This window comes from Streptomyces sp. NPDC051133 (assembly GCF_040682635.1).
In the GTDB taxonomy this organism is placed as follows: domain Bacteria; phylum Actinomycetota; class Actinomycetes; order Streptomycetales; family Streptomycetaceae; genus Streptomyces.
In genome coordinates this window covers 270571-379603 of the sequence record NZ_JBFBBK010000002.1, presented here as the reverse complement: position 1 = coordinate 379603, position 109033 = coordinate 270571, and the positions used below count along the sequence as shown (strand labels likewise).

94 protein-coding genes and 15 pseudogenes (1 of these 109 cut by a window edge) are annotated in these 109033 nt (G+C 72.7%); 60 read left to right on the top strand and 49 right to left on the bottom strand.

The annotated features are described in order from the left end of the window. Both AB0N17_RS04345 and modA read right to left on the bottom strand, forming a co-directional pair. A pseudogene (locus AB0N17_RS04345) lies at positions 1-93 on the bottom strand (plasmid mobilization relaxosome protein MobC); the annotation flags it as partial. A gap of 43 nt (positions 94-136) precedes the next feature. After that, positions 137-958, bottom strand: a complete 822-nt coding sequence (modA, locus tag AB0N17_RS04340) for a molybdate ABC transporter substrate-binding protein (protein WP_366009569.1) — start codon at positions 956-958, stop codon at positions 137-139. A gap of 206 nt (positions 959-1164) precedes the next feature. Here modA and AB0N17_RS04335 point away from each other — a divergent pair, with 206 nt between their 5' ends. Further along, complete coding sequence (locus tag AB0N17_RS04335) at positions 1165-1683, top strand: molybdopterin-dependent oxidoreductase (RefSeq protein WP_366009568.1); 519 nt, start codon at positions 1165-1167, stop codon at positions 1681-1683. A gap of 114 nt (positions 1684-1797) precedes the next feature. Here AB0N17_RS04335 and AB0N17_RS04330 read toward each other — a convergent pair whose 3' ends face one another. From AB0N17_RS04330 to AB0N17_RS04315, 4 genes are all read right to left on the bottom strand, one after another. Beyond that, a complete protein-coding gene (locus AB0N17_RS04330; protein ID WP_366009567.1) occupies positions 1798-2193 on the bottom strand; it encodes a helix-turn-helix transcriptional regulator in 396 nt (131 codons plus the stop codon). Positions 2194-2298: 105 nt separating this feature from the next. Further along, positions 2299-4257: an amino acid transporter gene (locus tag AB0N17_RS04325; protein ID WP_366009565.1), complete on the bottom strand. Its 1959-nt coding sequence runs from the start codon at positions 4255-4257 to the stop codon at positions 2299-2301. Positions 4258-4572: 315 nt separating this feature from the next. Beyond that, the gene (locus AB0N17_RS04320) at positions 4573-5130 is read right to left on the bottom strand and encodes a hypothetical protein (protein WP_366009564.1); all 558 of its coding nucleotides are present in this window, start codon (positions 5128-5130) and stop codon (positions 4573-4575) included. A gap of 164 nt (positions 5131-5294) precedes the next feature. After that, positions 5295-5825 (bottom strand): universal stress protein, encoded by a 531-nt coding sequence (locus AB0N17_RS04315; protein ID WP_366009563.1) that lies wholly within the window; start codon positions 5823-5825, stop codon positions 5295-5297. A gap of 376 nt (positions 5826-6201) precedes the next feature. Between AB0N17_RS04315 and AB0N17_RS04310 the strand changes: the two genes are divergently transcribed. From AB0N17_RS04310 to AB0N17_RS04300, 3 genes are read left to right on the top strand one after another with little or no spacing between them, the layout of a single operon-like run. Further along, positions 6202-7497: an extracellular solute-binding protein gene (locus AB0N17_RS04310; RefSeq protein ID WP_366009561.1), complete on the top strand. Its 1296-nt coding sequence runs from the start codon at positions 6202-6204 to the stop codon at positions 7495-7497. Between the two features lie 7 nt (positions 7498-7504). After that, complete coding sequence (locus AB0N17_RS04305; protein ID WP_366009560.1) at positions 7505-8521, top strand: sugar ABC transporter permease; 1017 nt, start codon at positions 7505-7507, stop codon at positions 8519-8521. After that, positions 8518-9348 carry a carbohydrate ABC transporter permease gene (locus tag AB0N17_RS04300; protein WP_366009559.1) on the top strand — a complete coding sequence of 277 codons (831 nt, stop codon included), beginning with the start codon at positions 8518-8520 and terminating at the stop codon, positions 9346-9348. Before AB0N17_RS04305 ends, AB0N17_RS04300 begins: the two co-directional genes overlap by 4 nt. Positions 9349-9482: 134 nt before the next feature. Here AB0N17_RS04300 and AB0N17_RS04295 read toward each other — a convergent pair whose 3' ends face one another. Then, entirely contained in the window at positions 9483-9689 is a 207-nt protein-coding gene (locus AB0N17_RS04295) for a DUF5999 family protein (protein ID WP_073895228.1), read from the bottom strand. A gap of 247 nt (positions 9690-9936) precedes the next feature. Further along, positions 9937-10536, bottom strand: a complete 600-nt coding sequence (locus tag AB0N17_RS04290) for a hypothetical protein (RefSeq protein WP_366009558.1) — start codon at positions 10534-10536, stop codon at positions 9937-9939. A 566-nt stretch (positions 10537-11102) separates the two neighbouring features. On the opposite strand from AB0N17_RS04290, the gene AB0N17_RS04285 reads away from it, so the two are divergent. Both AB0N17_RS04285 and AB0N17_RS04280 read left to right on the top strand, forming a co-directional pair. Continuing rightward, positions 11103-12620: a glutamate--cysteine ligase gene (locus tag AB0N17_RS04285; RefSeq protein ID WP_366009557.1), complete on the top strand. Its 1518-nt coding sequence runs from the start codon at positions 11103-11105 to the stop codon at positions 12618-12620. 342 nt (positions 12621-12962) lie between these two features. After that, positions 12963-13763 (top strand): type II CAAX endopeptidase family protein, encoded by an 801-nt coding sequence (locus AB0N17_RS04280; RefSeq protein ID WP_366009580.1) that lies wholly within the window; start codon positions 12963-12965, stop codon positions 13761-13763. Between the two features lie 15 nt (positions 13764-13778). Here AB0N17_RS04280 and AB0N17_RS04275 read toward each other — a convergent pair whose 3' ends face one another. After that, positions 13779-14591, bottom strand: coding sequence for a PhzF family phenazine biosynthesis protein (locus AB0N17_RS04275; protein WP_366009556.1), 813 nt, complete (start codon positions 14589-14591; stop codon positions 13779-13781). A gap of 75 nt (positions 14592-14666) precedes the next feature. Beyond that, a complete protein-coding gene (locus AB0N17_RS04270; protein ID WP_366009555.1) occupies positions 14667-15083 on the bottom strand; it encodes a hypothetical protein in 417 nt (138 codons plus the stop codon). A gap of 92 nt (positions 15084-15175) precedes the next feature. On the opposite strand from AB0N17_RS04270, the gene AB0N17_RS04265 reads away from it, so the two are divergent. Further along, positions 15176-15541, top strand: a complete 366-nt coding sequence (locus tag AB0N17_RS04265; RefSeq protein ID WP_366009554.1) for a MerR family DNA-binding transcriptional regulator — start codon at positions 15176-15178, stop codon at positions 15539-15541. A 124-nt stretch (positions 15542-15665) separates the two neighbouring features. Continuing rightward, a complete protein-coding gene (locus tag AB0N17_RS04260; RefSeq protein WP_366009553.1) occupies positions 15666-16292 on the top strand; it encodes a PadR family transcriptional regulator in 627 nt (208 codons plus the stop codon). Between the two features lie 64 nt (positions 16293-16356). On the opposite strand, the gene AB0N17_RS04255 is transcribed toward AB0N17_RS04260, so the two are convergent. Continuing rightward, the gene (locus AB0N17_RS04255) at positions 16357-16785 is read right to left on the bottom strand and encodes an SRPBCC family protein (protein WP_366009552.1); all 429 of its coding nucleotides are present in this window, start codon (positions 16783-16785) and stop codon (positions 16357-16359) included. A gap of 236 nt (positions 16786-17021) precedes the next feature. On the opposite strand from AB0N17_RS04255, the gene AB0N17_RS04250 reads away from it, so the two are divergent. The 3 genes from AB0N17_RS04250 to AB0N17_RS04240 all read left to right on the top strand — a co-directional run bounded on the left by AB0N17_RS04250 (position 17022) and on the right by AB0N17_RS04240 (position 19825). Next, complete coding sequence (locus tag AB0N17_RS04250; protein WP_366009551.1) at positions 17022-17636, top strand: Clp protease N-terminal domain-containing protein; 615 nt, start codon at positions 17022-17024, stop codon at positions 17634-17636. 46 nt (positions 17637-17682) lie between these two features. Then, a complete protein-coding gene (locus AB0N17_RS04245; RefSeq protein ID WP_366009550.1) occupies positions 17683-18687 on the top strand; it encodes an EamA family transporter in 1005 nt (334 codons plus the stop codon). Positions 18688-18880: 193 nt separating this feature from the next. Continuing rightward, complete coding sequence (locus tag AB0N17_RS04240; RefSeq protein ID WP_366009549.1) at positions 18881-19825, top strand: EamA family transporter; 945 nt, start codon at positions 18881-18883, stop codon at positions 19823-19825. Between the two features lie 70 nt (positions 19826-19895). Here AB0N17_RS04240 and AB0N17_RS04235 read toward each other — a convergent pair whose 3' ends face one another. Continuing rightward, positions 19896-20579 carry a pyridoxamine 5'-phosphate oxidase family protein gene (locus AB0N17_RS04235; protein ID WP_366009548.1) on the bottom strand — a complete coding sequence of 228 codons (684 nt, stop codon included), beginning with the start codon at positions 20577-20579 and terminating at the stop codon, positions 19896-19898. A 69-nt stretch (positions 20580-20648) separates the two neighbouring features. Here AB0N17_RS04235 and AB0N17_RS04230 point away from each other — a divergent pair, with 69 nt between their 5' ends. Then, a complete protein-coding gene (locus tag AB0N17_RS04230; RefSeq protein ID WP_366009547.1) occupies positions 20649-21980 on the top strand; it encodes an aminotransferase class I/II-fold pyridoxal phosphate-dependent enzyme in 1332 nt (443 codons plus the stop codon). Positions 21981-22284: 304 nt separating this feature from the next. Beyond that, positions 22285-22923 carry a hypothetical protein gene (locus AB0N17_RS04225; RefSeq protein ID WP_366009579.1) on the top strand — a complete coding sequence of 213 codons (639 nt, stop codon included), beginning with the start codon at positions 22285-22287 and terminating at the stop codon, positions 22921-22923. A gap of 27 nt (positions 22924-22950) precedes the next feature. Here AB0N17_RS04225 and AB0N17_RS04220 read toward each other — a convergent pair whose 3' ends face one another. Next, positions 22951-23895: a DMT family transporter gene (locus tag AB0N17_RS04220; RefSeq protein ID WP_366009546.1), complete on the bottom strand. Its 945-nt coding sequence runs from the start codon at positions 23893-23895 to the stop codon at positions 22951-22953. Between the two features lie 75 nt (positions 23896-23970). Here AB0N17_RS04220 and AB0N17_RS04215 point away from each other — a divergent pair, with 75 nt between their 5' ends. Next, the gene (locus tag AB0N17_RS04215) at positions 23971-24873 is read left to right on the top strand and encodes a LysR family transcriptional regulator (RefSeq protein WP_366009545.1); all 903 of its coding nucleotides are present in this window, start codon (positions 23971-23973) and stop codon (positions 24871-24873) included. Between the two features lie 3 nt (positions 24874-24876). Here AB0N17_RS04215 and AB0N17_RS04210 read toward each other — a convergent pair whose 3' ends face one another. Continuing rightward, positions 24877-25347 (bottom strand): pyridoxamine 5'-phosphate oxidase family protein, encoded by a 471-nt coding sequence (locus AB0N17_RS04210; RefSeq protein ID WP_366009544.1) that lies wholly within the window; start codon positions 25345-25347, stop codon positions 24877-24879. Between the two features lie 193 nt (positions 25348-25540). On the opposite strand from AB0N17_RS04210, the gene AB0N17_RS04205 reads away from it, so the two are divergent. Beyond that, positions 25541-26185 (top strand): cysteine hydrolase, encoded by a 645-nt coding sequence (locus AB0N17_RS04205; RefSeq protein WP_366009543.1) that lies wholly within the window; start codon positions 25541-25543, stop codon positions 26183-26185. A gap of 6 nt (positions 26186-26191) precedes the next feature. On the opposite strand, the gene AB0N17_RS04200 is transcribed toward AB0N17_RS04205, so the two are convergent. Further along, a complete protein-coding gene (locus AB0N17_RS04200) occupies positions 26192-26704 on the bottom strand; it encodes a Rieske (2Fe-2S) protein (protein WP_366009542.1) in 513 nt (170 codons plus the stop codon). Between the two features lie 170 nt (positions 26705-26874). Here AB0N17_RS04200 and AB0N17_RS04195 point away from each other — a divergent pair, with 170 nt between their 5' ends. The 7 genes from AB0N17_RS04195 (at position 26875) to AB0N17_RS04165 (ending at position 33546) form a co-directional block, all read left to right on the top strand. Continuing rightward, positions 26875-27651, top strand: coding sequence for a HipA family kinase (locus tag AB0N17_RS04195; RefSeq protein ID WP_366009541.1), 777 nt, complete (start codon positions 26875-26877; stop codon positions 27649-27651). Next, on the top strand, positions 27648-28097 hold the full coding sequence (locus tag AB0N17_RS04190; RefSeq protein ID WP_366009540.1) for a DUF3037 domain-containing protein: 450 nt from the start codon (positions 27648-27650) through the stop codon (positions 28095-28097). The genes AB0N17_RS04195 and AB0N17_RS04190 overlap by 4 nt, the downstream gene beginning before the upstream one ends. Before the next feature lie 148 nt (positions 28098-28245). Next, positions 28246-29007 (top strand): 3-oxoacyl-ACP reductase FabG, encoded by a 762-nt coding sequence (fabG, locus tag AB0N17_RS04185; RefSeq protein ID WP_366009539.1) that lies wholly within the window; start codon positions 28246-28248, stop codon positions 29005-29007. A gap of 12 nt (positions 29008-29019) precedes the next feature. Then, positions 29020-29784 carry an SDR family oxidoreductase gene (locus AB0N17_RS04180; RefSeq protein ID WP_366009538.1) on the top strand — a complete coding sequence of 255 codons (765 nt, stop codon included), beginning with the start codon at positions 29020-29022 and terminating at the stop codon, positions 29782-29784. A gap of 188 nt (positions 29785-29972) precedes the next feature. Then, entirely contained in the window at positions 29973-31550 is a 1578-nt protein-coding gene (locus tag AB0N17_RS04175) for an ABC transporter substrate-binding protein (protein ID WP_366009537.1), read from the top strand. Positions 31551-31657: 107 nt separating this feature from the next. Further along, positions 31658-32350 (top strand): uracil-DNA glycosylase, encoded by a 693-nt coding sequence (gene ung / locus AB0N17_RS04170; protein ID WP_366009536.1) that lies wholly within the window; start codon positions 31658-31660, stop codon positions 32348-32350. Positions 32351-33024: 674 nt separating this feature from the next. Then, on the top strand, positions 33025-33546 hold the full coding sequence (locus tag AB0N17_RS04165; protein WP_366009535.1) for a hypothetical protein: 522 nt from the start codon (positions 33025-33027) through the stop codon (positions 33544-33546). Between the two features lie 555 nt (positions 33547-34101). On the opposite strand, the pseudogene AB0N17_RS04160 reads toward AB0N17_RS04165, so the two are convergent. Continuing rightward, positions 34102-34347 (bottom strand): annotated as a pseudogene (locus tag AB0N17_RS04160) (DUF664 domain-containing protein); the annotation flags it as partial. Between AB0N17_RS04160 and AB0N17_RS04155 the strand changes: the two are divergent. Continuing rightward, a pseudogene (locus tag AB0N17_RS04155) lies at positions 34297-34500 on the top strand (DUF664 domain-containing protein); the annotation flags it as partial. The pseudogenes AB0N17_RS04160 and AB0N17_RS04155 overlap by 51 nt on opposite strands. 18 nt (positions 34501-34518) lie before the next feature. Here the strand turns inward: AB0N17_RS04155 and AB0N17_RS04150 are convergent. Continuing rightward, positions 34519-35109, bottom strand: coding sequence for a TetR/AcrR family transcriptional regulator (locus AB0N17_RS04150; protein ID WP_366009534.1), 591 nt, complete (start codon positions 35107-35109; stop codon positions 34519-34521). A 75-nt stretch (positions 35110-35184) separates the two neighbouring features. Between AB0N17_RS04150 and AB0N17_RS04145 the strand changes: the two genes are divergently transcribed. Both AB0N17_RS04145 and AB0N17_RS04140 read left to right on the top strand, forming a co-directional pair. Further along, positions 35185-36375: an FAD-dependent oxidoreductase gene (locus AB0N17_RS04145; protein ID WP_366009533.1), complete on the top strand. Its 1191-nt coding sequence runs from the start codon at positions 35185-35187 to the stop codon at positions 36373-36375. Continuing rightward, the gene (locus AB0N17_RS04140) at positions 36372-37283 is read left to right on the top strand and encodes a Gfo/Idh/MocA family oxidoreductase (protein ID WP_366009532.1); all 912 of its coding nucleotides are present in this window, start codon (positions 36372-36374) and stop codon (positions 37281-37283) included. The genes AB0N17_RS04145 and AB0N17_RS04140 overlap by 4 nt, the downstream gene beginning before the upstream one ends. Here the strand turns inward: AB0N17_RS04140 and lnt are convergent. Both lnt and AB0N17_RS04130 read right to left on the bottom strand, forming a co-directional pair. Then, positions 37201-38775: an apolipoprotein N-acyltransferase gene (gene lnt, locus AB0N17_RS04135; RefSeq protein ID WP_366009530.1), complete on the bottom strand. Its 1575-nt coding sequence runs from the start codon at positions 38773-38775 to the stop codon at positions 37201-37203. The two genes, AB0N17_RS04140 and lnt, sit on opposite strands and share 83 nt — an antisense overlap. A gap of 73 nt (positions 38776-38848) precedes the next feature. Then, positions 38849-39325, bottom strand: a complete 477-nt coding sequence (locus AB0N17_RS04130) for a nuclear transport factor 2 family protein (protein ID WP_366009529.1) — start codon at positions 39323-39325, stop codon at positions 38849-38851. 135 nt (positions 39326-39460) lie between these two features. On the opposite strand from AB0N17_RS04130, the pseudogene AB0N17_RS04125 reads away from it, so the two are divergent. Continuing rightward, positions 39461-39634 (top strand): annotated as a pseudogene (locus AB0N17_RS04125) (DUF4291 family protein); the annotation flags it as partial. Positions 39635-39865: 231 nt separating this feature from the next. On the opposite strand, the gene AB0N17_RS04120 reads toward AB0N17_RS04125, so the two are convergent. Beyond that, on the bottom strand, positions 39866-40948 hold the full coding sequence (locus tag AB0N17_RS04120; RefSeq protein ID WP_366009528.1) for a hypothetical protein: 1083 nt from the start codon (positions 40946-40948) through the stop codon (positions 39866-39868). A gap of 360 nt (positions 40949-41308) precedes the next feature. On the opposite strand from AB0N17_RS04120, the gene AB0N17_RS04115 reads away from it, so the two are divergent. Next, positions 41309-41614, top strand: coding sequence for a hypothetical protein (locus AB0N17_RS04115; RefSeq protein ID WP_366009527.1), 306 nt, complete (start codon positions 41309-41311; stop codon positions 41612-41614). Between the two features lie 171 nt (positions 41615-41785). Here the strand turns inward: AB0N17_RS04115 and AB0N17_RS04110 are convergent, their stop codons facing one another. Continuing rightward, entirely contained in the window at positions 41786-41902 is a 117-nt protein-coding gene (locus AB0N17_RS04110; RefSeq protein WP_366009578.1) for a hypothetical protein, read from the bottom strand. 141 nt (positions 41903-42043) lie between these two features. Then, positions 42044-42190, bottom strand: a pseudogene (locus AB0N17_RS04105) (aldo/keto reductase); the annotation flags it as partial. Between the two features lie 340 nt (positions 42191-42530). Here AB0N17_RS04105 and AB0N17_RS04100 point away from each other — a divergent pair. Continuing rightward, entirely contained in the window at positions 42531-43184 is a 654-nt protein-coding gene (locus AB0N17_RS04100) for a hypothetical protein (RefSeq protein ID WP_366009525.1), read from the top strand. Here the strand turns inward: AB0N17_RS04100 and AB0N17_RS04095 are convergent. Next, entirely contained in the window at positions 43181-45241 is a 2061-nt protein-coding gene (locus AB0N17_RS04095) for a restriction endonuclease (protein ID WP_366009524.1), read from the bottom strand. The genes AB0N17_RS04100 and AB0N17_RS04095 overlap by 4 nt on opposite strands. A gap of 245 nt (positions 45242-45486) precedes the next feature. On the opposite strand from AB0N17_RS04095, the pseudogene AB0N17_RS04090 reads away from it, so the two are divergent. Then, a pseudogene (locus tag AB0N17_RS04090) lies at positions 45487-46003 on the top strand (DUF4291 domain-containing protein); the annotation flags it as partial. Here AB0N17_RS04090 and AB0N17_RS04085 read toward each other — a convergent pair. The 3 genes from AB0N17_RS04085 to AB0N17_RS04075 form a co-directional block, all read right to left on the bottom strand. Continuing rightward, complete coding sequence (locus AB0N17_RS04085; RefSeq protein WP_366009522.1) at positions 45987-46166, bottom strand: hypothetical protein; 180 nt, start codon at positions 46164-46166, stop codon at positions 45987-45989. The pseudogene AB0N17_RS04090 and the gene AB0N17_RS04085 overlap by 17 nt on opposite strands. A gap of 334 nt (positions 46167-46500) precedes the next feature. After that, positions 46501-47376 (bottom strand): undecaprenyl-diphosphate phosphatase, encoded by an 876-nt coding sequence (locus AB0N17_RS04080; RefSeq protein WP_366009520.1) that lies wholly within the window; start codon positions 47374-47376, stop codon positions 46501-46503. Between the two features lie 350 nt (positions 47377-47726). Beyond that, on the bottom strand, positions 47727-48194 hold the full coding sequence (locus AB0N17_RS04075; RefSeq protein ID WP_366009519.1) for a helix-turn-helix domain-containing protein: 468 nt from the start codon (positions 48192-48194) through the stop codon (positions 47727-47729). A gap of 110 nt (positions 48195-48304) precedes the next feature. Between AB0N17_RS04075 and AB0N17_RS04070 the strand changes: the two genes are divergently transcribed. Next, the gene (locus tag AB0N17_RS04070; RefSeq protein WP_366009518.1) at positions 48305-49474 is read left to right on the top strand and encodes a thiolase family protein; all 1170 of its coding nucleotides are present in this window, start codon (positions 48305-48307) and stop codon (positions 49472-49474) included. 4 nt (positions 49475-49478) lie between these two features. Here the strand turns inward: AB0N17_RS04070 and AB0N17_RS04065 are convergent, their stop codons facing one another. Continuing rightward, positions 49479-50252 carry a VTT domain-containing protein gene (locus tag AB0N17_RS04065; protein WP_366009517.1) on the bottom strand — a complete coding sequence of 258 codons (774 nt, stop codon included), beginning with the start codon at positions 50250-50252 and terminating at the stop codon, positions 49479-49481. A gap of 49 nt (positions 50253-50301) precedes the next feature. Between AB0N17_RS04065 and AB0N17_RS04060 the strand changes: the two genes are divergently transcribed. From AB0N17_RS04060 to AB0N17_RS04050, 3 genes are all read left to right on the top strand, one after another. Continuing rightward, positions 50302-51024, top strand: coding sequence for a DNA alkylation repair protein (locus AB0N17_RS04060; protein WP_366009516.1), 723 nt, complete (start codon positions 50302-50304; stop codon positions 51022-51024). Between the two features lie 270 nt (positions 51025-51294). Next, positions 51295-52467 (top strand): elongation factor Tu, encoded by a 1173-nt coding sequence (gene tuf, locus AB0N17_RS04055; RefSeq protein WP_366009515.1) that lies wholly within the window; start codon positions 51295-51297, stop codon positions 52465-52467. A gap of 160 nt (positions 52468-52627) precedes the next feature. Continuing rightward, positions 52628-53473, top strand: coding sequence for a fused MFS/spermidine synthase (locus AB0N17_RS04050; RefSeq protein WP_366009514.1), 846 nt, complete (start codon positions 52628-52630; stop codon positions 53471-53473). Here the strand turns inward: AB0N17_RS04050 and AB0N17_RS04045 are convergent. After that, positions 53435-53719 (bottom strand): annotated as a pseudogene (locus tag AB0N17_RS04045) (MFS transporter); the annotation flags it as partial. The gene AB0N17_RS04050 and the pseudogene AB0N17_RS04045 sit on opposite strands and share 39 nt — an antisense overlap. Before the next feature lie 488 nt (positions 53720-54207). On the opposite strand from AB0N17_RS04045, the gene AB0N17_RS04040 reads away from it, so the two are divergent. Together AB0N17_RS04040 and AB0N17_RS04035 are read left to right on the top strand one after the other, a co-directional pair. Further along, complete coding sequence (locus AB0N17_RS04040; RefSeq protein ID WP_366009513.1) at positions 54208-54696, top strand: hypothetical protein; 489 nt, start codon at positions 54208-54210, stop codon at positions 54694-54696. A gap of 143 nt (positions 54697-54839) precedes the next feature. Then, a pseudogene (locus AB0N17_RS04035) lies at positions 54840-55590 on the top strand (transposase family protein). A gap of 64 nt (positions 55591-55654) precedes the next feature. Here the strand turns inward: AB0N17_RS04035 and AB0N17_RS04030 are convergent. After that, positions 55655-56278, bottom strand: coding sequence for a DJ-1/PfpI family protein (locus AB0N17_RS04030; RefSeq protein ID WP_366009512.1), 624 nt, complete (start codon positions 56276-56278; stop codon positions 55655-55657). Between the two features lie 211 nt (positions 56279-56489). On the opposite strand from AB0N17_RS04030, the gene AB0N17_RS04025 reads away from it, so the two are divergent. Beyond that, positions 56490-57704 carry a PLP-dependent aminotransferase family protein gene (locus tag AB0N17_RS04025; RefSeq protein ID WP_366009510.1) on the top strand — a complete coding sequence of 405 codons (1215 nt, stop codon included), beginning with the start codon at positions 56490-56492 and terminating at the stop codon, positions 57702-57704. Positions 57705-58179: 475 nt separating this feature from the next. On the opposite strand, the gene AB0N17_RS04020 is transcribed toward AB0N17_RS04025, so the two are convergent. After that, positions 58180-58734: an SMI1/KNR4 family protein gene (locus tag AB0N17_RS04020; protein WP_366009509.1), complete on the bottom strand. Its 555-nt coding sequence runs from the start codon at positions 58732-58734 to the stop codon at positions 58180-58182. 311 nt (positions 58735-59045) lie between these two features. Between AB0N17_RS04020 and AB0N17_RS04015 the strand changes: the two genes are divergently transcribed. Then, the gene (locus AB0N17_RS04015; protein ID WP_366009507.1) at positions 59046-59465 is read left to right on the top strand and encodes a hypothetical protein; all 420 of its coding nucleotides are present in this window, start codon (positions 59046-59048) and stop codon (positions 59463-59465) included. Between the two features lie 268 nt (positions 59466-59733). On the opposite strand, the pseudogene AB0N17_RS04010 reads toward AB0N17_RS04015, so the two are convergent. Beyond that, positions 59734-60211, bottom strand: a pseudogene (locus AB0N17_RS04010) (transposase); the annotation flags it as partial. A gap of 447 nt (positions 60212-60658) precedes the next feature. Between AB0N17_RS04010 and AB0N17_RS04005 the strand changes: the two are divergent. Continuing rightward, positions 60659-60817: pseudogene (locus tag AB0N17_RS04005) on the top strand (site-specific integrase); the annotation flags it as partial. Between the two features lie 4 nt (positions 60818-60821). Here the strand turns inward: AB0N17_RS04005 and AB0N17_RS04000 are convergent. Both AB0N17_RS04000 and AB0N17_RS03995 read right to left on the bottom strand, forming a co-directional pair. Beyond that, positions 60822-61508, bottom strand: a pseudogene (locus AB0N17_RS04000) (MFS transporter); the annotation flags it as partial. A gap of 147 nt (positions 61509-61655) precedes the next feature. Further along, positions 61656-62726, bottom strand: coding sequence for a hypothetical protein (locus tag AB0N17_RS03995; protein ID WP_366009506.1), 1071 nt, complete (start codon positions 62724-62726; stop codon positions 61656-61658). Positions 62727-62843: 117 nt separating this feature from the next. Between AB0N17_RS03995 and AB0N17_RS03990 the strand changes: the two genes are divergently transcribed. Next, complete coding sequence (locus tag AB0N17_RS03990; protein WP_366009504.1) at positions 62844-63302, top strand: DUF4442 domain-containing protein; 459 nt, start codon at positions 62844-62846, stop codon at positions 63300-63302. An 83-nt stretch (positions 63303-63385) separates the two neighbouring features. On the opposite strand, the pseudogene AB0N17_RS03985 reads toward AB0N17_RS03990, so the two are convergent. Further along, a pseudogene (locus AB0N17_RS03985) lies at positions 63386-64039 on the bottom strand (hypothetical protein). A gap of 392 nt (positions 64040-64431) precedes the next feature. Here AB0N17_RS03985 and AB0N17_RS03980 point away from each other — a divergent pair. From AB0N17_RS03980 to AB0N17_RS03950, 7 genes are all read left to right on the top strand, one after another. Next, positions 64432-66357 carry a ricin-type beta-trefoil lectin domain protein gene (locus AB0N17_RS03980; protein ID WP_366009503.1) on the top strand — a complete coding sequence of 642 codons (1926 nt, stop codon included), beginning with the start codon at positions 64432-64434 and terminating at the stop codon, positions 66355-66357. Positions 66358-66735: 378 nt separating this feature from the next. Beyond that, positions 66736-73920, top strand: coding sequence for an SDR family NAD(P)-dependent oxidoreductase (locus AB0N17_RS03975; protein WP_366009502.1), 7185 nt, complete (start codon positions 66736-66738; stop codon positions 73918-73920). A gap of 1 nt (position 73921) precedes the next feature. Then, on the top strand, positions 73922-78709 hold the full coding sequence (locus tag AB0N17_RS03970) for a beta-ketoacyl synthase N-terminal-like domain-containing protein (protein WP_366009501.1): 4788 nt from the start codon (positions 73922-73924) through the stop codon (positions 78707-78709). After that, positions 78706-79026: an acyl carrier protein gene (locus tag AB0N17_RS03965; RefSeq protein WP_366009500.1), complete on the top strand. Its 321-nt coding sequence runs from the start codon at positions 78706-78708 to the stop codon at positions 79024-79026. Before AB0N17_RS03970 ends, AB0N17_RS03965 begins: the two co-directional genes overlap by 4 nt. Before the next feature lie 3 nt (positions 79027-79029). Beyond that, entirely contained in the window at positions 79030-79830 is an 801-nt protein-coding gene (locus AB0N17_RS03960) for an alpha/beta hydrolase (protein WP_366009499.1), read from the top strand. Further along, complete coding sequence (locus AB0N17_RS03955) at positions 79827-81008, top strand: glycosyltransferase (protein WP_366009498.1); 1182 nt, start codon at positions 79827-79829, stop codon at positions 81006-81008. Before AB0N17_RS03960 ends, AB0N17_RS03955 begins: the two co-directional genes overlap by 4 nt. Continuing rightward, on the top strand, positions 81005-82072 hold the full coding sequence (locus AB0N17_RS03950; RefSeq protein WP_366009497.1) for a class I SAM-dependent methyltransferase: 1068 nt from the start codon (positions 81005-81007) through the stop codon (positions 82070-82072). The genes AB0N17_RS03955 and AB0N17_RS03950 overlap by 4 nt, the downstream gene beginning before the upstream one ends. 12 nt (positions 82073-82084) lie before the next feature. On the opposite strand, the gene AB0N17_RS03945 is transcribed toward AB0N17_RS03950, so the two are convergent. After that, positions 82085-83149 carry a lysylphosphatidylglycerol synthase transmembrane domain-containing protein gene (locus AB0N17_RS03945; RefSeq protein WP_366009496.1) on the bottom strand — a complete coding sequence of 355 codons (1065 nt, stop codon included), beginning with the start codon at positions 83147-83149 and terminating at the stop codon, positions 82085-82087. 250 nt (positions 83150-83399) lie between these two features. Between AB0N17_RS03945 and AB0N17_RS03940 the strand changes: the two genes are divergently transcribed. After that, positions 83400-84044 carry a DedA family protein gene (locus tag AB0N17_RS03940; RefSeq protein WP_366009495.1) on the top strand — a complete coding sequence of 215 codons (645 nt, stop codon included), beginning with the start codon at positions 83400-83402 and terminating at the stop codon, positions 84042-84044. Between the two features lie 17 nt (positions 84045-84061). Here AB0N17_RS03940 and AB0N17_RS03935 read toward each other — a convergent pair whose 3' ends face one another. Further along, positions 84062-84589 carry a gamma carbonic anhydrase family protein gene (locus AB0N17_RS03935; RefSeq protein WP_366009494.1) on the bottom strand — a complete coding sequence of 176 codons (528 nt, stop codon included), beginning with the start codon at positions 84587-84589 and terminating at the stop codon, positions 84062-84064. Positions 84590-84697: 108 nt separating this feature from the next. Between AB0N17_RS03935 and AB0N17_RS03930 the strand changes: the two genes are divergently transcribed. After that, positions 84698-85462 carry an acyltransferase gene (locus AB0N17_RS03930; RefSeq protein ID WP_366009493.1) on the top strand — a complete coding sequence of 255 codons (765 nt, stop codon included), beginning with the start codon at positions 84698-84700 and terminating at the stop codon, positions 85460-85462. Position 85463: 1 nt separating this feature from the next. On the opposite strand, the gene AB0N17_RS03925 is transcribed toward AB0N17_RS03930, so the two are convergent. Further along, on the bottom strand, positions 85464-86321 hold the full coding sequence (locus AB0N17_RS03925) for a DMT family transporter (RefSeq protein WP_366009492.1): 858 nt from the start codon (positions 86319-86321) through the stop codon (positions 85464-85466). Positions 86322-86429: 108 nt separating this feature from the next. Here AB0N17_RS03925 and AB0N17_RS03920 point away from each other — a divergent pair, with 108 nt between their 5' ends. Together AB0N17_RS03920 and AB0N17_RS03915 are read left to right on the top strand one after the other, a co-directional pair. Continuing rightward, positions 86430-87002: an XRE family transcriptional regulator gene (locus AB0N17_RS03920; RefSeq protein ID WP_366009491.1), complete on the top strand. Its 573-nt coding sequence runs from the start codon at positions 86430-86432 to the stop codon at positions 87000-87002. A gap of 43 nt (positions 87003-87045) precedes the next feature. Continuing rightward, positions 87046-87511 (top strand): annotated as a pseudogene (locus AB0N17_RS03915) (YbaK/EbsC family protein); the annotation flags it as partial. Positions 87512-87601: 90 nt separating this feature from the next. Here AB0N17_RS03915 and AB0N17_RS03910 read toward each other — a convergent pair. Beyond that, positions 87602-88828: a cation diffusion facilitator family transporter gene (locus AB0N17_RS03910; RefSeq protein ID WP_366009490.1), complete on the bottom strand. Its 1227-nt coding sequence runs from the start codon at positions 88826-88828 to the stop codon at positions 87602-87604. Positions 88829-88901: 73 nt separating this feature from the next. On the opposite strand from AB0N17_RS03910, the gene AB0N17_RS03905 reads away from it, so the two are divergent. Beyond that, complete coding sequence (locus AB0N17_RS03905) at positions 88902-89243, top strand: metalloregulator ArsR/SmtB family transcription factor (RefSeq protein ID WP_366009488.1); 342 nt, start codon at positions 88902-88904, stop codon at positions 89241-89243. On the opposite strand, the pseudogene AB0N17_RS03900 reads toward AB0N17_RS03905, so the two are convergent. The 3 genes and pseudogenes from AB0N17_RS03900 to AB0N17_RS03890 all read right to left on the bottom strand — a co-directional run bounded on the left by AB0N17_RS03900 (position 89244) and on the right by AB0N17_RS03890 (position 92792). Further along, a pseudogene (locus tag AB0N17_RS03900) lies at positions 89244-90465 on the bottom strand (4-hydroxybenzoate 3-monooxygenase). It lies immediately after the preceding gene. 68 nt (positions 90466-90533) lie between these two features. Continuing rightward, positions 90534-92171: an APC family permease gene (locus AB0N17_RS03895; RefSeq protein ID WP_366009487.1), complete on the bottom strand. Its 1638-nt coding sequence runs from the start codon at positions 92169-92171 to the stop codon at positions 90534-90536. Between the two features lie 213 nt (positions 92172-92384). Continuing rightward, a complete protein-coding gene (locus AB0N17_RS03890; protein WP_366009486.1) occupies positions 92385-92792 on the bottom strand; it encodes a CoA-binding protein in 408 nt (135 codons plus the stop codon). Positions 92793-92935: 143 nt separating this feature from the next. Here AB0N17_RS03890 and AB0N17_RS03885 point away from each other — a divergent pair, with 143 nt between their 5' ends. From AB0N17_RS03885 to AB0N17_RS03865, 5 genes are all read left to right on the top strand, one after another. Beyond that, on the top strand, positions 92936-93880 hold the full coding sequence (locus AB0N17_RS03885) for a hypothetical protein (protein WP_366009484.1): 945 nt from the start codon (positions 92936-92938) through the stop codon (positions 93878-93880). Then, the gene (locus AB0N17_RS03880) at positions 93877-94419 is read left to right on the top strand and encodes a histidine phosphatase family protein (protein ID WP_366009483.1); all 543 of its coding nucleotides are present in this window, start codon (positions 93877-93879) and stop codon (positions 94417-94419) included. Before AB0N17_RS03885 ends, AB0N17_RS03880 begins: the two co-directional genes overlap by 4 nt. Before the next feature lie 62 nt (positions 94420-94481). Further along, positions 94482-95108, top strand: coding sequence for a YigZ family protein (locus AB0N17_RS03875; protein WP_366009482.1), 627 nt, complete (start codon positions 94482-94484; stop codon positions 95106-95108). Between the two features lie 107 nt (positions 95109-95215). Next, on the top strand, positions 95216-96379 hold the full coding sequence (locus tag AB0N17_RS03870; RefSeq protein ID WP_366009481.1) for an exonuclease SbcCD subunit D: 1164 nt from the start codon (positions 95216-95218) through the stop codon (positions 96377-96379). After that, a complete protein-coding gene (locus AB0N17_RS03865; RefSeq protein WP_366009480.1) occupies positions 96376-99366 on the top strand; it encodes an SMC family ATPase in 2991 nt (996 codons plus the stop codon). Before AB0N17_RS03870 ends, AB0N17_RS03865 begins: the two co-directional genes overlap by 4 nt. Before the next feature lie 23 nt (positions 99367-99389). On the opposite strand, the gene AB0N17_RS03860 is transcribed toward AB0N17_RS03865, so the two are convergent. Continuing rightward, positions 99390-99836, bottom strand: a complete 447-nt coding sequence (locus AB0N17_RS03860) for an Lrp/AsnC family transcriptional regulator (protein WP_366009479.1) — start codon at positions 99834-99836, stop codon at positions 99390-99392. Between the two features lie 94 nt (positions 99837-99930). On the opposite strand from AB0N17_RS03860, the gene AB0N17_RS03855 reads away from it, so the two are divergent. Continuing rightward, entirely contained in the window at positions 99931-100407 is a 477-nt protein-coding gene (locus tag AB0N17_RS03855) for a rhodanese-like domain-containing protein (protein ID WP_366009478.1), read from the top strand. A 26-nt stretch (positions 100408-100433) separates the two neighbouring features. Beyond that, a complete protein-coding gene (locus tag AB0N17_RS03850) occupies positions 100434-100949 on the top strand; it encodes an immunity 21 family protein (RefSeq protein WP_366009477.1) in 516 nt (171 codons plus the stop codon). Between the two features lie 22 nt (positions 100950-100971). Here AB0N17_RS03850 and AB0N17_RS03845 read toward each other — a convergent pair whose 3' ends face one another. From AB0N17_RS03845 to AB0N17_RS03830, 4 genes are all read right to left on the bottom strand, one after another. Further along, positions 100972-102201 carry a cytochrome P450 gene (locus tag AB0N17_RS03845; protein ID WP_366009476.1) on the bottom strand — a complete coding sequence of 410 codons (1230 nt, stop codon included), beginning with the start codon at positions 102199-102201 and terminating at the stop codon, positions 100972-100974. A 36-nt stretch (positions 102202-102237) separates the two neighbouring features. Further along, positions 102238-103629 carry an FAD/NAD(P)-binding oxidoreductase gene (locus tag AB0N17_RS03840; protein ID WP_366009475.1) on the bottom strand — a complete coding sequence of 464 codons (1392 nt, stop codon included), beginning with the start codon at positions 103627-103629 and terminating at the stop codon, positions 102238-102240. Next, complete coding sequence (locus AB0N17_RS03835; RefSeq protein ID WP_366009473.1) at positions 103619-103867, bottom strand: ferredoxin; 249 nt, start codon at positions 103865-103867, stop codon at positions 103619-103621. Before AB0N17_RS03835 ends, AB0N17_RS03840 begins: the two co-directional genes overlap by 11 nt. A gap of 142 nt (positions 103868-104009) precedes the next feature. Continuing rightward, positions 104010-104717, bottom strand: coding sequence for a hypothetical protein (locus tag AB0N17_RS03830; RefSeq protein ID WP_366009472.1), 708 nt, complete (start codon positions 104715-104717; stop codon positions 104010-104012). A gap of 210 nt (positions 104718-104927) precedes the next feature. On the opposite strand from AB0N17_RS03830, the pseudogene AB0N17_RS03825 reads away from it, so the two are divergent. After that, positions 104928-105268: pseudogene (locus tag AB0N17_RS03825) on the top strand (SDR family oxidoreductase); the annotation flags it as partial. 21 nt (positions 105269-105289) lie between these two features. Here the strand turns inward: AB0N17_RS03825 and AB0N17_RS03820 are convergent. Both AB0N17_RS03820 and AB0N17_RS03815 read right to left on the bottom strand, forming a co-directional pair. Then, positions 105290-106978 (bottom strand): DUF885 domain-containing protein, encoded by a 1689-nt coding sequence (locus AB0N17_RS03820; RefSeq protein ID WP_366009471.1) that lies wholly within the window; start codon positions 106976-106978, stop codon positions 105290-105292. A gap of 53 nt (positions 106979-107031) precedes the next feature. Then, on the bottom strand, positions 107032-107517 hold the full coding sequence (locus tag AB0N17_RS03815) for an Lrp/AsnC family transcriptional regulator (RefSeq protein ID WP_366009470.1): 486 nt from the start codon (positions 107515-107517) through the stop codon (positions 107032-107034). 60 nt (positions 107518-107577) lie between these two features. On the opposite strand from AB0N17_RS03815, the gene AB0N17_RS03810 reads away from it, so the two are divergent. Beyond that, positions 107578-108777 (top strand): PLP-dependent transferase, encoded by a 1200-nt coding sequence (locus AB0N17_RS03810; RefSeq protein ID WP_366009469.1) that lies wholly within the window; start codon positions 107578-107580, stop codon positions 108775-108777. Positions 108778-108840: 63 nt separating this feature from the next. Here AB0N17_RS03810 and AB0N17_RS03805 read toward each other — a convergent pair whose 3' ends face one another. After that, positions 108841-109033, bottom strand: partial view of a GNAT family N-acetyltransferase gene (locus AB0N17_RS03805; RefSeq protein ID WP_366009468.1) — the 3' portion only. The gene runs 1238 nt beyond the window's last position; only the last 193 of its 1431 coding nucleotides appear in the window; the start codon falls outside the window, past its right edge; the stop codon is at positions 108841-108843.

Below are 109033 nucleotides of genomic sequence, written 5' to 3'. Positions count from 1 at the left end.
GGCCTTCTCCTCGACGCTGTAGCGGGCATCGACCCGTTTCTTGCGCTGGCCGTTCGGGTCGGGCTTGCGACGTCGGGCCACGCGCTGCAGGGCCCCGTGCGGGGGCCGGCCGCGGCGCCGGGCTTGTCGAGCGAGGTCACGGCTTGAGGAACCCGGCCCGGCTCAGCACCTTCTGGCCGTCGGCGGACTGCACGAGGGCGATGAACGCCTTGGCGGTCTCGGCGTTCGGCGCGTTCTTCAGCAGGACGATCGGGTAGTCGTTGATCGCCTGGGCGGACTCGGGGAACTCCACGCCCTCCACCTTGCCGCCCGCGGACTTCACGTCGGTCTTGTAGACGACCGCGGCGTCCGCCTCCTTCAGCTCCACCTTGGTCAGGGCGCTCTTGACGTCCTGTTCGTAGGAGGCCGGGGTGAGCTTGAGCTCACTGGCGTCCAGGGCCTTCTGCGCGGCGGCGCCGCACGGCACGGTCTTGTCGCACAGCACGACCTTCAGGCCCGGCTTGGTCAGGTCCTTCAGGGAGGACACCTTGTCCGGGTTGCCCGGCAGGGTGGCGATCTCCAGCTGGTTGCGCACGAAGGTGGCCGGGGTGCCGACGGCGTCCTTCTTGCCGGTCACGATCGCCATGGTCTTGGGGCTGGCGGCGGCGAAGACGTCCGCCGGGGCACCGCCGGTGATGCTCGCGGCGAGGGTGTCGCTGCCGCCGAAGTTGAAGGTGACCTTCGTGCCCGGGTGCTGCTGCTCGAACTCCTTGCCCAGGGTCGTGAAGCTCTCCTTCAGGGAGGCGGCGGCGAACACGGTGACCGTGCCGGACAGCTTCGGGGAGGCGGCCGTGGACGTGCCGGACTTGGGCGACGAGTCGCCGTCGGAGGAGGAGCAGGCGCTGAGTGCCATCAGGGCGGCGGCTCCCGCACCGGCCAGCTGCAGCATCCGCCGGGTCCGGCGCACGGAACGGGTCATCACGGATCTACTCCTCTAGTTCTGTGGAACGACGGTCGCGCCCTGTCGCGGCCGGAGGAACCGGCCGTGCGGCGATGATACTGCCGCATCTGCCAGGTGTAAGTCTCCTGTCACATCGCATGAGCTGCGAACTTGTGACTTGTAGCTTGCATGTGCGTTTGCACGGGAGCCGTCGGCGGGTACGGTGCAGCGGGAGGTGGTCGACGGTGACACTCGCGGAAATCGTCCTGACCGGCGATCTGGTACGACCCGGCAGGCTGACGGTGCCGGATCTGCTCCGCTGGCCACAGCACCAGGTGGACGTCAGTTTCGAGTGCGCGACGAGCGGCGTGCAGCACCACCGGTTCGCCGGCCCGCGGCTGTACGACGTCCTCGCCGACGCCGGTCCCGGCTTCGACCCGGCCCGGCGCAAGGACCGGCTGCGCTTCCTCATCGCGGTCACCGGCACCGACGGCCACCACACGCTGTTGTCCTGGGCCGAGATCGACCCGGATTTCGCGGACGCGCCCGTGCTGCTCGGCGTGAGCATCGACGGCACCCCGCTGGATGGGGCCGGGCCTCAGCTGGTGCTCCCGCAGGACCGGTGCGGGGCCCGGCACATCAGCGGGATCACGGCGATCCGGGTGGACGGGGAGTACCGCTTCGGGCCGGCCGGCCGGCACCCGGACGGCACCCTGCGCGCCCCGGCGCCGGCCTCGTCCCGTCGCGCGCCGGCGGCTTCCTGAACCGCCGCGGCCGGCCGGATCAGATGCGGCCGACCGGATCGGACGCGGCGGACCGGTTCGGATGCGTTCGACGGGTTCAGACGCGGCGGACCGGTTCGGATGCGTTCGACGGGTTCAGACGCGGTCGATGTGCACGTTGGTGGACTTCACGCGCGCGGTGGCCTCCATGCCGACCTCCAGGCCGAGTTCCTCGACGGCCTCCCGGGTCAGCAGGGACACCAGCCGGTGCGGGCCCGCCTGGATCTCCACCTGGGCGGCGACGTCGCCGAGCTTGATCGCCGTGACGATGCCGGGGAAGGCGTTGCGGACGGAGGTGTAGGAGGCGTCCTCCTCCGCGCCACCGCCCTTGGCCAGTTCGACCGAGAACGCGGCGAGGTCGCGGCCGTCGATGAGGCGCCGCCCGGCCTCGTCGCGATGGGTGGCCACCCGGCCGGCGTCGGCCCAGCGCCGGGCGGTGTCGGGGCTCACGCCGAGCAGCCGCGCGGCCTGGCCGATCGTGTAGGACTGCATGCCGGTCACGATAGGGCCAAGAGCCGGCGGCCTGCGCATCGGGCCGTTTCCTCGGCCCGTGTCCTTGAGTCCCGTGTCCTCGGCCGGTGTTCTCAGCCGGTGTTCTCAGCCGGTGTGGACCTTCGGCCTGCGCTTGCGGTCCGGTTCCGCCTCGCGCAGCACCTCGCGGGTGACCGGGGCGACCTCGCCCTGGCCGAAGAGGAAGAAGCGCAGGAAGTTGGCGAACGGGTTGCCCTCGGTCCACTCGAAGTAGATGTGCGGCGTGCAGCCGGTGAGGTCGCGGACGTGGAGGAGGAGTGCGGCCAGGGCGTTCGGGATGGAGGCGGACTCCAGGGTGAGCACCCGGTAGCGGCCGTGCAGGACCTCGCCGCGCACGGTCAGGCTCGCCTCGAACTCGGACGGGTCGGTGACCGTGACCTCGGCGAAGACGAAGTCCTCCTGTTCGGGCATGTCGTTGTCGGCGCGGATCTGCTCGATCTTGTCGCGGTACTCGGCCTTGTCACGGTGGCCGGGTTCGTTGGCGATGATCCGCGTCTTGCGGGTGGCCATGTCCCGGAGGAACCGCTCCGCCATGGGGTCGAACGTCACACTGGTCACGCGCAGTTCGAAGGCGCGGGCGAGGCGGGACAGCAGCGAGACGAGGATGATGCCCGCGATGAAGCAGGCACCGATCTTGACGCCGTCGGGGCGCTCGATGACGTTGACGACGGTGGTGTAGAGGAACACCGCGGAGATCACGCCGAAGCCGATGGTCCACTTGCGCTGCCCGGCCTTGCGCGAGGCGATGGTCACCGCGATCGCGGCGGAGCTGATGAGCACCAGCACGCCGGTGGCGTAGGCGCCGCCCTGCTTGTCGACGTTGGCGTCGAAGATCCAGGTGACGAGGAAGGCGATGAGTGTGAAGACGATGACCATCGGGCGGACGGCGCGGGCCCAGTGCGGGGCCATGCCGTAGCGGGGCAGGTAGCGCGGCATCAGGTTGAGCAGGCCGGCCATGGCGGAGGCGCCGGCGAACCACAGGATGGCGATGGTGGAGATGTCGTAGACGGTGCCGAAGGCGCCGCCGAGGTATTCGTGGGCGAGGTAGGCGAGGGCGCGGCCGTTGGCCTGGCCGCCGGGCTTGAACTCGTTCTCCGGGATGAGCAGTGTGGTGATGAAGCTGGAGGTGATCAGGAAGGCGCTCATGATGAGCGCCGCCGTGGTGAGCAGCTTCTTGGTGTCCCGGATCCGGCCGGTCGGCTTCTCCTCGGTGTCGCCGGGGTCGCCCTCGACGTGCGGCATGACGGCGACGCCGGTCTCGAAGCCGGACAGGCCGAGTGCGAGCTTGGGGAAGACGAGCAGTGCCAGGCCGATCATGACGAAGACGTTGCCGTGCTGGGCGGTCAGGGCGCTGGACCAGTCGGTGATGACGTGTTCCGCGGTCAGCACGTGATAGAGGCCGACGATCACGACGACGACGTTCAGTGCGAGGTAGATGCCGACCAGTGCGGTCGCGACGCCGATGGCCTCCAGGAAGCCTTTGAGGAACACGGCGCCGAGCAGTGCCACCAGGAAGAGTGTGATCACCATCTGGTGGCCGTGCAGGGCGCTGGTGAGGTGCGGGTTCTCCACCAGGTGGGTGGAGGCGTCGGCGGCGGAGAGGGTGATGGTGATCAGGAAGTCGGTGGCGGCGAAGCCGAGCAGGGTGAGCACGAACAGTTTGCCCTGCCAGAAGGACAGCAGCCGCTCCAGCATGGCGATGGATCCCTCGCCGTGCGGGCTTTCGTCGGCGACCCGGCGGTAGACCGGCAGTGCGCCGGCCAGGGTGACGATGACGAGGACGATGGTCGCGATCGGCCCCAGCAGTCCGGCGGCGAGCGCGGCGATACCGGGCTGGTAGCCGAGGGTGGAGAAGTAGTCGACGCCCGTCAGGCACATCACCCGCCACCAGCGCTGGCCCTTGTGCGGGGGCTCCGGCTGGGCATGGGGGCCCGTGTGGCCACCGTGCTTGCCCATGTCGGACAGACCCTCCAGCATCCAGGCGCGCAGGCGGCTGGTACTGGGAGGGTGTTCGGTCGTGGCCATCGGCGTGCTCCTGATGTGGGGCTCAGCTCTTTCCGGCCATCACGCGGACGGCGGCACCAGCGTATGCAGAGCGTGACGCTCGGGCCTATGGATCTGGGCTCAGGGGGCGTCAATCTTGCGTTAAGAATGACCCGCGGAGAGAGGGGCCGCATCAAGAAGGAGAGGCAGGCGGCAAGAAGGGGGAGGCAGGCGGCGGTTGCCTGGAGCAAGGACAACCGGCCGGAGCGTCGGGCGGCTGCCCGAGTAACCGGCCACTGAGAGTCATGTTCGACGGACCGGGGCGGCGTCTTCGGTGTGCCGGGACGGGACCGCGTGTCAGTCCAGGCCCGACGCGCGGAACACCTCCAGTGCCGTCTCGCGGTCGAGGCGGGCGGACAGGTCGTGCAGCGCCGTCGTCCCGACCCGCAGGATCCCGGCCGTCTCGGACGCCCGGGCACCCTCGGCCAGCCGGTACCAGAGGCCGGGGTTGCGGAGCAGTACGCCGGGGTCGACCTCCACCCGGTTGCCCAGGGCGTCGCGCAGGACCAGGCGCTGCGCCACACCGGCCGGTGGCCGCACCGCGACCAGCAGATCGGTGCGGACCCGGCGGGCGGCCCACAGACGGCGGGTGGCCAGCCAGCCCGTGCCCGCCGACACACGGACCGGGAACAGGACGAGGAACAGCAGGACGGCCAGCAGGAACCAGAGGGCGCCGCGCCCCGGGGAGAGGGAGCCGGCCGCCCCGTCGAGGAGGAGCAGCAGCCCGAGCAGCGCCCCGGCGCAGCGTGCCGAGGTACGGACGTCATGGGCCCAGTCGCGATCGTGCGCCACGACGTCCGGGCCGGCGGGCCGGGCGCCCGACACCCGGGCGTATGTGTCGTCGCGGTACTCCATACGTCCGACGGTAGGCGGCCACGGCCCCGGCGGGCGCCGGAGGGCGAAGACCTTGATGGCGTCCTGACGGAGCGGGGACCGTTCCTGACCCGCCTGACCCGCCTGACCCGCCTGACCCGCCTGACCCGACGGCAGCGGTGGGCGCCGAAGGGCGCCGGGGGCGCTCACAGTCCGCGGGTGTCCATCCGCCGGTGCCAGGTGTTGCGCCGGTGGACGGTGAGCAGTTCGGACTCCAGCGGGGACGGCGGCACCGCCAGGACCGGGCAGACGGCGTGGGCCAGACAGTGCCGGGAGACCCGGCCGGAGAAGGCGCGCTGCAGGCCGCGCCGTCCCGCGCCCACGACCAGGACGTCGTCCTCCCGGTTCGCGGTCGCCACCAGCGCCGGACCGGGTGCGCCCCGGACGATCACGGGGCGCATCGGCACTCCGGGGCCCTCCGGGTCGAAGATCTCCTCCAGCACGGACGCCAGTCGCTGCCGGGCGAGCCGCTGCCACTCCCCGACCAGCAGTCCGGCGGCGGGGGAGCACCGCGCGGCGGGATCCCCGCCCGGCGGTTCCCAGGCCAGCACCGGCCACAGCTCGGCCCTGAGGTGCCGGGCCAGCGCGGCGGCCCGGCGCAGGGCCGTGACGCTGCCCAGGGAACCGTTCACACCGACCACCACCCGGGCGGTCGCCGAGGCGTCGTAACCGGACATGGCTCCACCGTCCCTCACGGCTGCCCGCGGGCCCTGCGCGCGCGGCCCGCTCGTGGGGCTTCCTCTCCCATCCCACTCCCGCGCGGTCGATTCGACCAGCCGGCGGCCCCGGTTTTCGGGAAAACCGGGGGCACGGGACATGTCCGCGGCGGTCCGGGACCGGCCGGGCCCGGGAGTGGCCTCAGCGGGATTCGCTGCCGAATTCGAAAGTTTCGACCACCCTGAGTTCGGCCATGCGCCCGCGTCCTCCTGCGCGACACCTTGACGCTCCCCATGCGCCTTCCTAGAGTCGCCGTTCGGAACGTTCGGGATTTTCTTCGAATGTTTCGGAACCACCTCTCCGAAGCAACTCCGAAATCCTTCGAAGGAGCGCACGATGGGCGACCCTGCACTGTCCCGCCGCGGCTTCCTGGCGGCCTCGGCGGCCGCCGGGCTCGGTGTGACCGCACTCAGCGGCTGCGGCGGCGACTCGGACGGAGGGTCGTCCTCGGGGACGACCACGATCGAATGGTGGAACATCTCGACCACGGAGCCCACCAGGACCGTGTGGGCGGCCCTCGCCAAGAAGTTCGAGGCCCAGAACCCCAAGGTGAGAATAAAGATCGTCCAACTGGAGAACGACGCCTACAAGTCGAAGATGACCGCGCTGACCGCCTCGGGGAAGCTGCCGGACGTCTTCCACACCTGGGGCGGCGGCGTCCTGCGGCAACAGGTCGACGCCGGCATGGTCGAGGACCTCACCGACCGCACCAAGCCCTGGGCGGACGGACTGCTGCCCGTGTCCAAGCAGCCGTACCTCCTCGACGACAAGCTGTACGGCATCCCGTTCGACATCGGCATGGTCGGCTTCTGGTACAACAAGGCGCTCTTCGGAAAGGCCGGGATCAGCGCGCCCCCGACCACCTGGAGCGGCTTCCTGGACGCCGTGGGAAAGCTCAAGTCGGCCGGGGTCACCCCGCTCGCCCTGGCCGGCAAGGAGAGCTGGACCGCCATGTACTACTGGGCGTACCTCGCGATGCGCACCGCCGGCGTCGACGCCCTGCGGAAGGCCGACGAGAAGAAGGACTTCACCGGTGCCGGCTTCGTCCAGGCCGGACAGCACCTGAAGGAGCTGGTCGACCTGACGCCCTTCCAGAAGGGCTTTCTCGGCGCCGCCTACTCCTCCCCGACCGGGCAGGCCGCGACCGTCGGCAACGGCAAGGCGGCCATGGAACTCATGGGCCAGTGGGCGCCCGTCGTGGAGGCGGACGCGGGCAAGGGGCTCGGCGCGGACCTCGGCTTCTTCCCGTTCCCCGAGGTGGAGGGCGGCGCGGGCAAGCTCACCGAGGTGTTCGGCGGAGGCGGCGGGCACGCCCTGCGCAGGGGCGCACCACAGGCGGCCGTCGACTTCCTGAAGTTCTTCGCCTCCGAGACCACCGACCGGGACCTGGTGAAGAAGACCGGCGTCCTGCCGGTCGTACCGGCGGCCGAGAGCGCCCTGAGCGACGCGAACATCAAGGCGGTACAGGCCCGGTTGAAGGGCGCCACCGGCTTCCAGCTCTACCTCGACCAGGCCTACGCCCCCGCCCTCGGGCAGCAGGTCAACGACAGCGTGGCCGGACTGATCGCCGGCTCCAAGTCCCCGCAGGCGGTCGCGGACGCGATCACCAAGACGGCGAAGGAAGAGCAGTAGGCCCGCGATGACCTCAACCTTCCTCCCGGACCAGCAGGGCGGACAGGGCGAGCGGAGCGGACCCGGCGCCGTGCTGCCGGCCCCGGTGGCAGGCGCGGACCGGCAGCGCTCGCGCCGGCGCACCCTGCACTGGCTCACCGCCGTCGGCTTCCAGCTGCCCGCCCTGGTCCTGTTCGGCGCGCTGGTCCTGCTGCCGATCCTGTTCGCGCTCTACGCGTCCTTCTTCCGCTGGGGCGGCTTCGGGATGCCGTCCGACTACACCGGGACCGGCAACTTCAGCCGCCTCCTGCAGGATCCGGTGTTCCTCGGCGACCTGTGGCGCTGCCTGCTGCTGGTCGTGCTGTCGCTGGCGCTGCAGCTGCCGTTCGCGCTCGCCATGGCCGTGCTGCTGAACCAGAAGGTACGCGGGCGGGCGGTGTACCGGATGCTGTTCTTCGCGCCGTACGTGCTGTCGGAGGCCATCACCGGCGTGTTGTTCAGCATGCTCTTCGCCCCCGGCGACGGCCTCGCCGACCACGTCCTCGGCGCCGTGGGCCTGGGCGGGCTCGGCGGCGACTGGTTCTCCGGCACCTCCACCGTGATGGCCACGCTCTTCCTGGTCATGACCTGGAAGTACTTCGGCTTCCACATGATGCTCTACCTGGCCGGACTGCAGGCGATACCGGCCGAGTTGACCGAGGCCGCGATCGTCGACGGGGCGAACCCCTGGCAGCGGTTCCGGCACGTCACGCTGCCGCTGCTCGCGCCCACCCTGCGGATCAGCGTCTTCCTCTGCGTCATCGGGTCGATCCAGCTGTTCGACCTGGTGTGGGTGGTGACCGCCGGCGGCCCCGACCACCACTCGGAGACGATGGCCGTGACCATGTTCCTGTACGGCTTCAAGCGTTACCAGGTCGGCTACGCCAGCGCGATCAGCGTGGTCATGTTCGCCGTCAGCCTCGTCTTCGCCCTCGCCTACCAGCGGTTCGTCCTGCGCCGCGACCTCGAAGGGGCCACCACGACCATGAGGGGAGCCGGAGCATGAGTGTCCGCCGCGGGGGCCGTACGCTCCCCCTGCACGTCGTCCTGGTGGTGGTCGGCGCCGTGATGGCCGTACCGCTGCTGTACGCGCTGCTCTCCGGGTTCAAGTCCACGGACCAGCTCTCCCGCAACCCGGTCGGGCTGCCCCACCCCTGGGTGTTCTCCAACTACGGCGACATCCTGGAATCGGGCTCTTTCTGGCGGCTGGTCGGCAACAGCACGCTGATCGCGGCCGGTACGACGGTGATCGTCGTCGTGGTCTCCGCCCTCGCCGCGTTCTCGTTCGCGCGGTTCGCCTTCCGGGGCCGGGAGGTGCTGTTCACGCTGTTCACGATGGGGCTGATGTTCCCCTTCGCGGTGGCGGCCCTGCCGCTGTTCCTGCTGCTGCGCTCGATGGGCCTGCTCGACAACCCGCTGGGAGTGATCCTGCCGCAGGCCGCGTTCGGGCCGCCGATGACGATCATCGTGCTGCGCGGTTTCTTCCGGCAGATCCCGGGCGAGCTGGAGGAGGCGGCCACGCTCGACGGCTGCGGGCCGCTCGGCTTCTTCTGGCGGGTGCTGCTGCCGATGGCCCGGCCCGCGCTCGGCACGGTCTCGGTGCTCGCCGTCGTCACCAGCTGGAACAACTTCTTCCTGCCGCTGCTGGTCTTCACCGACTCCACCTGGTGGACGATCCCGATCGGTGTGCAGCAGTTCCAGGGCCAGTACTCCTCCGACACCGCACGCGTCTTCGCCTACCTGGTCCTCGCCATGGTCCCCGCCCTGGCCTTCTACTCGGTCGCCGAGCGCCAGCTCGTCGGCGGCCTCACCGCCGGCGCCACCAAGGGCTGAGGTTCCGGTGCGCCGAGGGCCGGCGAGGCGCTGTGCCGCCGGCCGGCTACGGGACGTGACGACCCCCGGACATGCGTCAGGGCCGGTGCACACCGGGTGGGTGTGGCCGGCCCCTTCGTCCGGTCCCGCTCCGCTCAGGCGGCGGTCATCACACGCTCCGCACCGAGCGGACGGTGCGGAGCGATGATGCGGCCGTCGGGCAGCAGCTCACCGGTGTCCTCGAAGAGCAGCACGCCGTTGCACAGCAGGCTCCATCCCTGTTCCGGGTGGTGCGCCACGAGTCGGGCGGACTCCCGGTCGGCGGACTCGGCTGGCGGGCACGGTGGCTGGTGCTGGCACATGGGCGGGATCTCTCGCTCGGTCGTGATCATGTCCGTCCCCCGTGATGATGAGTCGGTCGGAACCCAGTGTTGCCCTCAGGGCGTCATTCCGCAGGGATTTCGCGGCACCGCTTCTCACAGGTTCATGACGCGTCACCCGCGCGGACGGTTCAGTCCAACTGCACTGTCCCTTTGGATGGTTTGCACTGGCCGGATGGGACTAGTCCATGCAGGCGTCGGCCCTCCGTACGGTCGTACCGGTACGCCGTCAGGCGGGTGAGCCGAGCACCGGCGGGCCGAGCAGCGGAAGGGGCGTCGCCCGATGGGTCAGCACCGGAAGCAACTCGGCGACCCGGAACGGGCGGTGCGCCGATATGCCGGGCGGGGCCGGGGCCAGCGGGACCAGCAGATCGGTGGCGGCCGGGTGCCCCTCGGCGCCGTCGGCGGTGTGCTCCCCGTGCAGCCACAGGGTGAGCATGTACAGGCCGGGCACGGACAGCAGGCGCGCCTGGTAGGGCTGTTGCAGCGCCTCGGCCTGCTTGAGTGCGCGCTCGGTGGAGGGGACGTACGGGCCCTCGAAGAAGTGCGAGAAGGCCCAGCCGTCGGGGGTGAGCATGGTCTCCGCCGCGGCCACCGCCCGGTCGCCGCAGCGGATGAGGAAGCGCCAGCCGGCCAGCCGGGTCGCGGACAGGCCCTGCGCGGTGATCCGGTCCAACACATGGACGGGAAGCGGGAGTTCGGGTGTCGCCGGGCCCTGCGCGGCACGCAGGGAGGGAGTGCGCGCCTCGCGGACCGCGGTGGGCGAACCGAGAGCGGTGAGGACGGAACGCAGGGCGGGCGCGGGGGCAGGGGGCACGTGCAGCGGCATGTGGGTCGCCTCTCGTTCGACAGGCGCGGCGGCGCGAGGAGGGTGGGGCGGACGACGCTGTCAGCTCAGGGAAGGCCAAAGAGAATGGGGGCCCGGGTCGTGAACGCGGATGGGTCCGGGCTGCCGTCCGTCACCGTAACTGCCGGAACACGGCGGGAACCAGGGACCGGGGGCGCCAACCTTCTGCCTTGTGGACGCAGTTTATACGACCCGTGTTCGGTAGGAGTTTCATCTATCGGATTCCGGTAAGCCGCGCAAGGGCACATTAAGCCGTCGATTTGCGGCGGTCATCCCGATTCCCGGGCCGCTCCTCGCCGCTGACCTCGCCGTACGCCCCGGTAACGGTCGGCCGAATGTCGTCGGCGTTTTTCACGAGACGTACGGGGCACTCGAAGATGCACGCTGCGGCATGCCCCGTGAATGTGCCGCGGGGAACATTCCGACAGAGTAGCGGGCGCCGGGTCCGCGCGGGACGTTATCGATCGCTTCGGCTGGGCATCATCCCACCTGACCCGGGAGCCCGGCGGCCGGATCGTCGGCCCGCCCATCCGAGGAGGGACACTTCGATGGGGGAGAAGGTCGTGGCAGGGCAGTTCGACCTGTCCGATCGCCAGCGCTACCGCGAAAAGCTCCAGAAGTGCCTGACGGGACTGGAGCGCTTGCTGGTCGAGAAGCGATTCGATCGGCCCAAGAACCTCATGGGCGTGGAGATCGAATTGAATCTCGCCGGCTCCGACGGCATGCCGAAAATGTTGAACGGTCAGGTGCTGGAGCGGATCGCGAGCCGCGATTTCCAAACAGAGCTCGCCATGTTCAACCTGGAGGTCAACATCGCCCCGCACCGATTGGGCGGCAGGGTATTCGACCGGCTCGCCGAGGAACTGCGCACCTCACTGGCGTACGCCGACCGGAAGGCCGGGGAGGTGGACGCGGGCATCGTGATGATCGGCATCCTGCCCACCCTCGACCGGGACGACCTGGTCTCCTCCAACCTTTCCGAGGTGGACCGCTACACCCTGCTCAACGACCAGATCGTGGCCGCGCGCGGGGAGGACTTCCGGCTGGACATCGACGGCGTGGAACACCTGGTCTGTACGTCGAAGTCCATCGTCCCCGAGGCCGCCTGCACCTCGGTGCAGCTGCACCTCCAGGTCACCCCGGCCCGGTTCGCCGACGTGTGGAACGCGGCCCAGGTGGCCACCGCCGCGCAGATCGCCGTCGGCGCCAACTCACCGTTCCTCTTCGGACACGAGCTGTGGCGCGAGTCCAGGCCGCCGCTGTTCCTGCAGTCCACCGACACCCGCCCGCCCGAGCTCCAGGCGCAGGGGGTACGGCCGCGCACCTGGTTCGGCGAGCGGTGGATCTCCTCCGCCCAGGAGCTCTTCGAGGAGAACCTGCGGTACTTCCCGGCCCTGCTGCCGATCTGCGACGACGAGGAGCCGCTCGACGTCATCGAGGCCGGCGGCACCCCCAAGCTCGCCGAGCTGGTCCTGCACAACGGAACGATCTACCGCTGGAACCGGCCGGTGTACGGCGTAGCGGACGGCGTGCCGCACCTGCGGGTGGAGAACCGGGTGCTGCCGGCCGGACCGACCATCACCGACGTGATCGCCAACGCGGCCTTCTACTACGGCGTCGTCCGCGCGCTCGCCGAGGACTCCCGGCCGGTGTGGACCCGGCTGCCCTTCGCCGCGGCCGAAGCCAACTTCGACGCGGCCTGCCGGTACGGCATCGACGCGCGCTTCGTCTGGCCGCGCCGGGGACGCTACGGCGGCACCGGCGAGGTGGACGCGGTGACCCTGATCCGCGACGAGCTGCTGCCGCTGGCCTCCGCGGGGCTGGACGCGTGGGGCGTGGAGGCCGCCGACCGGGACCTCTATCTGGGCGTCATCGAGGAACGCTGCCGACGCCGGGTCAACGGGGCGTCGTGGCAGGCCGCGACGTTCCACAGGGCCCTGGAGCAGGGGATGAGCCGTGACGCCGCCCTGGCCGCGACGACCCGGCGCTATGCAGAGCTGATGCACGTGGGAGAGCCGGTGCACACCTGGCCGGTGGGTCTGCCGGAGCCCGTGCCTCTGGGATGAGGAGGTCACGGGTGCACGGTCCGAGTGCCGAGCAGGTCGCCGGGCCGCGCTGCGGCTGAGCGCCGCCACGGCGGAGACGGCGCTCCGCGTGGCCGGTGTGCTCGGCGTGCCCGGTGTGCTCGGTGTGCGCGGCGTTCGCGGTGCTGTCCGGTGCCATGAGGCGTGCCGGGGCCGGTCGAGTGCCGGCCGCTGCCAGTGCGGCCGCTGCCCTGTGCGGCCGCCGCCCTGTGCCGGTCGCCGCCCTGTGCCGACCGCCGCCCTGTGCGCCGTCTTCTCCTGCCCTTCTGCGATCCTTGCCGGGCAGAGGTGGGCCTTCGGCCCATGAGCCGGCTGGAGGCAGGGGTGCAGGTGGAGGCTGACTCGGTGGCCGAACCGTCCGCGAGGGCACGGGATGCGCGTCGGACACTGCGGGACGAGACGCTGCTCGTCCTCGCGCTCTCGCTCGGGGCGAGCGGAGTCTCCGCGCTGATCAGCTTCATCGGCGCGGTGACCAAACCGGGGGGCCTCAAGGACCAGGCCGCCACCCTCAACGCCTCCGCCGCCCCCGGCCGCCCCTGGCTCGACCTGGCGTGGCAGCTCTTCGACATCGCCTCCGCCCTGGTCCCCGTCGCCCTCGTCGCCCACCTGCTGCTGCGCGAGGGTTCGAGCCTGCGCGCCCTCGGCTTCGACCGCACCCGCCCCTGGCCCGACCTCGGCAAGGGAGCCGGTGTCGCGGCGGTGATCGGCAGCACCGGCATCGCCTTCTACCTGGCCGCCCGCGGCCTCGGCTTCAACCTCACGGTGGTGCCCGAGGCGCTGCCGGACGTGTGGTGGAAGTACCCGGTGCTGATCCTCAGCGCGGTGCAGAACGCGGTCCTCGAAGAGGTCATCGTCGTCGGCTACCTGCTGCGCAGGCTCGACAGGCTGGGGTGGACGCCGGGGACCGCGCTGGTGGCCAGCGCGGTCCTGCGGGGCTCGTACCACCTCTACCAGGGCGTCGGCGGCTTCATCGGCAACATGGTGATGGGCGTGGTGTTCGTGTGGCTGTACCGCCGTTGGGGCCGGGTCGGTCCCCTGGTCGTCGCCCACTCCCTGCTCGACATCGGCGCGTTCGTCGGGTACGCCCTGCTCGCCGGCAAGGTCGGCTGGCTGCCGACGGCCTGACCGGCGGCGGCCGGTTCAGGCCCGCAGCTCGCCGTCGACGACCGTGACCGCGCGGCCGGTGAGCAGCGTGCGCTTGCCGCGCAGTGCGGTGCGGACGAGACCGGTGCGGCGGGAGGCCTGCAGTCCGGTGAGGTCGTCGCGGCCGAGGCGGGCGGACCAGTGCGGGGCGAGCGCGGTGTGGGCGCTGCCGGTGACCGGGTCCTCGTCGATGCCGACGTTCGGGAAGAAGCAGCGCGAGACGAAGTCGTAGCCCTGGGACGGGTCCTCGGCCCGGGCGGTGGCGATGATGCCGCGCGAGGAGTAGGCGCAGAGGGCCCCGTGGTCGGGGGCGAGGCCGAGCACGGTCTTCTCGTCGGCCAGCTCCACCAGCAGGTCGCCGACGTTCGGCCCGGTGTCGAAGGCGGCGGCCGGTACGGCGCCCAGCGCCTCGGCGACCCCCGCGGGCACCTCCACCGGGGTCAGCGGGGCGGTGGGGAAGTCCAGGGTGATGGAGCCGTCCGCGCCGGGCGTGGCGACGAGCACGCCGCTGCGGGACGCGAACCGCACCGGACCGGTGTGGGCGCCGGTGGTGTGCAGCACGTGGGCCGTGGCGAGCGTGGCGTGCCCGCACATCGCGACCTCGGTGACGGGCGTGAACCAGCGCAGCGCCCAGTCCGCATCGCCGCCCTCGGGCAGCCGGTGGGCGAACGCCGTCTCGGCATGGTTGACCTCCATGGCGACGTTCTGCAGCCAGTCGTCGTCCGGGAAGACGTCGTCGAGCAGCAGGACCCCGGCCGGGTTGCCGGCGAACGGGCGGTCGGTGAAGGCGTCCACGATTCGAATGCGCATGACACCGACGCTAGTGGCAGCGCCGGCCCGCCGGCCAAGGCCAATCGGCGAGGTCTGGCACCTTTCCCGGCACGTTCACGGGCCGACCGCCGTGCGTGCCCGCAGCCACGGGGCGAGCTGGGTGACGCAGAAGCCCGCCTCGACCACGAGGAAGGGCCACAGCACCCGGGGTCCACCGTGCGCCAGGGCGTACGCCTGCCACAGCGAGAAGAGCAGGCGCGCGGTGCCGTCGAGCAGCCCGTGCAGGGGCAGCGGCCGTACGATCCGCAAGGCCGACCAGATCACGACGACCGAGCCCATGAGGTTGGCGTAGAGGGTCTGCACCGGGGTGAGCGCGGGCATCGTGCCGAGGCCGGCCGCGGCACCGGCCGCCGACAGGACGTGGTGCACCAGCGCATACGTCCAGGGTGTCGCGAAGCCGGCCGTGACGATCAGGTCGTACCAGCCGCTCGCGCGGACGAGACGCAGGTAGGGCGGGGCTGACGGGTTCATGGACGCTCCTCGGGAGGGCTCGCTCGGGGCGCCGCCCACGCTAAACAGCGGAGTACGCTCCAAGGTCAAGTCGAGCGACCGGCGGGGGAGCCATGCGCATCGGAGAACTGGCCGCGCGGACCGGGCTGTCCAGGGACACGCTGCGCTTCTACGAGAAGATCGGCCTGATCGAGGGCGAGCGCCTGGCCAACGGTTACCGCGACTTCCCGCCGGAGACCGAGATCTGGCTGCACTACGTCCGCACCGCGCAGACGCTCGGCTTCACGCTCGCGGAGATCGCCCGGCACGGTGAGCGGCTGCGGGACGTTCCGGACAGCGCCGAGGTCCTGTCCGCCCTGTTCGAGGAGAAGATCCGGGTCGTCGACGCGCGCATGGCCGAACTGACGGCGCTCCGCGCGGACCTCACTTCCCGCGTGGGTACGGGCTGCCCCCTGCGCGCGGCGAACCGGACCGAGTAGCGGGCACAGGCACCCCTGGTCGGGCAGGGGGTTGTCACGCGAACTGTTCCGATATATCGTTGAGGCATCGCGAACGATACGCGATGCTTACGTGACAGATCGTCGATGGAATGGAGTGATCGCGATGCGTACCCACGGATTCGAGCGTGGACATCGGCACGAGGGCCCCGGCCGGCGGGGCGCGGGCGGCTTCGAGGGCCGGCGGGCCGCCTTCGGGCCGTTCGGGCCGGGCGGTCCCGGCTTCGGCCCGGGCGGACCGGGATTCGGACCCGGCCCCTGGGGGCCGCGAGGAAGGGGCGGTCCGCGAGGGCGGGCGCGGCGCGGTGACGTGCGGGCCTCGATCCTGGCCCTGCTCAAGGACCGGTCCATGCACGGCTACGAGATGATCCAGGAGATCGCCGAGCGCAGCGGCGGCGCGTGGAAGCCGAGCCCCGGCTCGGTCTACCCCACGCTCCAGCTGCTGGAGGACGAGGGCCTGATCGCCAGTGAGAGCGAGGGCGGCAAGAAGCTGTTCTCCCTCACCGAGAGCGGCCGTGCCGCCGCCGAGGAAGGGCCGGACGCGCCCTGGGAGGAGGCCTCGCGCGGGGTCGACTGGGAGGCCCTGCACGAGATCCGCCAGGCCGGCTTCGGTCTGATGGAGGCCTTCGGCCAGGTGTGGAAGACCGGCAGCAAGGAACAGCGCGAGAAGGCGCTGGCCGTCATCAACGACGCCCGCAAGAAGCTGTACCTGATCCTCGCCGACGAGCACTGAGTCTCGTACGACGGCCCCGGCGCCCCGCGGAGCACCTCCGCGGGGCGCCTTCCCCTGTCCGGGCTCAGGCGACCAGGCCGGCCAGCTTGCGCAGCGACTCGTTCAGGGCGGCCGTCGCCGAGTCCTTGAGCTTGCCCGCCATCAGCGAAACCGCGGCGCCGGTGAATTCGCCGTCGATGCGGACGGTGGTGGCGTTCCCGTCGGGGGTGAGCGTGTAGCGGGTGGCGACGGTCACGGCCATCGGGCCCTTGCCCCGGATGCCGAACACCCGGGCCGGCTCCAGCTCCTCGATGGTCCAGTCGACCTCCGCGGGGAAGCCCATCAGCTTCATGTTCTCCTGGAAGGTCCCGCCCACCGCCAGGGTCTGCGGACCGCCCTTGGGGAAGCTGGTGTGGGTGGCGTTCCACTCCGCGTACGACGGCCAGTCGGTGAGCTGGGCCCAGACCTTCTCGGCCGGTGCCTGGATGCGTGCCTCCGCGCTGACTTCGGCCATGCGACCACCCCTTCGGTTCGGCCGTACCGGGCTACGGTGTCGCGGAACGTAGCCGCAGGGGCGCGAACATTCAATACTGATGAACCGTCAGAAATGGTGGGCGGCCGGCGCCGGAGTCGGGGAGGGGTGGCCGGATCTCCTCCGCAAGGATGAGATCCCGGTGGGCGATGTCCACTCTGTGTGGGACGCGAAAATGGTTCCGCCCGTGGATGACTCGGCCCGTTGGGGCTGATGGGGTGGAGGTTGTGCACCCCCGTACAGCCCGCCCGGCCCCTCGTGACGAGACGGCCGCGCACACGGACGACGATGCCGCGCTCGGCGCCGAGCTGGCAGCGGTGCTCGCCGGTGCCCGTCGCAGGGCCGTCCGGGACGGGGACCGGCAGATCGACACCGCCCACCTGCTGCACTCCCTCCTGGAGCACGACCCCGAGGTCCGCGCCGCCGTGGGCGGGCCGCCGCAGCTCGCCCGGCTGTTCGGCTACCTCGTGCAGCGCAGCATCGGCTACGGACTGCGCTGGCAGGCCGGAGTGGAGGACTCCGGCGCGCTCGCCGCCGTACCCGGTCCGGCCGGCCCTGACGTACCCCGCCCGGCCGGTGCCGACGTCTCCCGTCCCGTCGACCGTAACGGCGAGGCCCGGCACGCCGGCTGCTGGTCGCCCGCGGCCGCCGCCGCGATGGCGGGCGCCCGTGGCCGCGCCCGGCGCCGCGGCGATGTCCGCGTCGCCGGCACCGACCTGCTCGCCGCGCTCGTGGCGGACCCGGGTTCCCGTGCCGTCGAGGTCCTGGAGCGGGCGGGCATCCGCACCGGCGACCTGCACACGCGGATCGACCCGGGGATGTCCATCTCCTGAGACAGGTGTCATCGAGGGTGACGCTCCTGTCGTCGCCTGTCATCATGTGCCGGTGCATACGTCTGAGAGCAGTCAGGGCGGTCGTGGCCGGGGCGTGGGGCTCGGTCTCGCGCTCGCCTCGGCACTGGCCTTCGGTGGGTCCGGAGTCGCCGCGAAGCCGTTGATCGAGGCGGGCCTCGACCCGCTGCACGTGGTGTGGCTGCGGGTGACCGGCGCCGCCCTGGTCATGCTGCCGCTCGCCGTGCGGCACCGCGCCCTGCCGCGCCGCCGCCCCGCGCTCCTCGCCGGGTTCGGGCTGCTCGCCGTCGCCGGTGTCCAGGCCTGCTACTTCGCCGCGCTCTCCCGCATCCCGGTCGGCGTGGCGCTGCTCGTCGAGTATCTCGCTCCCGCCCTGGTGCTCGGCTGGGTGCGGTTCGTGCAGCGGCGGCCCGTGACCCGCGCCGCCGCGCTCGGCGTGGTCCTCGCCGCGGGCGGCCTGGCCTGCGTGGTGGAGGTGTGGTCCGGTCTGAGCTTCGACGCCCTGGGCCTGCTGTGCGCGCTCGGCGCCGCCTGCTGCCAGGTCGGCTACTTCGTCCTGTCCGACCAGGGCAGCGACGCCGGCGACACCGCCCCCGACCCGCTCGGCGTGATCGCCTACGGACTGCTCGTCGGCTCCGCCGTGCTGACGCTCGTCGCCCGCCCCTGGAGCATGCACTGGTCGGTGCTGGCCGGCTCCGCGGACATGAACGGCACCGCCGTACCGGCCGTCGCCCTGCTGGCCTGGATCGTACTGATCGCCACGGTCGTCGCGTACGCCACCGGCGTGCTCTCCGTACGACGGCTGTCCCCGCAGGTCGCCGGGGTCGTCGCCTGCCTGGAGGCGGTGATAGCGACCGTGCTGGCCTGGGTGCTGCTCGGCGAGCACCTCTCGGCGCCGCAGGTGGCCGGTGGCGCCGTGGTGCTGGTCGGCGCGTTCATCGCCCAGTCCTCGGCACCCGCCAAGGGAGCCGCCGAGCCGGTGGCCGGCGGTGGCGCGGAACGGGAGTTGTCGGCCCGGGGCACGGCTGCCTAGGATGCCGATCATGCCGTCGAACGCACTCGTCCTTCCGCCTCCGGCCGCCTGAGGCGGGCCTCCGGGACACGTGCCGGGCGCGACCGCGCCCGGCGGGACGGTGCTGCCCGCAGACGAAGTCCGCGCGCCCCGCTGGAGCGGGGTCGCCCTCGAACTTCCGCACCCTCGGGTGCGCTTCTGCGGAGAAATCCCCTTGTCGAACGCTGCTACTGGCCTGCCCGTCGGGCGTGGCCTGCTCTATCTGATCGTCACCGGTGCCGCCTGGGGCACCGCCGGCGCCGCCGCCTCCCTGGTCTACCGGACCGGTGACATGGGCGCCTTCGGCCTCTCCTTCTGGCGCTGCGCGCTGGGACTCGTGCTGCTGCTGGCCGGGCGCGGTCTGCGCCCGAGCGTCCGGCCGGCCGCCGCCGTACCGCTGCGCCGCCGGGCCGGCCGGGCGGTGGCCACCGGCCTCGGCCTCGCCGTGTTCCAGACCGCCTACTTCGCGGCCGTGCAGTCCACCGGGCTCGCCGTGGCCACCGTCGTCACCCTCGGTGCGGGCCCCGTGCTCATCGCGCTCGGGGCCCGGCTGCTGCTCGGGGAGCGCCTCGGAGCCGGCGGGATCCTCGCCGTCGCCGGAGCGGTCGGCGGCCTGGCGGTCCTCACCCTCGGCGGCTCGGCCGCGACGGTCCGGCCGGCGGGCGTGCTCCTCGCCCTGCTGTCGGCGGCCGGCTACGGCGCCATGACCCTGCTCACCCGCCGGTGGGGCCGGGACGGCGGCGCCGACGCCTCCGACACCACCGTGTGGTCCTTCACCGTCACCGCGCTGTGCCTGCTGCCGCTCGCGGTCCACGAGGGGCTGCTCCCGCACACCGCGCACCCGGCCCGGCTGCTGTGGCTCCTGATGTACATCGCCGCCGTGCCCACGGCCCTCGCCTACGCCCTGTACTTCGCGGGAGCTGCCGTCGTACGCTCCGCCACCGTCTCCGTGATCATGCTGCTGGAGCCGGTGACCGCGGCCGTGCTCGCCGTCGCCCTGCTCGGGGAGCGGCTCACGGCGGCCACCGTCGCGGGCACCCTGCTCCTGCTCGGCGCGGTGGCGGGCCTGGCGGTGAGCGAGGCCCGCGGAGCCGGCCGCAGGGCGCCGGCCCCCGTCTGACCGGCCCCCGTCTGACCGGCCTCCGCCTGACCGGCCCCGGTGTGACCTGCCTCCGTGCGACGGCCCGGTTCTACAGCGCCGCCAGGTAGTCCGGCAGCTCGATGCCGGGCGTCAGGCCGGCGTCGGCGACGGGCGCCTCGTAGCCCTTGCGGAGCGGGACGACCCCGGCCCAGTGGGGGAGGGCGAGGTCCTCCGGTTCGTCGTTCACGCCACCGGTGCGGACCTTGGCCGAGACCTCCTCCAGGTCCAGCCGGATCACCGCGGTCGCGGCCAGCTCCTTCTTGTTCGCGGGCCGGGAGTCGGCGGCGCGGCCCGGTACGACGTGGTCCACCAGCGCGTCCAGGGCCAGCCGCCGCTCCTCGGGGTCGGTGACCTCGTGCGCGACCCCGTGCACCACGACCGAGCGGTAGTTGACCGAGTGGTGGAAGGCGGACCGGGCCAGCACCAGCCCGTCGACGTGGGTCACCGTCAGGCAGACCGGCAGCCCCGGGTCGGTCGCGCCGGTCATCCGCAGCGGGCGCGAACCGGTGGACCCGTGGACGTAGAGCCGCTCACCGACCCGGCCGTACAGCGTCGGCAGCACCACCGGGGCGCCGTCACGGACGAAGCCGAGGTGGCAGACGTATCCCTCGTCCAATATCGCGTGCACCAGCTCCCGGTCGTACGACGCCCGGTCCGCGGAGCGGGTGGGCGTGGTGCGGTCGGTGGGGGTGTAGGCGGCGGACTGCGGCCGTTCCCCGGTCGTCACCTGCATGACGGGTCCTTCCCTGACGAGCTGCGAGCTGTGTGGCGATCTTTATTGCACTAGTGCATAATGTTGTTTGTGCTAGGAGAGTATCGGATCGAAGGGCGTGGTGCAGCCGAGATCGCTGCCAGTGTCGAGCGCGCGGTCGGTGCCGGGGAGCTGGCGCCGGGCGAACTTCTGCCACCCATGCGTGAGTTGGCGGCCCGGCTGGGGGTGAATCCGAACACGGTCGCCGCCGCCTATCGCACCCTGCGCGAGCGCGGGGTGATCGAGACCGCCGGCCGGCGGGGGAGCCGGATCCGGCCCCGGCCCGCCACCACCGGCCGCGAGGAGCTCCGCGTGGAGGTCCCCGCCGGCGGCCGTGACCTGTCCACCGGCAACCCCGACCCTGAGCTGCTGCCCCGCCTCGCCCCGGCCCTGGCCGCGGCGGCGGAGGAGGGCGACCGCCGTCCCGTCCTGTACGGCGACGACCCCCTGGACGCCGATCTCGTCCGCATCGCCCGCGCCGAGCTGGACGCCGACGGCGTACCGGCGGGCCCGCTGACCGTCACGTCCGGCTCCCTCGACGCCATCGAGCGCATCCTCCTGGCGCACCTCAAACCGGGTGACGCGGTCGCCGTGGAGGACCCCGGCTGGGGCAGCCTCCTCGACCTGATCCCCGCCCTCGGGCTGCGCACCGTCCCGGTCGGCCTGGACGACGACGGTCCCCGCGTCGACGACCTGCGCCGCGCCCTGGAGTCCGGGGCCCGCGCCCTGATCGTCACCGACCGCGCCCAGAACCCGACCGGCGCCTCGGTCACCGCCACGCGCGCGCGTGCCCTGCGCGCGGTGCTGCGGGACCACCCGCGGACCCTGCTCGTCGAGGACGACCACGGGCACGGCATCGTCGGCCTTCCGCCGCACCCTCTCGCGGGCGTCACCCGGCACTGGGCCTTCGTCCGCTCCGTCGCCAAGGCCTACGGCCCCGACCTGCGCCTGGCCGTCGTCGCCGGTGACGTGGTCACCGTGGACCGGGTGCGGGGGCGCCAGCGCCTGGGCCCCGGCTGGGTGAGCCTGCTGCTGCAGCGGGCCGTGGTCCGGCTGTGGACGCAGGGCGCGGTGGACCGGGAGGCGGTGGCGAAGGCGTACGGAGCGCGGCGGGACGCACTGGTCGACGCGCTGGCGGAGCGCGGAGTCGCGGCACACGGCCGCAGCGGGATGAACGTGTGGGTGCCGGTGCCCGACGAGACCGGCGCGGTGGCCCGTCTCGTGCGGTCGGGCTGGGCGGTCGCCCCGGGAGCCCGGTTCCGTCTCGCGTCGCCACCGGGCATCCGCCTCACGGTCTCGACGCTCACCCCGCAGGACATCGCCCCGCTGGCGGACGCGGTGGCGGCGGCGGTACGCCCGTCTCCGGCGCGGGTGTACGGCTAGGGGGTTTCGTTTGGATCAGGTCGGATCAGGCCGCGGCGTCCGGTGCGGTGCATCGCAAGGCGGAGGATCACCCGCGTACTGGGCGTACTCGGGTGGTCCGACAACGCGGCGAGGTGCCGTGCCGGGCGTCGCGGACCCGGGCTGATCCAAACGACGCCCCCTGGCCCACCGGCGGCGCATGCGGGGCGCTTTCAGGGGACTCCGTCCGGGTGGAGCGGGGCCGGTGCCCGACCGCTCGAGTCGCGTCCGGCGAACCCGGCCCCGACGATGGGGGAAGATGACCATCGACCCCAGGGACGGCACCATGGCCGTGAGACGACTCAGCGGCTCCGGAAGGGCCCGGCGCCGGGTCGCCGTGGGCGGTGCCCTCGGCGCCCTCCTGCTCACCGGCACTCTCGCCGCCTGCGGCAACGGAAACGGTCAGCAGACCGGCCCGTCACCCCGGGCCAGCGCCTCCAGTACGCCGAACGCCTCGTCCTTCTCCGGAACACCGCCGTCGGCCATGGCGTCCTCGGCCTCCGCGGCGATCAGCTCGGCCCGGTCCTCCGCATCCGCGGCGGCGTCGTCCGCCTCGGCCCGCGCCTCGGAGTTCGAGGCATCGGTGGACGCCGAGACCCAGCGCAGGAGCACCGCGGCGCAACAGGCCCTCAAGAACGTCAGTGGCCAGGGCAACGCGATGTCCGAGGTCTCGATGACGGGCATGCCGAGAGCACAGACCGGCGGAGTGCTCGCCGTGCTGGTCACGATCATCAACAAGACCCACAGCGAAGCCTCCTACGCCGTGCAGGTCGACTTCAAGAACGCCGACGGCAAGGTGGTCGAGACGCGGTACGTCGGCGCGGAGCACCTCAAGCCCGGGCAGAAGGACCAGCCCATCGCCTTCAGTCACCAGCCGCAGGAGCCGAAGCTGACGCCCGTTCTCGCCAAGGCGCAGCGCTACTGACGCCGGCCCCGCGGCGGCCTGCCGCCCCTACGCGTCCTTCCTCGGCCGCAGCTGGGTGAGGGCGGCCCCGGCCAGCACCACCACGGCCCCCACCGGTGTGCTCCAGCGCAGCGACTCCCCGAGGATCGCCACCCCCGCGGCCGTGGCGATGACCGGGATGAAGTACGTGACCATCTGCGCGGTGGTGGGCCCGACCTCGGCCACCAGCCCGTACTGGATCAGCACCGCGAGCCCCGTGCCGAACGCCCCCAGCGCGGCGATCGCGAGCAGCGGAACCAGCGAGAAGTGCGCGGGGAACGAGGTGAACAGCGGTGTCACCACCGCCAACTGCACCGTGGCCAGCAGCAGCTGCGCGCCCGTCATCGACAGATGCGAGTCACCCCCGCCGGCCAGCGTCCGCCGGACGTAGATCCACCCCACCGGATAGCTCAGCGAGGCGAGCAGCGCCATCGCCGTGCCCGTGGCGTCCAGACCGTGGAAGCCCTGCCACGCGCCGAGCACCGTCAGCACCCCGATGAAGCCGAGACCGAGCCCGGCCACGCGCACCCGGGTCGGCCGGTCCTCGGAGAGGGCGACCATCGACAGGGCCATCCCCCAGAGGGGGGACGTGGCGTTGCAGATGCCCGCCAGCGTCGAGGGGATCGTCAGCTCCGAGTAGGCGAACAGCGAGAACGGCAGGGCGTTCAGGAAGAACGCGGCGACCGCCATGTGCCCCCACAGCCGGGCCCCGCGCGGCAGCCGCTCCCGCTTGACGGCCATCGCCGCCCCGAGCACCGCCGTGCCGAACACCAGCCGCCCGAGCGTCACCTGGAACGGCGCGTAGCCGTCCGTGCCCACCTTGATCAGCAGGAAGCTGAAGCCCCAGATCAGGGACAGCGCGCCGAAGCGGAGCCGCCAGTCGAGGCGGACGCGGGGCCGGACGGGGGCGGAGGACCCGGCGGACCGGGTGCGGGGAGTGGTGACTGTGCTCATGACCTACACGATGCTAAACGACAACCTCGTAGCACAATCGAGAATTCTCACGCGGTACCTCTTAGAATCACTTACATGTTGAACCTCGAGCGCCTGCGCACCCTGGACGCCCTCGCCCGGCACGGCTCGGTCAGCGCGGCGGCCGACGCCCTGCACGTCACCACGTCCGCGGTCTCCCAGCAGCTGGGCAAGCTGGAGCGGGAGGTCGGCCAGCAGCTCCTCGCCAAGAACGGCCGGGGGGTGCGGCTCACGGACGCCGGCCGGCTGCTGTCGGAGCACGCGGCGCGCATCCTGTCCCAGGTCGAGCTGGCCGAGTCCGACCTGGAGGCGCAGCGCGGGCAGGTCGTCGGCGAACTGAGGCTCTCGGCGTTCCCGACCGCGGCCCGGGGGCTCTTCCCCGCGGCGCTGGGCGCCCTGCGGGCCGCCCACCCCGGGCTGCGGGTGCGCTCCAGCGAACTGGAACCGGAGCAGGGCATCGCCGCGGTCGTGCGCGGCGACCTGGATCTCGCCGTCGTCCTGGACTGGTACAACAAGCCGATGCCGGTGCCCGACGGCCTGGTCAAGGCGCCCCTGCTGGACGACCCGGCCGACGTCGCCGTGCCCGTCGGGCACCGGCTCGCCGACCGGCACGAGGTGGACCTCGCCGAGTTCGCCGAGGACGAGTGGATCACCTGGGGCGAGGGCGAGTTCTGCCACGAGTGGCTGATGTTCACGCTGCGGTCCAAGGGCGTGGAGCCGATCGTCGGGCACCGCGCGGGGGAGACCCACACCCAGCTCGGCCTGGTCGCCTCCGGGCTCGGGGTGTGCATCGCCCCGCTGCTGGGCCGCCACCCGGTGCCCGACGGTGTGGTCATGATCCCGCTCAGCCAGCGGGTGCGCCGCCATGTGTACGTCGTCTGGCGGGCGGACGCCGACCGCCGCCCCTCGATCCGCGCGGCGGTGGAGGCCCTGCGCACGGCGGCCCAGCGGCTCGGCTGAGCCCTACGCCCCGCCCAGCTTCCGGAAGTCCCAGGAGACGATCTTCTCCGGGGTCAGCCGGGCCCAGGCGTGCCGGCCGTCGTGCGGCATCTCGTCCAGGCCGAAGTTCTTGCGCGCGAACAGCGTCTCCGCCGTGTCCAGTTCCGCGCACAGCTCGCCGGTGCGCGGCGCCTCGCCCACGAACTCCACCCGGCCGGACAGCTCGACCCCGCGCAACTGGTCGTACTCCTCGCCCGAGTCGACCACGACCGCCACCCGCGGATCGCGGCGCAACTGGGCCCAGCGCCGGCTGCGCACCACCGAGTACAGCCACAGCGAGCTGCCGTCCCAGGCGAACCACAGCGCGCTCACGTGCGGTGTGCCGTCCGCCGAGACGGTGGCCACCCGGCAGGTGCGCTGGGTGGTGAGGAACTCGTCCAGCTCCCCGGGCGTCATCATGATCTTCCTGCCCCGGCGCTGCTGAGTGACGGTCATGCGGCCCCCTCTTCTCCCACGTCGTGCAAGAGAACTATCGTGTCCGGATGATCCTCTGACAACACGTCAGAAAAGAGAACGGGTCATTCTCGAACGGTTCACGTCCGCACGTTTCATTTCCGCACGTTTCATTTCCGCACGGTTCACTTCCGCACGGTTCGTGTTCGACCGGTCGTCTGCGAAGGGGCGCGCCATGCCGACGTACGCACAACTCAGCGAACTCCTCGACCCCGCCGGTACCGTCCTGCTCACCGTGGAGTGCCAGCAGGGGGTCGTCGGCCCGGACAGCGCCCTGCCCGAGCTCGCCCGGGAGGCCCGCTCCTCCGGCGCCCTGGACAACGTCGCCCGGCTGGTGGCCGCCGCCCACGAGGCCGGTGTCCAGGTCGTCCACGCGGTCGCCGAACGCCGCCCGGACGGCCGGGGCGCGAGCCGCAACGCGCGGCTGTTCCGGGCCGCCGAACGGCTCCCCGTGCAGCAGCTCACCGGCAGCACCGCGGTCCGGGTGGCGCCCCCGATCGAGGTCGCGGCGGAGGACCTCGTCGTACGGCGGCTGCACGGCCTGTCGCCGCTGCACGGCACCGACGTGGACGCCCTGCTGCGCAACCTCGGCTGCCGCACGCTGGTCGTCACCGGTGTCTCCGCCAACGTGGCGATACCCAACACGGTGTTCGACGCGGTCAACCTCGGCTACACGGCCGTGGTCCCGGCCGATGCCGTCGCGGGGGTGCCCGCCGACTACACCCCCGCGCTGATCCGCAACACCCTCGCGCTGGTCGCCACGGTCACGTCCACCGACGAGGTGCTCCGCTGCCTGAAACGGCCGGGCGGGCGCGGCTGAGGCGGCTCAGGCGAGCTTGATCTCATTGCCGGAGACGCTGATCTTCTGCTCGGCCAGCGGCTGCGTCGCGGGCCCCTGCTTCACGCTGCCGTCCGCGGCGGAGAAGTGGCTGTTGTGACACGGGCAGACGATCACGCCGTTCGCCACACTGCCCACCGCGCACCCCTGGTGGGTGCACTTGGCCGAGAAGGCCTTGAACTGGCCCGCGGCCGGCTGGGTGACGACCACGCCCTGGTCCTTGAAGATCTTGCCACCGCCCTCCGGGATGTCGGAGGTCTTGGCGAGCGCGGCGCCCCCGGCGGAGCCGCCGTTGCCCTGCGGGGCTCCCGTGGAGCCGGTGCTCCCCGTCGTGCCGGTGGAGCCGGAGGAACCGGACCCGGCCCCGGTGTTGACCGTGTCGGACGAGCTGTCGCCCGAACCGCAGGCGGTCAGGGCGGCGGCGAGCCCGGCCGCTCCGGCTGCCGCCACGACCGTACGGCGGGCCGGTCCCGGGAGTGGCTGGGGCGTTGCGCTGCTCATGTGGGATTCCCTTCCGCGGAATTTCTCGTGATCCGTCCAGGGGTACGGTCCTGACGCACCACCTGTTCAGACGGGCACTCAGATCTTCGTCGCTCGGAGGTGTGACAGCGGTGAGCCACGCCTGTGGGTGACCTGTCGTCCGGCCACCGGCGCCCCAGTAACCTGGGGCGATGCTCAAGGAAGTCACCGCGACCCGCTACATCACGCCCCTGCGTGAGGGGGGCTCGCTGCCGGGGCTCGTCGAGGCCGACGACTTCGGGACCTACGTCATGAAGTTCACCGGCGCCGGACAGGGCCGCAAGACCCTGGTGGCCGAGGTGGTGTGCGGCGAACTCGCCCGCCGCCTCGGCTTCCGGATGCCCCGGCTGGTCACCGTCCGGCTGGACCCGGTCCTCGGGCTCGGCGAGCCCGAACAGCAGGTGCAGGACCTGCTCAGGTCCAGCGGCGGCACCAACCTCGGCATGGACTTCCTCTCCGGCGCCCTCGGCTTCGACCCGCTCGCCTTCCCGGTGGGCCCCCAGGAGGCAGGGCGGATCGTCTGGTTCGACGCCCTGATCAACAACGTGGACCGGTCCTGGCGCAACCCCAACCTGCTCGTGCACCGCGACGAGCTGTGGCTCATCGACCACGGCGCGACGATGATCTGGCACCACAACTGGCCCTCCGCTTCGGCCTCCGCGGCCCGCCCCTACGACGCCTGCGACCACGCCCTCGCCCGCTTCGCCCCGGACGTCACCGCCGCCGCGGCCGAGCTGGCGCCCCGGGTCACCGAGGACCTCCTCGCCGAGGTCACCGCGGAGATCCCCGACGCCTGGCTCACCGACGAGCCCGGCTTCGACACCCCGGACGACCTGCGCCGGGCCTACGCACGGCCGCTGCTCGCGCGGGCGGCCGTCATCACCGAGCGGATCACCGGCATCGGCTCCGCGGCGGAGGAGGGCAAGTGAGCGAGCGGCACATCCACATGGCCGGCCATGTCACCGAGCGGCACATCACCCGGGCGGGCCAGGGTGGCGACCGGGACGTGTTCGAGTACGCGCTGCTGCGGGTCGTACCGCGGGTGGAGCGCGGCGAGTGCGTCAACGCGGGCGTGGTCGTCTACTGCCGCGCGCGCGGCTTCGTCGGCGCCCGCACCCATCTGGACGAGGCCCGGCTGCTCGCCCTCGACCCGCGGGCCGACGTGGTGGGGGTCCGGGCCGCGCTCGGCGCGATCGAGCGGCACTGCGCGGGCGGCGAGGAGGCCGGTCAGGCGGCCGCGGACGACGCGGGGCGCCGGTTCCGCTGGCTGATTGCGCCCCGCTCCACCGTCGTGCAGCCGGGCCCCGTGCACACCGGGCTCACCGCGGACCCGGCCGCCGAGACGGAGCGCCTGCTGGACCTCCTGGTGAGGTAATGGATCACACCGGCCCGGTGTGCCGTTGACACCGGGTGCCAGGGCTTCTAGCGTCACGTGTGCTGAAGGTACTAAGCGGTCGCTCACCGCATGGGGGGCTCACTTCCGAGGGCCCCGACAGTTCTCTCAAGGGCGAGGAGAAGCAGCAATGTCCACCACTGAACAGCGGGTCGCGGTAGTCACCGGCGCGGCGCGCGGCATCGGCGCCGCCACCGCCGTACGGCTGGCCGCCGAGGGCCGCGCGGTCGCCGTGATCGACCTCGACGAGGCCGCCTGCAAGGACACCGTCGAGAAGATCACCGCCGCCGGCGGCAAGGCCATCGCGGTCGGCGCCGACGTCTCCGACGAGGCCCAGGTCGAGGCGGCCGTCGCCCGGATCGTGGAGGAGCTGGGCGCCCCGACGATCCTGGTCAACAACGCGGGCGTGCTGCGCGACAACCTGCTGTTCAAGATGAGCGTCTCCGACTGGGACACCGTCCTGAACGTGCACCTGCGCGGCTCGTTCCTGATGACGAAGGCCGTCCAGAAGCACATGGTCGACGCGGGCTTCGGCCGGGTCGTCAACCTCTCCTCCTCCTCGGCGCTCGGCAACCGCGGCCAGGCCAACTACTCCGCCGCCAAGGCCGGCCTGCAGGGCTTCACCAAGACCCTCGCCATCGAGCTCGGCAAGTTCGGCATCACCGCCAACGCCGTCGCCCCCGGCTTCATCGCCACCGAGATGACCAAGGCCACCGCCGACCGCGTCGGCATGGGCTTCGACGACTTCAAGGCCGCCGCCGCCACCCAGATCCCGGTGCAGCGCGTCGGCGAGCCCGAGGACATCGCCAACGCCATCGCCTTCTTCACCGGCGAGGCGGCCGGGTTCGTCTCCGGCCAGGTGCTGTACGTCGCCGGCGGACCGCTCAACTAAGGGAACGGGTACATGACTTCCGCTGAACTCCCCGAGCCGTCGGGCAAGGTCGCCGTCGTCACGGGCGCCAGCCGCGGCATCGGCTACGGCGTCGCCGAGGCGCTGGTCGCCCGCGGTGACCGGGTGTGCATCACCGGCCGCAACGAGGACGCCCTGAAGGAGGCCGTCGAGAGGCTCGGCTCGGACCGGGTCATCGGCGTCGCCGGCAAGGCGCACGACCTCGACCACCAGAGCGAGGTCGTCGAGCGCACCATGGAGGCCTTCGGCCGCCTCGACTTCCTGATCAACAACGCGGGCACCAACCCGGTCTTCGGTCCGATCGCGGACCTCGACCTGAACGTCGCCCGCAAGGTCTTCGAGACGAACGTGATCTCCGCGCTCGGCTTCGCCCAGAAGTCCTGGCACGCCTGGCAGAAGGACAACGGCGGCGCGATCGTCAACATCGCCTCGATCGCGGGCCTCGCGCCCTCGCCGTTCATCGGTGCCTACGGCGTCAGCAAGGCCGCGATGATCAACCTGACCCAGCAGCTCGCGCACGAGTTCGCCCCGAAGGTGCGGGTCAACGCGATCGCGCCGGCCGTGGTCAAGACCAAGTTCGCGCAGGCCCTGTACGAGGGCCGGGAGGAGGAGGCGGCCGCCTCCTACCCGCTCGCCCGGCTCGGCGTGCCCTCCGACATCGGCGGTGCCGCCGCCTTCCTCACCTCCGAGCAGTCCGACTGGGTCACCGGTCAGACGCTCGTCGTGGACGGCGGCCTCTTCCTGAACGCCGGAGTCTGAGCTCAAGTTCCGGGCGTCGATTTTCGGACAGAACGACGCCCGGAACGCCCCCCGGTATCCGCACAGCGGACTGACAACGTCGTCATCGCGAAGTCGATCAAGAAGTGCTGTTTCAGGGGAGGTTCAGGGGACCGATCGCTGCGATAAGGTCTGCCGACCCTTGGTATGGCAGATCGAGGAGCGTGCGCGTGTTCAACCGGAACCGATTCCTGCGGAGAGTCGCGGCGATCGCGTCCATATCCCTGGTTGCGGGTTGCAGTCTGCTGTCCGACGGCGATCCCGACAGCAAGGGGCCGATCGTCGTGGGAACCACCAGCGCCCCCAGCACGCTGGACCCTGCCGGGGCCTGGGACGGTTCCTGGGAGCTGTTCCGCAACATCTACCAGACGCTCGTCGCCTACCCGAACGGCGCGACCACCCCGCAGCCCGACGCCGCCGAGAGCTGCTCCTTCACGGACGCCGGCAGTCGTACCTACCGCTGCACGCTGCGCTCGGACATGAAGTTCGCCGACGGCGACGCGCTGAACGCCGAGGCCGTCAAGCACTCCATCGACCGCGTCCGCACCATCAACGCCCCCGGCGGCCCCGCCGGGCTGCTCGGCAGCCTGGACCGGGTGGAGACCGTCGGCGACCGCGGGGTCGTCTTCCACCTCAACAAGTCCGACGCCACCTTCCCCTTCGTGCTGGCCACGCCGGCCATGTCGATCGTCGACCCGGACGACTACCCGGCCCGCTCGCTGCGCAAGGACGACCAGGTCTTCGGCTCCGGGCCGTACAAGCTGCAGTCGTACGAGGACGACAAGCAGGCCGTCCTGGTCAGCAACGGCAACTACAAGGGCTTCGCCAAGCGCCAGAACGACGCGGTGACCATCCGCTACTTCCAGGACTCCGCGGGCATGGTCAAGGCGCTGCGCGACAAGCAGATCGACGTCACCTACCGCGGTCTCGCCGCCGACGACATCGTCGCGCTGCAGCAGCACGCCAACTCCAACCTGCAGCTGGTCGACGGCGCGGGCACCGACATCAGCTACCTGGTGTTCAACCCCAAGGACCCCTGGGCGAAGCAGCCCGCCGTGCGCAAGGCCGTGGCCCAGGTCGTCGACCGGGGCGCGATCGCACACAAGGTCTACAAGGACACCGTCGACCCGCTGTACTCGATGGTCCCGAAGGGCCTGACCGGCCACTCCACCGGCTTCTTCGACGAGTACGGCGACCCCAGCGTGCCCAAGGCCCGCAAGATCCTCACGAACGCGGGGATCACCCAGCGCGTCCCGCTCACCCTCTGGTACACCACCGACCGCTACGGCTCCGAGACCGGGCTGATGTTCCAGGAGCTGAAGCGCCAGCTGGACGACTCGGGGCTGTTCACCGTCACCCTCAAGAGCCGCCCCTGGAAGACCTATGTGGTCGGCTACCAGAAGGGGGAGTACCCGGTGTTCGGGCGCGGCTGGTTCCCGGACTTCCCGGACGCGGACAACTTCATCGCCCCGTTCGTCGGTGAGCACAACGCGCTCGGCACGCCCTACCCGGCCAAGAAGATCACCGACACGCTGCTGCCCCACTCGCGCGCGGAGAGCGACCGCGCCCAGACGGTCAAGGACATGGAGCAGGCCCAGCAGTTCCTCGTGAACGACTCCCGGCTGATCCCGCTGTGGCAGGGCCGGCAGTTCGTGGCGGCCAGCGAGGACATCTCCGGCGGCGAGCAGGCCCTCGACCCGTCGACGATCATGATGATGTGGGCGTTGCACCGCAAGACCAGCTGGTGAGTGCGGTCGAAGGCCCTCGCGGCACCGATTGTCAGTGGTCGCCTGTAGGTTCTGAGACCTGCAAGTGACCGCACGCCGCAGTTGTTAGACATCGTGAGGACGTTGACGTGACCGACATCGCCATGCTGCCCGAGTCCTGGCGCGGGGTTCTGGGTGACGAGCTGCAGCAGCCCTACTTCAAGGAGCTGACCGAGTTCGTCGAGGACGAGCGGGCGAAGGGTCCCGTCTACCCGCCGCGCGAGGAGGTCTTCGCCGCGCTGGACGCGACGCCGTACGACGAGGTGAAGGTGCTGGTGCTGGGCCAGGACCCGTACCACGGAGAGGGGCAGGGCCACGGCCTGTGCTTCTCGGTCCGTCCCGGTGTGAAGACCCCGCCGTCCCTGCGCAACATCTACAAGGAGATGCAGCAGGAGCTGGATCTGCCGGTCCCGGACAACGGCTATCTGATGCCGTGGGCCGAGCAGGGCGTCCTGCTGCTGAACGCGGTGCTGACGGTCCGGGCGGGCGAGGCGAACTCGCACAAGGGCAAGGGCTGGGAGAAGTTCACCGACGCGGTGATCCGCGCGGTGGCCTCCCGGCCGGACCCGGCGGTCTTCGTCCTGTGGGGCAACTACGCGCAGAAGAAGCTCCCGCTGATCGACGAGACGCGGCACGTGGTGGTGAAGGGGGCGCACCCCTCCCCCCTGTCCGCGAAGAAGTTCTTCGGCTCCCGCCCCTTCACCCAGATCAACGAGGCGATCGCGGCCCAGGGCCACACCCCGATCGACTGGCGCGTCCCGAACCTGGCCGAACGGGTCTGAGCCGGACCGAGCCGAGGGGGCGAGTGGGGGTGGGCAGGGCCGGGGGCGTGGGACCGGCGGGGGCAGGGGGCTGACTGTGCGCGGGGACCGGCCGGCTGGTGAGGCCGAGCGGGCGGTGAGCCCGAGCGGTCGGTGAGGCCGACCGGGCGGTGAGCCCGAGCAGGGCGAGATGGATGCACCCCGGCGGCCCCAGCATCGCCGTCTGCCGTGCCACGGCCCCGCCGCGAACGACTTCCCCGGCGGCCACACCCCGCCGCACCGCGCTTCGAGCAGGGCCTGCCGTCGCCAGCCAGGGGAGGGGCGGTGGCCCCGACGGGTTACGGCCCCTGCCGGCCCCTCTCGCGTGCCGGGCGGCGCCCGGGGCTGCCGTGCCCTCCGGGCCGCGCCGGGCGGGCTATGGCCCTGTCAGGAGCCGTGTCCCCGGCGGGGTGCGGCTCTCGGTTCGGCCAGGTTTCCTGGCCGGATGTGTCCTTGCCCGTCACGCTCTCCTGTCGGGCCGCGCCCCGGTGGGCCGTGTCGCCGTCAGGAGCCGTGTCCCCGGCGGGCCGCAGTCTCTCCGGTGGGTGGCGTTCGCCGGGTGTGGTGCTGGGGTGTTTCGGCTGTGGCTGACCTGGAATGCGGGCTCGGACGGTTAGCGTCGGGGGCAGGTCGGGTGAGCGCGCGTCGGAGGTGTGGTGGTGGAGCGACAGGGGCAGGCGGTGCCGGACGCCGTGCTGACGCGGATCGGGCAGGTGGTGATGCTGCACCACGGTGGCGACCGCGAGGAGGCCCGCAGCCGCTTCCTGGACCTGTGGGCCGAGATCGGGGAGGAGGGCGAGCCGCTGCACCGCTGTACCCTCGCCCACTACCTCGCCGACACCCAGGACGATCCGGCGGACGAACTCGCGTGGGATCTCAGGGCGTTGTCGGCGGCGGAGGAACTCGCCGACGGCCGCGCGGAGGGCGACGCGCTGAGCGTGCGCGGGTTCTTCCCCTCCCTGCACCTCAACCTGGCCGCCGACTACGTCAAGCTCGGCCGCGCCGAGGCCGCCCGCAGCCATCTGCACCGCGCCCGCAGCGCGGCCGGCGCCCTGTCGGACGACGGTTACGGCGACGGCGTCCGGGCCGCCATCAGCCGACTGGAGCTGCGGCTGGGGGAGGACCGGTTCCCGGGCGACGGGGGATCCTGGGGGCCGCCACGCCCGCGGCCCAGCTGAGCGGCCCGGTGCCGTTCAGTGTCCGTATGCCTGCTCGCAGATCACCGACTCCGGGCTGTCCCCGCGCCAGCGCCCGTACTTCCGGCCGAGGGCGCAGACGTCCGGGGGCGTGGGGGCCGGCTTCGAGAGGTCCGGGAGGTGTGCGTGCGATCGCCGGGGGTGGTCGGGGTGTGTCCGGGGACGCGGGGGGGCGGGCGGGGCCGCGGGCGGCCGGTCCCGGTGGGGCGCCGGGGGTGCCTGCGTGGGCGGATGCGCGGCCGTCGGCGTCGGATGCTCCGGATGCCGGGACGGTCCGACCATCTCCAGTGCCTCCCGGGCCGGTGCCTGCACCACCCGGGGCTCCGCGCTGCCGTCCGGCCGCGGCACCGACGGCTGCGAGGGCGCCGCGTCGGGCGGGGGCCCGGGACTTGCCGGGCGCTGTACGGTCATACAGCCGGAGAGGGCCGAGACGGCCACGGTGATCAGAAGCGCTGCGGTGGTCGTCGTTCGATGCACCCGCGCAACTCTGCTGGCTCCGGACCCGGTTGGCACCAGGGAGTCGAGGCCGATGCCCCCTCACGGGTGATCCCGTGCCCCGTGCGGGTGGCTTCGCCGTGCCGGCGCTGACGTTCGGTCGCCGGTGGCACCGTCGATCCGCTCACGGATCAGATCGGCGTGGCCGTTGTGCCGGGCGTACTCCTCGATCATGTGGGTGTAGATCCAGCGCAGGCTGAACGGCTCGTCCGTGAACCGGCTCCTGCCGCGCGAGAGATCGTCCAGCGCGAAGCCGGCCGCGTGGCGCCGGGCCGTCTCGATCTCCGAGGCCGGCTGGACTACCACCGCCGGACGCTGGCCTGGAAGTGCGAGGGCCTGACCGAGGAGCAACTGCGCACGGCCGCGGTGCCGCCCTCCGAGCTGTCCCTGCTGGGTCTGGTCCGGCACATGGCGGAGGTCGAGCGGAGCTGGTTCCGCAAGGGTCCTCTCCAGCGGTTTTCACCGGCCCAGCATCCCCGCCAGCAGCTCCCGCAGACCCGTGCGGATCTCCTCCAGCCCCGGCGCCTCGGAGCCGAAGGACCCGGCGGCGCAGGAGAACATCAGCCCGTCCGCCCAGGCGGCCAGCGACAGTACATGGCGGTCCGGGTCCGGTGAGCCCGCGGCCGTGAGCATCGCGGCCAGCTGTTCCTTGAAGACGGCGCCCGTCCGGTCGTAGAAGGCGCGCAGCTCGGGGCGGCGCGTGGCCTCAAGAGCCAGTTCGTAGCGGGCGATCAGCAGCTCGCGGCCCCGGGTCAGGGAGCGGTGGACCGCGAGGGCGAGAGCCGCGGTCAGCGCATCGAGGCCGCCGCGCGGATCCGGCATCTCCTCCAGCGCCAGTACCCGGGCCTCCCGCTCGGCGTGCCGGCGCACCGCCAGCTCCAGCAGCGCCTGCCGGGTGCGGGCCACGTTCGACGTCGAGCCGTGCGGCAGTCCGGCCGCCTCGTCCACCGCCCGGTGCGTCAGCCCGCGCATCCCCCGCTCGGCGAGCAGGGCGAGGGCGGCGTCGGCGACGAGGTCGGCGCGGGCGGGGCGGGGGGTCTGTACGGACATGAGGTGACCCTATCCGGCGCACTACGGCTGTAGTAGCGTTGCTCTCACTACAGATGTAGTGAACCAGGAGGGGTCATGGCACAGCCGGCACGCGTACTCGTCATCGGCGGCGGCATCGGAGGCCTGGCCGCGGCGGCGGCCCTGCACCAACGGGGCCGGGACGTGACCGTGCTGGAGCGGGCCCGCTCCCTGGAGCCGGCCGGCGCCGCCCTCTCCCTGGCCCCGAACGCCCTGCGCGCCCTGGACGCGCTCGGCATCGGCGACGAGATCCGCGACCTCGCCGCCTGGCAGGGGGACGGCGGTCTGCGCACCCCGGGCGGACGCTGGGTGTCCCGCACGAGCGCCGAGGCCGCCGCGGCCCGCTTCGGCGGCCCCCTGGTCCTGCTGCCCCGGGCCACCCTGGTCGACCGCCTCGCCGCCCTGCTCCCGCCGGGTGCCGTGCGCACCGCGACCGCAGCGACCCTGGCCGACCCCGGCGAGCGCACCAGGCCCGCCCGCGTCACCACCGGTGACGACGAGCTGGAGGCCGAGCTGGTGGTCGGCGCGGACGGCATCAACTCCCGCGTGCGCGGCGCCCTGTTCCCGTCGCACCCCGGGCCGGTGTACGCGGGCTTCACCACCTGGCGGGTCCTGATCCCGCTGCCCGGCGCGGAGTTCGCCTCCCACGAGACCTGGGGCCGGGGCCGCATCTGGGGCACGCACCCGCTCAAGGACGGCCGGGTCTACGCCTACGCGGCGGCCCGGACCCCGGCGGGTGGGCGAGCCCCCGACGACGAGAGGGCCGAACTCCTGCGCCGCTACGGCGACTGGCACGACCCGATCCCCGCCGTACTCGCCGCCGCCCGCGCCGAGGACGTGCTGCGCCACGACGTCCACCACATCGCCGAGCCCCTGCCCGCCCACCACGGTGGCCGGGTCGCCCTCCTCGGCGACGCCGCCCACGCCATGCCGCCGACCCTCGGCCAGGGCGGCAACCAGGCGATCGAGGACGCCGTCGTCCTCGCCCACCACGCGGACGACCTGCCCGCGTACACCGCCGCCCGGCTCCCGCGCACCACCGCCGTCGCCCGCCGGGCCGTCAGGGTGGCCCGCCTCGACATGGCGGACAACCCCGTCGCCGTCGCCGTACGCGACACCGTGATCGCCGCCCTGTCGAAGGCCGGACCGGCACTGTTCCTGCGCGGTTTCGACGGCATCGCCGACTGGCGGCCCCCGTATGCTTCCGGGGAGGCACAGGCAGGCACGCGGGACAGGGAGCGCACGTGAAGGTCGGCTGCATCGGGCTCGGGGACATCGCGCAGAAGGCGTATCTGCCGGTGCTGGGCGTGCAGCCCGGGATCGACCTGCACCTGCAGACCCGGACACCCGCGACCCTCGACCGGGTCGCCGACACCCTGCGTCTGCCGGCGGACCGGCGGCACATCACGCTCGACTCCCTGCTCGACGCCGGCCTGGACGCGGCCTTCGTGCACGCGCCCACCGCCGTCCACCCCGAGATCGTCACCCGGCTGCTGGAGGCGGGCGTCCCCACCTACGTGGACAAGCCGCTCGCCTACGAACTCGCCGACTCCGAACGGCTGGTGGCCCTCGCCGAGCAGCGGGGCGTCTCCCTGTCCGTCGGCTTCAACCGCAGGTACGCCCCCGGCTACACGCAGTGCCTGGACCACCCGCGCGAGCTGATCCTCATGCGGAAGAACCGGATCGGGCTGCCCGAGGAACCGCGCTCGATGATCCTGGACGACTTCATCCACGTCGTCGACACCCTGCGCTTCCTGGTGCCGGGCCCGGTCGACGACGTGACGGTGCGCGCCCGCGTGGCCGACGGGCTCGTGCACCATCTCGTCCTCCAGCTCGGCGGGGACGGCTTCACCGCGCTCGGCGTGATGAACCGGCTCAGCGGCTCCACCGAGGAGATCCTGGAGGTCTCCGGCCAGGACACCAAGCGCGAGGTGCTCAACCTCGCCGAGGTCGTCGACCACAAGGGCCAGCCGACCGTGCGCCGGCGCGGCGACTGGGTGCCCGTGGCCCGGCAGCGCGGCATCGAGCAGGCGGTGCTCGCCTTCCTCGACGCCGTCCGCGCGGGCAAGCTGCTCAGCGCGAGGGACGCGCTGGCGACTCATGAGCTGTGCGAGCGCGTGGTACGAGCGGTGCAGGACCGCTACGGCGCAGCCTGACCGCCCGCGCCCCCTCCGTCACACACAGCGCGGCGAGCACCAGCAGCGCCGCGTGCACCGGCCAGTCGCCGTAGCGGACGTACGGGGTGATGCCGTGCGCGAGCGGTACGTCGTACACGTGGACGGTGCTCGCGCCGGTGCCCAGCCACGGGCCGAGGCGCTGCCCGCCCGGGCCGTACACGGCGGAGACGCCCGTCAGGGTCGCGTGCACCATCGGGCGCCCGGTCTCGGCGGCCCGCAGGGCGGCCAGGGAGGCGTGCTGCTCCGGCGCCCAGCTGTTCTGGAACGACGAGGTGGAGGACTGGCCGAGGAGGAGGTCCGCGCCGTCGTCGGCGAGGTGCCGGCTCATGTCGGGGAACGCCGTCTCGAAGCAGACCAGCGGGCCGACCCGCAGCCCGTGTCCGACGTTCATCACGACCTGCTCGCCGCCGCGCCTGCGGTCCTCGCCGGCCGCCTTGCCGACCGAGGTGGCCCAGCCGAGGAGCGAGCGGGCGGGTATGTACTCACCGAAGGGGACGAGCCGCATCTTGTCGTACCGGTCGCCGGTGAGGCCGTTCGGGCCGATCAGCACCGAACTCTTGTAGATGCCGGGGCGGTCGGAGCGGCGCGCGTCCACGTTCACCAGCACGTCGGCGCCCGTCTCGCGGGACAGCGCGGCGATCCGCCGGGCCAGGTCGGGCCGGTCGCCCAGATCGAAGCCGACGCTGGACTCTCCCCACACGACCAGATCGACGCCCTGCCCGGCGAGCCGCCGGGTCAGCTGTTCCTCGCGCGCGAAGCGCTTGTCCCCGCTGGCCAGGCCGTCCACGATCCCCGGCTGGACGATCGCGACGCGGACCTGTCCGTCGACCTCCGGGGTGGGCGCCCACGCCCACGCGGCCGAGGTCGCCGCGGCCGTGGCGAGCAGCGAGGCCACGGCCGGTACGCGCGCCCCGCGCGTCGAAACCATGGTGGCCGCCGCCACGTTGACGGCCACCACCAGGAAGCTGAGCAGCCACACTCCGCCGACCGAGGCGAGCCGCAGCGCCGGGCCGACCTGCCACTGGCTGGCGCCCAGCATCCCCCACGGCCCGCCGAGCCCCTGCCAGGAGCGGACCAGCTCCACCAGCAGCCAGGCGGACGGCAGCGCCAGCAGCGCGGCGGCGCCCCGGCCCGGCGACGGCACCCCGCCGAGGAAGCGGCGCACCAGCCAGCCCCAGGGGGCCCAGAGCACGCCCAGCAGCAGGGCTATCAGGAAGATGAACACGTGCAGGCTCGGCAGCAGCCAGTGGTGCACGGCCACCAGGAAGCCGAAGCCGCCGCACCAGCCGTCGTACGCCGCCCGCCGCCCGGTGGGCGCCGAGCGGGCCAGCAGGATCCAGGGGACCAGGGCGACGTACGCGAACCACCACAGCGACGGCGCCGGGAACGCGAGCACGGGCAGGGCACCCGCGAGGGCGGCGGCGGCGGAGCGCCGCCAGGGGGAGGTCAGCCAGCGGTCGATCGTCCTCATAGGGACCCTCCCTACCCAGCCATGGCTCCAGTGTGCGCGCCGGAAGGGATCTTTGACAGGGGGAGCCGCCCGGCTACGGGGTGGCGGCCTCCTTCGACGGCAGCCGGCGCCACTTCTCCTCGACGATCACCTCGCGCAGCCGCCAGCCCTCGGCCGTGCGCAGCAGCGCGAACGCGTACCGGCCCCCGCACACCAGGTCGGGCGCGCTCGATCCGCCGTCGGCCGCGAACCGCATCGGATTGAAGTAGTCGGCGCGCACCTGGGCGGTGTCGCCGGCGTCGTGCTCCAGCAGCCCGAACCGCACCCGGCGGTTGACGATCAGATGCTGCCGCATGGCGAACAGGGCCAGGCTCTCGGCCAGCCATCCGGCGACCCGCTCCGCATCGCCCTCGATGCCACCCGCCGAACGGTAGTCGGCCCGGCCGTCCCCGGTGAACAGCTTCCGGTACACCCCCCAGTCGCCGTCGTCCACCGCCATCGCGTACGAGGTGATCAGCTCGTCCACGGCCAGTCGGTCGATCACGGTCGCGAGCTCCGCGCGCTGCGTCATCGGCACAGTTTTGGGCATGCGCGGCGAGGATCCAAGAGGGCGTGCGGGGATATTCGGTGGTGCACCACCTGGCGGACACCGGAACCTGTCCTGGTGAACGAGCAAGCAGTCGAAGTCGACGAACAACCGGTCGAAGTGAACGAACAGCCGGTCGAACCCGAGCCGAAGTTCCGCCTCCGGGCCCGCTACACGGACACCACGGTCACCGTCTACCAGGCCTACCGCCCCGAGATCGGCCACCCCACCGCCCGCACCGGCCGCTTCCCCGCCGCCTGGAAGCGCGACCGGATGACCTGGGCCACCAAGCCACGCTCACAGAGCTCATCCATGCTCCCAGCGGCCCGCTGGGGAAGGGCGGCTCAGTCAAACGCCACGACCAAGCGGACGCCGTCATCGCCGAAGCGGCCCGCCAGAGCCTTCGTCTGACCTGATGCGGCTGCTGGAGTCACTACGTAGGGCTGACGGAGTTGAGACGATCAGGGTCGGCTGCACCACTTCATGGGACGCGATGCGGGTCGTAGGCCCTGCGGAGGCCGCGTGTCACCGAACACCCTGTCGCGGAAGGCTCTTTGAGTGCGCATCCGCATGGTCCAGGTCCGTCAGGAGCCTTTCCATGTCGGTCATGAGCGAGCCGTAGACGTGCCACGCACCGGGCTTGGTGAGGGTGCCCCCGTCGATCAGGCTGGTCATGGTGTCATGCCAGGCCGAGGCCCCGTCCAGCGCTCGCCGTAGGCGTTTACGGCGTATCGCGTCGGGTGAACCGGCCGGGCCGGTCCGCTGAACGAACTCTTGGACGGCTGCTCCCGCCAACTGCAGCGTCTCGGCATAGCGGTCGAGGAACTGGTGGCCCAGGTGGTGATCGGTGTGGTGGTCGCGGGCATTGTCGGCAAGAGTCCGTGCGATGCCGCGTACCTGCAGGGAGACGCCACACAGTGCCCCGAATGCCTCGCTCGAGGGCACTTCCCCGCGGCGGGCATGGGCGACGCAGCGGGTGTTCCAATGCAGGCTTTCGTGGGCCTGGCGCACCTGCTCCTCCGCCTGGGCGAGGCGCTTGTCCAGGCTGCGTGCGCGGTGAAGCCAGCCGTGAGCCCTGGAGGCGAGCTGTCGGCCTTGCAGACCGGCCCCCATGTCGCGCAGCAGTGTCCCCATGGCGTCGGCGAGTTCGCGTACGGCGGAGTCGGACTCGTCGAGATACAGCGGAGGCAGCAGCAGAGCGTTCACGGCAATGCCCACAACCGCTCCGGTGAGGGTCTGCAGGATGGGGGCCACGACACCGCCCAGGGGATCGGTCGCCGTGGCGGCCAGCGCGATGACCGCGGTCGAGGCGATCTGCAGCCGGTCATCGGCGGTGCGGCGGGGGCCCGCCAGCGCCGCGAGGAGGGCGATGACCGCCGTGGCGCCCGCGGTCGGCCCCAGCAGCCGAGTGGCCCCGAGCGCGAGGGCCAGGCCCGCGGTCCGTGCCGCTACGTTGTGCACCGCCTTCGTCACGGACTGGTGCACGGTGGACGCGTTGACCATCAGCAAAGCCGTGGCCACTGCCAGGAACGGGCGCCCCGCCGCAGCCCAGGGCGCCGCGGCACCCCACGCGAGCAGAGCCGCGATCAGCGTCTTGGCCCCGTGCACCGCATGGCCGGGGGCGCCGGGCGGACCGGCGTAGGACGGGCCCTGCCAGGCGTGACACCCTCGCGGGAACCAGTCGCGACAGAGTGGTTGAAAGTTGCACGATATCGAGGGTGGCACGTTCTCCTGCCATGAGCCTCGTGATGTCCGCCACGGCCGCGTCGCCAGTGCGAAGGGCGGGTGCGATCCAGGCGCGGCGGGCGCCGCCCTCCGGCCTGGATCGGGCCGTCCAGGTGACGTTTCCCACGACGGTGGTTTATTGTTCAACTACTTGCCTCGTGCATAGCCTTCATCCCGCCGTCACCACGGCAGGATCCACAGCTCGCCGTCCCACAACGACGCGCTGCACAGGAAGGCATGATGATGACCAAGCTCATACGGCGTACGGCGACCATGGGTGTCTCCGCTGTCCTCACGGGAGCCGCCCTCCTGGCCGTCGGCGGCTCCGCCGTCGCGGCCCCCGACCACCTCGACGCACGCACTCCGGCTCACGCCGCCGTAGTCGTGGATGCCGAAGCCCACACCGCCCACCACAAGCACGGCGCCACCCGTCCCGACCCCTGGATCGCCGGCCAGCTGACGATGGCCGACCCCTGGATCGCCGATCAGCTGACGATGGCCGACCCCTGGATCGCCGATCAGCTGGCACTGTTCACGGCTCGCGCTTGAGAGCGTCCCGCGCGAGGCAGCGGCGCATGGGAGAGGCCGACAAGAAGGCAGCGATGCCGCGCATGACGGCCTCGCGGGACAGTTCGGGTCTAGTCCAGCGGGACGACGGCGTGCCGGTCTCGGCTGGCAGTTGACAGGCTAGGGCCTTGACCTGGGCGGCCTACGGCGGGGTCAAGGAGGGCGGGCGTCCGGTGCGAAGCGGCTCCGCCAGGTTCGCACGGTGTCCACGTGCACGCCGACCCCCTCAGCGATCCGCGCGTTCGCCAGCCCGCGGGCCGCGTGCAGCACGCTCTGCGCACGCTCTCGAAGCCGGTGCTCGGTCTTGTGGCCCCAGGCTGCCTTCCGCAACCGGTGCCGCTCGGTAGCGGTCGGGGATGTCGGGCGTGCCGCGGCAACGGGCACGGCGGGCAAACCGACTTCCAGAGCCGGCTAGCCTCGCAGGTCGGACAAGTCCTCGTCACTGAGACGGAGATGGTTCGCCGCGAGGTTCTCCTCCAGGTGATCGAGAGAACCGATGCCCGGAATCGCCAGCACCGACGGCGAGGTCGCCAGCAGCGAGGCGAGGGCCATGTCTGCAGGGTCAGTCCCAGAGCCGTCAAGGGACGGATGGCCGTGCCGGCTCCCTTCAGGGTCGGGACCCTGTAAGGCCGTTATGCCTCGAAGAAGCGGCGGACGATCTCCCAGCCCGGTTCGGGCAGGAAGTGGCACAAGATGGTCGGCTGGTCGATCCTGCACTCACGGAGTTCGCCGGCCCGCACGCCTCCATGGCATGGAGGCTGTGGGCGCTGCGGTCCTTCCTGATGAGGATGCAGCCGCCTGGTGTTCGGACCCGCGCCGGTTGCCGGTTCGCCCTGGGCTGCTACCTGGCTGTTGGAACTGGGTTGGGTGAACCCACTGAAGTATGGATCATGGCTGCGTGACGAAGTGGACGAAGGACGAACCGCCGGTCGAGCGATCAGACCCTGAGCCGGAGCTTTCCCCGTACCAGCAGGCGATGCGGCAAAGGCTGCTCGCGGCCCCCGTGGTACCCGCGCCCGAGCCCTGGCAACGCACCGCTTACGCCCCGGTCGGCGGACTTCTCGGGATCGGCTTCGCCTCGCACCCCGGCACCGGCCACGACTTGGTGATGGTCGTCTCGACCGACGGTCATGGTCTCTTCGACGCCGTCACCGGAGAGAAGATCGCGCGGGATCGTGACGCTGACCCCGAGGAGACCAGCCGCGACGCGGATCCCGCTCTGTGGTGTCCTGGGCTGGGACCCGTCGCTGGAAGCAGGGTGCGCATCGCCGGACTCTTCGGAGGGGGGCTTCACACCACCAGCGGAGACGGTTGGATGCTGGAGGTCGTTCCTCCCACCTGGCCGAACGAACGAGTCCTGCTTTCCCGCGACGGTGGCTTGCCACACTCCGGTCCGCACGGAGAGCGCTGGTGGCACATCTTCCACTCCCACTACTCCGAGCTTCGTGCTGCTGGCTTCTCGCCCTCCGGGCAGACCCTTGCCGTGGCTACGAGCAGTGACCTGTCCTTGTGGACCCGTGGTGGGCCCGGAGGTAAGGGGGCGGATCGCTAATCCACCTCGATGCCGTAGTCCTTGAGTAGTTCTTCCAGGCCGCCGGTGTAACCCTTGCCGCCGAGGACGAAGTCCCAGTCTCCGCTGGTCCTGCGACGGAAGGAGCCGAGAACCAAGGCAGTCTCAGGGGGCCGGCCGTCTGAGACCTCAAGGCGTTCCAGTTCTGCCATGCCTGGGTCGAGGAGGCGGATGCATGCGTCCGTGAAGCCGGACAGGTCGGCGTCCGGGTTGACCTCTGGGTCGACGGCGGCCACGAGTACAAAACGGTCCGCCTCATCCGGCAAGGCGTCGAAGGACACGCAGATCGCCGCCTTGTCGGGTGCGGTCGCTGGGAGAGCACGCACGGAGCCGTCCGGTGTCTGTGGGTTGTTGAAGAAGACGAAGTGATCGTCACTGAGGACCCGGTTGCCACGGCAGACGAGAGCACACACGTCCAAGGCCACGCTTCCGGTCCACGACATGCCCAGGACGTTGTAGTCGTCGGGCAAATGCGTGTCCGGCACCGCCGATGTCGGCTGTGCCGGTAGGCGGCGGGCACTTTCGCCCAGGCGCCCGCGCAGCCCGTGACGATGCAGCAGGTCGACCAGCGCGGTTCCCGAGATCAGCTCCAGCGGCTTGCCGTTGGCGAAAGTGTGTGAGCCGGGCCCGAACTTCGACGTCGTCACGAGGACGCCCTTGTTGGCGCCGGCGTCTTGCACGGTCCCGTACAAGTCGCGGACAGCGGTGGGCGGCACCGTGTTCCGGTATCGCTTCACTTGCACGACGATCTTGCCGCCGCGGATCGGCGTCGGATCCAGGGCGTCGACATCGACCCCGCCGTCGTTCGAGCGTTGAGTGGTGACCGCTTGCATCCCCATGGAGCGGAAGAGGTCCGCAACAAGGTTTTCGAAGGCGATCGGGTCCATCTCGTACAGGTCGGGATCCTCGTCGCTGCCATGCGTGACAACCCGGTTCCCGACTTCCTGCGGCCGGCGACTCGGCCGCACCGAGGTGAGTTGGTCGGGGCGAGCCGAGAGTTGTCCGCGCAGGGCATCGGCAAGGCAGCTGCCGGCGTCTACTTGTGCCAAGTGCAGCTCGCGGAACGTCGAGCCAGGAGCCATGACGGTTGCCAGGTAAATGTGGCCCGGTCGGCCCGTCGTAGGGTCGTGGCCGTCCACGAACCCGTTCAAGGTCACGGAATCGAGCGCCCTCAGTTCATCCGCGGCGAAGAGTTCGTGCAACACCAGCAGCATGCACTGCGCCAGGACCTCCCGGTACAGGGACCGCCGTTGGCCTACGGGCCGAGGGGTCTCCTTGTCCTGGTCCGCAGTAGGCATGTACCGGACAGCCTTGACCTCAGGAACGACGCTGTAGCCGGGCAGCTCCCAATCCAGCACCAGCTGTCCGGCTGCCGAGTCATAGGCAGCCGTCACCTGACGCGGAAACCCCTCAGGCCATGATCTTGAGGCGTAGAGCGCGGCGGAGAAATACTCGACTACGGAATCGGGATCGCGGCGCCTGACGCCATCCGTCAGTTCGATGACACCGGTGTTGTGCTGCCGCACCTCGGCCAGTTGGGCGTCGGCCCACTCCCGGTAGTCCCGCTGGTACGACGCCAACTGTTGTTGCCGCTGCGCCTCAGCCGCTTGGGCCGCATGCCAGTCCCGCTCGAAGCGTGCCCGAGCGTCGGCCTGAGCCTGAGCGCGCCGACCGGCAGTCCACCCGCTCTGCACCTCGTAATGATCGAAGTTCGGCATAGGTATGGGCTGTGCCAGTGCTCCTGGAGAGAAGGGCTCGATGTCTTCAGGGCGTATGAGCGAGGAAGCCCTGAAAGCCGGGGCCTGGCAGCCCGAGACGAGGAGACCTTGTAACGCCGTGACCTGCGCGTCCAGTTCCCGAGTGCGACGCAGTGCCTCTGCCTGCCGGTACTCGCGGTAGTCCTGGGCAGCTCGCCGCTGATACGCACGGGCTTGCTGTGCCTCTTGCCTCTGTCGTCTGGCTTCGGCCTCCAGCTGGCGCTGTTGCTGCCTCTGCATCTCAGCCCAGACGCCGACCAAGCCATTAGAGCGACGACTCATGTCTTGCAGGCCCTCCCCAAAAGGCACCCTGGTTGTCCCCACAACCAGTTGTAACGGAACGACTCTATCCAGCGATGGCCGTCTCGCATATCTACATGGCACAGCCAACTTGATCGGTCGTCTCCGCAGGTCAGGTTGACTGGAGAGTAACGCGGCCGCGTCGGACTGGAGCGCCCGAGCTGCTCTCTGTCGCTGTACTGCTCGTGCCGTGCTCCACTGTCTGCAGAAAGGGTTGTGAGCAAGGCTTGACCTGGATCAAGCCGTCCTTCCTGTGGATGATGTACCGCTGCGGCTGGGGTACCAAGGAGGAGACCGTGCTGGCCGTCGAGATCGACCGTGCCGGCTTCGAGTGGGCGCTGCGGAACGCCTGCCTGTCGCACTACGTGCCCGCCCTGCACGAGGACCGGGCCGACTGGAAGCGGCAGTTGCGGCAGTCCCCGGCGCGCGTCCAGTGGGACCCCGAGCGGGATCTGCGCCTCGGCCCGCTGCCGTACCGCTCCCTGCAGCTCGGTCTCGCGGGCGAGGCGGCGACCCGGTACGCCGACCAGTGGATCACCGGCATCGAGGACGTGACACCGCTGGCCACGGAGATCCACGCACTGGTGCGAGACGGCCGGCTCGAACGGGCGAAGGAGTTGTCGTTCGGTGGAGCGGCCCTATCCGGTCGCCGAGGAGACGCTCACGCATCTGCGGGCCCAGGCCGGGCCCGAGGGGAGTCGGTTCGAGTCGGTTCGCGAGCCGAGATTCATGCGGCCTCGATGACCTCCCCGCGGATCGCCGCGGCCCACTCGACCACCAACAGCTCGTACTCCGCGCGCTCCTGGGCCGACAGGGTGCCGCCCGCACGCAGCCACAGTGCGCGGATCTGCTCGTTGACCTCGGCAGCAGAGCGCACGGAACCACAGGGCAGGGAATCGGGGGACATGCGGACAGCCTAGGGGCAAGCACTGACACTGCGCTACCGCTCGGCTACGCAGACCGTATGGGGTTGGTCACCGCCGCCCGCCGCGGCGTGCGCCGTCGGCCCAGTCCACACGGCATATGCCTGGCCTGGGAGTAGGGCGCGGGCCGGCGCGGGTGAGGGCCGGCGACCGGGCCGGGGCGCAGGGCCGTGACCCGTGCAAACCTTCGAACGCGCAGGCCACGGCGGATGCGCGGAAGGCCGCGGGCCGGCAGCGGCGGCGCTTGCCGGGGACGCGATGGTCCGGCGCGCGGGAGATGGCCGAAACGGAGGTGGCAGGCCGCGGCGCGCGGGAGGGTCAGCTCGCCGACTCCGCGGCGTGCGGGCTCAACACCCCCGCCGAGACCAGCGCGATGATGGCGACGCCGAGGGCGATCCGGTACCAGACGAACGGCATGAAGCTCTTGTTGGAGATCCACTTCATGAACCAGGCGATGACCGCGTACCCCGACGCGAACGCGATCACCGTCGCGAACAGGGTGGGCCCCCAGGCCACATGACCCTCGCTCACCGAGTCCTTCACCTCGAACGCCCCGGACGCGAGTACGGCGGGGACGGCGAGCAGGAAGGAGTAGCGGGCCGCCGCCTCGCGCCGGTAGCCCATGAACAGACCGCCGCTGATGGTCGCGCCCGAGCGGGAGACGCCGGGGACGAGGGCGCAGGCCTGGCAGAGGCCGTAGACCAGGCCGTCCTTGACCCGCAGGTGCTCCAGTGTCTTGCGCTGCTTGGGGGCGCGGTGCCGGCCGCCGGACTCGTCGCGGGCCGCCAGCCGGTCGGCGATGCCGATGACCACACCGACCACGATCAGCATCGTCGCGGTGACCCGCAGATCGCGGAACGGTCCCTCGATCTGGTCCTTGAGCGTCAGGCCGAGCACGCCGATCGGGATCGAGCCCACGATCACCAGCCAGCCCGTCTGCGCGTCGTGGTCCCGTCGCATCGCCTTGCTGAACAGGGACCGGAACCACGCCGAGACGATCCGGCCGATGTCCTTGCGGAAGTAGATCAGGACCGCCGTCTCCGTGCCGATCTGGGTGATCGCCGTGAAGGCGGCCCCGGGGTCCTTCCAGCCCGCGAACGCCGCCGTCAGCCGCAGATGCGCACTGGAGGAGACGGGCAGGAACTCGGTCAGCCCCTGGACGAGTCCGAGGACGAGGGATTCAAACCAAGACATGACGGTAGGGCGTCCAAGTGCTGGGAGGTAAAAGGATGATCAAAAGACGAGGGCAGCGTAACCGGCCGGGAGTGTCGCCGGGAAACGGGGGGTTGGACGGTCGGACCGGTCACGGCCGGCGCACCGGAGGCGGAGCGGGAGTGGGCATCTGGGTCAGCTGGCGGAGGGGGACGCGGCGCAACTGGCCGAAGCCGTCGTGCGCGCCGTGGTGCCCGTGGAGCAGCGGCGGGTCGGGATGCGCGGGCGGCTCGACGTGTACCCGCGCCCCGAAGACGCGCAGGGAACCGCGCGGCCGGCCATGAAGCCGACGCGGCCGGTCGGCGGCCCGTAGCGGTCCTTCCGGAGGGGCGCTACGCCACCGGACCGGTGATCGTCCAGCCCGGGGCCTGGGGATGGGCCGTGAGGTCCCCGTGGCGCACCTCGTCGCCGCAGGCCCGGCAGGTGACGACCGGGACCATTTCGTTGCCGCAGCGGTGCTCGACGACCATGGGGAGACCGGCGCCGTCACGGAGGTGGCGGTCGCCCCACTCCTTGAGCGTCCACAGGACCGGCTCCAGCTCCAGCCCCGCCTGCGTGGCCCGGTACTCGAACCGCTGCGGGCGCTCGCTGTAGACCCGCTTGGTCAGGATTCCGGCGTCCACGAGCCGGCGCAGCCGGGTGGCGAGGACGTCGCGCGGGGCGCCGATGTTGCGCACGAGCTGGTCGAAGCGGCCGTTGCCCAGGCACACCTCCCGCATCACGAGCAGGGAGTACTTCTCACCGACCAGGGCGAGGGCGTCGGCGATGGAACAGGGGCGCGGGTCTTTCGTGGCGGCCATGAGGTGCAGTGTAGGCGAGGGTTTGATTTTCCAACTTACCGAGTTATGGTGAGTTCGGATTTCCTACTCACCGGTAGCCGAGCTGCCGGGACCCTGCTGGAGGCCGCACCATGCGCGACGCAGTCATCGTCGAAGCCGTACGCACCCCCATCGGCAAGGGCAAGCCGAACGGCGCCCTCGCCCACGTCCACCCCGTGCAGCTCCTCGCCCACACCCTGCGCACCCTCGTCGAGCGCTCCGGCGTCGACCCGGCGCTGATCGACGACGTGATCGGCGGCACCGTCGACCAGGTCGGCGAGCAGGCCATGAACACCACCCGGTACGCCGTCCTCGCCGCGGGCTTGCCCGAGTCGGTCCCCGCGACCACCGTGGACCGCCAGTGCGGCTCCTCCCAGCAGGCCGTGCACTTCGCCGCGCAGGGCGTCCTCTCCGGCGCGTACGACCTCGTCGTCGCCTGTGGGGTGGAGTCGATGAGCCGGGTGCCGATGTGGTCCAACGTGCCCGCCGGCAAGGACCCCTTCGGCCCCGGCGTCGCCGAGCGCTACCCGGAGGGCCTGGTCCCGCAGGGCATCAGCGCCGAGCTGATCGCCGCCAAGTGGTCGCTCACGCGCGAGCGGATGGACGAGTTCGCCGTCTCCTCGCACCGGAAGGCCGCCGCCGCGTGGGAGGCGGGCCTCTTCGACGCCGAGGTCGCCCCGCTGGAGGGCGTCTCCCGCGACGAGAGCGTGCGCCCCGGCACCACCCAGGAGGTCCTCGCCGGACTCCGGCCGGCCTACCACGACCCCGGCTTCGCCGAGCGCTTCCCGCAGATCGAGTGGAACGTCACCGCGGGCAACGCCAGCCCGGTCAACGACGGCGCCTCGGCGGTCCTGATCACCTCGAGCGAGACGGCCGCCCGCCTCGGCCTGCGCCCGCTGGCCCGCCTGCACAGCTTCGCGGTGACCGGCTCCGACCCGCTGCTGATGCTCACCGGAGTCGTCCCGGCCACTGAGAAGGTGCTGCGCAGGGCCGGCCTGACGGTGGGCGACATCGACCTGTTCGAGGTCAACGAGGCCTTCTCCAGCGTGGTCCTGGCCTGGCAGCAGGAGACCGGAGCGGACCTCGCCAAGGTCAACGTGCACGGTGGCGCCATCGCCCTCGGCCACCCGCTCGGCGCCAGCGGCACCAGGCTGACCACCACCCTGGTCCACGCGATGCGCGAGCGCGGCGCCCGCTACGCCCTGCAGACGATGTGCGAGGCGGGCGGACTCGCCAACGCGATGATCCTCGAGGGGATCTGACCCCTCACCGGCCGCGCAGGTGGTGGCGTTTGCGCCAGGCCACCACCGTGCCCACGAGGGCCGGTACGGCGATGCAGGCCATCGCGACCAGGAAGGCGGGGGACGTCGGTGCCGAGGCGCGGGCACCGGCCACCGCGTAGGCGGCCGTGTTCGGGATCGAGCCGAGCCCGGTGGCCAGCAGGAACGGCAGCCAGCCCATGCGGGAGACGGCCGCGCAGTAGTTCGCCGCCCAGAACGGCACGCCCGGGAAGAGCCGCGCCGCCAGCATGGAGCGGAACCCGTGCCGGCTCAGCTGCCCGTCGGCCGCCCGCAGCCAGCGGCCCCGCAGCAGCGGCCGCAGCGCGTCCTGCCCGAGGACACGGCCGAGCCCGAAGGCCACGCCGGCCCCGAGCACCGTGCCCGCCAGCGCCGCCCCCAGCCCCACCTGCGAACCGAACAACGCGCCCGCCGCCAGGTTCAGCAGGGGCCGGGGCACGAACGCCACCGTGCACAGCCCGTACGCCACCGCGAACACCACGGCCGCCGCGGCCCCGCCGAGCTGCGGCGGCCAGCCCTGCGTCAGCAGCCGCTGCGGCTCGAACGCCAGCACGCTCCCGGCCGCGCCGGCCAGCAGCGCGAGCAGCAGGGAGAGCCGGGCGTACGGCGAGAGCAGCATGCGTGTGCAGCGGGCGGCGAACCCCGCCGGGGGCAGCGGCACCACGGCCGCGGACCCGGCCGACTCCATGGCGACGGCCCGGGGAGAGGCCGTGGCGGTGCCAGAGCGGTTGGCATCGAGCATCCGGTGACATTAACCGACGAACGTGTGTGATCGCCGTATGGTTCGTCTCATGACCGTCACAGGGGCGGCTGTGCCGCAGGTGCCGCGCAGTGCGCTCGCCGACACCGTGCTCGCACGGCTCACCGCCGGCTACGCGGCCGCCGGTGACCCCGAGCGGGCCGAGTCCATGCGGACCTACATGAAGGACGTGGCCCCCTTCCTCGGGATCCCCGCCCCGGCCCGCCGCGCCCTGTCCCGCACCGTCCTCGCGGGCACGCCCCGGCCCGACGAGGCCGACTGCACCGCGATCGCGCTGCGCTGCTGGGCCCTGCCCGAGCGCGAGTACCACTACTTCGCCGTGGACTACCTGCGCCGGCACGCGGGACGCTGTTCCTCCGGATTCCTGCCGGTGACCCGGTACCTGGTGACAACCGTCCCGTGGTGGGACACCGTCGACCTGCTCGCCGCGCACGTGGCCGGACGCCTGGTGGCGGCCGACCCGGAACTCGCCGCCGCCATGGACGCCTGGATCGACGACGCCGACCTCTGGGTGGTGCGCACGGCCCTGCTCCACCAGCTGACCTGGAAGGAACGCACCGACGCCGACCGGCTGTTCGGCTACTGCCTGCTCCAGTCCGGGCACCCGGACTTCTTCATCCGCAAGGCGATCGGCTGGGCCCTGCGCGAGTACGCCAAGACCGACCCCGGGGCCGTACGGGCCTTCCTGGCGCGGGAGGGGGGCCGGTTCGCCCCGCTGACCGTCCGCGAGGCGCTGCGCACCATCGGCGCCTGAGCCCTCGTCGGCGCACGTCACGGGAAAACCATTCGACGCCGGACCCGGCGTCGGACAGGATCGACGGCATGTTCCGGTACGCCTTCCTCCTCGCAGCATCCGCCGTCGCGGATGCGCCGAAGGCTGCCGTCCCGATCCTCGCGGCCGCTGTCGACGGCGCCCGAAGCTGACCCTCTCCGGAACGTCCGGCGGACCCCGCAGGGGGAGGGTCGGCCAGTTCCCCGGGGTCCCGCATTCCCGTACGTCCCGCAGAGACTTCGAGGTACAGCCATGTCCAAAACGGCCTACGTACGCACCAAGCCGCACCTGAACATCGGCACCATGGGGCACGTCGACCACGGCAAGACCACCCTGACCGCCGCCATCACCAAGGTCCTCGCCGAGCGCGGCACCGGCACGTTCGTGCCGTTCGACCGCATCGACCGCGCCCCGGAGGAGGCCGCCCGCGGCATCACCATCAACATCGCGCACGTCGAGTACGAGACCGACACCCGGCACTACGCCCACGTCGACATGCCGGGCCACGCCGACTACGTCAAGAACATGGTCACCGGCGCCGCGCAGCTCGACGGGGCCATCCTCGTCGTCTCCGCGCTCGACGGCATCATGCCGCAGACCGCCGAGCACGTGCTGCTCGCCCGCCAGGTCGGCGTCGACCACATCGTCGTCGCCCTCAACAAGGCCGACGGCACGGGCGACGAGGAGCTCGTCGACCTCGTCGAGCTGGAGGTCCGTGACCTCCTCACGGCCCAGGGCTACCCGGGCGACTCCGTACCGGTCGTACGCGTGTCGGGGCTCAGGGCGCTGGAGGGCGACCCGCGCTGGACGGCGTCCGTCGAGGCGCTGCTCGACGCGGTGGACACGTACGTACCGATGCCGGAGCGGTATCTGGACGCGCCGTTCCTGCTGCCCGTGGAGAACGTGCTCACCATCACCGGGCGGGGCACGGTCGTCACCGGGGCCGTCGAGCGCGGGACGCTCCGCGTGGGCGACCGGGTGTCGGTGCTGGGGGCCGGCGTGGAGACCGTCGTCACCGGTCTGGAGACCTTCGGCAAGCCGATGACGCAGGCGCAGGCCGGGGACAACGTCGCCGTCCTGCTGCGCGGGGTGTCCCGGGACGCGGTCCGGCGGGGGCACGTCGTGGCGGCACCGGGGAGCGTGGTGCCGGCGCGGCGGTTCTCGGCGCGGGTGTACGTGCTGTCGGGGCGCGAGGGGGGTCGTACGACGCCGCTCACCACCGGGTACCGGCCGCAGTTCTACATCCGTACCGCGGACGTGGTGGGGGACGTCGACCTCGGCGAGGTGGGCGTCGCCCGGCCCGGCGAGACGGTGGATCTGCGGGTCGAGCTGGGGCGTGAGGTGCCGTTGGAGCCGGGACTGGGGTTCGCCGTCCGTGAGGGCGGCAGGACCGTGGGTGCCGGGACCGTGACCGCCGTGGAGTGAGCCCGGTGCGCTCGGGGGGCCGCGGGGCGGGCATGTCCGGCCGCGCGGCCCCCGCCCCGGCCCGGATCCGCGTGCCCACGGCCGTGCCCCCGCACCCATGACACGTGATCCCCCGCCTACCCGTGAGACGTGCTCCACCCGCACCCCTGACAATGGTGTCGTGAGCGAGCCCATACCTGTCATCAGGACCACCGACCACGGCACCGCCAGGCTGATGCCCGACGTCGACCGCGCGCGGGCCTGGCTGCTCACGGTCGACGGGGCGCCGCAGTCGTACGTCGACCTGGACGAGCCGGCCCATCTGGAGTTCGAGTACGCCCGGCGGCTCGGGTTCGTGCTGGACTCCGTGGCCGGGGCCGGGGCGCCGCTGGACGTGGTGCACCTCGGCGGCGGCGCGCTCACCCTGCCCCGCTACCTCGCGGTGACCCGGCCCGGATCCCGGCAGGACGTCGTCGAGGCCGACCGCGGACTGCTGGAGCTGGTCGCCGAGCACCTGCCCGTCCCGCAGGACGCGGGCGTCACGCTGCACGCCGCCGACGCCCGCGCCTGGATCGAGGCCGCACCGGCCGACTCCGCCGACGTGCTGGTCGGTGACGTCTTCGGCGGCTCCCGGGTGCCGGCCCACCTCACCTCGCTCGCCTACGCCCGCGAGGCCGAGCGCGTGCTCCGCCGGAACGGGGTCTACCTGGCCAACCTGGCCGACGCGGCGCCGTTCGCGTTCCTGCGCTCGCAACTGGCCACCTTCGCCGCCCTTTTCGAGGAGCTGGCGCTGATCGCCGAGCCGGGCGTGCTGCGCGGGCGCCGGTTCGGCAACGCGGTGCTCGTCGCCTCCCACCGGGAGATCGACGTCGCCGTGCTGGCCCGCCGCAGTGCCGCCGACACCTTCCCGGCCCGGGTCGAACACGGCCCCGCGCTGCGCGAGTTCATCGGCTCGGCCCGGCCGGTCGACGACGCCGACGCGGTCCCGTCACCCGAGCCCCCCGACGGGGCTTTCGGCATCGGCTGACAGGGCGGGGGCGGCCGTGACCCGGTGGCCGCGGCGGGTCAGCGTGCGGACGTCCCGGACCAGCAGGACCAGCGCCGTGACCAGGACCACCAGACCCGCACAGCCCCACAGGGCGCCCCCGCGGCCGACGGCGCCCTCGACGGGGTCGGCCAGGACCGTGGCCAGCGGCAGCAACGACACCGAGCCGAACCAGTCGTACGCCGAGACCCGGGACAGCTTGTCCTCGGGGATCTCCTGGTGCAGCGCGCAACACCTTGATGAACGTAACCATTGGTGCCCGGCCCTCGACTACGCCGTCTGACCGCATTCTCTGTACGTCATCAAGCCCCGGCTGCGCTCCGCTCCGCCGGGCGCGCTTCCCGGCTCCGCTGCGGGCGCTGCTCCTGCCTCCGGCCCGCTCCGCCCACGCTGCGCCGACGCGCGCCCACTGGTGGATAGGGCCGGTGGCCATGAGTCGATCACCGCGTACGCGGCCGGTCAGAACAGTGCCTCCGGCGGGGGATCGGAGCAGACGCGGCCCCTGGCGTCCAGGTCGTTCGTACAGTGGCGCGCTCCACCTGGACGCCAGGAACCACGCCCGCTCCACGGTGTGTGGGCGACGGCGTACGGGATGGCAGCTGAGGTGAGTTGTGGGTACGGGAGATAGCCTCAGCACTTGGTCTCAAGAGTCGCCGGCGCCGACCGGTCCGTCTGCGGACACAAGTATGGGCCGGTCAAACGTAGGGGCGGGGTGGATGAGCGCAAGTGGGGAGCGCGAGCGCTGGGAGCTGCTGGCCGGAAGCGGCGTGGGGCCGCTGCGGTACGGGATGTCTCCGGCAGAGGTCGCCGAGGCACTACTGGTCTCCGAGCCGGAGGCACGGGTTGGCGGCCCGTACGGGCAGGAAGACTTCCCGGACGGCGTGATGGCGTTTTACGACGTGGGCAAGCTTGCATGCGTTGCGCTGGATGCCGTCACCGGTCCGCAGGTGTTCCTGGCAGACTTCCCGCTGGCAGGCAGCGATCCGGCGCAGGGTCACCAGTTCCTCCTGGACCACGCCGCCGGGCACGGGAACTGGGTGCTTTACACCCCTGATGCATCGCTCTCCTTGACCGATCTCGGAATCCTCCTGCGTGAGCAGCGGGTCGGGGAAGCGCTCCTGACGCGCCCGCTCTTCGTGAAGGAGGAGTGGTTGGAGTCGGAGTACTACCGCGACCACCTGCCGCTGGAAGGTGTCCCAGGTTGAGCGCTCGACGGCGCAGGAGGGTTAAGAGCGACTAAGCTCTTTCAGCGTGGCCACTGATCGGGTGACGGTTTCGACGCCCGCAACCCACGAGGCTCCCGTGCCGTTGGGCTTCGAAGTCTCAACCCACAGGCACAGGAGCCGCGTTGGTCCCGTATTCTGCCGCACTCGACCTGCCTCACGCCCTGGTCGAGTGGGTCACCATGCTCATCGTCACCCGCGAGGGTGACCGCCGCTGCAAGCTCCCACCGCACCAGCGTGCCCTGGTCGCCCTGGTGTACCTGCGCAAGCACGACACCCTAGCCCAGGTCGCGGAGGGTTTCGGGATCTCGGTCGGCACTGCCTATGCCTACACCGCGACGGTGATCCGCCTGCTCGCCGCCCGAGCACCGGGCCTGCTCAAAGTCCTGCGCGAGAGCACTCCGGACTATGTATTGCTGGACGGCACCCTCGCCGAGTGCGACCGACTGGGCGACGGACGCGCCGACTACTCCCACAAGCACCGCCGGCACGGCGTGAACGTCCAGGTCGTCACCGACCCGGCCGGGTCTGTGCTGTGGATCTCGCCAGCCCGCCCGGGCCGGACCCACGACCTGACCGTAGCCCGCACCCACCGCATCATCCGGATCTGCGAACGCCAGGGGTGTTCCGGTACTCGCCGACCGTGCCTACCAAGGCGCCGGAGCCTGGGTGACCACCGGACTCAAACGCCCGCCCGGCGGTGAACTCAGCCCGACCCAGCGCACGGTCAACCGAGCACTTGCCCAGGACCGGGCACCCGTCGAGCGGGTGATGGCACGGCTGAAGTCCTGGCGGATCTTCCGCAGGTCACGCTGCAGCCTCAACCGGATGACGTCAATCGCAGCCGCGATCCTCACGCTGGAGAGGCAACGCTGAAAAGCTCACTGGGCCAGTTGCAGGGCAGAAACTTCCTGGCCGGTCACTGCTTGCGACTGGTTGTTCAGACGAGCGCCGGTGTGGGAGCGGGCAGGTAGGGGGTGATGTTGCGCCACGCCCGCTCGATGTATTCCTCCTTCTCGCCGACCGGGGCGACATAGTGCAGTGCGCGTTCGGCGGCGTCGTTGCCCTCGAGGCGGGCGATGATCCAGGCAGCGAGGTAGTGCGAGGCGAGGCAGCCGCCGGCGGTGGCGATGTTGTCCTTGGCGTAGAAGGGCTGGTTGAGCACCTCGACGCCGGCGGCGATGACCCAGGGCTTTGTGGTCAGGTCGGTGCAGGCGGGGACGTTGTTGAGCAGGCCGAGCTTGGCCAGCACGAGCGCGCCGGAGCACTGCGCGGCGATGAGTTGACGCGAGGGGTCCAGGCCGCGCAGGACACTCATGATCGCCTGGTCTTCGACGACCTCGCGGGTAGCGATGCCACTGCCGACGATGACGGCGTCAGCGGTACACGCCTCCTCAAGAGTGGACATCTGTCCGATGGTCACGCCGTTCATCGACGTGACCTCGGGGCTGGGGGTGGCGATGGTGACACGCCAGTCATCGGTCTTGATGCGGTTGAGCACACCGAGCGCGATCAAGGAGTCGAGCTCGTTGTAGCCCTCGAAGGTGAGGATGGCGATGTGCACGGCGGCTGCCCTTTCGGATGAGTGGGGTCTTGACGGTAAGGAGCCGCGAACAGGACAGTCAAAGAATTGTCATGGATACAACTCGATGCATGGCAGCCTCGCGGTACAAAATCCTGGTCGATGCGCTCGCATCCGACATACGGACAGGCCGACTCGCCGCAGGCGTGCGGCTGCCGACACACCGCGGGCTCGCCGCCGCGAGGGCATCGCCGTGGTGACCGCGACCCGGGTGTACGCCGAGCTGGAAGCGATGGGCTTGGTGAGCCGGGAACAGGGCCGCGGCACATTCGTGCGCGACATCGCGGTTCCCGCCGGTCACGGCATCGATCAGCAAGTCGTCGCCACGGATGCGGTCGACCTCAACTTCAACTATCCGTCGCTGCCCGGCCAAGCCGATCTCCTGCGGCAGGCTCTGCGAGAGGTGGCCACCTCTGGTGAACTCGACTCGCTGCTGCGCTACCAACCACATCGAGGGCGTCCCCAGGACAGAGCCTCGATCGCACGGCACCTGAGGCGTCGAGAAATCACTCCTGACGCGGATCAGATCCTCATCGTCAACGGTGCGCAGCACGGCCTGGCCATCACCGTCATGGCCGCGCTCAACGCCGGCGACGTCGTCGCGGTCGACGCACTCACCTACCCGGGTTTCAAGGTGCTCGCGCATGCCTTCCATCTCGACCTGGAGCCCATACCCACAACCACCGACGGGCCGGATCTCGATGCTCTCGAGAAGCTGTGCGCGACCCGCCTTGTGCGCGCGATCTACACCATGCCAACCTTGCACAACCCTCTGGGGTGGGTCATGCCGGCACCCGACCGCACCCGTCTGATCGAGATCGCTCGGCAGCACGGTCCGCTCATCATCGAAGACGCCGCATACGCCTACCTGGTCGAGGACCCTCCACCGCCTCTGGCCGCAAGTGCACCGGACATCACCGTCTACGTCTCGGGACTGTCCAAGAGCGTCGCCACCGGCCTCCGGGTCGGCTTCGTCGTCGCCCCGCCGTCCAGGGTGCCGTCGCTCGAACGCGCGATTCGGGCGACCACCTGGCACACCCCGGCCCTCACCACCGCGATCGCCTGCCGCTGGCTCGAGGACGGCACGGTGGACCACTTGGAAGCGCAGAAACGCGACGACGCCAAGGCCCGCCAAGCACTCGCCAGCCAAGAACTGGCGGACCTACCACTCATCAGCCACCCCTCGTCCTACTTCACATGGCTGACCCTGCCCGACGACGCACGCGCCGATCGCCTGACCGCCACCCTCGCGCGTCAGCACATCTCGGTCAGCACAGCGGAACCCTTCACCACCACGAAGCGCACACCACAGGCGCTCCGCCTCGCTCTCGGCTCGACCGATATGGACAGTCTCCAGTCGACGCTGCGCACAGTGCGACGAGTCGCTATCGAGGACGGCTACGCCTGAACTCCACTCAACCAGCCGATTCCCGCTGCACCGGCCTCTGCGGACCGAAAAGCCGTCGGCGCTGGAGTGTGGGGGCCGGTCGGCCTGGGACCCGAGACTTCCCGGGCGGCCTCATACGCGCGACGCAGCGGGGTGTGGCCCGTCCGAAGTCCTGGCGGATCTTCCGCAAGACCTGATGCAGTCAAAATCGAATGCCGTCAATTGCTGCAGCCGGCCTCACTCTGGAGCGGCAACGGTGAAAGAGCACTGAGAGCCACACGTGCCCCCTGCGTGCCCGATGAGGGGGTACCGCACGGGGAACAGCGGGGAGCCACGGCAACCAGCACAGAAACGCGCAGGTCAGCGTCTCTGCAGGTCACCACACCTCCGCATGCGCGATCTTCGAAACTAGTGCTCCAAGCCCCAGGCTGGGGCGCTTGACTGGGTCATCGAGGACCGCGCCGAGGTTGCCGCGAGACCCATTGTGGCAGTGGGCTCAGTGGCCGCCGGTCTCAGGCCAGTACCAAGACTCGTCGTCCTCCAGCGCGAGGTCGCCCGGGATGCCGTGCTCAAGCTTCCCTTCGAGCCACATGCTCAGCCATTCACGGAGCGTCAGGTCGCATTTGTGTCGCTCTCCCTGGTCCCACCACCACATCTGCCCCTCCGGGCGTCGGCAGTCGAGCAGGGACCACATGGCACAGCCGTGGTCACAAAACAACAGCACCCCGTGAGGCGGAGAAGGTGGCGCTTGCTCTTCTGGATACGGATCGGGCTCGTCGTACTGGAGATACATCTCCAGCATGCTTAGCCCCTCGCTCGTGTATCCGTCGCGGAGGCCTTCGATGCCGCCGAAGGGACCGAACCCGCCGTTTGCCACCTCCATGTAGAGGCGGCGGAGCAGTGGCGGGAGTGGGTAACCGATGATGCGTTCTGCCTCCGCCAACGCCTCCGCAGATGCGGGTGCCGGCGTGAGCGGACTGTCGTGCAGGTCCGTTGGGCGCCCTGCTTGAACGCGGGCCTCGACCGCCGCCAGCACCTCGTCATCGGTCACGCTGATGATGATCGCAGATGCCTGTGCGGTGCAGCAGCGAAGTACAGCAACCATGCCGACCGGGGCCAACCGCACATGCCCCCGGTAGCCCGTCTGACCAGCCCACCAGACCTCAGCGGCCCCGCACCCACGGGCCATGGCAGTTCCCGCCCAAAGTCCATGCCGACCTTCGCTGCCAGGCGCACGGACCGTAATCGCGAAGCGCGCCCCGGCCCCATTGACACCAGGATTTGAACACGTTCAAGATGATGTCGGCCGCTTCCTTGAGGCGTCGCTACCGGGCATGTGCGAGACGCGAGAGGCAGGGCCGTATGGCTGGCAACCAGCATCAGTGGATACGACGTGCATTCATGGGCGCTGCGTTGGGATGTGCGGTGTCATTCCTGTTGGCCTCCTGTTCCGACTACCCAGTCGAGGTCAACACCGCTGATCAGCTGACGGGCGTGTGGTCGGACTGGACCGGGGCGACAGTTGAGTTCAAGGACGACGGCACCTTCACGGCCAAAGGCTTGGACAATGTCTCGGACGTCGTAGACTCTGGGTGCTCCGGGTTCACCGAACGGCTACATGGATCCTGGTCTCCCACGTATGGCACGGTCACCTTCGACGGCGTGGACTGCAAGGACATGAAATTGGCCTTCTACGGCTCCCCGGATTCCTTCGTTGCCTGCTTCACTCGGGACATGACTTCCGGGGGGTGCGCGAACGAATTCAACCGGAAGGAAGGCTGATCCGAGTGGTCCTGGACGCGCGCCGACTACGTGATCGCCACGTCTCGGAGGAAGCACAAGATTCGCAAGAAGCGCTATCTCCAGCTGATACCCACGGGTGACATCAACAGCGCCGGACGCGGGCACCCATGCACGGCCTGGCGCGTCCGCCCCAACCATGCGCTGACGCCGCCGGGCCGGGCTTGGACCGAACTCCTAATTCGGTGCTCGCGCACGAGCGCCCTCCCGGGCCATCTTGCTGCCATGAAAAGACGCTTAAGATGCCATCTCATTTGGTGAGTCGGCGGTAGCAGATGAGGGTGCAGGCGATGCTGGTGAAGGCCGGGAAGTGGTCGGCTTTGCGCTCGTAGCGGCGGTGCAGGCGTCGGCATCCGGCGAGCCAGGCCATGGTGCGCTCTACGGTCCAGCGGTGGCGGCCGAGTCGCTGTGAGCTCTCGATGCCTCTGCGGGCGATGCGGTGCCGGATGCCTCGGCTGGATAACCATTGCCGCATGTGGTTGTAGTCGTATCCCTTGTCGGCGTGGAGTTTGTGGGGCCCGCGGCGTCGGCGTCCGCGGCGAGAGCGGATTGGCGGGATGCCCTTCACCAGGGGATCCGAGTTCGTCCAGGACCAAGCGGTTGAGTTTGGCCCACACGCGGGCCTCCGTCCACTCGGTGAAGCGTCGATGAGCTGTTGCTCCGGAGGGACCGAACGAGGTGGTCGGGAGCTGCTGCCACGTGCAGCCCGACGTCGCGACGAAGACGAGAGGTCGGCCGGCCGTGGACGGTGCCGGGCGTCCTCGGCCGCGTCGATCGCCGCCAGGCGCTCGTTCAGCTCGGCCAGGGACTCGACCTGCGGCGGTGGGACCAGGTGCTTGCGCCGGAACCGGCCGCCCCGCACCAGCGCCTTCGCGACCGTGTTGCGCGACACCCGGTACCGCTGGGCCAGCTCCCGGCCCGACACGGTCGGGTCCGGACGCCGGTCCCCGCGAATCCGCTCGAAGATCCACTCACGCGACCTGTACACACCGGTCTCCTGAACATGACTGTGATCAACAGGCAAAGCGTGAGCGCCCGAACAGCGCAAACAACCCATTACGCCGAAAGCGGCATGTCACACACCATCACACCGGGTGGCTCCTGAATCTCACCGCCCGACCCACCGGATCTCGGAACCACCGCCGAAACGGCTCTACTTCACCCCGCCAGAAACAGGGGCCCGGCCCAAGGTCCGCCGCCGCGGTGCCGCCCGCGCCAACTACGTGCTGGAGACGGTGTTCTGGGACGCCGGGACCGCCCGGCTGCTGCCCCGGCTGCTCAAGGGCCGCACCCGCGGCCCGGTGTTCGTCGCCCACCGCCGCCCGGGCCCGGGGAGCCCCACAGCCAGGGCCGGCCGGCGAACTCCCGCCACCCCTCCCGGAGATCGGCCAGCATGCCCTCGCCCGGCGCCCGGGGCGGGATGTGGCCGACGTCGAGGAACGAGCGCAGGGCGCCGGCGAGGGCGAAGGCCGCCGCGTCGATCGCGAGCACCCGGCCCGGACCGATCGCCGCGACCAGCGCGCCGCCGAGCGGGGCACCGCCGAGAGCGGCTCCCCGCGTGGCCATGCGGAACAGGGCGAACGCCCGGCCGGCCTGTTCCCCCTCCACCGACGCCATGAGCATCCCCTCGGCCGCCGGACCGAAGAACGCCTGCCCGGTCCCGCCGAGCGCGGTGAGCGGCATCATCTGCCACCGCCGGGGCTCGCCGGCCGGCACCAGGAGGGCGAGGGCCGCCTGGGAGAGACAGTTGAGGGCGTTGGTCGCGACCATCACCCGGTGCCGGGGCAGCCGGTCCGCGACGGCGCCGCCGATGAGCAGGAACACCACCAGCGGCAGGGTGCGGGCGGCGGCCACCAGTCCCACGTCGCCGCCGTCGCCGCCCGCGTCGAGCACGGCGAACGCGGCGCCGATGAGCGAGCCGTTCGCGCCGAGACCGGTGACGACGGCCGGCGCGGTCAGCAGGGAGTAGTTGCGGCTCGCCCAGGGGGTCTGTGCGCGGGGTGGGTGGGGGACGGCAGGGTTCACCGGGCGACTGTCGCCTGTGCGTGCCCCTGTTTCCCACCGGATTCCGCGGGGCGCGGGCCGGTCCGGCCGCGCGCCGCCGGCCCGTGGTGTTCCGGACCGTGGTGTTCCGGACCGCCGTGTCGTGGCGGGCCGGAACACCACGTGGCCTCATTCGACCGTCGGGGTGCCGTGCAGCCGGATCGTGCTGAGGATCTTCAGCACGGTCGCCTCGGGAACCTCGTCCTTCACACCCGTGGCCCCGTAGAAGTTGAACGCCACATAGCCGTGGAGGGAGTTCTGGAAGCCGAACGTGAGCGCCTTGCCGTCGGTGATGCACTTGCCCTTGCGCGGTGTGTGGGTCGACCGGGCCCAGGCGTAGCTGCCCTTGACGCCCGACGCGGTCGTGAAGGGAGTGGCCTTCTTGTCGAACGAGATGCTCTTCTTGTCGGGCATGGTGTAGCCGGCGTAGATCCACCAGGCCGGGGTGTTGACCGCGATCTCGTCCGAGTTCTTGGCCCCGCTGGAGCCCTTGGTGCCCACCGCCGCCAGCGAGGTGTCCTCGGTGCGGCCGTTCTTGTCGTCGTCGGAGCTGCACCACGACGGCTTGTCCTCGGCGACACCGGACATGGTGATCCCCTTCTGGTCCTTCTCCTTGGGGAAGTCGTAGATGATCGCCGCGCCGGGGCGCTCGACCTCCCAGTCGCCGGGCACGTCGAAGGCGACGCCCCACTTGGGGTTCACCACGACCTTCCAGCCCGGCACGGTCGGCTTCGCCGTCTCGTCGCCGCGCGTGTCGCCGCCGCCGGTCGAGGACGAGGTGGGCGTGGGCGACTTGGCCGCGTGCTGCCCGCCCTTGCCGCCGTCCGCCTTGTCGTCCTTGGAGCCGCCGAGGACGAGGACGCCGGTCACGCCGGCGGCGACCACGACCGCCGCGGCCGCGATGATCGCGATCAGCTTCGTGCGCCCGCCTCCGCCACCGCCCTGCGGAGGCCCCGGCATGGGGCCGGTGGGCTGCTGGCCGTACTGCTGCTGCCCGTACGGGGGCTGCTGGCCGTACTGCTGCTGTTGTCCGGGCTGCTGCTGTTGCCCCTGCTGAGGCTGCTGACCGTACGGGCCGGCCTGCGGGTACTGCTGGTACCCGGGTTGCTGGTACGGATTCGGCTGCTGGTAACCCGGCTGCTGGTACGGGTTCTGCTGCGGGTTCGGCGCGCCCCCTGGCGGCTGCTGATCTGGCCACATGGCCGACAACCCTAGTGCGGCCGCGGCACGGTTCGGTCACCGGCTCTTGTCAGGGCCGTACCAAGTGTGACGCGACCGTGCTGGTCAGTCTCTGCTACCCGTGAGTAACATGCCCCCATGAGCGCAGACCAGATGTCCATCGGCGAGATGCTCGCCGCCACCGTGCCCATGGCCCGGACGCTGAACCTCGAGTTCGTCGAGACCACTCCGGACAAGGCCGTGGTGTCCCTGCCGGACCAGGGCGACTTCCACAACCACGTGGGCGGGCCGCACGCCGGCGCGATGTTCACCCTGGGGGAGTCGGCCAGCGGGGCCATCGTGCTGGCCGCCTTCGGGGACCAGCTCTCGCGCGCGGTGCCGCTCGCGGTGCGCGCCGACATCGCCTACAAGAAGCTGGCGATGGGCGCCGTCACCGCGACCGCGACCCTGGGCCGCCCGGCCGCCGATGTCATCGCCGACCTGGACGCCGGGCAGCGCCCCGAGTTCCCCGTGGCGATCGAGATCCGGCGCGCGGACGGCGCGGTCACGGGCGAGATGACCGTCGTGTGGACGCTGCGGCCCAACAACCAGGGCTGACACGGCCGGAGGGGAGGCGTCCGGCGGGCCCCTCCCCTCGTCCGCGGGGTGCGGTTCCGTCCGGCCCGCACGGCCTCGCGGCGTCAGGCGGCCCGGCGCCGCTTCCGGCCGCCCTCGGTCACGCCGCCCTCCGTCGGCCCCGCCACGAACTCCTTGAGCCGGCCGGCGAACCCGGGCCCCGGATCCGGGCAGGCGCACGCCAGGTGGACCACCGTGCGCAGATGGCCGGACTTGTCGCCGGTGTCGTACCGCAGGCCGTCGAAGACCATTCCGTGCGCGGTGCCGCCCGCCGCGAGGCCCCCAGGGCGTCGGCCGGCCGGACCTCGCCGCCACGTCCCGGCGGGGTGCGCTCCAGCACGGCGAACACGGCCGGGTCGAGCCTGTGCGGCCGAGCAGGCGCTCGCGCGGGTCGATCGGATCGTCGCCGAGCAGCACCGTGAACGGCTGGTTCCCGACGTGCCGCCGGGCGCACAGCACGGCGTGGCCGAGGCCGAGCGGGTCGCCCTGGCGGATGTGGTGGAGGTCCGCGAGCCGCGCCGGGTCGCGTACGGCGTCCAGGCGCACGGTGTCACCCTTGGCCGCCAGTGCCCGCTCCAGTTCGAAGGCGTGGTGGAGATGGTCCTCGATGGCCCGCTTGTGGCCGGAAGGAAGCCGGTGCCGAGCCCGGCGGCCGGTACGACCGCCTTGCGAACCGCACGGGCGGAGGCGGGGGTCGCTGTCGAGTGGGGGGCGATCACGCGGCCCGTGCTGGGGCACCCGGATGAGAGCCCGCCCGGAGAAGCAGGGGAGCGGGCTGTGGGCCGCTGTCCGGCGTGGTCCGGCTCGGCCGGGCCGCCGGGCGTCTCCGGGGGCATCCGGCTTATTCCGGCGGCGAGTTGACCGGACCGCGCGACCACCCTCATGGGGATACCGCCGGTAACTTTTGTGTGGTGGAGCGATATTGAGGCCGAGTCATTCGAACTTCTTGTTTCCTGTGAGGCCCGTGTGCGAAAGTGAGCCTTCCCGCGGGAGGGCAATGGCAGGCGCATAACGCCGACGCCAGCCCATCAGGTACGCACCGATCTGGCACTGCTTTCCGACAGGACGCCCTTGTGTGCGCTGTCCTGTTCGCTGGAAAGGAAATGGTTCCGTGCAGTCCTCCTACCCCCCACGCCCGCCGTACCCTCCCCCACCCGGTCCGGCCGGAGAGTCCGACCGCAATCTCGTCGCCCGGCTCAGCGGTCCGGGAGCGGCCCGCCATCACGCCGTCGCCCTGCTGCTGGCCCGTCACTGGCGGGCCACCCGCGACTACGCGGTCGTCTGCCTGGCCGCCGCCGGGCCCACGGCCCAGCTGGTGGCCACCGCCGCCTTCCACACGGTCCTCGGCCGCACCGCCGGCGGAGCCGTCGGCGGCGCGCTGCGCCCGCAGCTGCTGGCAGCCGCCCGTGACACCGTCCGCGCCTGGGCGGGGGACGACGCCGCCTGCGTCACCCTGCCGGAATTGCGCAAAACCGCCGGAGGCCGCGGGCTGCGCGCGACAAAGCCCGGCACTCCGGAAAGGCGTCAGCTGGCCGACCGCGCATTCCGCGCCCTTCCGGGCGCCTCGCAATGCCTTCTCTGGCACACCGAGGTCGAAGCAGAACCCATAAACATACCCGCTGGTCTGCTGGGGGTCGACCCGGTCACCGCGACACACGCCCTCGACCAGGCGCGGGAGCAATTCCGCACGGGTTGCGTGCGCGCCCACCGGGAACTCGCGCCCTCGAAGGAATGCCGCTTCTACAACCGGCTCCTCGATGTCCCGATGCGCCGCGGCGGCGCCCTGCTGCCCGACGTGCGCCGGCATCTGACGGTCTGCTCCTACTGCCGCTTCGCCGCCGAGCAACTCGCCCTGTGCGACGAGAGCCTGGACGTCCTGCTCGCCGAGACCGTGCTCGGCTGGGGCGCCCGCCGCTATCTCGACTCGCGCCCCGGCCGCGACGGCGCCGGGGACTGGCCGCACCCGGCGCCGCCGGCCCGTCCCGAAGCCGGTGGCCGGCACCGTACGGCAGCGGCGAGCCGCCACCGCACGGTCCTGGCGGTCGGCGTGGGACTGACCGCGCTCGCCCTGCTCGCCACCGTGCTCGTGGTCAGGAGCTGGTCCGACGACAACGGTGTCCCGCACCCCGGTGCCACCTGGGGCGCCCCCGTCGGCCGCAGCACCGGTACCGGCGCGCGCATCGCGCCCTCCCCCTCGGCCGCCGCGGCCGGCACACCCGTCGCGCTCGCCCGCGGCGGCCTGTACAACCTCGCCTCCGGGCGCTGCCTGGACATGACCGGGGGCAGGCCGGTCGAGGGCGCGGGAGTCCGGCTCGCCGCCTGCTCCGCCGCCGCTTCGCAGCAGTGGTCGTACCAGGACGACGGGCTGTTGCGCAGCGCCGCCGACCCGGCCCTCTGCCTCGCCGCCGACACCGGGACGAAGAACGTCGCGGTCTCCGACTGCGTGACGCCCGCCGGGGAGGTGTCGTACGACGTCACCGTGCGCGGCGAGATCCTGCTCCGCGGGCATCACCCGGCGCTCGTCCTGGCCGTGTCATCCGGTGGCGGGTCCGGGCGGGTGCGGCTCGCGGCGCGTGACGGCGCGGCGGGGGAGCGGTGGACGCTCGCGCCGCGTCCGGACGGCGTGCCCCCTGCGGGTGCGGCGCCCGGGGAGCCCGGGCCGCCGGGCGCTCCCGGAGGGACGGACGAGCCGGGTGCCGGGCGGCCGGGGCGCGCGAAGGAGAAGGGCGGAGGAGGGTTGTCGGAGGGGCCGCCGGGCAGGGGCGCGTCGCGCGGGAACCCCGGCGCGGGACCCGGCCGAGGGCTGCGCGAGGGCCGGTCGGGGGACGCGCCGCGCATCGCCCAGGTCCGCGTTCGCGGTGACCGGCGGCCGTCCGGACCCGGTGACTCCGGTGATCCCGGTGCCTCCGGTTCTCCCGGTGGATCAGGGGACCCCGGTTGCCTCGGTCACCCCGGCGACGTGGTGCGGGACGTCGTCCGCCCGGTCGCCGGCGGGGTCGTCTCCGTGCCCGCGACCGTGGGGACGCCGCTCGGCTGAGGCCGCCGGGAGACGACCGGGCCGCGTTCGCGCCACCGGGTCGATGTCATGTGGAATTTACAGACTTCGGCCCGGTGTCTCGGCGCGTTGCGGGTGAGTGAGGCGCCGGTGAATACCCTGGCTGTTTCGCTGGGGTATGTGCCGGTATGGGGCGCGGAGTCCGGTGGCTCCGCGCTCGTACGCGTGCCGGGAATTGCCGGGATTTCCCGCCCCTTGCGGGGAATTCGGCGGGCTGGCCGAATCGAGGCCACCGCGTGTGAAAAGGGTGCGTCGTTATTGACCCGTGAGTAAGCCCTCGCTAGTTTCCGGTGCCCTCGCACCAGAGCGTTCCGCCGCACACCCCCCACCGTGCTGTCTCGCCGATCGTGCCGGAGCATCATGACCTCGCCTGTGCGCGCCCACGACCTGATCCTGTGCATCACCCCGTTCGGAGAGGCCGACGCCGCTCTCGCCGCCGCGGCCTCGGCCGCCGGCGGACTCGGCATCCTGGACCTGGGCTCCGGTGACCGAACGGCCCGCGAACAGCTGTCCCGGCTCAGACGTGTCGCGCCGGGGCCCTTCGGGGTCCGGCTGACGGGCCGTTGCACCCTGGGCCCGGCCGACCTCGGTGACGCCCCCGGCACGGTGGTCCTCGCTCCGGACGCACATCGCCATACGGCTCAACTCGACTTCGGTAAACGAGTGTTGGCCGAAGTGACCGATCTCGCGCAGGCCCGGGAAGCGGTCCGTGCCGGTGCCCGGGGGCTGATCGCCCGCGGCGCCGAGAGCGGCGGCCGGGTCGGCGAGCTGAGCACCTTCGTCCTGCTCCAGCAGCTCCTGTCCGACGAGGCCCTGAGCGGGGTTCCCGTCTGGGCGTGCGGTGGCATCGGGCCGCGTACGGCGGCGGCCGCCGTGGCGGGCGGGGCGGCGGGCGTCGTCCTCGACGCCCAGCTGGCGCTGCTCGCCGAGTCGGGGCTGCCCGAGGAGGTCCGGGCGGTCGTACGGTCCCTGGACGGTTCGGAGACGGTGCTGCTGGGCGGGCACCGGGTGCTGCGCCGGCGCGGGCCGGACACCGCTCGGCCGGCCGCCGACGACCCCGACACGGTCGCGTCCCTGCTGGGCGCCCGTGACCTGCGCCGCCGGCTGCTGCCGGTGGGCCAGGACGGCTTCCTCGCCGCCCGGTTCGCCGAGCGGTGGCGAGACGTGCGGGGTGTGGTGCGGGAGATGACGGCGGCGGTCCGGGGGGCGGTCGGGGCGGGGTTCGTGGACGCCGCCGGTGGTGGTGGGCCCGTCGGGTCCGGGTTCGGGTCCGGGAGCGAGGCCGGGTCCGAGTGCGGGTCCGGGCCCGGTGCCGAGCCGGATGCGGCTGTGCCCGCGGCTCCCCGCGGTCCCCTGAGAGGCGGGACCGTCGCCTCCGGGGCCCTGCGGGCCGGCTCCGCGATGAGCCGCGCGCTCGGCACGCGGCTGCCGGTCGCCCAGGGGCCCATGACCAGGGTCAGCGACCAGGCGGGCTTCGCCGCCGCCGTCGCCGCGGAGGGGGCGCTGCCCTTCCTGGCGCTGGCCCTCGCCGACGGTGAGCGCACCCGGTCCCTGCTGACCGAGGCACGCGCCGCGCTCGACGGGCGGCCCTGGGGCGTGGGCGTCCTCGGCTTCGCGCCCGAGGACATCAGGAACGCCCAGCTGGACGCCGTACGGGAACTGCGCCCGACGCACGCCATCATCGCCGGCGGACGGCCCGCCCAGGCCGAGGCGCTGGAGCGGGCCGGAATCCGCACGTTCCTGCACGTGCCCTCGCCGGGGCTGCTGCGGCAGTTCCTGGACGCCGGGGCGCGCCGCTTCGTGTTCGAGGGGTCCGAGTGCGGCGGACACGTCGGGCCCCGGGCCTCCTTCCCGCTCTGGGAGTCCCAACTCGCCGTGCTGGAGGACTTCCTGGCCACCGCGGACGACGCGTCGGCACAGCGGCTGGAGGTCCTCTTCGCCGGCGGTGTCCACGACGAACGGTCGGCGGCGATGGTCGCCGCCCTGGCCGCACCGCTCACCGAACGGGGCGCCGCCGTCGGCGTCCTCATGGGCACCGCCTACCTGTTCACCGAGGAAGCCGTCGCCCACGGCGCCATCCGGCCGTCCTTCCAGCGGCAGGTCCTCGCCGCCACCACGACCGCCCTGCTGGAGACCGCGCCCGGGCACGCCACCCGCTGCGTCCCCAGCCCCTTCACCGGCGACTACCGCGCCCGGGAAGCCGCGTTACGCGCCCGCGGCCTGCCCGACCGGGAGGTCTGGGAGACGCTGGAACGGCTCAACGTGGGCCGGCTGCGCGTCGCCAGCAAGGGCGTCGAACGCGCCCCCGACGGCGCGCTGCGGGCCGTCGGCGAGGAACGGCAGCTCACCGACGGGATGTTCATGGCCGGCGAGGTCGCCGTCCTGCGCTCGGCCACCACCACCCTGGCGGCGCTGCACCGCTCGGTGACCGACGGCGCAGCCGACTTCCTCGCCGCACGCACCACACCGGTCACGCGTGCCGTGCGGGAGACGCCGGCCCCGCTCGACATCGCGATCGTCGGCATGGCCTGCATGTTCCCCGGGGCCCCCGACCTCGCCGGATTCTGGGCGAACGTGGTCGCCGGGCGCGACGCCGTCACCGAGGTCCCACCCGACCGCTGGGACCCCGACGTGCACCACGAAACCGGCCGCACGGCGTCGAAGTGGGGCGGCTTCCTGCCCCGCATCCCCTTCGACCCGCTGCGCTACGGCATCCCGCCCGCCTCCCTCGGCAGCGTCGAACCCGTCCAGCTGCTGTCCCTGGAAGCGGCCCGCAGGGCGCTGGAGGACGCGGGGTACGGCGAACAGGGGCGGGACTTCGACCGGGCGCGCACCTCCGTGGTCTTCGGCGCCGAGGCGGGCAGCGACCTCTCCAACGCCGTCACCCTGCGCGCCGTCCTCCCCTCGTACTACGGCAGGGTCCCCGACGGGCTGGAGGAGCAGCTGCCCCGGCTGACGGAGGACTCCTTCCCCGGCATGCTCGCCAACGTCGTCTCCGGCCGGATCGCCAACCGCCTGGACCTGGGCGGCGCCAACTACACCGTGGACGCCGCCTGCGCATCCTCCCTCGCCGCCCTCGACGTGGCCTGCAAGGAGCTGGCCCTCGGCACCAGCGACCTCGTGCTGTGCGGCGGCGCCGATCTGCACAACGGCATCAACGACTACGTCCTGTTCTCCTCCGTGCACGCGCTCTCCCCGACCGGGCGGTCCCGCGCCTTCGACGCCTGCGCCGACGGCATCGCGCTCGGCGAGGGCGTGGCCTGCGTGGTCCTCAAACGGCTCGCCGACGCCGAACGCGCCGGGGACCGTATCTACGGCGTGGTCAAGGGCCTCGGCTCCGCCAGCGACGGCCGCTCCCGCGGTCTGACCGCGCCCCGGCCCGAGGGCCAGCGGGCCGCGCTGGAGCGGGCGTACCGCAACGCCGGTGTCTCGCCCGCACAGGTGGGACTGGTCGAGGCGCACGGCACCGGGACCGTCGTCGGCGACCGCACCGAACTCGGTGTGCTGGGCGAGGTGTTCACCGAGGCGGGCGCCAGGACCGGGAGCTGTGCGCTCGGCTCGGTCAAGTCACAGATCGGGCACACCAAGTGCGCCGCCGGACTCGCCGGCCTGATCAAGACCACGCTCGCGCTGTACACCGGGGTCAAGCCGCCCACCCTCCACCTGGAGCGGCCCGACCCGGCCTGGGCGCAGGACGAGAGCCCGTTCGTCTTCCACACCGGCGCCCGGCCCTGGGCGGCACCTGCGTCGGAACGTTTCGCCGGGGTGAGCGCGTTCGGCTTCGGCGGCACCAACTTCCATGCGGTGCTCGCCGCGTACGGGGGCGCCGTACCGCCCGGGCAGGCCCTGGACGCCTGGCCCGCCGAGTTGTTCCTCTTCCGGGGCCGGGACACGGCGGCGGCCCACCGGGAGGCGGCGGAGATCCTCCGGGCCGCCGAGACCACCGGCCGCCCCTGGCGCCTGCGCGACCTCGCCCTCGCCGCGGCCCACCGCGCCGACACCTCGCACGAGCCGGTACGGGCCGCGGTCGTGGCCCGGGACGTCGAGGAACTGACCGGACGGCTGCGGCGGATCCTCGCGGGGGAGCACGATCCGGCGGCGGGGGTCCATCGGGCGGGTGCGGGTGCGGGTGCGGGTGCGGGTGCGGGTGCGGGTGCGGACGTGGGTGTGGACGCGGACGCTGACGCGGGTGCGGGGGAGGCCGATCCGGCCCCCGCCCCCGGCGAAGTCGCCTTCCTCTTCCCCGGGCAGGGCAGCCAGCGCACCGGAATGCTCGCCGAGCTCCTGGTCGCCCTGCCCGAGCTGCGGCACGCACTGCACCTCGGCCGGGCCCACGCCGACGCGCTGTACCCGCCGGCGGCCTTCGACGACGCCACCCGCGAGCGCCGCCGCGCCGCCCTCACCGACACCCGGGCCGCCCAGCCCGCCCTCGGCATCACGGGCCTCGCCGCCCACGCCTTCCTCACCTCGGCGGGCGTCCACCCCGACCTCGCCGCCGGCCACAGCTACGGCGAGCTGGTCGCCCTCGCCGCGGCCGGTGCCCTCGACCCGGAGACGCTGCTGGAGCTGAGCGGCGAGCGGGCCGGGGCGATCCTGGCGGCGGCCGGCGACGACCCCGGCACCATGGCCGCCGTCGGCGCGCCCGCCGAGGACGTCGTACGCGCCCTGCGCGCGGGCGGCGCGCCCGAGTCGGTCGTGCTCGCCAACCTCAACTCGCCCGGACAGACGGTGATCTCCGGGCCCACCGCGGACGTCGGCACCGCCGTACGCCTGCTGCGCGCGGCCGGTCTGGGCGCGCGGCGCATCCCCGTCGCCTGCGCCTTCCACAGCCCGGTGGTGGCCGCGGCGGGGGAACGGTTCGCCAAGATCCTCGCGGAGCGGACGGTACGGCCGCCCGAGATCCCCGTCTGGGCCAACCGCACCGCCACGCCGTACCCGTCCGAGCCCGACGCGGTGCGCGCGGAACTCGCCGCGCAGATCGGCGCCCCCGTCTCCTTCGCCGCGCAGATCGAGGCGATGTACGAGGCGGGCGCGCGGATCTTCGTCGAGGCGGGCCCCGGCACGGTGCTCACCCGGCTCGTCGGCCAGACCCTCGGCGACCGCCCGCACCGCACGGTCGTCTGCGAACCCCGCGCCGACAGCGGCCTGTACGGCTGGCTCGACGCCCTCGCCCAACTCGCCGTCGCCGGGCTGCCGGTGCGCACCGCCTGGCTCCTCAGGGGCCGCGACGCCGTCGACGCGCTGCGCGCCCCGGCGCCCGAACGGCCCGGCTGGACCGTCGACGGACACCTCGTCCGCACCGCCGACGGAGCACTGCTCGCCGGTGCCCTCGCACCGGCCCGACGAGTCGTGGAGACGCCCGTGACGACCGACCAGCCGTACCGCGCCCCGGCCGACCGGGACGCGCTCATCTCCGAATTCCTGCGCACCAGCCGGGAGATGATCGCCGCCCAGCGCGATGTGCTGCTCACCTACTTCGGCACCGCGCCCGCCGCCGCCCCCGCCGCCGCGCCCGTACCTCCGCCGCGGCCTTCCCTTCCCGTCGCCGCAGTGCCCTCGCCCGAGCCACCCGGCGAGGAGCAGGTCACCGACGTGGAACGGGTCACCCACGTGGAACGGGCCACCCACGTGGAACGGATCACCGACGTGGAACGGGTCGTCCTGGAGATCATCAGCGAGCGCACCGGCTATCCCGTCGACATGATCGAGCCCGGGCTCGACCTGGAGGCGGACCTGAGCATCGACTCCATCAAGCGCGCCGAGATAGCGGGTGAACTCGCCCGGCGCCTCGGTGTCGCGGGCGGCGCCGAGGTCCTGGACGACGCCGAGCTGGAGGAGCTGACCAAGGCGCGCACGGCCGCCGCGGTGACGGGCTGGCTGACGGCGCGGATCGGCACGCACGCGGCCGACGGGAGCGGACCGGCCGGGGGACCGGCCCGGGCGGCGGACGGAAAGCAGCAGCCCGCCGACGCGAGCCGGGAGGCCGGGACACCGGCCCCGGCGGCGGACACCGGCACCGCGGGCGTGGCCCCCCGGCGCTGCGAGCTGCGCCCCGTGTCCCTTCCCGGGCCGGACGGCGACGCCGATCCCGCCCAGGCCCTGTCCGGCCGCAGATTCCTGCTGCTGGGGGGCGGGGACGGCGACGGCGACCGTGAGGGTGACGGAGCGGGCACGGCCGCCGAGGTCGCCGCCCGGCTCACCGCGCACGGTGCCGACGCCGTACTCCTCGACCGGGACCACCTCCTCACCCCGGCCGACGGCACGGCCGACGGCGTGCTGTACCTGGGCGCGCTGCCCGGCCCGGACCTCCCGGTACTGCCGGACGCCTTCCCCGTGCTCCGGGCGGCGCTGGCCCACGGGCCGTGCCGGCTGCTCGCCGTGCGGGCCGCGGACCGCGCCGGCGCGCTGCGGGCCGCCGGTCTGGACGGTCTGTTCCGCACCGCCGCCCGCGAGTACCCGGACCTGCTCGTCCGGATCGCCGCCGTCGACGACACCGCACCGGCGGCCGTGGCCGACGCCCTGCTCGCCGAGCTGCTCGCCCCCGAAGCGGCCCCCGAACCGGCCCCCGTCGTCCTGCGTACGGCGGCCGGACTCCGCCGGGGACTCGAGCTGGTGCCCGTGCCCCTCGGTCCGCTCGGCACCACCGGCGCCGGACCCGCCGCCGACGGCGCCGCCGAGGCCGCCGCGCTCGGGCTCGACCGGGACGCCGTGGTCCTGCTGGTCGGCGGCGCCCGGGGCATCACCGCGAGGTTCGCGGCCACCCTGGCCGGCGCCTCCCGGTGCCGCGTCGAGCTGCTGGGACGTACCCCCGCGCCCACCGCACCCGAGGCCCCGCACACCGCCGCCGCCCGCACCCCCGTCGAACTGAGGGCCGCGCTCGCCGCCGCGCCGGGCACGCCCGGGCCCGCCGAGATCAACAGGGCCGCCGAACTGGTCCTGGCCCAGCGGGAGATCACCGCCACGCTCGCCGAACTCACCGCCCTCGGCAGCACGGCCCGCTACCGCTCGGTGGACTTCCGGGAGCGGGACGCCGTCCTGCGCGCGGTCAAGGAGATCCACGCCGCACACGGCCGGCTCGACGGCGTCGTCTTCGCCGCCGGGGTCATCGAGGACCGGCTGATCGCCGAGAAGACCCCCGAGTCCTTCCGACGGGTGTACGGCACCAAGGCCGCCGGCGCCGCCGCGCTGTTCGCCGCCCTGGACGACCTGCCCGTCGCACCCGCCTTCACCGTGCTGTTCGGCAGCATCGCCGCCGTCCTCGGCAACCGCGGCCAGGCCGACTACGCCGCAGCGAACGACGCCCTGGAGGCGCTCGGCGCGGACTGGGCCGCGCGTACGGGCCACCGCGCACTCACCGTCCACTGGGGCCCCTGGGCGCCCTCCGGCACGCACACCGGCATGGTCGACGCCGAACTCGGCCGCGCGTACGCCCGCCGCGGGGTGGCCCTGATCGACCCGGACGAGGGCACGGCGGCCCTCCTGCGGGAACTCGCCTGGGGAGACCCGGCGGCCCGCGCCGTCGTCCACACCGCGTCGGGCTGGTGAGATGACGGAGCGACAGATCCCCGTCGCCGTCGTCGGGATGGCCGTGCTGCTGCCCGGCGCCCCCGGTCTCGACGCCTACTGGCGCAACCTGCGCGACGGCGTCGACGCGATCGGTGACGTCCCGGCCGGCCGCTGGGACGCCGACTACTACCGACCCGGCTCGGCCGCCGGGCCGGCCGTCGCCGACCAGGTGTACTGCCGGCGTGGCGGATTCGTGGACGGCCTCGCCGAGGTGGAGGTCACCCGCTACGGCATCATGCCCTCCTCCGTCCCGGGCACCGAGCCCGACCAGCTGATCGCTCTCGACGTGGCCGCGGCCGCGCTCGCCGACGCCGGCGGCGAGGCACGGCTGCCCGCGCGGGAGCGGATCGGTGTCACCCTGGGCCGGGGCGGCTACCTCACCCCCGGCCTGGTCCGGCTCGACCAACGGGTCCGGACGGCGGGACAACTCGTGCGCACCTTGGGGGAGTTACTGCCCGAGCTGTCCACCGCCCAGCTGGACCGGGTGCGCACGGCGTTCACCGAGCGACTCGGCCCGGACCGACCCGAGTCCGCCATCGGACTCGTCCCCAACCTCGCCGCCTCCCGCATCGCCAACCGGCTCGACCTGCGCGGCCCCGCCTACACCGTGGACGCCGCCTGTGCCTCCTCCCTGGTCGCCGTGGACCAGGCGGTCACCGAACTCACCACCGGCCGCTGCGACCTCATGCTGGCCGGGGGAACGCACCACTGCCACGACATCACCCTGTGGAGCGTCTTCTCCCAACTCCGTGCCCTGTCCCCGAGCGAGCGCATCCGCCCCTTCCACCGCGACGCCGACGGCATCCTCATCGGCGAGGGCACCGGCGTCGTCGTACTGAAACGGCTCGCGGACGCCGCACGCGACGGGGACCGGATCTACGCGGTGATCCGCGGGACGGGCGTGGCCGGCGACGGCCGTACGGCGGGGCTCGTCACCCCCGACCCCGGCGGGCAGGCCCGCGCCGTGCGCCAGGCCTGGCGGGCCGCCGGCCTCGACCCCGCCGCCCCGCACTCCCTCGGCCTGCTGGAGGCCCACGGCACCGCCACCCCGGCCGGGGATGCCGCCGAACTCAGTACGCTGGCCGAGGTGTTCGGTCCGGGCGCGGACCACGGGGACCAGGAGCGCCCGGTCCTCGGCTCGGTGAAGTCGATGATCGGCCACACCATGCCGGCCGCCGGAGTGGCGGGCCTGGTCAAGGCCGCCCTCGCCCTCCACCACGGCACCCTCCTGCCCACGCTCCACTGCGACGACCCCCACCCCGCCCTCGCCGCCACCCGCTTTTGCACCCTGCAGCGCGCCCGGCCCTGGGAGACCGGCCCCCGGCAGCCGGTCCGCCGGGCCGCCGTGAACGCCTTCGGGTTCGGCGGGATCAACGCCCATGTGGTCCTGGAGGAGGCACCGGGGCCCCTCTCATCGCCCGCAGGACGCACGCGGGTGGCGGCGGGCACCCGCTCACCGGACCCGCGTCCTCCGCAGAGCGCGCTCCACGCCCGCATCGCCGAACCCGAGCGCGTCCTCCTGCTCGCGGCCGACCGCCCGGACGACCTCACCGCCCTCCTCGCCGCCGCCGACCCGGCCGTCCTCGCCGCCGGACTCGACCCCGGCCGGCCGCACCCCGGCGCCGGACCCGTCCGGCTCGGTGTCGTGGACCCGACGGCCAAGCGGCTCGCGCTGGCCCGGCGTGCGGTCGGCAAGAGCCGCGCCTGGCACGGCCGCAACGACGTGTGGTTCCGCACGGCGCCACTGCTCGGCGCGGCCGGCGGCGGCAGGCTGGCGTTCGTCTTCCCCGGCCTGGAAGGCGACTTCAGTCCGCGCACCGACGACATCGCCGCCCACTTCGGCCTGTCCCCGGTCGCCGGCACCGGCACGGCCGCCCCGGTCGGGGACGTCGGCCGGCACGGGTTCGGGGTCGTCGGCGTGGGACGGCTGCTGGACCAGGCGCTGCGCCGGATGGGCGTCGTACCGGACGCGGTCGCCGGGCACAGCGTCGGCGAGTGGACGGCCATGGTCGCCGCCGGGCTGTACGCGGCCGGCCAAGTGGACGCGTTCATGGCGGAGTTCGACCCGGACGCGGTGACCGTACCCGGGCTCGTCTTCGCCGCCGTCGGCACCTCCGCCGCCCGCGTCCGCACCGCGCTCGCGGCCGACCGGACCGGCTCCGGGATCGTGCTCTCGCACGACAACGCACCCCACCAGTCCATGGTCTGCGGACCCGGCACGGCGGTCGAGGAGTTCGTCCGGTCCTTCCGCGCCCAGGGCGTGCTCTGCCAGGTGCTGCCGTTCCGCTCCGGCTTCCACACCCCGATGCTCCGGCCCTACCTCGCCCCCATCCAGGAGGCCGCCGCCACCTTCCGGCTGCACCCGCCGACCGTGCCGGTCTGGTCCGGGACGACCGCCGCGCCCTTCCCGCAGGCCGAGGCCGCGGTGCGCGAGCTGTTCGTACGGCACCTGCTGGAACCCGTCCGCTTCCGCGAGCTGACCGAGGCGCTCTACGCCGCCGGGCACCGCGTCTTCGTCCAGACCGGCCCCGGCCGGCTCACCTCCCTGATCGACGACACCCTCGGCGACCGCGACCACCTGGCCGTCGCCGCCAACGCGCCCCGGCACGGCGGCATGGCCCAACTCCGCCGCACCGCGACGGCGTTGTGGGTGGCAGGGGCGGCCGTGGCACCGGCACTGCCCTCCGGACCGGCCGCGAAGGGGGCCGTGCGGCCGCCGGTCCGCCTCGACCTCGGCGGCGCCCTGGTCTCCCTGGACGGCCCGGACCTGGAGGCGCTGCGCGCCGAACTGCGCCCCCGGCAGCGGTCGGCGGCGCCCGCGGCGCCCGCGGTAGGCTCCGCCCCCCTCGACGACCTGGCCACGCGTTTCCCGGCCGCCGCCGAGCTGACCGCCCTCCTGCGGGACACCGCGGACACGGCGGCGCGGCTGATCGCGGCGAGCGACGGACGCCACCCCGCCTCGGCCGCCCCCGCCGTCATCTCGGCCACGCCCATCGTCTCCTCCGCCGCCTCCGTCGTCCCGTCAACGGCCCCAGCCGTCTCCTCCGCCACCCCCGTCGTCCCGTCAACCGCCCCAACCGTCTCCCCGGCCACCCCCGTCACCAGGACAACGGCCCTCACCAGCACGGAGACGGGCACGACGGCCGGGACCGCCCGCACGACCACCACCGCCCGCACGACCACGACCGTTCGCGTGTCCGCCGCGACCATGCCCCACCTCCTGGACCACTGCTTCTTCCCGCAGCGCTCCGGCTGGCCGGACCCGGAGGACCGTTGGCCGGTGGTCCCCGCCACCACGATCGTCCGGCACATGATGGACGCGGCCGAGGCGGCGGCCCCCGGACTGCGGGCGGTCGCCGTGCACGGAGCCAGGTTCGACCGCTGGCTCACCGCCGCGCCCCCGGTCGACGTACCGGTCACCGTCGCCCCGGCCCCCGGCCATCCCGACCGCGTCACCGTCACCTTCGGCCCCACGGCCCGCGCCGTCGTCGAACTGGCCCCGCACCACCCGGCCCCGCCCCCGCCCAGCGTCCTCCCGGGCCTCCCGCTCCCCGCCGAGCGGCCCCCCGAGCACACCGCGGCGCAGCTCTACCGCGACCGCTGGATGTTCCACGGACCGGCGTACCAGGGACTCACGGAGCTCACCGCGATCGGCGAGCGGCACATCCGCGGAGTGATCACCGCACCCTCCGCACCCGGGGCCCTGCTGGACAACGTGGGCCAGCTGCTCGGCTACTGGATCATGGCGACCCGCTCCGAGCGGACCGTCGTCTTCCCCGTGCAGATGCGGCACCTGCGTTTCCACGGACCGGATCCGGCCCCCGGCACCGAGGTCGGCTGCCTGGTGCGGATCACCTCGCTCACGGACACCGTCCTGGAGGCGGACGCGGAGCTCGCCGTCGGCGGCCGGGTGTGGGCCGTACTCGGAGGCTGGCAGGACCGCCGCTTCGACAACGACCCGACGACCCGTCCCGTCGAACGCTTTCCCGAGCGCCACACCCTCTCCCGGGCCATGCCCGGGGACTGGGCGCTGCTGCACGAGCGGTGGCCGGACCTCGCCTCCCGCGAGCTGATCATGCGCAACTCGCTGGGCGGCGCCGAGCGTGCCGCATACGCCGCACGCCCGCCACGCGGCCGACGGCAGTGGCTGCTGGGCCGGATCGCGGTCAAGGACGCGGTACGCCGGTGGCTGTGGCGGCACGGCGAAGGGCCCGTCTTCCCGGCGGAACTGCAGGTCCGCAACGACGAGTCGGGCCGCCCGTACGTCACCGGCGTGCACGGCCGGGCCCTGCCCCCGCTGGACGTCTCGCTCGCCCACCGGGCCGAGACGGCCGTGGCGATCGTACGGCCGCGCGGCCCGCGGCCCGGCCCCGGCATCGACATCGAGGAGGTCACCGACCGCGACCCGGCGACCCTCGCCACCGCGCTCGGCCCGGCCGAACTGCGGCTCCTGCACGCCCGGTCGGCGGACGGCACCGGCTCCGAGGCGGTGTGGTTCACCCGCTTCTGGGCCGCCAAGGAAGCCGTCGCCAAGGCGGAGGGCGCCGGATTCGGCGGCAGGCCCAGGGACTTCGCGGTGCTGGAGGCCGCCCCCGACGGCGCGCGGCTGCTGGTCTCCGGCCGCCTGGAACGCGCCTACACCGTGCACTGCGCGCCGGTGGCCAACCCGCCCGCGCTGCCGACGCGCGCCTACGTGGTGGCCTGGACGGCCGGGCCCGGCACCGACGACGGACCCCACGAACAACCAGCCGAGGAGTTGCCCCGATGAACCCCACCCAGCCGGCCCCGGCGCAGCCCACCACCGACACTGTGCTCACCGACGTCACCGGCATGCTCCGCACCGTGCTGGCCGAGTACGGCGACGACGACGTGCCGATCGGCATGGCCACCACCTTCAACCGCGACCTGGAACTGGAGAGCATCGACCTCGTCACCCTGGCCGGACTGCTGGAGGAGCGGTACGGGCAGCGGGTCAACCTCGCCGAGTTCCTCGCCGGCATGGAGTTCGACGAGATCATCGAGCTGACCGTCGGCCGGCTCGTGGAGCACGTGACGGAAAGCCTGAAGACCGCGCAGGCGGGCTGAGCGATGGCCATGGTCGACGCCGGCGGGATCCGGCTGCACGTCCAGCGCACCGGGCCCGCCGGCGACCGCACCCCGCACGCCACGGTCGTCCTGGTGCACGGGCTGCTCACCGACAGCCTGGCCAGCTACTACTTCACCGTCGCGCCCGCCTTCGCCGCGGCCGGACTCGACGTGGTCATGTACGACCTGCGCGGACACGGCCGCAGCGAACGCCCGCCGCGCGGCTACACCCTGGACCACAACATCGACGACCTCACGGCGCTCCTCGCCCGCCTGGACGTCACCGGCCCCGTCCACCTCGTCGGCAACTCCTACGGCGGCACCATCGCCTTCGGCCACGCGGCCCGCCACCCCGGCCGCACGGCCAGCCTGACGCTGATCGAGTCCGAGCCCGCCACCCCCGCCTGGGCGGCGAAACTGGGCCGCATCCTGCGCCGGGTGACGGCCGAACTCGCGCACAACGAACCCGACGCGATCCGCTGGATCACCGCGCACCGCGGCCACAACACCGCCCGCCTCGCCAAGGGAGCGGCCCGGCTCGCCCGCGAGACCAGCCTCGCCCGGGACATCCCGGCGAGCCGGGTGCTGACCGAGGACGAGATCAGGGCCGTACGCTGCCCGGTCCTCGGCGTGTACGGCGGCGACTCGGACCTCGCCGACCTGGTGCCGGCGCACCGGGCGCTGCTGCCGGACTTCCGCGCCGTCGTCCTGCCGGGGCACGAGCACTCGGTCCTGGTCGAGGCGCCCGGCGCCGTCGGCCGGCACATCCTGGACCTCGTCCGTGCGGGGGCGGCCGTCCGGTGAGCGCCTTCCTCTTCGTCGTCCCGCCGCTGACCGGACACATCAACCCCGCCGTCGGCATCGCCGGCCGGCTGGCCGCGCACGGGCACCGGGTGGCCTGGGCGTGCGCCGACCCGGCACTGGTACGGCGGCTCGCCGGCCCGGACACCGTGGTGTTCCGGTGCGCGGGACCCGTACCGGGCGCCGGCGACGCCGTACGGCCGCCGGAGTTGCGGGGCGTCGAGGCGCTGAAGTACCTCTGGGAGGGATATCTGCTCCCGCTCGCCGACGCGATGGCACCCGGCGTCCGCGCGGCCGTCGCGGGTTTCCGCCCCGATGTGGTCGTCGCCGACCAGCAGGCCTTCGCCGGCGCCCTGGTGGCCGAGCACCTCGGACTGCCCTGGGCCACCTCCGCCACCACCTCGGCGGAGTTCACCGGAGCCTACGACGGTCTGCCCAAGGTCGCCGACTGGCTGCACCGGCGGCTGGCCGGGCTGCGCACCCGCGTCGGCGACCCGTCCGGCACCGCCGACCCGCGCTTCTCACCGCACCTGCTGCTGATCTTCAGCACACCCGGACTGATCGGCCCCCAGGCACCGTCGGCCCCGCACATCCGCTACGTCGGCCCCTCGCTCACCGGCCGCCCGGCCGGGCCCGGCTTCCCCTGGGACCGGCTGGACCCGGGCCGGGCCAAGGTCCTGGTGACCCTCGGCACGGCGAACGCCGACGCCGGCGGCCGATTCCTCACCGCGTGCCTGACCGCGCTGCGCGCCCGCGCCGACCGGGTCCAGGCGGTGATCGCCGACCCGGCCGGCACCCTCCCGGCGACACCGGACGACAAGGACGCCCTGATCCTGCCGTCCGTGCCCCAACTCCCGCTCCTGGAAAGGATGGACGCCGTCGTCTGCCACGCCGGTCACAACACCGTGTGCGAGGCCCTGTGGCACGGCGTCCCGCTCGTCGTCGCCCCCATCAGGGACGACCAGCCGGTGGTCGCGGGGCAGGTCGTGGATTCCGGAGCGGGCCTGCGGGTCAGGTTCGGCAGGGTCACCGCCGACCGGCTCGGCGAGGCACTCGACACCGTCCTGCACGACCACGCCCACCGGGCCGCCGCCGCCCGGATCCGCGCCGCGTTCCGCGCGGCGGGCGGCGCCCGGGCCGCGGCGGCCCACCTCGAACGCATGGCAGGGGAGAGCCGATGAGCGACGCCCGAGAGAAGACAGCCCGCATCGCCGCCCTGCGCGCCGCCTACCGGGCCGACCTGGACGCCGGCACCGACCGGTTCCTCGCCCCCCGGAGCACCGCCTGCCCCTGGTGCTCCTCCACCCGGCTCACCCCGCGCCTGCGCACCACCGACCTCCTCCAGCACAAGCCCGGCCGCTTCACCCTCGACCACTGCGCCGACTGCGGCCACACCTTCCAGAACCCCCGGCTCACCGACGAAGGACTGGAGTTCTACTACCGGGACTTCTACGACGGTCTCGGCGAGCAACGGATGAGCGGCACCTTCGGCGGCCGCACCGCGATGTACCGGAGCCGGGCCGAGGCGATGCTGCCGCACGACCCCGCCCCGAAGACCTGGCTGGACGTCGGCACCGGCCACGGCCACTTCTGCGAGGCCGCTCGCGCCGTTCTGCCCGGCACCGCCTTCGACGGCCTCGACTTCACCGACGGCGTCGAACTCGCCGCCCGCGAGGGCCGCGTGGACCACGCCCACCGCGGCGCCTTCCCCGACCTCGCCCCGGAACTGAGGGCCCGCTACGACGTGGTCAGCATGTTCCACTACCTGGAGCACAGCACCGACCCCGACCGTGAACTGCGCGCCGCCCACGAGGCCGTACGCCCAGGCGGCCACCTGCTCATCGAGGTACCGGACCCGGAGAGCCGTTACGCCCGCCTCCTCGGCCGCTGGTGGCTGCCCTGGCTGCAGCCGCAGCACCTGCACCTCATGCCGGTCGCCAACCTGCGGAGGCGGCTCACCGAGCGGGGCTTCACCGTGGTCGCCGAGCAGCACGCCGAACCGCACGATCCGGTCGACCTGCTCGCCGCCGTCTGGCTGGCCCTGGACCACACCGCCCCGCGCGAGGACGCACCCTGGCTGTCCGAGCGCCCCGGCCCCCTCGCACGCGCCGCACGCACCGCACTCCTCCTCGCCGGAGTGCCCGCACTGCTCGCGGCGACGGCACTGGACCGATGGGCGGTACGGCCGGTGTCCCACCGCCTCGGCCTCGCCAACGCCTACCGCCTGGTGGCCCGCCGGGAATGACCGTCCGGCCCCTCACAGCACCTTCGCGCGGATCAGTGCCGACAGCACCAGCGCGCCCGGCAGCAACGGCACCCAGTCGGTCAGCACCCGGTAGCCGATCACCGTGGCGGTGGCCACCGCCGGGGAGGCGCCGAACGTGACCAGCGTCCACACCAGCGCGGCGTCCACCGCCAGCCCGCCCGGCGCCGGGACCGCCCCGACGGCCGTGCCCGCCGCGAGCTGGGCGAGCACCACCTGCTCCCACGGCACCCCCAGCCCGAGCGACGCCCCGACGCACACGAGCGTGCCCGCCTGCACCAGCGGCATCGCGAGCGCGCCGCCCCACAGGGCGCACACCCGGCGGGGCCGCGTGTGCACCTCCCGCACGTCGGCCAGGGCGGCGCGGACCAGCCCGGTCACCGGCCGCCTGAGCGGCCGTACGACCGTCAGCAGCACCCCCGCCACCGCGGCGGACCCGCAGGCGACGGCGCCGACCGACACCAGCAGCCTCCCGTCCGGGACCAGCTCGCCCAGCCGCCGCCAGGCCGGTGACACCGCGAGGAACACCAGCAGTACGAGCGTCTTCGCGCCGGACTTCGCCAGCGAGTACAGCCCGATCGACGCGGCGGCCCGGGCCGGCGGTACCCCCTGCGCCCGCAGGAAGCGCAGGGTCACGGCGTGCGCGCCGAGCCCACCGGGCAGCACGTGGTTGGCGGCGCCGGCGGCGAACTGCGAGGCCAGCAGCGACCCCGCCGGCAACCGGTCCGGCACGGCGCCCTGCCGGACACAGGAGGCCGCCACCCAGTTCAGACAGGTGAAGCCGATCCCGGCCGGCAACCACACCGGATCGGCCGCGGCCAGCCGTCGGACCCCCTCGTACACGACGGACCGGTGGGCCGTCGCCCAGCCGCCGGCGAGCAGCAGCGGAGCCAGGCAGAGGACCAGCCGTACGCTCCGGGCCCTTATGAGCGAGACCGGGCGGGCCGGGGCCTGGGGCCCGGGACACGAGGTGAGCGCCGGGGCCGGGGACAGCGACGGGGAGCGGGACGGCGACGGGGAGCGGGACGGCGACGGGGGCGGCGGGGCAGGTGGGGACACGGGGACGTCGTCCTTCCGCAGCGGGCCCCGCGGCGGGGACCTGGGGGAAGCGAGCGGGCGGAACCGCGGGGAGCCTTCCCCTCCCGTGTGACACCGGGATGTCCGAAAACCCAAGGGACGAGGGCGGGACGGTGCCGCCGGGCGGGTGCGCGCAGGCCGCCGTTCACCGCCGACCAGGTAGCCTTCCCTTGGGACGCGCTTTACATGCGACGACCCGCAGGGCAAGGACGGCGACAGGGGAGGACCGACGGTGCACGTCCAGGAATGGCTCGACACGGTGCCGGCGGCCGCTGTCTACGCCGTGGTGGCCCTGGTGATCGGTCTGGAGAGCCTGGGCATCCCGCTTCCCGGCGAGATCATCCTGGTCTCGGCGGCGCTGATGTCCTCCCAGCACTCGGGCATCAACCCGGTCGTCCTCGGCGCGTGCGCGACCGCCGGCGCCGTGATCGGCGACTCCATCGGCTACGCGATCGGCCGCAAGGGCGGACGCCCGCTGCTGGCGTGGCTCGGCAGGAAGTTCCCGAAGCACTTCAGCGCTGGGCATGTGGCCACCGCCGAGGGGTCCTTCGAGAAGTGGGGCATGTGGGCCGTCTTCTTCGGCCGTTTCGTCGCCCTCCTGCGCATCTTCGCCGGCCCCCTCGCGGGCGTCCTGCACATGCCGTACTGGAAGTTCCTGATCGCCAACGTCCTCGGCGGCATCTGCTGGGCGGGCGGTACGACGGCCGTCATCTACTACGTGGGCGTCGTCGCCGAGGGCTGGCTGAAGAAGTTCTCGTACCTGGGCCTGGTGGTGGCCGTGCTGATCGGCCTGGCCTCCCTGCTGATCATCAAGCGCAAGGCGAAGAAGGCCCAGCGGCAGGACCGCGAGGCTGAATTCGTGAGCGCCGGGGAGTAGAACGGGCGCCGAGGGGCCTACTCGTGCACCTCGCGATGGGCCTTGGCCAGGTCCGCGTACAGGGTGCCGTTGAGGGTCACCCCCTGCCTCTCCTCCTCACTCAGCTCCCGCCGCACCTTCGCCGGCACCCCCGCCACCAGCGACCCCGGCGGCACCACCATCCCCTGCGGTACCAGAGCCTGCGCGGCGACCAGCGACCCGGCCCCGATCACGGCCCCGTTCAGCACGGTGGCCCCCATCCCGATCAGGCAGTCGTCCTCCACGGTCGCCCCGTGCACGACGGCGTTGTGCCCGATGGACACCCGCTCGCCCACGCGCACGGGGAACCCGGGGTCCGCGTGCAGCGTCACGTTGTCCTGCACGTTCGCCTGAGCACCCACGGTGATCTTCTCGACGTCCCCGCGGACCACCGCGCCGTACCAGACGCTCGTCCCCGCCTCCAGCGTGACATCGCCGATCACGGAGGCCGTGGGCGCCACGAACGCCTCCGGATCGATCCGCGGCTCCCTGCCACCGATACCCACGATCAGCGCCTGCTGCGTCATCACCGTCTCCTCGCATCCGTACGTACCCGCACGGTACGACACGGCGTGGGGCAAAGATCACAGCAGCCCGCCCTCTCGCCGAAGGCAACCGCTGAGTAACGTGAGCCCGTGCCGAAGCGCAAGAACACGTTCTCATCCTGGCGTCGCAGCCTCGCCCAGCGTGCCGTCCACAAGGTCTGGGAGTGGGCCCGGCGCACCGGCTCCGTGACGGCCGAGCATCCGGCGGGGCTCCGCTTCGGGTCGATCGGCGAGGCCACCCGCCTCGCCTTCCCGCTCGGCACGGTCTTCGGCGAACCCTGGATCCACCTGGGCTCCTACTGCATCGTCGGCGAGCAGGTCACCCTCACCGCGGGCCTGATGCCCGACCTGGATCTCGGCCCGGACCCGATCCTGCGCATCGGCGACGGCGTGGTCCTCGGCCGGGGCAGCCATGTCATCGCCGACACGACGGTCACCATCGGCAGCGACTGCTACTTCGGGCCGTACGTCTACGTCACCTCCACCAACCACTCCTACGACGACCCGCACCAGCCCATCGGCAAGCAGTGGCCCCGGATGGAGCCGGTCGAGATCGGCCCGGGCTGCTGGATCGGCACCGGCGCGGTGATCCTGCCGGGCGCGCGGATCGGCCGGAACGTGGTCGTGGCGGCCGGCGCGGTGGTCCGCGGCACGGTGCCCGACCACGCCGTGGTGGCCGGGGCGCCGGCCCGGGTCGTCCGGCGCTGGACGCCCGACGACGGCTGGCAGCCGCCGCTGCGGACCCCGGCCCCGGTCCCGATCCCGGAGGGGATGACACCGGGGCAGCTGCGGGCGCTGGCCGACCTGGACGACGACGGGATCGCCCGGCTCGCGGAACTCGAGACCGAGGGCTGACTCAGCCGGTCGCCAGCAGCAGGGTGCCCACCAGGGCCAGTCCCGCCCCCGCCGCCTGGATCGCGCGCAGCCGCTCGCTGAGGAAGCCACGCGCGGCCAGCGCGGTCACCACCGGGTACAGCGAGGCGAGGACGGCGGCCACGGTGACCGGGCCGAGCCGGGCGGCGACCGCGTAGGTGCCGTTGGCCGCCACGTCGGCCAGCCCGACGAAGGCCAGCGCGGGCAGCGAGGCCCAGGGGAAGCCGCCCTCCGGCAGGGCGGTCCCGCCCCGCCGGAGGGCGGCGGCGAGCGCGGCCCCGCCCACCGCGACGTTGGTCAGCCGCTGCACGAACAGCGCGAGGAACAGGCCGGTGACATTGGTGGAGGCCTCGGTGATCAGCGCGAACACCGTGCCGAAGCCGAGCGCGGCGACCAGGGTGAGCAGGATCGTGCGGCGCTGCACGGCCGCGCCCCGCAGCTGCGGACCGCCCGCGAGCACGATGCCGCTGACGGCGACCGCGATGCCGGCGACCTGGAGCAGCCCCGGGCGTTCGCCGAGGACCAGACCGACGCCGACGGGCACGGCCACGCTGAGCGTGGCGAGCGGCGAGACGACCCCCATCGGGCCCAGCGCGAGCGCCTTGTAGAAGGAGAGCAGCGCCACCGGACCGACCAGGCCCGCGGCGAACGCGAACCACAGCCGCGGCCCGGCCTCGCTCCAGCCGCCCGTGCCGGCCACGATCGCGCCCAGTACGACCGCCGCGATGCCCTGCGAGACGACCACGACCGTCAGCGCGGGCGTCCGTCGCGTCAGCAGCCCGCCACCGAAGTCGGCCAGTCCCCACAGCAGACTGGTGGTGAGGGCGAAGAAGGCGGTCACGATGCCTCGCAGTACAGTTCGTTGGACAAGCGGGTGTATCTCACCGTAGTTCAGCTCATTGAACTACGTCATCCATAATATTGAATCATCCCGAATATTGGACGGCACGTGTCGGATCTCGAACTCCTGACCCAGTCCCTGGCGCGCAACGTCAGGCACTGGCGCTCCGTGCGGGGCTTCACCCTGGACGTGCTCGCCGCCCGGGCCGGTGTCAGCCGCGGGATGCTCATCCAGATCGAGCAGGCGCGTACCAACCCGAGCATCGGTACGGTCGTCAAGATCGGCGACGCTCTCGGGATCAGCGTCACCACCCTGCTGGACTACGAGCGCGGCCCGAAGGTGCGGATCGTCCCCGCCGAGCGGGCCGTACGGCTGTGGCACACCGAGGCGGGCAGCTACAACCGCCTGCTCGCCGGCACGGAGGCGCCCGGCCCGCTGGAGATCTGGGACTGGCGGCTGATGCCCGGCGAGAACAGCCCATCCGAGCCGCACCCCGCCGGCACCGTGGAACTGGTCCACGTCACCGCGGGCGAGCTGACCCTCACCGTGGACGGCGAGGAGTACCTCGTCCCGGCCGGCGCGAGCGCCTCCTTCGAGGCCCACCTCCCGCATGTCTACGGCAACCGGGGCGAGGTCCCGATGGAGATGATGATGGCCGTGTCGGTGCCGCCCGTGCAGTGAGCCGCGGGTACGGCGGCGGGGCGCCCCTTGTTGGCGTGCGGTCATGCACGCACCCATCGGAGACTTCGACACCGCGACGCCCGCGCCGGACTGCCTGCACGAACTGACCGCCCCGGTCGCCGATGCCGTACTACGGCCGCGACCTGCTGGAGAAGTCGGCGAACTGCGTGGTGGTCGCGGGCAGGCGGGGCGGGGAGACCACGCCGGCCGCCTGCGTGGTGCTCTCCACCACCCGGGTCGACGTCAACGGTGTGGTGCGCCGCCGGCTCGGCTCCCGGAAGGCGTCCTTCGCCTCGATGGAGACGGCGACCGGCGAGACCGGCATGGAGTACGGCGGCATCACCCCGCTCGGACTCCCCACGGGCTGGCCCGTGCTGGTGGACTCGGCCGTCGTCGACCTGCCGTACGTCCTGGTCGGCAGCGGCCGCCGCCGCGGCAAGCTGCTGGTACCGGGCAAGGCGCTCGCGCAACTGCCGGGCGCCGTGGTGCCGGAGGACCTCGGATCCGCCACGTGCACCGGGCGATTCCGGCACTTGCGCCGGCCGATTCCGGCACTTGCGCCGGCCGATTCCGGCACTTGCGCCGGCCGATTCCGCCCTCTACACCGGCAGATGATGGGCCAGCGCCAGGTGCGGGTCCGCCTCGCCCGGGGCCGGCGCCGGGTCGGCGTGGACGAGGGCCGCCGTCAGCCTCGGTACGGCGTGCAGCAGGGCGTGTTCGGCCTCGACGGCGATCGCGTGCGCCTGCCGCACCGTGGCCTCCCCGTCCACCACCACCGCCAGCTCGGCCCGCAGCCGGTGCCCGATCCAGCGCAGCCGCAGCTCACCCACCGCCCGCACCCCCGGCACCGCCCGCACCGCGCGCTCGGCCAGGTCCACCAGCGCCGGGTCGACGGCGTCGAGCATCCGCCGGAACACCTCGCGCGCCGCGTCGCGCAGCACCAGGACGATGGCGGCCGTGATCGCCAACCCGACGACCGGGTCGGCGAGTTGCCAGCCCAGGGCCGACCCGCCGGCGCCCACCAGCACGGCCAGCGAGGTGAACCCGTCGGTGCGGGCGTGCAGCCCGTCGGCGACCAGCGCCGCCGAGCCGATCTCCCGGCCGACCCGGATCCGGTACCGCGCCACCCACTCGTTCCCCGCGAACCCCACCAGCGCCGCCACCGCGACCACCGGGAGGTGGCCGACCGGGCGCGGGTCGAGCAGCCGCCCGACGGCGGCCCACGCGGCGAAGGCCGCCGACGCGGCGATGGTCAGCACGATCACCAGACCCGCGAGATCCTCGGCCCGGCCGTAGCCGTAGGTGAACCGGCGGTTCGCCGCCCGCCGCCCGAGCACGAAGGCGATGCCGAGCGGTACGGCGGTCAGCGCGTCGGCGGCGTTGTGCACCGTGTCCCCGAGCAGTGCCACCGACCCGGAGACGGCCACCACGCCGGCCTGCGTCAGCGCGGTCGCTCCGAGCGCGGCCAGCGACACCCACAGCGCCCGCATCCCGCGCGCCGACGACTCCAGTGCGGGGTCCAGCTTGTCGGCGGTCTCGTGGGAGTGCGGAGTGAGGAGATGGGCGAGGCGGTGGCGCGGGCCGGGGGAGGCGTGGGGGCGGCCGTCCCCACGCCCGTCCCCACGCCCGTCCCCGTCCCCGAGGCCGTGCCCGTGCCGGTGCCCGTGGCCGTGTCCGTGCCCGTGGCCATGGTCGTGGCTGTGGCCGTGGGACCCGTGGTGGTGCTCGTGCGGTCCGTGGTCATGGCCGTGCGGCTCCTGGCCGTCGGGCGCGTGGCCGTGGGGTGCGTGGCCGTGGGGTGCGTGGTCGTGGTGCGGGGTGCTCACGTCGGTCCCCTTCCGGTGTGCGGGAGTGGACGCGCGGCGCCCACGGAGCCATTATGTGCGTATGAGCGCACGCATGCACCTATCACCTGCGCATCATGCGCACCCGCGCAGCCCCGGCGAGCGCCAATTCGCGCTCGCCGCCGAACTGCTGTCCCTGCTCGGCGACCGCACCCGGCTCACCCTGCTACACGCCCTGACGGCGGGGGAGGCCGACGTCACGACGCTCACCGGGACGTGCGGCGCGGCCCGGCCCGCGGTGAGCCAGCATCTGGCCCGGCTGCGGCTCGCGGGCCTGGTGCGGACCCGCAAGGAAGGCCGCCGGGTGATCTACTCGCTTCCGCACGGGCATGTGCGCCGGCTGGTCGACGAGGCGCTGAAGACGGCCGACCACCGGCTCACCGACGACGACCGCTGATCAGAACGCCGCGGCCGTGCCCAGGTACTGCTCGGCGAAGGCCGCCGCGGCGGCGGGCGAGGTGAACAGCCGGCGCACCCGGGCCAGCGTGGTGCCCGCGTGGAACGGGTCGCCCGACGCGAGGCCGTGGTAGATGTCCGACAGCCACTGCGAGAACTCCTGGTAGTCCCACACCCGGCGCAGACACGCCTGCGAGTAGCCGTCCAGGCCTCTGCCGTCGCCCCGCGTGACGTACGCCGCGAGCGCGTCGCCGAGGAGGAAGGCGTCGTGCAGGGCGAGGTTCATGCCCTTCGCGGCGATGGGCGCGACCAGGTGACCGGCGTCCCCGGCCAGGAACAGCCGCCCGTGGGCCAGGGGTTCGACGACGTAGTGGTGCATGTCCAGGACGCGCTTCTCCAGCAGCCGTCCCTCGGTGAGCGGGGGCGCTCCGGCCGCGCCGAGCCGCTCGCGCAGCTCGGTCCAGACCCGGTCGTGCGGCCAGTTCTCCGGATCGTCGCCGGGCGGGCACTGGAGGTAGAACCGGGTCACCTCGGGGCCGCGGGGCATCTCCCCGGCGAAACCGCGCGGGTGGACGCCGAACATCGCAGTCCGTCGACGGCGGGACCTCCGCGAGCAGCGCCAGCCAGCCGATGCCGTCGTCCTGCCGGGCGATCCGCGCCCGCTCCGCGGGTATCGCGTCCCGCGTCACCCCGCGCGCGCCGTCGCAGCCCGCGACGAAGTCGCAGCGCAGCAGCCGCCGTTCGCCCGTCTCGGGGCACCGGTACGACACCGCCGGCCGGCCGGAGTCCAGGTCGTGCAGCGTGACGTCGCGCACGCCGAAGCGGATGTCCCCGCCGCGCACGTCGGCGTACTCCCGTACCAGGTCCGTCACCAGCAGCGGCTGCGGATAGACGTAGTGGTGGCTGCCGGTCAGGTCGGCGTAGGGGAAGCGGTGCCGCTCGCCGTCGAAGCGGAACTCGCAGGCGCTGTGCGACCCGGCGCGCTCCGGGAGCCGTTCGGACAGTCCGCGCCGGCCGAGTTCACGCACCGCCCATTCCTCGATGACACCGGCCCTCGGCCGGGTCTCGATGAACTGCCTGCTCTCGGTCTCCAGGACCACGCAGTCGACGGAGGCGGCGCGCAGGATGTTGCCGACGGTGAGCCCGGCGGGCCCGGCGCCCACGACGACGACCGTACGGCGTTCCTCGGGCGCGGAGCCGGGGTGGGGGGAAGGAAAGATCATCCCCGCATTATGACGGTGTCCCGTCAGCCGGGTTCGGCCGACGGGACACCGTCACGGGAGCGGGGTGGTCAGTGCGCCGGAGCGTCGGTGACCACGACCTCCTCGATGTCGCGCTCGATCTGCTCGGGCTTCGAGGCGACCGCCTTGGCCCAGTAGTAGATGCCGAGGGAGAACACCGCGACGACCAAGATGTCCCACCACAGGGGCAGGTCACCGGTACCGCCGAAGGTGCTCAGGTAGGACATCACGCCGATGCCCGCCAGGTACGGGAGCAGCCACTGGGCGGCCTTGAAGTCCAGGCGCGGCGCGTTGGGCAGGTTCTTGCGGATCGCGTACCAGGCGTAGGAGCCGAGGAGCACGTAGCCGATCAGGATCGCGAAGCCCAGGCGCCACAGGGTGTCCCAGCCGGACCAGAAGATGATCAGGTTGGCGACCACGAAGGACAGCGGGGAGATGACCTTGCCGAAGGGCAGCTTCCACGGACGCTCGTGGTCCGGCAGCCGGTCGGCGAAGACGCCGTAGGCCAGCGGGGCACCCGCGTACATCAGCACGCTCGCCGAGGTGATGAAGCTGACCAGCGTCTGCCAGCTCGGGAACGGCAGGAAGCAGACGATGCCGGTCACGAACGAGATCGCGAGACCGAACCACGGCACACCGCGCGCGTCCGTCTTGGCGAAGACCTTCGGCGCGTAGCCGTTCTTGGCCAGGCCGTAGGAGATGCGGGAGGTGGCGGTGGTGTAGATCAGGCCGGTGCCGCCGGGGGAGATGATCGCGTCGGCGTAGAGCACCCAGGCCAGCCAGCCCAGGCCGACCAGCGAGGCGAGACCCGCCCAGGGGCCGCTGATGCCGGCGTAGGCCAGGTTCGCCCAGCCCTTCGCGAAGGAGGCGTGCGGCAGGGCGCCGATGAACACGATCTGCAGCAGCAGGTAGATCACGGCGCCGATGGCGACGGAGCCGAGCGTGGCGCGCGGCAGGTCACGCTTCGGGTTGCGGCTCTCGCCGGCCAGCTGGATCGCCTGCTCGAAGCCGAGCAGCGCGAAGATGATGCCGCTGGAGCTGATCGCGGTGAGGACACCCTTGGCGCCGAACGGCGCGAAGCCCTCGGAGGTGAAGTTGCCCGGGTGGAAGTTGCCGATCGCGATGATGAAGATCGCCGCGAGCGGGACGGCGATCTTCCACCAGGTGGCGGCGCTGTTGGTGTGCGCGAGGATGCGGACACCGAGGAAGTTGACCGCGACGAACACGGCCATCAGGAGCACGGCGACGATGATGCCGCTGGTGGTGAGCGTGCCGTTGGTGTTCTGCAGGCCGTCGGCGAAGTGCCAGTGCTTGGCGTAGCCGATCATGGCCTCGACCTCGATCGGGGCCACCGTCGCCGCCTGCAGCCAGGAGAACCAGCCGAAGGACATGCCGGCCAGGCCGCCGAAGGCGTAGTGCGGGTAGCGCGCGGTACCGCCCGCCACCGGGAACATACCGCCGAGTTCGGCGTGCACCAGGGCGAGCAGCACGATGGCCACCGCACCGATCACCCACGAGATGATCGCTGCGGGGCCGGCCGCCACGACCGCCTTCTCGGCACCGAAGAGCCAGCCGGAGCCGATGATGGAGCCCACGGAGGCCCACATCAGACCGATCAGTCCGACGTCGCGGCGCAGACCCCCGGTGTCGCTTGTGGCTACCGGTGGAGCCTGGTCGACTTTCGCCATGTGAAGTGGCCTCTCAGATCTATACGCAGTCTTAACGAGCAAGGAGGCCACAGGCTAGGGACGCTTTCCGACTCAGCAAAAGAGTGTTAACCAAATTTTGACCCGGGATCTTAGCTGTCTTGGGCGCACCCTCAGTCACCGTCTTGTCACAGGTCAGACCCACAACCGAATGTCAATATTCAGCGGGCAATTGTGAGTAGAAGGAGAGATTCGCTAGTTCAGCAGGGGAATTTCGATGGCCGGGCAACGATCCATGACCATGTCCAGGCCCGCCTCCCGGGTCCGCGTGAAGGCGGCCCGGTCCACGACGCCGAGCTGGAACCACACGGCCCGTGCGCCCTTCGCCACCGCCTCGTCCGCCACCGCTCCGGCCAGCTCGCTGTTGACGAAGACGTCGACCACGTCCACGTCGAAGGGGATGTCCGCGAGGGAGGCGTAGCCCTGCTCGCCGTGGACCGGCTCCGCCTTCGGGTGCACGGGCACGATCCGCTTGCCGAACCGCTGCAGCACGCGCGCCACGCCGTACGCGGCCCGCCCCTGGTTGGCGGACAGGCCGACCACCGCCCAGGTGTCACCCGTCTCGGTCAGAATCCTGCGGATCGTCGCTTCGTCGCCGTACACGGCTGCCTCCTGGGGCTTGGGGAGCTGTTCGTCGGGGCAACGCCACCCCGATGGGTGCGGATTCCCGCCCCGTACCCCGCCACCCTGTCCGGAATCGGCGCAAGGTGCCTGCGTACGGCCGTCCGCCCGCCTACGCTCGCCCCGTGCTGCGCATCCTCGACGCCCGAACCGGTGAGCCCGCCGCCGCCGCGCCCGCCCGCCGCGGTCTGACCCGCATCGAGGCGTACGCCTCCGGCCTCGACCCGACGGCCCTGCGGGTGCTGCTCACCGCGGATCTCCTGGTCCGCGCCCTGGAAATGGCCGGCACCCCGGTCTGGACGACCCTGTCCGCACCCTGCGACCGGCCCGAGCTGCACACGGCCGCCACGACCCTGTCGATCCGCCCCTTCGAGGACGCCCGGGGCCTCGCGTCGGGGCTGGGGGAGGCTCAAGCCATCCATGTCGTGGCGCGGCCGCGCGCGAACGGCGCCGGCGCGGATCGCGAGCGCGGCGGAGCCGTGCCCGGTGGGGGACCGGTCGTGTACGTGGCGCCAGTGGTGTGGGAGGAGACACGGGCACGAGAAGAGGGGGCCGAGGGGGCCGAGGGGACGGAAGGGGCCGAGAGGGCGAGGCCCGACGCGGAGCCGGCCGGGGACGCGCGTGACGGCGACGACGCCCCGGCCCGCGACGTGAGCTCCGCCGGGGTTTCCGCGGCCCCCGCGCGCGAAGGCGCGCCGAGCGCCCGACCGCCGCTCTCCGGTCTCCTCTCCGACCCCGCCGCCCTCCGGCTGGCCCTGCTCTCGGTGCCCCGGAGCGAGGCCGTGCGGCTGGACGGCGCGGTCCTCGGCGAAGCCGCCCGGCAGCTCGCCCACTGGCGGCGGGCCGTGGCCGGATGGGCCCGGCAGCCCTCGCGGCCGGTGCCCGAGGAGGTGCGGGGGCGGCTGCGGGCCGCCTGGGAGGACGATCTCGACCTGCCCGCGGTGCTGGAGGTGCTGCGGGCCGTGGAGCGCGCCCCGGACCTGCCCGACGGCGCCCGCTTCGAGACGTACGCCTACGCCGACCGGCTGCTCGCCCTGGACCTCGCCCGCGACCTCGGGACCCTCGGGTGATCGCGCGGGCGGGCGCCGGCCCGCTGCGCCGTCTGGTGGTGCTGCGGCACGCCAAATCCGCCTGGCCGGAGGGGGTCGAGGACCACCGCAGACCCCTCGCACCGCGCGGCCTCAAGGACGCACCCGCCGCCGGACGCGCCCTCGCCGAGGCCGACTCCCTGCCCGACCTCGCCCTGTGCTCCACCGCCGTGCGCGCCCGCCAGACCTGGCAGCTGGCCTCCGCCGAGTGGGGCACCCCGCCCTCGGTGCGCTACGACCACCGGCTGTACGCGGCCGGCGTGCCGGCCCTGCTGGAGGTCGTGCGCGAGACGCCGCCCGAGGTCGAGACGCTGCTGCTGGTCGGGCACAACCCGGGGCTGGAGGAGCTGGTCCTGGAGCTGGCCGGGGACGGCCTGGACGACACGCTGGACCGGGTGCGCACCAAGTTCCCGACGTCCGCCCTCGCCGTCCTCACCTGGCGCGGCACCGGCTGGCCGGCCCTCGCCCCGGGCGTGGCGCTGCTGACGTCGTTCACGGTGCCGCGCGGGCGGAAGAAGTGAGGGGGGAAGCGGCGTCCACGCGCGCGTGAAGGGCGTCACCGCCCAGCGCATAGGGTGGCGGGATGCAGGACGAGTACCGCACAGTCGCCCGCGCGGGCGTGCACGAGACCGAGATCAACCGCTCCCGCTTCCTGTGCGCCCTCGCCCCGGCGGCCACCGAGCAGGAGGCGCAGGACTTCGTCGCCGCCGTCCGCAAGGAGCACGCCGACGCCACCCACAACTGCTGGGCGTACGTCATCGGCGCCGACGCCTCGGTGCAGAAGGCGAGCGACGACGGCGAACCGGGCGGCACCGCCGGCGTCCCGATGCTCCAGATGCTGCTGCGCCGTGACATGCGGTACGTCGTCGCCGTCGTCACGCGCTACTACGGCGGGGTCAAGCTGGGGGCCGGGGGGCTCATCCGCGCCTACGGCGGTGCCGTCGGCGAGGCGCTGGACACGCTCGGCACGCTCACCCGGCGCCGGTTCCGGCTGGCCACGGTGACCGTCGACCACCAGCGCGCGGGCAAGGTCCAGAACGACCTGCGGTCCACCGGGCGTGAGGTGCGGGACGTGCGCTACGGCGAGGCCGTCACCCTCGAGATCGCTCTGCCGGACGCGGACGTGGACGCCTTCCGCGCCTGGCTCGCCGATGTGACGGCGGGCACGGCGGGCTTCGAACTGGGCGGCGAAGCCTACGGAGATGCGTGACATTCGCCCTGAATCAGGCATAACGGGCGTGCGGTCCACCGGTCATGACGGGCTGATACGGGAGTAACCGCCCGTGATGTCAGACCCGGCCGTTAGTCTCGGGGATCATGAGACTCCTGCACACGTCCGACTGGCACCTCGGCCGGGCCTTCCACCGGGTGAACATGCTCGGGGCCCAGGCCGGGTTCATCGGTCACCTCGTCACCACCGTGCGCGAGCACGCGGTGGACGCGGTGGTCGTGTCCGGTGACGTGTACGACCGCGCGGTGCCCCCGCTCGCCGCGGTGGAGCTCTTCGACGACGCCCTGCACCGCCTCGCGGACCTCGGCGTGCCCACGGTGATGATCTCCGGCAACCACGACTCGGCCCGCCGCCTCGGCGTCGGCGCCGGACTCATCGACCGCGCGGGCATACACCTGCGCACGGAGCCCTCCGCGGTCGGGACCCCGGTCGTGCTGGCGGACGCCCACGGCGATGTCGCCTTCTACGGCCTGCCATACCTCGAACCGGCCCTGGTGAAGGACGAGTTCGCGGTGGACAGGGCCGGTCACGAGGCCGTGCTGGGCGCCGCCATGGACCGCGTCCGCGCCGACCTCGCCACGCGCGCGCCGGGCACCCGTTCCGTCGTCCTCGCCCACGCCTTCGTCACCGGAGGCGAGGCCAGCGACAGCGAGCGGGACATCACCGTCGGCGGGGTCGCCGCCGTACCGGCCGGGATCTTCGACGGCGTCGACTACGTGGCGCTCGGGCACCTGCACGGCTGCCAGACCCTCACCGAGCGCGTGCGCTACTCCGGCTCCCCGCTCGCCTACTCCTTCTCCGAGGCCGGCCACCGCAAGAGCATGTGGCTGGTCGACCTCGATGCCGGCGGCACGGTCACCGCCGAGCGCCTCGACTGCCCGGTGCCGCGTCCGCTGGCCCGCCTGCGCGGCACCCTGGACGGCCTCCTCGCCGACCCGGAGCTGACGCGCCACGAGGACGCCTGGGTCGAGGCCACCCTCACCGACGCGGTCCGCCCCGCCGACCCGATGGCCCGGCTCGCCGAGCGCTTCCCGCACACCCTCAGCCTGGTCTTCGCCCCCGAGCGGGCCCCGGACGACCCCCAGGTGTCCTACGCCCGGCGCCTCGCGGGCCGCAGCGACCGGCAGATCGCGCAGGACTTCGTCGCCCACGTGCGCGGCGCCGGCCCCGACGAGCAGGAGGCGGCCGTGCTCCGCGAGGCCTTCGACGCCGTCCGCGCCGACGCCGCCGTACGGGAGGTGGCGCGATGAGGCTCCACCGGCTCGACATCACCGCCTTCGGGCCGTTCGGCGGCTCGCAGAGCGTCGACTTCGACGCCCTGTCCACCGCCGGGCTGTTCCTGCTGCACGGCCCCACCGGCGCCGGCAAGACCTCCGTCCTGGACGCCGTCTGCTACGCCCTCTACGGCGCGGTCCCCGGCGCCCGCCAGAGCGGTCAGGGCATGACCCTGCGCAGCGACCACGCCGAGCCCCGCACCCGCACCGAGGTCCGTCTCGACCTCACCGTCGCCGGACGGCGGCTGGAGATCACCCGGCAGCCGCCGTGGGAGCGGCCCAAGCTGCGCGGCAAGGGCACGACGGTCGACAAGGCCCAGACCTGGCTGCGCGAGTACGACAGCGCGGCCGGCTCCTGGAAGGACCGCAGCCGCTCCCACCAGGAGGTCGGCGAGGAGATCACCCAGCTGCTCGGCATGAGCCGTGAGCAGTTCTGCCAGGTCGTGCTGCTGCCCCAGGGAGACTTCGCCCGCTTCCTGCGCGCCGACGCCGAGGCCCGCGGCCGGCTGCTGGGCCGCCTCTTCGACACCCAGCGCTTCGCCGACGTCGAGAAGCGGCTCGCCGAGCGCAGGCGCGGCACCGAGGCACGCGTGCGCGAGGGGGACGCGGCGCTGCTCGCCGACGCCCACCGCATGCAGCAGGAGGCCGGCGCCGCCATGGAGCTGCCCGAGCTGGCCCCCGGTGACCCGGGCCTGGCCGAGGCCGTCCTCGGCGCCGCCGCCGTCGCCCGCAGCACCGTCCGCGAGCGCCTCACCGTCGCCCACTGCCGCCTGGCCGCCGCCGAGTCCGCCCGCACGGCCGCCCGGCGCGCCCTGGAGGACGCGCGTGAACTGGCGCGACTGCAGGGCAGGTTCGCTCAGGCGCGGCAGCGCGCCGAACGCCTGCAGGAGCGGGCCGGCGCGTACCGCGAGGCCCAGCAGCGCATGGAGCGGTCCCGGAAGGCGGAGGCCGTCGCCCCCGCGTTGGAACTGCGCGAGGACGCAGAGGAGGAACACTGCAGGGCCGCCCGCGCCGAGGCGCACGCCCGCGCGACGCTCCCCGCCGCCCACGCCGACGCCGACGCCACCGGACTCGCCTCCGCCGCCCGCCGGGCCGCCGAGGAACTGGGCGGCCTGGACTCCGCCCGGCGCGCCGAGCAGCGGCTCGCCGCCCTCGACGAGGAGCGGGCAGGGCTGGACCGGCAGGAGCGCGCAGACGAGGACGTGCTGCGCGAGGCCGACGCCTGGCTCGACGGCTGGGACACCACCCGCGCGGCGCTGCAGACCCGCGTCGACTCCGCCCAGGAGGCCGCGACCCGCGCCGAACAGCTCGCCGTCCAGCGGGACCCGATGCACCGGCGGCTCGGCGCCGCCCGTACCCGGGACGCGCTCGCCGCCGACCTGGACGAGGCGCGGCAGCGCACCCGTGCCTCCGAACAGCGCGCCCTCGACGCCCGCGCCCACTGGCTCGACCTCAAGGAACAGCGGCTGAACGGCATCGCCGCCGAGCTGGCCGCCCACCTCACCGACGGCGAGCCCTGTGCGGTCTGCGGCGCCACCGAACACCCCGCACCCGCCCGCAAGGTCGCCGGACACGTCGACCGCGAGGCCGAGGAACAGGCCCACCGGCTCTCCCAGCAGGCCGACCGGCAGCACGCCGAGGACGAGCGGCGTCTCGGCACCGTCCGCGAGGCTCTGGCCGCCGCCACCGCCGAGGCGGGCGACACCCCCACCGCCCGCCTCACCGCCGAGGCCGACCGGCTGGAGCAGGAGTACACGCGCGCCCGCCGCGAGGCCTCCGCGCTGCACGCCGCCCATGAGGAGCTGCGGCGTGCCGAGCAGGAGCGCGAGCAGCGGCTCGCCGCCCGCCAGCAGGCCGCCGTACGGACCGCGTCCCGGCTCACCCGCCGCGAGACCCTGGAGCGCGAACAGGCGCTGCTGGAAGCCGAGTTGACAGAGGCGCGCGGGGACGCCGGCAGCGTGGCCGCGCGGGCCGCGCAGCTGGAGCGGCAGGTGGCGCTGCTCACCGACGCCGCCGACGCCGCGCGCGCCGCCGACGCCGCCGCACAGCGTCTGAAGGACGCCGACGCCCGTCTCGCCGACGCCGCCTACCGCGCCGGTTTCGACACCCCGCAGGCCGCGGCCGCCGCCCTGCTGGACGCCGCCGCCCACCGCGAGCTGCAACACCGCCTGGACGCCTGGCAGTCGGAGGAGTCCGCCGTACGCGCGATGCTGGCCGAGGCCGACGCCGCCGAGGCCGCCCAGCGGCCGCCCGCCGACCCGGCCACCGCCGAGCGCACGGCGGAGACGGCGGACCGCCGGCTGCGCGAAGCCGCCTCCGCGCGCGACGCCGCCGATCGCTGCCGCGCCGAGCTGGACCGCCTCTCCGCGCGGGCCACCGAGGCCGTCCGGCGACTCGCGCCGCTGCGCGAGGAGCACGACCGCGTCGCCCGGCTCGCCACCCTCACCGCGGGCACCTCCGCCGACAACGAACGCAAGATGCGCCTGGAGTCGTACGTGCTCGCGGCCCGCCTGGAGCAGGTCGCCGCCGCCGCGACCGTCCGCCTGCGGCGGATGTCGTCGGGCCGGTACACCCTGGTCCACTCCGACGACCGCTCCGGACGCGGACGCAGCGGGCTCGGGCTGCACGTGGTCGACGCCTGGACCGGCCGTGCACGCGACACCGCCACCCTGTCCGGCGGCGAGACCTTCTTCGCCTCCCTCGCCCTCGCCCTGGGCCTCGCCGACGTCGTCACCGACGAGGCCGGCGGGGTGCGGCTCGACACCCTCTTCATCGACGAGGGCTTCGGCAGTCTCGACGACCAGACCCTCGACGAGGTCCTGGACGTCCTCGACTCCCTGCGCGAACGCGACCGCAGCGTCGGCATCGTCAGCCATGTCGCCGACCTGCGCCGCCGGATCCATGCCCGGCTGGAGGTGGAGAAGGGAAGATCGGGATCGGCGCTGCGCCAGCGGGGCGTCTGACCCCGCATGAGGTGGGCCGCGGCTCAGTGTCCGAGCGGTCGCCGGGGGAGCGGCGAGGAGTACACGACGCTGGTCGTCACCGAGCCCAGCGCGCCGATCTTCCCGGAGATCTCCTCCAGGTGGGCCATGGACCGCGCGGTCACCTTGATGACGAAGCAGTCGTCGCCCGTCACATGGTGCGCCTCCAGGATCTCGGGCGTCGCGGCCACCAGGTCGTGGAACGGCTTGTAGTTGCCGTTCGGGTAGCGCAGCCGCACGAACGCGAGGATCGGCAGGCCGAGCCGCTCGGGGTCGACGACCGCCGCGTACCCCTGGATCACACCGGCCTCCTCCAGCCGCCGTACCCGTTCGGTCACGGCACTGGGCGACATGGAGACGGCACGCGCCAGCTCGGCGTAGCTGGCCCGCCCGTCCCGCTGGAGGACCTCGAGAATGCGCCAGTCGGTGGCGTCCGGGGAATACACGGTCATCCCGGAGGGATAGCAGGGGATTCCCCGGACGGGCAAGGGGAAGCCCGTGGATTCCCACTTCAGACAGTGCGCCCAGAACCGTAGATTCTCCGTCATGATCACGCGGACCTCCGAGAACCCCGTCCTGCGCGTCGCCCCCGCCGCGCCCGCCGAAGCCGCCGCCCACTTCCGGGCGAGCCTGGCCTTCCACGCCGACGTCTCCGACGTGGCCGCCGCACTCGCGGCCGGCGGCGACCCCGGCTTCGCCGTCGTGGACTCGCGCTCGACCGAGTCCTGGGACCAGGGTCACGTCCCCGGCGCGGTCCACCTGCCGACCGCGCTCGTCGCCGAGCAGGCCGAGCGCCTCCTCGACCGGTCCGTGCCGGTGGTGACGTACTGCTGGGGCCCCGGCTGCAACGGTGCCACCCGCGCGGCCCTCGCCCTGGCCGAACTCGGTTACCAGGTCAAGGAGATGCTCGGCGGCTTCGAGTACTGGGTGCGCGAGGGGTTCGCGTACGAGACCTGGGAGGGCCCCCGGGAGCGCGCCGCGGATCCGCTGACCGCACCCGTGGCAGGCGAGTGCGGCTGCTGACATCCGCCCGTGTAGGTTCTTCGCCCATGGCTCGGTATGCGGATCCAGGTGTGCTGGAGTGGGTGGAGTCGGGCGGCGGCCCCCTGATCGCCGTTCCGGAGGCGGTTCTGCCCTTCTGGGCGGGCGCCGACAGCGAGGAACTCGACACGGACTACGACCGGGCCTGCGAGGTCCCCGGGTACGCGGGTCTGCTCCCGGTCGGCGACAGCGCGGCCCTCGTCCTCGGGGACGAGCCGGCCGCCACCTCCTACCTGCCCGAGCACGGCACCTTCGTACGGTGGTCCGCCGCGAACTCGGAGAGCGAGCTGCTGGCCCGGATACCCGCGGCCCTCGAGACGGCCGTGTGGGACCACGAGCTGCGCTGGAACGTGCCCGGCCCCGTGCTGCTGTTCGACTCGGCCTGGCCGGGCGGCGCCGCGGACCGCGAGGAGCACCTGCGCATCCCCCTCGCGGCGGGCTCGTACGCGGTGCGCGCCGCCTACACCCAGCCCGGCCCGGAGACCTGGGTCGGCCTGGTCCGGCTCAGGCGGCTCACACCCTGACCGCGCGCTCCTCGGCGGCCCGTCACCTCAGATCGTCGAACGCGACACCGAGGTGCCGGGGGCCGCGCAGCACCGCGTTGCGCCGGTAGGGCGGCGGGTCCTCGACCAGGCGGGGATTCACCAGCCGCCGGGCCAGTTCGGACAGGGCGATCTGCGCCTCCAGCCGGGCCAGCGGAGCGCCGAAGCAGCTGTGGATGCCACTGCCGAAGCCGAGGTGCTGGAGGTCCTCGCGGTCCGGATCGAACCGCTCGGGGTCCTTGAACCGCTCGGGGTCACGGTTGCCCGCGGCCAGCACGAGCCAGATGCGCGAGCCCTTCGGGATGGTGACCCCGCGCACCTCGATGTCGGTGATGCAGGTGCGCTGCGGGACGAGTTGCACCGGCGGCTCGTAGCGCAGGAGCTCCTCGACGATCCTGGGGGCCAGGCCGGGGTCCTCGCGCAGCCGCTGGAGGTGCTCGGGATGGCGCAGCAGGGTGAGCATGCCGTTCGTGATGAGGTTGACCGTCGTCTCGTGGCCCGCGATGAGCAGCAGCACCGACGTGCTGAGCACTTCCATCGTCGTCATGGCGCCGTCCGGGCCGTGACTGTTCACCAGGTCGGAGAGCATGTCGTCGCGGGGTTCCCGCACGCGTTGCTCCACCAACCCGTTGAGGTACATGCCGAGTTGCAAGCGCGCCTCCTGCGCGGTCCGCTCGGACTCGGCGCTCGTGCGGGTGTCGGGGTCCAGGCCGGCGACGATCGGGTCGACCCAGGCCCGGAAGCGGGGCTCGTCCTCGCGCGGCACGCCGAGCAGTCGGCAGATCACGGTCACCGGGAAGGGGTACGCGAACTGGTCGACCACGTCGATCTGCCGGGCGTCCCCGAACCCGTCGATCAGTCCGCTGACGATCTCGGCCAGTTCGCCCCGCATGTTCTCGATCCGGTGCGGCCGGTGCGGTGGCCCGAAGGAGCCGTTGGCGATTCTCCGCAGCCGGTCGTGCTCCGGCGGGTCGAGCCGGATGAAGCTCGGCGGCAGGCCCGTCGCCTCGGGTCCGGACACCTCGTCGTCCCCCGGGGCGGTCAGGTTGGCGGCGTCGGAGCTGATCCGCGGATCGTGGAGCAGGGCCTCGATGTCGTAGTACGAGCTGATGAGGTAGGGGCCGCCCTCCTCCTCGTGGAACACCGGTGTCCTGCGGAGCTCCTCGTACACCGGATAGGGGTCGGCACGGTTGGCGAAGTCGGTGATCTGGCGCAACAGGGAGGTGTGCGGCATGGCGGGTCCTCGGTGCATCGGCGGGCCGGGCGGCGGTCAGTGGCGGGCGGGGTGGAACACCATCTGCTGGTCGGCCGGTGAGTAACCGCTGAGGGTCACCATGGGGCCGTGCGTCGGCAGGGACGGGTCGGGGAAGTCGGCGTCCACCGGCTGCCGTCCCTCGGGACGCCGGTCCACCGTCGGGTACTCCACCGGGAACGGCGCGCCCCGCTCGATCTGCCGCGCGTAGAACTCCAGCCACCGGGTGTTGTCGAAGCTCACGGCGGCCACGATCCGGCCCTGGTGGCCGTACACCCCGACGAATCGGCGCTCGGCCAGCGAACCCTGGGTGATCATGAGCTGGTCGCCCATGGGCGGCACCCCGACCGACTTGATGTTCACCCGGAACATCGAGGACCAGAACGCCGGCATCCACAGGTGCGGGCGCCGGTCGGCGCCGCGGCAGATCATGTTGTGCGCGGCGGTCTCCGCCTGCGCCACGGCGTTGCCCCAGTGCTCCAGCGAGAGGAACTGGTAGCCGAACAGCGCGTGCGGGGAACGCGCCACGTCACCCGCGACGAAGACGTCGTCGGTGACGATGCCCCGGAAGTCGAAGGCCCGGCAGCCCGCGTCACAGGCGATGCCCCGGGGCCCCGCGCCCAGCCCCGACCCGTTCAGCCACTCGGTGTTGCGCAGCGAGCCCAGCGAGACGACCACGACGTCCGCCTCGACGATGCTCTCGTCGGAGAGATGGACGGCCCGCACCCGGCCGGCCGAGTCCCCCTCCAGCGAGGTCACCGTGACGCGCGTGCGCAGGTCCACCCCGTTCTCGGTCTGCAGGTCGGCCGCGACCGCGCCGACCACCCCGCCGAGGGCGCCCACCAGCGGGGCGCCGGCGCGCTCCGCGACGGTGACGGGAATGCCCTGCTCCCGGCAGGCCGAGGCGACCTCGGAGCCGGCGAATCCGGCGCCGATGACGAACACCCGGCGCGGTCCGGCCTTCAGCCGCTGGTACAGGTCGGCCCCGTCGTCCCGGGTGCGCAGCAGGCAGACGCCGTCCAGCCGGGCCTCGTCCTCCTTCAGCCAGGGCCGGGCCCGCACGCCGGTCGCGATGAGCAGCCGGTCGTACTCCACCTCGTCCCCGTCGGCCAGCCGGACCCGCTTGGCCGTCAGGTCGAGGCCGGTCGCGGCGACGCCGAGCCGCCACTTCGCGTCGATCTCCCGGCGGTGGGGCAGCTCCGTGTGATGCGGCGAGGCCTTGTCCAGCAGCACCCCCTTGGACAGCGGTGGCCGGTCGTACGGCTCGTACGGCTCGTCACCGATCATGGTGAGCGAACCGGTGAAGCCCTCGGCGCGCAGCGTCTCGGCGGCCCGCAGGCCGGCCAGCGAGGCGCCGACGATCACGATCCGGCCCTCGCGCCGCAGCCAGTCCACGTAGTCAGCGGCCATCGGACGCCTCCTGGACGGACCCGCCGGCCGTCGCACCCGCGGCACCGTCCAGGCCGTCCGCCGTGATCGCCTGCACCGGACAGGCGGCGACGGCCCGGGCCAGCCGTTCCCGCTGCTCCTCGGGTGCGTGCGGGTTGTAGATGAGTGACTCCTCGCCGTGCATGGCGAAGACGTCGGGAGCGAGGAACGCGCACTGGGCGTACCCCTGGCATTTGTTGAGATCGACGACGAGCCTCATCGACGCTCCGCCCTTCCGCGGGCCAGGTCCGGTCCCGCCGCCCGTGGGGCGCGGCTTCTCCGGACGGCGGTCATGTCCCGCTCGCCAGCATGAGAGCCGAGAAAGGATCCCGCCCGTCGGCGGCCCCGTTCGGGTCAACGGCTCAGGATCGGTGGCTCCGGGGCGAAGGCTTCGGGGCGACGTGTTCGGGCAGACGGCCGGGACGGCCGGACGCCAGCAGGATGTGCACGCTGAGCACCAGGGACCAGGCGGGGAACACCAGTTCCATCCAGGGCACGTACGGCGCGACGAGAAGCAGGACCACGGCGGTGAGGAACCCCAGGATCGTCAGCGGGCGCGGCAGGACGCCCAGGCGCCGGCCCATCACCGACATGGAGCACACGAAGACGGCCGCCATCCGCATCGCGTACTCCTTCAGCAGCGTGTGCGCGAAATGGCGGCCGAAGTCCCAGGCGGCCGGTGACGGCGCCACGCCGTCGGTGTGCGTGACCGCGAGGACGGAGCTCGCCGCCGCGGCGGCGCCGAACATCATGGCGGTGAAGACCAGCCCGCTGCCGAGGAAGACGGTGGCGAGGAACCGGTCCTCGACGTCACCGACGTGGGCCCGCACGGCGCCGACGAACCACAGGAAGAAGATGCCGGCGAACGGCACCAGGGCGAGGGCGGTGCGCAGCGCGCTGCGCTGTCCGGAGTCCGTGAACGCCGGTGCCGTGGTGGTGCCCGTCGCTTCGGGAATGGCCAGCCGCAGCAGGACGATCGCCGCCGCCAGCAGCAGCGCGAAGACGACTCCCGCCAGACCGGCGGCACGCGGCGTCTCCAGCACCTCCTGCCCGCGCCTCTGTTCCCGCATGCAGGCCCGCCTCCTCCGTCGGCCCCCGCCACCAGCTAGCCGCCCCCCGGCCGCCCGCGCCACCGCTGACGGCCGTACGGCCGAGCCGGGGCGCCCGCACCGCCGGCCCCGCCCCTGCCCCCGGCCCGTCCGTTCCGTCGCCCCCGCTCCGTGCACCCCGTACCGCGAGCGTCCGGGCCTACGCCCGCCCCCACGCCGTACGCCCGGGGGACGGCCGGCGGGCGCGTGCTGCCGATGACCTCCGGTCAGCACATGGCCGGCGGCGTGCCGGGTGCGCCCACGCCCTGCGGAAGGGTGCTCTCGCCTCGGTCACCCGGTCGCCGTCCGCCACGTTCGCCGAGCCCGGGATCACGGTGAACGCCGTCAGCCCCGGTCCCGTGGACACCCCTTTCGCCACCGGCGAGGGCCGCGCGGCCCTCGCCGCGCGATTCATCTCCGGGCATGGGGGCGCGCCGGACGATCCGGCCCGGCTCATCGCCTGGGCGGCGACGGGCGAGGCGGGCCGGATCATCGGGGAGGTCATCGACGCGGAGGGCGGGTTCAGGCGGTGAGCCCCGGGCCGCGGGCGGCGGTCAGAGCCGGGACAGCTCGTCCACCAGGTCGTCCAGGCCCAGCGAACCCTGCGACAGCGCCGCCATGTGCCAGGCCTTCAGGTCGAAGGACGCCCCGTGCCGCTCGCGGGCCTTCTCCCGGCCCAGCAGCCAGGCCCGCTCACCGAGCTTGTAGCCGATCGCCTGGCCCGGGATCGTCAGGTACCGGGTCAGCTCGCTCTCCACGAAGTCCGCCGGCCGGCTGCTGTGCGCGCCGAAGAACTCCTGCGCCAGCTCCGGCGTCCAGCGCTCGCCGGGGTGGAACGGCGAGTCCGCGGGGATCTCCAGCTCCAGGTGCATGCCGATGTCCACGATCACCCGGGCCGCCCGCATCATCTGCGCGTCCAGATAGCCGAGCCGCTCCTCCGGGTCCGTCAGGTAGCCCAGCTCGTCCATCAGCCGCTCCGCGTACAGCGCCCAGCCCTCCGCGTTGGCGCTGACGATGCCGACCGTCGCCTGGTAGCGGGAGAGGTCCTCGGCGACGTGGGCCCACTGGGCGAGCTGGAGGTGGTGGCCGGGGACACCCTCGTGGTACCAGGTCGACACCAGGTCGTAGACGGGGAAGCGGGTCTGCCCCATCGTGGGCAGCCAGGTACGGCCGGGCCGCGAGAAGTCCTCCGACGGACTGGTGTAGTAGGGGGCCGCCGCGCCCCCGGGCGGGGCGATGCGCGACTCCACCTTCCGCACCCGCTCGGCGAGTTCGAAGTGCGTGCCGTCCAGGTCCGAGATGGCCCGGTCCATCAGGCCCTGCAGCCAGTCGCGGACCTCGTCCACGCCCTCGATGTGCCGGCCGTGCTCGTCCAGGTGCGCCAGCGCCACCCACGGCGTCCCCGCGCCGGGCAGGATCTTCTCGGCCTCCTGCCGCATCGCGCCGAGGATCCGGTGGAACTCCGCCCAGCCGTACGCGTAGGCCTCGTCCAGGTCCAGGTCGGTGCCGTTGAAGTAGCGGGACCAGCGCGCGTACCGCTCGCGGCCGACCACGTTCGGCGCGCCCTCGATCGCCGGCGCGTACACGTCCCGCAGCCAGTCCCGCAGCTCCACCAGGGCCCCGGTCGCCGCCCGGGCCGCCTCGTCCAGCTCCGTGCGCAGCGCCTCGGGTCCGGCGGCGGCGAAGTCCTCGTACCAGCCGCGGCCCTCGCCGGTGTCGATCCACTCGGTGAGCTGCTCGACGAAGGTCGCGGTCGGTCGCGGCGCCGCGAACAGCTTGCGCTCCAGGCCGAGTTCGAGCGACTCCCGGTAACCCGCGAGCGCGCCCGGCACCGCGCGCAGCCGCTCCGCGATCGCCGCCCAGTCCTCGTCCGTCTGCGAGGGCGTCACCGTGAAGATGTCCCGCACGGCGTGGCCGGGCGTGCTCATGTTGCCGACCGCGCGCAGCGGCTCGTCCGCCTCGTGCACGGCGAGTTCGGCCGTCAGCCGCTCCCGCAGCAGCCGCGCGCAGCGCCGCTCCACGGCGCTGTCCGCACCGGGCCGCCGCTCCGCCTCGTCCAGCTTCGCGAGGGTGGTCCGGGCCAGTGCGGCGAGCGCCTCCTGCCCGGCGGGCGAGTAGTCGGGGAGCCGGCTCGAGCTTTCCTTCACGCCGAGGTAGGTACCGGTGACCGGGTCGAGGGCGATGAGGTCGTCCACGTACGCGTCGGCGACCTGACGGGGCAGCGGGCTCTTCGTCTCAGACATGGCGCCCATCCTCGTACGAGGAGGATCGCCGCGTCACCCGGGTCCGGGGGGATTCAGCTCTCGGCGTGGCCGGGCGGCAGCAGCGGACCGCACTCCCACTGCTGGAAGATCAGCCGGGTCTCCACCCGGGCCACCTCCCGCCGCGCGGTGAACCCGTCGAGCACCAGCCGCTGCAGGTCGGCCATGTCTGCCACGGCCACGTGCACCAGATAGTCGTCGGGGCCGGTCAGATGGAACACCGTCAGCGTCTCCGGCAGTGCGCGGATCCGCTCCACGAACGGTCCCACCAGCTCCCGCCGGTGCGGCCTGACCTGCACCGACAGCAGGGCCTGCAGCCCGCGTCCGAGCTTGGCCGGGTCCAGCCGCAGCTGATGGCCGAGGATCACCCCCGAGCGGCGCAGCCGGGTCACCCGGTCCAGGCAGGTCGACGGCGCCACGCCCACCTGCGCGGCGAGGTCACGGTAGGTGGTCCGGGCGTCGTTCTGCAGCAGCCGCAGCAGCTGGAGGTCCACCGGATCCAGTACGACAGATTCGGCCATTGGCCGAACGTAGCACGGTGTTCGATTCCGGAGAACCGTTCGATGTTCACTCTTCCGCCCATGGACACAGCCAGCACCGGTGCCTACGACGACGTACGCGCCGCATCCCGAGCCCTGGCCACGGAGGCCGTGCACGCCGGCCGCGACGATCTGGCCCGCCAGGGCCTGCACGCCCCGCCGATCGACCTGTCCACCACCTACCCCTCGTACGACAGCCGTGCCGAGGCCGCCCGCATCGACGCCTTCGCGACCGACGGCGCCGACCCGGCGGGGCCGCCGATCTACGGCCGCCTCGGCAACCCGACCGTCGCCCGCTTCGAGACCGCGCTGGCCCGGCTGGAGGGCACCGAGTCCGCGGTCGCCTTCGCCAGCGGCATGGCCGCGCTCAGCGCGGTCCTGCTCGCGCGGTCCGCCATGGGGCTGCGGCACGTGGTGGCGGTACGGCCCCTGTACGGCTGCAGCGACCACCTGCTGACCGCCGGGCTGCTCGGTACGGAGGTCACCTGGACCGACCCGGCCGGCGTCACCGACGCGCTCCGGGCGGACACGGGTCTGGTGATGGTGGAGTCCCCGGCCAACCCGACCCTGGCCGAACTCGACCTGCGGGCCATCGCCCACGCCTGCGGCTCGGTCCCGCTGCTCGCCGACAACACCTTCGCCACGCCCGTGCTGCAGCGCCCGGCCGAGCACGGCGCCCGGCTGGTGCTGCACAGCGCCACCAAGTACCTCGGCGGTCACGGCGACGTGCTGGCCGGTGTGGTCGCCTGTGACGAGGAGTTCGCGGGCCGGCTGCGGCAGATACGGTTCGCCACGGGTGGCGTGCTGCACCCGCTGGCCGGCTATCTGCTGCTGCGGGGCCTGTCCACGCTCCCCGTCCGGGTCCGGGCCGCCTCCGCGACCGCCGCCGAGCTGGCCCGCCGGCTCACCGCCGACCCGCGCGTGGCCCGCGTGCGCTATCCGCGGCTCGGCGGCGCGATGATCGCCTTCGAGGTGAACGGCGACCCGCACGAGGTCATCTCCCGGGTCCGGCTCGTCACCCCGGCCGTCAGCCTGGGCAGCGTGGACACCCTCATCCAGCACCCCGCGTCCATCAGCCACCGGATCGTCGACGCGGACGACCGGCGCGGCGCCGGGGTGAGCGACCGGCTGCTGCGGATGTCCGTGGGGCTGGAGGACGTGGACGACCTGTGGGCCGATCTGGACCAGGCCCTGGGGGAGCGGACCCGGACACCGGTGCCGCTGCGGGAAGCCGTGCGCTGACGGGGGTGCGCACGACGACGGCCCGGCGGGAGACCGCCGGGCCGTCCGTCCCGCCGGGCCGGCTCAGTCGCGGCGCGCCGCACCACCGAGCCGCTGTCCGCTCGCCTCGTACGGCGGCCGGGAGGCGGCCGGCGCGGCGTCCAGGCGGGCCGTGATGACCAGCGTGCCCTCCTCGATCTGATAGTCGAGCGGCAGTCCGAGGCCGCGCATCGCGGCGACCATGCCGGTGTTGGAGGCCTGCGTCACCGCGTACACG

Coding starts and splice junctions, on each gene's coding strand:
- AB0N17_RS03950 (WP_366009497.1), top strand. CDS start 81,005: ATGAGCGACGCCCGAGAGAAGACAGCCCGCATCGCCGCCCTGCGCGCC.
- AB0N17_RS04275 (WP_366009556.1), bottom strand. CDS start 14,591: ATGCGCATTCGAATCGTGGACGCCTTCACCGACCGCCCGTTCGCCGGC.
- AB0N17_RS03815 (WP_366009470.1), bottom strand. CDS start 107,517: ATGGCCGAATCTGTCGTACTGGATCCGGTGGACCTCCAGCTGCTGCGG.
- AB0N17_RS04265 (WP_366009554.1), top strand. CDS start 15,176: ATGCGCATCGGAGAACTGGCCGCGCGGACCGGGCTGTCCAGGGACACG.
- AB0N17_RS04065 (WP_366009517.1), bottom strand. CDS start 50,252: ATGCTCGATGCCAACCGCTCTGGCACCGCCACGGCCTCTCCCCGGGCC.
- AB0N17_RS04015 (WP_366009507.1), top strand. CDS start 59,046: ATGGCTGGCAACCAGCATCAGTGGATACGACGTGCATTCATGGGCGCT.
- AB0N17_RS04300 (WP_366009559.1), top strand. CDS start 8,518: ATGAGTGTCCGCCGCGGGGGCCGTACGCTCCCCCTGCACGTCGTCCTG.
- AB0N17_RS04215 (WP_366009545.1), top strand. CDS start 23,971: ATGTTGAACCTCGAGCGCCTGCGCACCCTGGACGCCCTCGCCCGGCAC.
- AB0N17_RS04260 (WP_366009553.1), top strand. CDS start 15,666: ATGCGTACCCACGGATTCGAGCGTGGACATCGGCACGAGGGCCCCGGC.
- fabG (WP_366009539.1), top strand. CDS start 28,246: ATGTCCACCACTGAACAGCGGGTCGCGGTAGTCACCGGCGCGGCGCGC.
- AB0N17_RS03845 (WP_366009476.1), bottom strand. CDS start 102,201: ATGCCGCACACCTCCCTGTTGCGCCAGATCACCGACTTCGCCAACCGT.
- AB0N17_RS04070 (WP_366009518.1), top strand. CDS start 48,305: ATGCGCGACGCAGTCATCGTCGAAGCCGTACGCACCCCCATCGGCAAG.
- AB0N17_RS04320 (WP_366009564.1), bottom strand. CDS start 5,130: ATGGAGTACCGCGACGACACATACGCCCGGGTGTCGGGCGCCCGGCCC.
- AB0N17_RS04305 (WP_366009560.1), top strand. CDS start 7,505: ATGACCTCAACCTTCCTCCCGGACCAGCAGGGCGGACAGGGCGAGCGG.
- AB0N17_RS04310 (WP_366009561.1), top strand. CDS start 6,202: ATGGGCGACCCTGCACTGTCCCGCCGCGGCTTCCTGGCGGCCTCGGCG.
- AB0N17_RS04075 (WP_366009519.1), bottom strand. CDS start 48,194: ATGGCCGCCACGAAAGACCCGCGCCCCTGTTCCATCGCCGACGCCCTC.
- AB0N17_RS03990 (WP_366009504.1), top strand. CDS start 62,844: ATGAGCGCAGACCAGATGTCCATCGGCGAGATGCTCGCCGCCACCGTG.
- tuf (WP_366009515.1), top strand. CDS start 51,295: ATGTCCAAAACGGCCTACGTACGCACCAAGCCGCACCTGAACATCGGC.
- AB0N17_RS03850 (WP_366009477.1), top strand. CDS start 100,434: ATGGCTCGGTATGCGGATCCAGGTGTGCTGGAGTGGGTGGAGTCGGGC.
- AB0N17_RS04315 (WP_366009563.1), bottom strand. CDS start 5,825: ATGTCCGGTTACGACGCCTCGGCGACCGCCCGGGTGGTGGTCGGTGTG.
- AB0N17_RS04080 (WP_366009520.1), bottom strand. CDS start 47,376: ATGTCTTGGTTTGAATCCCTCGTCCTCGGACTCGTCCAGGGGCTGACC.
- AB0N17_RS03855 (WP_366009478.1), top strand. CDS start 99,931: ATGATCACGCGGACCTCCGAGAACCCCGTCCTGCGCGTCGCCCCCGCC.
- AB0N17_RS04180 (WP_366009538.1), top strand. CDS start 29,020: ATGACTTCCGCTGAACTCCCCGAGCCGTCGGGCAAGGTCGCCGTCGTC.
- AB0N17_RS03935 (WP_366009494.1), bottom strand. CDS start 84,589: ATGACGCAGCAGGCGCTGATCGTGGGTATCGGTGGCAGGGAGCCGCGG.
- AB0N17_RS04195 (WP_366009541.1), top strand. CDS start 26,875: ATGCTCAAGGAAGTCACCGCGACCCGCTACATCACGCCCCTGCGTGAG.
- AB0N17_RS04115 (WP_366009527.1), top strand. CDS start 41,309: ATGACCAAGCTCATACGGCGTACGGCGACCATGGGTGTCTCCGCTGTC.
- AB0N17_RS04270 (WP_366009555.1), bottom strand. CDS start 15,083: ATGAACCCGTCAGCCCCGCCCTACCTGCGTCTCGTCCGCGCGAGCGGC.
- AB0N17_RS04060 (WP_366009516.1), top strand. CDS start 50,302: ATGACCGTCACAGGGGCGGCTGTGCCGCAGGTGCCGCGCAGTGCGCTC.
- AB0N17_RS04330 (WP_366009567.1), bottom strand. CDS start 2,193: ATGCAGTCCTACACGATCGGCCAGGCCGCGCGGCTGCTCGGCGTGAGC.
- AB0N17_RS03820 (WP_366009471.1), bottom strand. CDS start 106,978: ATGTCTGAGACGAAGAGCCCGCTGCCCCGTCAGGTCGCCGACGCGTAC.
- AB0N17_RS03810 (WP_366009469.1), top strand. CDS start 107,578: ATGGACACAGCCAGCACCGGTGCCTACGACGACGTACGCGCCGCATCC.
- AB0N17_RS04145 (WP_366009533.1), top strand. CDS start 35,185: ATGGCACAGCCGGCACGCGTACTCGTCATCGGCGGCGGCATCGGAGGC.
- AB0N17_RS04285 (WP_366009557.1), top strand. CDS start 11,103: ATGGGGGAGAAGGTCGTGGCAGGGCAGTTCGACCTGTCCGATCGCCAG.
- AB0N17_RS04040 (WP_366009513.1), top strand. CDS start 54,208: ATGAGCGCAAGTGGGGAGCGCGAGCGCTGGGAGCTGCTGGCCGGAAGC.
- AB0N17_RS04210 (WP_366009544.1), bottom strand. CDS start 25,347: ATGACCGTCACTCAGCAGCGCCGGGGCAGGAAGATCATGATGACGCCC.
- AB0N17_RS04225 (WP_366009579.1), top strand. CDS start 22,285: ATGGCCGTGAGACGACTCAGCGGCTCCGGAAGGGCCCGGCGCCGGGTC.
- AB0N17_RS03865 (WP_366009480.1), top strand. CDS start 96,376: ATGAGGCTCCACCGGCTCGACATCACCGCCTTCGGGCCGTTCGGCGGC.
- AB0N17_RS03905 (WP_366009488.1), top strand. CDS start 88,902: ATGCACCTATCACCTGCGCATCATGCGCACCCGCGCAGCCCCGGCGAG.
- AB0N17_RS03970 (WP_366009501.1), top strand. CDS start 73,922: ATGACGGAGCGACAGATCCCCGTCGCCGTCGTCGGGATGGCCGTGCTG.
- lnt (WP_366009530.1), bottom strand. CDS start 38,775: ATGAGGACGATCGACCGCTGGCTGACCTCCCCCTGGCGGCGCTCCGCC.
- AB0N17_RS03975 (WP_366009502.1), top strand. CDS start 66,736: ATGACCTCGCCTGTGCGCGCCCACGACCTGATCCTGTGCATCACCCCG.
- AB0N17_RS03840 (WP_366009475.1), bottom strand. CDS start 103,629: ATGGCCGCTGACTACGTGGACTGGCTGCGGCGCGAGGGCCGGATCGTG.
- AB0N17_RS04220 (WP_366009546.1), bottom strand. CDS start 23,895: ATGAGCACAGTCACCACTCCCCGCACCCGGTCCGCCGGGTCCTCCGCC.
- AB0N17_RS04150 (WP_366009534.1), bottom strand. CDS start 35,109: ATGTCCGTACAGACCCCCCGCCCCGCCCGCGCCGACCTCGTCGCCGAC.
- modA (WP_366009569.1), bottom strand. CDS start 958: ATGACCCGTTCCGTGCGCCGGACCCGGCGGATGCTGCAGCTGGCCGGT.
- AB0N17_RS04295 (WP_073895228.1), bottom strand. CDS start 9,689: ATGTGCCAGCACCAGCCACCGTGCCCGCCAGCCGAGTCCGCCGACCGG.
- AB0N17_RS04200 (WP_366009542.1), bottom strand. CDS start 26,704: ATGAGCAGCGCAACGCCCCAGCCACTCCCGGGACCGGCCCGCCGTACG.
- AB0N17_RS03895 (WP_366009487.1), bottom strand. CDS start 92,171: ATGGCGAAAGTCGACCAGGCTCCACCGGTAGCCACAAGCGACACCGGG.
- AB0N17_RS03965 (WP_366009500.1), top strand. CDS start 78,706: ATGAACCCCACCCAGCCGGCCCCGGCGCAGCCCACCACCGACACTGTG.
- AB0N17_RS03860 (WP_366009479.1), bottom strand. CDS start 99,836: ATGACCGTGTATTCCCCGGACGCCACCGACTGGCGCATTCTCGAGGTC.
- AB0N17_RS03870 (WP_366009481.1), top strand. CDS start 95,216: ATGAGACTCCTGCACACGTCCGACTGGCACCTCGGCCGGGCCTTCCAC.
- AB0N17_RS04095 (WP_366009524.1), bottom strand. CDS start 45,241: ATGAGTCGTCGCTCTAATGGCTTGGTCGGCGTCTGGGCTGAGATGCAG.
- AB0N17_RS04290 (WP_366009558.1), bottom strand. CDS start 10,536: ATGCCGCTGCACGTGCCCCCTGCCCCCGCGCCCGCCCTGCGTTCCGTC.
- AB0N17_RS04255 (WP_366009552.1), bottom strand. CDS start 16,785: ATGGCCGAAGTCAGCGCGGAGGCACGCATCCAGGCACCGGCCGAGAAG.
- AB0N17_RS04235 (WP_366009548.1), bottom strand. CDS start 20,579: ATGCAGGTGACGACCGGGGAACGGCCGCAGTCCGCCGCCTACACCCCC.
- AB0N17_RS04130 (WP_366009529.1), bottom strand. CDS start 39,325: ATGACGCAGCGCGCGGAGCTCGCGACCGTGATCGACCGACTGGCCGTG.
- AB0N17_RS04085 (WP_366009522.1), bottom strand. CDS start 46,166: ATGTCCCCCGATTCCCTGCCCTGTGGTTCCGTGCGCTCTGCTGCCGAG.
- AB0N17_RS04325 (WP_366009565.1), bottom strand. CDS start 4,257: ATGGCCACGACCGAACACCCTCCCAGTACCAGCCGCCTGCGCGCCTGG.
- AB0N17_RS03995 (WP_366009506.1), bottom strand. CDS start 62,726: ATGTGGCCAGATCAGCAGCCGCCAGGGGGCGCGCCGAACCCGCAGCAG.
- AB0N17_RS03875 (WP_366009482.1), top strand. CDS start 94,482: ATGCAGGACGAGTACCGCACAGTCGCCCGCGCGGGCGTGCACGAGACC.
- AB0N17_RS04205 (WP_366009543.1), top strand. CDS start 25,541: ATGCCGACGTACGCACAACTCAGCGAACTCCTCGACCCCGCCGGTACC.
- AB0N17_RS03835 (WP_366009473.1), bottom strand. CDS start 103,867: ATGAGGCTCGTCGTCGATCTCAACAAATGCCAGGGGTACGCCCAGTGC.
- AB0N17_RS03830 (WP_366009472.1), bottom strand. CDS start 104,717: ATGCGGGAACAGAGGCGCGGGCAGGAGGTGCTGGAGACGCCGCGTGCC.
- AB0N17_RS03960 (WP_366009499.1), top strand. CDS start 79,030: ATGGCCATGGTCGACGCCGGCGGGATCCGGCTGCACGTCCAGCGCACC.